66 protein-coding genes and 1 pseudogene (1 of these 67 running past the window's edge) are annotated in these 115,343 nt (G+C 42.8%); 35 read left to right on the forward strand and 32 right to left on the reverse strand.

Annotated elements, in window-relative coordinates; translation table 11 throughout:
* Positions 1 to 107: 107 nt before the first annotated feature.
* Genes DW182_RS14945 through DW182_RS14960 form a run of 4 tightly spaced genes read right to left on the reverse strand, consistent with a single transcriptional unit; the run spans position 108 to position 5,771 of the window.
* Entirely contained in the window at positions 108 to 3,317 is a 3,210-nt protein-coding gene (locus DW182_RS14945) for an ATP-binding protein (protein WP_004323945.1), read from the reverse strand.
* Positions 3,307 to 4,152: a DUF4007 family protein gene (locus DW182_RS14950; protein ID WP_007841917.1), complete on the reverse strand. Its 846-nt coding sequence runs from the start codon at positions 4,150 to 4,152 to the stop codon at positions 3,307 to 3,309. The genes DW182_RS14945 and DW182_RS14950 overlap by 11 nt, the downstream gene beginning before the upstream one ends.
* A gap of 13 nt (positions 4,153 to 4,165) precedes the next feature.
* Positions 4,166 to 5,173 carry a nucleotidyl transferase AbiEii/AbiGii toxin family protein gene (locus DW182_RS14955; RefSeq protein WP_118296011.1) on the reverse strand — a complete coding sequence of 336 codons (1,008 nt, stop codon included), beginning with the start codon at positions 5,171 to 5,173 and terminating at the stop codon, positions 4,166 to 4,168.
* On the reverse strand, positions 5,166 to 5,771 hold the full coding sequence (locus DW182_RS14960; RefSeq protein WP_004323950.1) for a DUF6088 family protein: 606 nt from the start codon (positions 5,769 to 5,771) through the stop codon (positions 5,166 to 5,168). Before DW182_RS14960 ends, DW182_RS14955 begins: the two co-directional genes overlap by 8 nt.
* A gap of 558 nt (positions 5,772 to 6,329) precedes the next feature.
* On the opposite strand from DW182_RS14960, the gene DW182_RS14965 reads away from it, so the two are divergent.
* The 10 genes from DW182_RS14965 (at position 6,330) to DW182_RS15010 (ending at position 25,310) form a co-directional block, all read left to right on the forward strand.
* Positions 6,330 to 6,893, forward strand: coding sequence for an RNA polymerase sigma-70 factor (locus tag DW182_RS14965; RefSeq protein ID WP_118296012.1), 564 nt, complete (start codon positions 6,330 to 6,332; stop codon positions 6,891 to 6,893).
* A 77-nt stretch (positions 6,894 to 6,970) separates the two neighbouring features.
* Positions 6,971 to 7,942, forward strand: coding sequence for a FecR family protein (locus DW182_RS14970; protein ID WP_118296013.1), 972 nt, complete (start codon positions 6,971 to 6,973; stop codon positions 7,940 to 7,942).
* Positions 7,943 to 8,155: 213 nt separating this feature from the next.
* Entirely contained in the window at positions 8,156 to 11,437 is a 3,282-nt protein-coding gene (locus DW182_RS14975; protein WP_158580809.1) for a TonB-dependent receptor, read from the forward strand.
* A 24-nt stretch (positions 11,438 to 11,461) separates the two neighbouring features.
* A complete protein-coding gene (locus DW182_RS14980) occupies positions 11,462 to 13,012 on the forward strand; it encodes a RagB/SusD family nutrient uptake outer membrane protein (protein ID WP_118296015.1) in 1,551 nt (516 codons plus the stop codon).
* Positions 13,013 to 13,088: 76 nt separating this feature from the next.
* Positions 13,089 to 15,161 (forward strand): glycoside hydrolase domain-containing protein, encoded by a 2,073-nt coding sequence (locus DW182_RS14985; protein WP_118296016.1) that lies wholly within the window; start codon positions 13,089 to 13,091, stop codon positions 15,159 to 15,161.
* Positions 15,162 to 15,166: 5 nt separating this feature from the next.
* Positions 15,167 to 17,380 carry a GH92 family glycosyl hydrolase gene (locus DW182_RS14990; protein WP_118296017.1) on the forward strand — a complete coding sequence of 738 codons (2,214 nt, stop codon included), beginning with the start codon at positions 15,167 to 15,169 and terminating at the stop codon, positions 17,378 to 17,380.
* Positions 17,381 to 17,386: 6 nt separating this feature from the next.
* Positions 17,387 to 18,847 (forward strand): glycoside hydrolase family 28 protein, encoded by a 1,461-nt coding sequence (locus DW182_RS14995; protein ID WP_118296018.1) that lies wholly within the window; start codon positions 17,387 to 17,389, stop codon positions 18,845 to 18,847.
* Positions 18,848 to 18,855: 8 nt separating this feature from the next.
* Positions 18,856 to 20,715 (forward strand): FAD-dependent oxidoreductase, encoded by a 1,860-nt coding sequence (locus DW182_RS15000; protein ID WP_118296019.1) that lies wholly within the window; start codon positions 18,856 to 18,858, stop codon positions 20,713 to 20,715.
* A 12-nt stretch (positions 20,716 to 20,727) separates the two neighbouring features.
* Positions 20,728 to 22,215: a glycoside hydrolase family 28 protein gene (locus tag DW182_RS15005; RefSeq protein WP_118296020.1), complete on the forward strand. Its 1,488-nt coding sequence runs from the start codon at positions 20,728 to 20,730 to the stop codon at positions 22,213 to 22,215.
* Positions 22,216 to 22,217: 2 nt separating this feature from the next.
* Positions 22,218 to 25,310 carry a glycoside hydrolase family 2 TIM barrel-domain containing protein gene (locus DW182_RS15010; protein ID WP_118296021.1) on the forward strand — a complete coding sequence of 1,031 codons (3,093 nt, stop codon included), beginning with the start codon at positions 22,218 to 22,220 and terminating at the stop codon, positions 25,308 to 25,310.
* A 108-nt stretch (positions 25,311 to 25,418) separates the two neighbouring features.
* On the opposite strand, the gene DW182_RS15015 is transcribed toward DW182_RS15010, so the two are convergent.
* The 13 genes from DW182_RS15015 to DW182_RS15075 form a co-directional block, all read right to left on the reverse strand.
* Positions 25,419 to 25,775 (reverse strand): hypothetical protein, encoded by a 357-nt coding sequence (locus DW182_RS15015; protein WP_118296022.1) that lies wholly within the window; start codon positions 25,773 to 25,775, stop codon positions 25,419 to 25,421.
* Between the two features lie 94 nt (positions 25,776 to 25,869).
* Complete coding sequence (locus DW182_RS15020; RefSeq protein WP_199678593.1) at positions 25,870 to 27,237, reverse strand: sulfatase; 1,368 nt, start codon at positions 27,235 to 27,237, stop codon at positions 25,870 to 25,872.
* Between the two features lie 19 nt (positions 27,238 to 27,256).
* Positions 27,257 to 29,062 (reverse strand): family 43 glycosylhydrolase, encoded by a 1,806-nt coding sequence (locus DW182_RS15025; RefSeq protein WP_118296023.1) that lies wholly within the window; start codon positions 29,060 to 29,062, stop codon positions 27,257 to 27,259.
* A 30-nt stretch (positions 29,063 to 29,092) separates the two neighbouring features.
* Positions 29,093 to 30,481: a sulfatase gene (locus tag DW182_RS15030; protein ID WP_118296024.1), complete on the reverse strand. Its 1,389-nt coding sequence runs from the start codon at positions 30,479 to 30,481 to the stop codon at positions 29,093 to 29,095.
* 25 nt (positions 30,482 to 30,506) lie between these two features.
* Positions 30,507 to 32,891 (reverse strand): DUF2264 domain-containing protein, encoded by a 2,385-nt coding sequence (locus tag DW182_RS15035; RefSeq protein WP_118296025.1) that lies wholly within the window; start codon positions 32,889 to 32,891, stop codon positions 30,507 to 30,509.
* Positions 32,892 to 33,412: 521 nt separating this feature from the next.
* Complete coding sequence (locus tag DW182_RS15040; protein ID WP_118296026.1) at positions 33,413 to 34,963, reverse strand: hypothetical protein; 1,551 nt, start codon at positions 34,961 to 34,963, stop codon at positions 33,413 to 33,415.
* A 20-nt stretch (positions 34,964 to 34,983) separates the two neighbouring features.
* Entirely contained in the window at positions 34,984 to 36,804 is a 1,821-nt protein-coding gene (locus DW182_RS15045) for a BACON domain-containing protein (protein WP_118296027.1), read from the reverse strand.
* A 42-nt stretch (positions 36,805 to 36,846) separates the two neighbouring features.
* Positions 36,847 to 38,451 (reverse strand): RagB/SusD family nutrient uptake outer membrane protein, encoded by a 1,605-nt coding sequence (locus tag DW182_RS15050; RefSeq protein WP_044532415.1) that lies wholly within the window; start codon positions 38,449 to 38,451, stop codon positions 36,847 to 36,849.
* A gap of 18 nt (positions 38,452 to 38,469) precedes the next feature.
* Positions 38,470 to 41,529 carry a TonB-dependent receptor gene (locus tag DW182_RS15055; RefSeq protein ID WP_009130256.1) on the reverse strand — a complete coding sequence of 1,020 codons (3,060 nt, stop codon included), beginning with the start codon at positions 41,527 to 41,529 and terminating at the stop codon, positions 38,470 to 38,472.
* Positions 41,530 to 41,656: 127 nt separating this feature from the next.
* Complete coding sequence (locus DW182_RS15060; protein WP_118296028.1) at positions 41,657 to 44,683, reverse strand: DNRLRE domain-containing protein; 3,027 nt, start codon at positions 44,681 to 44,683, stop codon at positions 41,657 to 41,659.
* 3 nt (positions 44,684 to 44,686) lie between these two features.
* Positions 44,687 to 46,966, reverse strand: coding sequence for a sialate O-acetylesterase (locus tag DW182_RS15065; RefSeq protein WP_118296029.1), 2,280 nt, complete (start codon positions 46,964 to 46,966; stop codon positions 44,687 to 44,689).
* A gap of 210 nt (positions 46,967 to 47,176) precedes the next feature.
* On the reverse strand, positions 47,177 to 50,056 hold the full coding sequence (locus tag DW182_RS15070; RefSeq protein WP_118296030.1) for a glycoside hydrolase family 2 TIM barrel-domain containing protein: 2,880 nt from the start codon (positions 50,054 to 50,056) through the stop codon (positions 47,177 to 47,179).
* A gap of 22 nt (positions 50,057 to 50,078) precedes the next feature.
* A complete protein-coding gene (locus DW182_RS15075) occupies positions 50,079 to 54,080 on the reverse strand; it encodes a two-component regulator propeller domain-containing protein (protein ID WP_118296031.1) in 4,002 nt (1,333 codons plus the stop codon).
* An 86-nt stretch (positions 54,081 to 54,166) separates the two neighbouring features.
* Here DW182_RS15075 and DW182_RS22715 point away from each other — a divergent pair, with 86 nt between their 5' ends.
* From DW182_RS22715 to DW182_RS15085, 3 genes are read left to right on the forward strand one after another with little or no spacing between them, the layout of a single operon-like run.
* Complete coding sequence (locus DW182_RS22715) at positions 54,167 to 54,298, forward strand: hypothetical protein (protein WP_007661613.1); 132 nt, start codon at positions 54,167 to 54,169, stop codon at positions 54,296 to 54,298.
* 41 nt (positions 54,299 to 54,339) lie between these two features.
* Positions 54,340 to 55,128 carry a LiaF domain-containing protein gene (locus DW182_RS15080; RefSeq protein WP_118296032.1) on the forward strand — a complete coding sequence of 263 codons (789 nt, stop codon included), beginning with the start codon at positions 54,340 to 54,342 and terminating at the stop codon, positions 55,126 to 55,128.
* 4 nt (positions 55,129 to 55,132) lie between these two features.
* Complete coding sequence (locus tag DW182_RS15085; protein WP_007661610.1) at positions 55,133 to 55,939, forward strand: LytTR family DNA-binding domain-containing protein; 807 nt, start codon at positions 55,133 to 55,135, stop codon at positions 55,937 to 55,939.
* Between the two features lie 87 nt (positions 55,940 to 56,026).
* Here DW182_RS15085 and DW182_RS15090 read toward each other — a convergent pair whose 3' ends face one another.
* Together DW182_RS15090 and DW182_RS15095 are read right to left on the reverse strand one after the other, a co-directional pair.
* Positions 56,027 to 57,685, reverse strand: a complete 1,659-nt coding sequence (locus DW182_RS15090; RefSeq protein ID WP_118296033.1) for a flotillin family protein — start codon at positions 57,683 to 57,685, stop codon at positions 56,027 to 56,029.
* Positions 57,686 to 57,709: 24 nt separating this feature from the next.
* Positions 57,710 to 58,207, reverse strand: coding sequence for a hypothetical protein (locus DW182_RS15095; RefSeq protein ID WP_118296034.1), 498 nt, complete (start codon positions 58,205 to 58,207; stop codon positions 57,710 to 57,712).
* A 159-nt stretch (positions 58,208 to 58,366) separates the two neighbouring features.
* On the opposite strand from DW182_RS15095, the gene DW182_RS15100 reads away from it, so the two are divergent.
* The 4 genes from DW182_RS15100 to DW182_RS15115 all read left to right on the forward strand — a co-directional run bounded on the left by DW182_RS15100 (position 58,367) and on the right by DW182_RS15115 (position 63,348).
* Positions 58,367 to 58,804: a hypothetical protein gene (locus DW182_RS15100; RefSeq protein WP_233564169.1), complete on the forward strand. Its 438-nt coding sequence runs from the start codon at positions 58,367 to 58,369 to the stop codon at positions 58,802 to 58,804.
* A gap of 102 nt (positions 58,805 to 58,906) precedes the next feature.
* Positions 58,907 to 59,314, forward strand: a complete 408-nt coding sequence (locus tag DW182_RS15105) for a LapA family protein (protein WP_118296036.1) — start codon at positions 58,907 to 58,909, stop codon at positions 59,312 to 59,314.
* 1 nt (position 59,315) lies between these two features.
* Entirely contained in the window at positions 59,316 to 60,530 is a 1,215-nt protein-coding gene (locus DW182_RS15110; RefSeq protein ID WP_009130245.1) for a sodium ion-translocating decarboxylase subunit beta, read from the forward strand.
* A 220-nt stretch (positions 60,531 to 60,750) separates the two neighbouring features.
* Positions 60,751 to 63,348 carry a glycoside hydrolase family 2 protein gene (locus DW182_RS15115; RefSeq protein ID WP_118296037.1) on the forward strand — a complete coding sequence of 866 codons (2,598 nt, stop codon included), beginning with the start codon at positions 60,751 to 60,753 and terminating at the stop codon, positions 63,346 to 63,348.
* 1,048 nt (positions 63,349 to 64,396) lie between these two features.
* Here the strand turns inward: DW182_RS15115 and DW182_RS15120 are convergent.
* Positions 64,397 to 65,863, reverse strand: coding sequence for a catalase (locus tag DW182_RS15120; protein ID WP_115502252.1), 1,467 nt, complete (start codon positions 65,861 to 65,863; stop codon positions 64,397 to 64,399).
* 162 nt (positions 65,864 to 66,025) lie between these two features.
* On the opposite strand from DW182_RS15120, the gene DW182_RS15125 reads away from it, so the two are divergent.
* The 6 genes from DW182_RS15125 to DW182_RS15150 all read left to right on the forward strand — a co-directional run bounded on the left by DW182_RS15125 (position 66,026) and on the right by DW182_RS15150 (position 74,450).
* Positions 66,026 to 66,691 carry a M15 family metallopeptidase gene (locus DW182_RS15125; RefSeq protein ID WP_118296038.1) on the forward strand — a complete coding sequence of 222 codons (666 nt, stop codon included), beginning with the start codon at positions 66,026 to 66,028 and terminating at the stop codon, positions 66,689 to 66,691.
* Positions 66,692 to 66,755: 64 nt separating this feature from the next.
* Positions 66,756 to 67,913 carry a M50 family metallopeptidase gene (locus tag DW182_RS15130; RefSeq protein ID WP_021967504.1) on the forward strand — a complete coding sequence of 386 codons (1,158 nt, stop codon included), beginning with the start codon at positions 66,756 to 66,758 and terminating at the stop codon, positions 67,911 to 67,913.
* Between the two features lie 78 nt (positions 67,914 to 67,991).
* A complete protein-coding gene (locus tag DW182_RS15135) occupies positions 67,992 to 69,122 on the forward strand; it encodes an ATP-binding protein (protein WP_118296039.1) in 1,131 nt (376 codons plus the stop codon).
* A 12-nt stretch (positions 69,123 to 69,134) separates the two neighbouring features.
* Positions 69,135 to 70,349 carry a hypothetical protein gene (locus DW182_RS15140; protein ID WP_007660836.1) on the forward strand — a complete coding sequence of 405 codons (1,215 nt, stop codon included), beginning with the start codon at positions 69,135 to 69,137 and terminating at the stop codon, positions 70,347 to 70,349.
* A gap of 200 nt (positions 70,350 to 70,549) precedes the next feature.
* Positions 70,550 to 73,141 carry a xylan 1,4-beta-xylosidase gene (gene xyl3A / locus DW182_RS15145; protein WP_044154763.1) on the forward strand — a complete coding sequence of 864 codons (2,592 nt, stop codon included), beginning with the start codon at positions 70,550 to 70,552 and terminating at the stop codon, positions 73,139 to 73,141.
* 49 nt (positions 73,142 to 73,190) lie between these two features.
* A complete protein-coding gene (locus DW182_RS15150; protein WP_118296040.1) occupies positions 73,191 to 74,450 on the forward strand; it encodes a glycosyl hydrolase family 8 in 1,260 nt (419 codons plus the stop codon).
* A 130-nt stretch (positions 74,451 to 74,580) separates the two neighbouring features.
* Here DW182_RS15150 and DW182_RS22560 read toward each other — a convergent pair whose 3' ends face one another.
* The 11 genes and pseudogenes from DW182_RS22560 to DW182_RS15200 form a co-directional block, all read right to left on the reverse strand.
* Positions 74,581 to 75,513 (reverse strand): family 43 glycosylhydrolase, encoded by a 933-nt coding sequence (locus tag DW182_RS22560; protein WP_044532670.1) that lies wholly within the window; start codon positions 75,511 to 75,513, stop codon positions 74,581 to 74,583.
* Positions 75,487 to 77,037: pseudogene (locus DW182_RS22565) on the reverse strand (arylsulfatase); the annotation flags it as partial. The gene DW182_RS22560 and the pseudogene DW182_RS22565, both read right to left, overlap by 27 nt.
* Positions 77,038 to 77,370: 333 nt before the next feature.
* The gene (locus DW182_RS15165) at positions 77,371 to 78,051 is read right to left on the reverse strand and encodes a family 43 glycosylhydrolase (RefSeq protein ID WP_255421298.1); all 681 of its coding nucleotides are present in this window, start codon (positions 78,049 to 78,051) and stop codon (positions 77,371 to 77,373) included.
* A complete protein-coding gene (locus tag DW182_RS22720) occupies positions 78,018 to 78,419 on the reverse strand; it encodes a family 43 glycosylhydrolase (protein ID WP_255421299.1) in 402 nt (133 codons plus the stop codon). Before DW182_RS22720 ends, DW182_RS15165 begins: the two co-directional genes overlap by 34 nt.
* Positions 78,420 to 78,538: 119 nt before the next feature.
* Complete coding sequence (locus DW182_RS15170) at positions 78,539 to 79,666, reverse strand: family 43 glycosylhydrolase (RefSeq protein ID WP_007660843.1); 1,128 nt, start codon at positions 79,664 to 79,666, stop codon at positions 78,539 to 78,541.
* 33 nt (positions 79,667 to 79,699) lie between these two features.
* Positions 79,700 to 80,728 (reverse strand): hypothetical protein, encoded by a 1,029-nt coding sequence (locus DW182_RS15175; protein ID WP_044534102.1) that lies wholly within the window; start codon positions 80,726 to 80,728, stop codon positions 79,700 to 79,702.
* A 14-nt stretch (positions 80,729 to 80,742) separates the two neighbouring features.
* On the reverse strand, positions 80,743 to 82,956 hold the full coding sequence (locus DW182_RS15180; protein ID WP_118296041.1) for a glycoside hydrolase family 76 protein: 2,214 nt from the start codon (positions 82,954 to 82,956) through the stop codon (positions 80,743 to 80,745).
* Between the two features lie 90 nt (positions 82,957 to 83,046).
* Positions 83,047 to 83,802, reverse strand: coding sequence for a DUF3823 domain-containing protein (locus DW182_RS15185; protein WP_007660846.1), 756 nt, complete (start codon positions 83,800 to 83,802; stop codon positions 83,047 to 83,049).
* Positions 83,803 to 83,826: 24 nt separating this feature from the next.
* Positions 83,827 to 85,767, reverse strand: coding sequence for a RagB/SusD family nutrient uptake outer membrane protein (locus tag DW182_RS15190; RefSeq protein WP_007660847.1), 1,941 nt, complete (start codon positions 85,765 to 85,767; stop codon positions 83,827 to 83,829).
* Between the two features lie 11 nt (positions 85,768 to 85,778).
* Positions 85,779 to 89,033, reverse strand: coding sequence for a TonB-dependent receptor (locus DW182_RS15195; protein WP_118296042.1), 3,255 nt, complete (start codon positions 89,031 to 89,033; stop codon positions 85,779 to 85,781).
* Between the two features lie 173 nt (positions 89,034 to 89,206).
* Positions 89,207 to 91,741 (reverse strand): hypothetical protein, encoded by a 2,535-nt coding sequence (locus tag DW182_RS15200; RefSeq protein WP_118296043.1) that lies wholly within the window; start codon positions 91,739 to 91,741, stop codon positions 89,207 to 89,209.
* 624 nt (positions 91,742 to 92,365) lie between these two features.
* Between DW182_RS15200 and DW182_RS15205 the strand changes: the two genes are divergently transcribed.
* Both DW182_RS15205 and DW182_RS15210 read left to right on the forward strand, forming a co-directional pair.
* A complete protein-coding gene (locus DW182_RS15205) occupies positions 92,366 to 93,427 on the forward strand; it encodes a glycoside hydrolase family 2 TIM barrel-domain containing protein (protein WP_118296044.1) in 1,062 nt (353 codons plus the stop codon).
* 4 nt (positions 93,428 to 93,431) lie between these two features.
* Positions 93,432 to 94,979, forward strand: coding sequence for an alpha-N-arabinofuranosidase (locus DW182_RS15210; protein WP_118296045.1), 1,548 nt, complete (start codon positions 93,432 to 93,434; stop codon positions 94,977 to 94,979).
* A gap of 90 nt (positions 94,980 to 95,069) precedes the next feature.
* Here the strand turns inward: DW182_RS15210 and DW182_RS15215 are convergent, their stop codons facing one another.
* The gene (locus DW182_RS15215) at positions 95,070 to 99,062 is read right to left on the reverse strand and encodes a hybrid sensor histidine kinase/response regulator transcription factor (RefSeq protein ID WP_118296046.1); all 3,993 of its coding nucleotides are present in this window, start codon (positions 99,060 to 99,062) and stop codon (positions 95,070 to 95,072) included.
* Positions 99,063 to 99,349: 287 nt separating this feature from the next.
* Here DW182_RS15215 and DW182_RS15220 point away from each other — a divergent pair, with 287 nt between their 5' ends.
* The 10 genes from DW182_RS15220 to DW182_RS15265 all read left to right on the forward strand — a co-directional run.
* The gene (locus DW182_RS15220; protein ID WP_118296047.1) at positions 99,350 to 100,369 is read left to right on the forward strand and encodes a uroporphyrinogen decarboxylase family protein; all 1,020 of its coding nucleotides are present in this window, start codon (positions 99,350 to 99,352) and stop codon (positions 100,367 to 100,369) included.
* Positions 100,370 to 100,373: 4 nt separating this feature from the next.
* Complete coding sequence (locus DW182_RS15225; protein WP_118296048.1) at positions 100,374 to 101,012, forward strand: corrinoid protein; 639 nt, start codon at positions 100,374 to 100,376, stop codon at positions 101,010 to 101,012.
* Positions 101,006 to 101,683 (forward strand): vitamin B12 dependent-methionine synthase activation domain-containing protein, encoded by a 678-nt coding sequence (locus DW182_RS15230; RefSeq protein ID WP_118296049.1) that lies wholly within the window; start codon positions 101,006 to 101,008, stop codon positions 101,681 to 101,683. The genes DW182_RS15225 and DW182_RS15230 overlap by 7 nt, the downstream gene beginning before the upstream one ends.
* Positions 101,680 to 102,684 (forward strand): uroporphyrinogen decarboxylase family protein, encoded by a 1,005-nt coding sequence (locus DW182_RS15235; RefSeq protein ID WP_118296050.1) that lies wholly within the window; start codon positions 101,680 to 101,682, stop codon positions 102,682 to 102,684. The genes DW182_RS15230 and DW182_RS15235 overlap by 4 nt, the downstream gene beginning before the upstream one ends.
* Before the next feature lie 44 nt (positions 102,685 to 102,728).
* Complete coding sequence (locus DW182_RS15240) at positions 102,729 to 105,065, forward strand: glycoside hydrolase family 127 protein (protein ID WP_118296051.1); 2,337 nt, start codon at positions 102,729 to 102,731, stop codon at positions 105,063 to 105,065.
* Positions 105,066 to 105,210: 145 nt separating this feature from the next.
* Positions 105,211 to 106,473: a glucose/galactose MFS transporter gene (gluP, locus tag DW182_RS15245; RefSeq protein WP_118296052.1), complete on the forward strand. Its 1,263-nt coding sequence runs from the start codon at positions 105,211 to 105,213 to the stop codon at positions 106,471 to 106,473.
* 36 nt (positions 106,474 to 106,509) lie between these two features.
* Positions 106,510 to 108,393: a glycoside hydrolase family 127 protein gene (locus DW182_RS15250; protein WP_118296053.1), complete on the forward strand. Its 1,884-nt coding sequence runs from the start codon at positions 106,510 to 106,512 to the stop codon at positions 108,391 to 108,393.
* Positions 108,394 to 108,426: 33 nt separating this feature from the next.
* Entirely contained in the window at positions 108,427 to 111,333 is a 2,907-nt protein-coding gene (locus tag DW182_RS15255; RefSeq protein ID WP_199678595.1) for a glycosyl hydrolase 115 family protein, read from the forward strand.
* Positions 111,334 to 111,341: 8 nt separating this feature from the next.
* Positions 111,342 to 114,209 carry a family 43 glycosylhydrolase gene (locus DW182_RS15260; protein WP_118296055.1) on the forward strand — a complete coding sequence of 956 codons (2,868 nt, stop codon included), beginning with the start codon at positions 111,342 to 111,344 and terminating at the stop codon, positions 114,207 to 114,209.
* A gap of 32 nt (positions 114,210 to 114,241) precedes the next feature.
* Positions 114,242 to 115,343 carry the 5' portion of a glycoside hydrolase 43 family protein gene (locus DW182_RS15265; RefSeq protein ID WP_118296056.1) on the forward strand. The gene runs 452 nt beyond the window's last position, so 1,102 of the gene's 1,554 nt are visible here — the first part of the coding sequence; its start codon is at positions 114,242 to 114,244; its stop codon lies off the right edge, out of view.

Genomic DNA, 115,343 nt, shown 5'->3' on the forward strand with positions numbered 1-115,343 from the left:
TAAGGGGGTAGAATCGCTTGGTTTTAGGGGGCAGCTTACACTGGATTTTCCAGCTAATGCTGCACTGTCTTTGCCTCCTGATATACCCAATATGTGTCGTACCATATTTATCGCAATTTTTCGTTCAACATTTTGAGCAATATACAAACATCTAGCTCATCGTTACCAGATAATAGTGTTTGTATCCTATTTTCAATTTCTGCAACTTCTGCAAGTTTTACTTTAGGAAGACGATAAGTCCTACTTGATTTGAAATCACCTTTGCTAGTCGCCAATTCAAAGTTAAATGCCACTTCGTCAGTTTCATTATTAACTTCATTGAACGCTGTATATCGTTCTAGTTCTCCAAACAAGTGTGTAAGATTCGATAAAAACAAAGCTTCTTCTTTATCTTCTATAGATTCTATTTTACGGTCGAATACCACCAAACCTATTTTCTCATAAAACTCACGCTTATTATCAGATGGAGCAAGGACTCTATCCAAAAATGATTTAGATTTAGTTGTTAACAATCCTTTGTTTATACTTGAATAACGCTGAACCAAAATCTCTTTATATTTTATATAGTCGTGAGGCAGTCCTAAATATCCTACCACAGCATCTTCAATACGATCTATAAACAAATCATAACAGATAACCAATTCGTGAACAGCGGTTTTGATAAGCTGCAAATACTGAGCAGCAAATTCTTCATTATGAAAATCATTGTAGCCCAAAGCTGCTGGTATATCTTCAAGAAATGCTTTGCATGGGTCTTTTGCTGTTGCTAAAACATCTCTAAATTTTGCGGTCACATCGTAATCAAATTTACGAGTAGTCTTGGCATATTTGTTCAAGCCGTTATAAAAGTTGAAGAATGGGCGGATTGTATCCATAAGAGAATTGGATGTTATGGTTTCTCCACGCTCTTTATTCAGGAATTCTCTGTATTTATTGAATAACTCCAATTTGATACCGTTAACATCAAAAGCTTTTATCGTAAAGTCATTCAAGCGTTTCTGCAATAGCTCAAACAATTCTTTATTAATATTCAGAACAAATGTTTCGCCATTATAAAGCGCAAACTCCTGTTGCCTTACAAATAAAAAGATGGGCAACCAGAAGTCTATGACACCTTGTTTCAATTTGTATGGACGCATTTTTAATGTCTTTACTAAATCTGACAGTTTAAAGGCTTTCTCTGTACTTTTTGCTAAAAAATCAGAGCAAACAGTCCATAGCGATTGAAGATTTGGAGTAATTGGCTCTCCTAAGATCCACAATCCATCTTCGTTTTGGCGATGGATTCCGGAACTCTTAAACAATGTATTGTATATAGTACGCTCAGGCGGATATTGGGTTGGAGAAAATCCAAAATCTTCTTCTTGCCAATGCTCAATCATTGCATCTAACAGGTTCACTCTTGCCAAAGAAATTGCCGAGCTTATTTTCTGCTTGTTAAATAATTCATTTCTGATGATAGGTGTTTCATTATATACTACATCGCAAACAGTAGACAGAAGTTTATTGAAATCTTTTCGACTCTTTATTATCTGTTGTTCTCCATTGAAAAACCATTCAACCTGACCATTGGGCATTTCAACGCAACTATTAATAGCTTCATTAAGTAATTGCGCCTCAAAGGACTGTTGCTTAAGTATCTCTCCTTTTGCGATTCGGTCTTCCAACACCACATTATCAAGGAGATATTGCAGCTTCTTTATTTCATATAGGTGTCTGACAATTTTTTCTGTATCATTAAAGTAGGCATAGACTATGGCTTTGCCTGAACTCGCAGACAACTTCAATATGCAATCTTTAATATCCTCTAAAGGGAAAATCAGGTTTATAAAGCCATCATCGTCACCTGTTGGTTCTACATCATATGGTTCATTAGAAACTACATACTGGAAATAACGAGGAGTTCCAGTCCTATAGTATGAGGCAGATGCTACGACAACGGTTTTCTTTACATAAGGAGCAATTTCTGCTGCGACCAACTTTGGTACAGGTACAATTGTGGCTGCCTTATATAGTTCATCTTCAATATTTATATCTGTACCCTCAAATAAAATGAATTGAGATTTATATGCAGCAAAACGAATAATCTTGTTCGCGGTCAATTTCTCAATAATACCTCTTGGATTCTTTATGCCCAATGCCTTTAAAGCGTAAGTCTCCAAGAATGCTAAATCAACGACCACACCATTATAGAACAAGTTAAGCAAACCGATAGACTTAACAATTTTAAGTGCATCATCGATGTTGTTCTTATTAATGATTCCGCTTTCTACTCGTTCTATGGCAACACGAATAGCACGCCAGTTGGTAGAGTCAAGATTTGTTTCCGCCAAAGCTGTGTAGAAGTTATATATGACATAATCATAGACAACAGCCAAGTTATAAGTCGTTGTGTCATTTGGGAGAAAACTGTTTATTGAGTTGGATGCAGTGTCATGCAAGAAAGAAAATAGTGTTCTCTCATTCTGCCCATACCGTTGAATAGCCAGTGTCAAGCATGAAGCAGCTACCGCATCCAATGGATATAGCATCTTAGACGTTCTGACTGTCAGCGACTCTGATATGATTTTATTTTTCTTTGCCAACGAAAATATTTCAAGGAAATTCTCTTTGGCATTATCTGTCATTGTCTTTGATTTGGTTAGACTTTCGGCTGCCAAAAACAATAGTTGTTCTACTGGCTCTGCGAAAACCAATTCTTTAAAACGCCCCTTTACCTTTAACCACTCATTTCTTTGAGTTTCTGTAAGTTTGTGAGCATAGGATCCAAAATTTTGGTGAAGTGTGGTAATAAGTATTACATTTCGAGATGAAACATTAACAAACTCTGCTAATGTCTGTAAAAAATATAGTTCTTTTTCTGGATTATTGTTGGCTGCATGTTCAAGTATCTTGCCAAATTCATCAATGAAAATAAACAAGAATTTATTCTGATCCTTTAATTTTATCAAATACCTTGTCAGTGTACTAAAAACGTTTTTGCTATCATCGGAAGGAGCAATTGACAGCTCCTTTGATAACAACGTCGAAAGAGATGAATAGTCTCCTACGATATTCATAAACTCAAAACTCTTGGCATCTGCAAAAACGCTTCTTTCCGATACCAATTTTGATTTATTGTTGAGTAGGTCTTGTTCTAAAGCCATTAGGAAACTAGATTTTCCTGTTCCGTATGTTCCAATTATCAAGAATGAGTGAATTCCTGATTGGAAGCTATCGACTATATTGCCATACACCTTTTGTGCATTGGGCGTAACGATGTAATTGAAATTATCGCTCACGCCTTGGCTTATGTTTATAGATAAATTAAATTTCATCGTTGTTATAATATCTATTCAGCACTTCAAGTATATTTAATTTCTGGAGAAATTGTACATTTCTAATTCCGCTATTATCTGTGTAGCTAATTTCTTTGGGGTATTGTTCACTTAGCGAGCGTACTACCATCAAGAAAGAAGAAGTGGGAATGCAGAATATCAATGATAGTTCTTGTAACTTATCAAAAGAAACTGTTTTGTCCTCTCCGGCTATATGAACCAATGCAAATAGAATAATCAAAGGATTAACTTGCTCTATAGAAATTTCATTGAATGAATACTTTCCTTCGTTCTCACGGAGAAGACCTAATTCTAACAAAATACTCGCATATTCTTCGTATCCTTTCGGACTTGTCGGTGCAAGATAGTTCTGCAAAAGCACTCTTATGTCCTTCTTTACAGTATTTTCATTAAACACGTTTTTTTGTTCAGGTACATTGCACTTTCTTTTGATAAATGAAAGAACTTGTTCTTTATCAAACTCTTTCTTCTCACGTTGCAAGTCAACAAAAAACAGACGATAAATACTTGAAACCGCTGTCACTACTAACATATAGTGAAGAATCCATAGGGTGGCGTTATCTTCGGCATAAGGATCTCTTCCATCTCTATCATCAAAGAGATAATGAGCAATCTCCGTTGCCTCGTCATCATTCAAAAGACCAAATGCCCTCAGCCAAAATCTAATTGATTGAACCATGTTTTTGCCGACACCGAGTTTTACGACAGCATCAGGGTCTGTAAATCTATTACGGTCAACCAAATAATCATATCCCTTCTTTAGCCACATAGACTTACAAGGAAATGATTCGTGACCAGAAAAACAATATCTCATTTTATCAATATTTTTAGTGTTTAGTATTATGAAATAGATTTTCTAATTCTCTCATTTTTTCTATCAATTCTTCGAACGATGGTTTCTCTCCATATATCATAGACGATTGCATGTCCTTGTAATCGTTGTACCAATCGTCCATAACATCATCGGGAGGTAGCAACCTTATGCGTTTGCGAATGTCGGGAGTATAATCCACCCCACTCATGCTTGTGAATAATTCACGATGATGGTGGATTGTATTCCAAAGTTCATCGTTGGCAATCGCCCGTGTCGCAATGTCAGTGCTCATCATTTGTGCCAAGTCATACAGATGGCGGGATTTGCGATTGGCTTCTCTTGAAGTTTGAGATGAAAAAAGTTCATGCAATAAAAATGCCTTTTCTAAGAATGTTTTCTCTGCCAAGGCTGTGGGTATCACAACCTGCTTAACTATCGTGCTAATAGGTAATGCGTCTTCTACAATGCTTGTTACCGTTGCTTCTGCTGTGGGTTCGAGCAAGGAACGAGCACCAACCTCCAGTTTTACCTCTGAATGCAAATAAGGTAAATCTTCATCGAAAAGAGACCTGTAACGAATGTGTATCACTCTTGGCTCCGGGTATGTCCCATCACCTTCACCGTCAGGGGCAGCTTCCACTAACAGCCATTTCTCCATACCTGTTTCAGTAACCGCCCTTTGTAATGACTGGCAAAGTTCGTCACGCACAAAGATGGAAGAAGCCTTACGTAGCCGTTTGATTTGCTTTTTCGTCAAATCTCCCTCAAATCCCCAAATGGACGGGTCAATGGCCAAGTCTATGTCTTCGGAAAAACGTCGTATCACTTTCCATACCTTACTAAGAGATGTTCCGCCCTTGAATACAAGATGGTCTGCTATAGGTAATGAGAATACCATTTGTAATACTGCCGTTACCCATAAGTCCTTTTCTACAGCTTGTACAGGCAAGCCTGTTTTATTGGCTGTTTGGGTAAACACCATTTGCTGTTGTTCCTTGGATAGTTGGAAATAATTATTCATACGCTTGTCTTGTAAAGGTTCTTATCCATGCTGGCATAAGTGCCTCATCTGCCAGCACGTTCTCTTTTTGCTCTTTCTGAAGCACATTCTTAATTTGCTTGGCTATATCGTCGGTTATATTATCTTTCCCTACTTCTTTTAGGGCAAACGTAACCAGCATTGCAAGTGAATTTGTGAATGAAAGATTCTTGGGAGTCGTGTATTTGAACTGTATCGAACGACCATTTCCAAGGCTTACCTTGCGTGGTGCACCGTCTGTCAGATAAACAATATTCATAGGCACTTGAGTAGATATACCCAATTTGTTCAGCGCATAAATACCAGTCGGCACAATACGTGCCTTATCCCTGCGGGCTATCATCTCAGCAATCTGTTCTATGGATGGCATCAATATGCCAAGTCCCAAGACCGTATCAATCTCAGGATATAAATATATACCTCTTGCCAAACGGATGATATCACCTTTTGCAGTCAGTCGTTCAAGACTTTTGCCAATAGCCTTTACTTCACCGTATGACGTAAAATCAGAAGGAAAGAAGATGCTTCCTCTTCCTTTGGCTTTAATAGCTGTCAAAATATTCTCTTCTATGCTTGCCATCACGTTCTGTTTGTCGCAAAATTATAAATTATTTGCGACAACTCCAAGGCTTGGGTAAAATATGAGGTATTAATTAACATTACATGCTGAGATGCTATAGTCAAATGGATTTGATGGCAACATTCACTCCCTAATTCTGCGTAAACAATGCGTAAACAAACGGTTTCAGTTAGGGGGATTTAGTGAGTTCCATAGGAAATAGAGAAATACGTAACTGGTTGAATTTCAATAAAAATTGCGATAACAAGCTATCGCAGAATATCATCTTATCGTTCTCATAATCTGGAGGTCCCTGGTTCAAGCCCAGGCTGGTCCACAAAGAAAAAGGCTGATTTCTAAGGAAATACAGCCTTTTTCCTTGTAATACTCCTCTAGTTATAGGCCAGTTGTTTTAGTCGGTTTAGCCTTAAATCAGCACAGTTGTTTCACTATTGTTGACCCCAATTAAGTAAATTAGAATTTACTCCTAAAAAGGATAATAAGAGAAAAAACTCATTTTATGAGTTGCTTATCATTCTAAACTTATTATATTTGCTCCCGTAATCTAAAAAATGAAAGGTGATACTAGAGAAACAACATATTGATTTTGAACAGATTTATCTTTCTTATTTCTCAAAAATGAAACGTTTTGCCCGAGAATATGTCTTGTCGGATGAAGATGCGGAGAATATAGTGCAAGATGTTTTCCTCGATTTCTGGGAGAAAAAAGAACTATTGCCATTACCTATCAATATCCTGGCTTATTTATTTACTTCTATAAAAAACCGATGCATCGACTTTCTCCGACATAAAATAGTGCAGAAAGAAATCGAAGATAAAATGCAAGAAGAGTATAGATTGACCCTACAAATAAAATATTATTCTTTAGGAGAATTAGATGAAGGGATTTTTGAAAAAGACGATGTAGAACAATTGCTTTCTAAAGCAATGAATTCACTCCCTGAAAGATGTAGGGAGATATTCCTGAAAAGTAAGCTGGAAGGCAAAAAACAAAAAGAAATAGCAGAAGAGATGAATATTTCAATTAATACAGTTGAAACTCAGATGGGGATTGCCTATAAGAAACTACGAAATGAATTAAAAGACTACTTTCCACTCTTTATCTTCCTGTATTATTTGTAAGCAGAATAAAAAAATGATTTTCTCTTAGCGGATTCTTTTTCTACATCCGTCTATATTGTGAATTAAGTCATAAAAAGATGGATGAACGTATACTAAAATATTTCCAAAATGGTCTGGAAGCCAATGAGAGATTGCTACTTCTTCGTGAGATAGAAAAAAACGAGGAATTGAAAAAGCAGTTTGCCGAGTATCAGAATATGCAGGCGTTACTGAATTTATCTTCTCACACAGAAGATAAGGAAGAAGGAAAAACAGGCTATCAACATTTTCTGAAACGGATAAGAAGCAAAAAAATGCATATTTGGTTAGTGAAAACGATGAAATATGCAGCAGCAATACTCATCCTAATTATAAGTACATATCAGTTATCCGTTTGGCACATGTCACATCAGCTGCAAGATGACCTCCAAGCGCAAACCAATACTTTATATGTACCGGCGGGGCAACGTGCTTGCATAACTCTACAAGATGGTACTATTGTCTGGCTAAATGCCCAGTCCACCCTGATTTATCCCTCACATTTTTATGGAAAAGAGAGAATTGTTTCCATTACGGGTGAAGCTTTCTTTGAAGTATCCAAAGACAAAGAAAAACCTTTCATTGTGACTGCTCAAGATGCGAAAATACGAGTATTAGGAACAAAGTTCAACGTGTACAGCTATCCGGATACAAAACAAATAAAGACAAGCCTAATTGAAGGTGCTGTTCAAGTATTCTACAAGAGTAAACAAGTGATATTAAGACCTAATGAAGAAAGCATCGCACAAGATGGGAAGTTGACAGTCAGTAATATAAAAAATCCTGATATGCTGTTGTGGCGAAACGGCATTTACAGTTTTAACAATGAACGCTTGGTCGAGATTGTTCGCAAATTGGAATTATATTATGATGTCACAATCAATATCGCAAATCCCAAATTACAAGATATTTGCTATACGTGTAAGTTCCGTCAAAGGGATGGAATAGAAAAGATCTTATATACCATTCAGAAAATACATCATTTTAAGATTGAAATAAATAAAGAGAAGAACGTGATCACCTTGAAATAATACGATTGTTTAACCTTTAATATATTATCCATATGAAGACATAGAATTATATTAAAAAAGGCGACAAGTACACCACCACCTGTCGCCCGGAGAAAGTAAACACCAGAAAACATTTTTTTTAGTATTCACTCTAAATACAAAGATATGAAAATAAATCCTTTGTTATCACTCTTTATTGTCCAAAATCAAAGCTTTAAAGATTATTTTAGAATTATGAGAATCTCTTTATTCTTGCTATTCGCTTGTGCATTCCAATTACTGGCAGTAAATACGGAAGCACAAAATTCAATCATTTCCTTTCCTTCTAATTCTATATCTGTAGGTCAGTTAATAGAAGAAATAGAAAAGCAAACAGATTATTTAGTTGTATATAGCAATCGCGAAATAGATACCAATCGTCAGGTTACTATACAAAACAAATCTGCTAAGGTATCTTCGTATTTGAAAGAAACGTTGGCAGAAGTAGGAATTGGCTATAAATTCGAGAACGATTATATCATTTTATCGAAAAATAATAGTCTGTTGGACCGGATGCAGCAACAGGAAAAAGTAACAGGAATAGTGACTGACGTAAAAGGAGAACCGGTTATAGGCGCAAATGTCAGTGTAGTAGGTAAATCAATAGGTACGATTACAGATATAGATGGCAAATTTGCCATTCAGGCTTCACAAGGAAACACTCTTCAGATTTCATTCATCGGTTATAAAGCTCAAACCACAAAAGTCACCGGTAAGCATATTGCCATTGTTCTACAAGAAGACATGGAAATGCTTGACGAAGTGGTTGTAATCGGCTACGGAACCGTGAAGAAATCAGATCTGACAGGTTCGGTATCCTCCATTTCACAAAAGAATATAAAGGATCAACCAATGACGCGACTGGATCAAGCTTTAAGCGGAAGAATCCCCGGTGTTGTTGTCATAACAAATTCCGGTGCACCGGAGCAGAGTACCCAAATCCGTATACGCGGTGCAAACTCCATTTATGGTGGAAATTCCCCACTTTATATTGTGGACGGAGTACCTAATACAGACTTATTCAACAATCTGGCTCCAAATGACATACAATCAATAGAAGTCTTGAAAGATGCTTCGGCAACTGCTATTTATGGTTCTCGCGGTGCAAACGGAGTAATATTAGTTACTACCAAAAGAGGAGCTGAAGGCAAGACAAATATCCATCTGGAGACAGAACAATCAATATCTACTATTGCTAAAAAGCTGGATTTATTAAGTGCAAGCGAGTATGCCGAATTTTACAATGAATATCGTCGGGAAAAAGGAGCAACTCAAGACTTCTTTTCTCAAGATGAAATCAACCAGTGGAAAAAGAATGGTGGTACGGATTGGCAGGATTTAATGTTTAGAACAGCTCACACCCAGAACTACAAACTATCCATTTCAGGAGGTATTCCGAAACTTCAATATTTAGTATCTATGAATATGATGGACATAGAAGGTATTTTGAAGGAATCGAAAAGCCAGAAATTCAGTTTAAGGTCTAACATAACTGCCGACGTCACTAATTGGTTGAAGATGAACTTAGATATGAATGCCGTAAGACGGAAAACAAATAAAAACGGTCCGCGTGGTGGAGTTGGAACCATTATAGCAGATGCAATTACCTATAGCCCTACTTTAAAATTGAAAGATGAAGAAGGAAACTGGCTGAGAGATAATATCAACTCAACCAAGGACAATCCTTATGGTCGATTGACTCAGGACTTGGATGAAAGCTACACCAACTACCTAGCTGCAAATCTACAGTTTATGGTGCAACTACCTGTTAAAGGCTTGAGTATGAATTTCCAGGGTGCCGCTCATTACAAAGACTACAAAAATCGTTGGATGAAATCCAATGCAAACGATTTACGTGCTCAGAACAATTCTGCAAACAATAATCAGAACGACAGTTTTGACTGGTATAATGTAAATCAAATAAACTATGTGAGAGAATGGAAAGACCATAAGTTGAACCTCATGGGAGCAATGGAGTTATCACAATCAACAACTACAGGGTTGTCTAATGAAGTCGCCAATCTAAGAACAGAATCCGTTGAATTCTGGAATTTGAGTTTAGGAAATATGAACCTGTTCAGCAATTCATTCTCACGCTCTTCATTGGTTTCATTTATGGGACGTGCTATGTATCAGTTCAAGGATAGGTATCTGCTGACCGCGACTATCAGACGGGATGGCTCTTCCAAATTCCAAGGTAAGAATAAATGGGGGAATTTTCCATCAGTTGCCGTTGCCTGGAGAATGTCAGAAGAATCTTTTATAAAGAATCTCAATATCTTCGATGTCCTGAAACTGAGAATGAGCTGGGGTAATACCGGTAACCAAGCTATTGGTGCTTATTCTACTTTAGGACTTTTAGCTGAATCAAAGTATGGTTGGGGAGGTACAAGTGATTACCCCGGATACGGAGTTTCCGGACCTGCCACTCCCAATCTGACATGGGAAAAAACCACTCAATATGATTTAGGTTTAGATATGGCATTTGCAAATAACAGAATTCTGGCAAATATAGACGTATATCAAAAGAATACGACGGGCTTATTGCTGAAGAAACCTATACCTTACTATGATGGCGGAGGAACCACTTGGGTAAATCTTGGTGAAGTGAAAAACAGAGGTCTTGAGTTCTCCTTAACCGGAATCCCCATTCAAAGCAAGAATTTAGTATGGGAAAGTACATTCAATGTATCCTACTCAAAGAATGAAGTCGTCAGCTTAGGAGATGAAACGAGGTTGCATCCGGGAACAAAATTAGACCAAGCTTCTCTCAATACAGCTGTACTGCAAGTAGGAAAACCGCTAGGTAGCATCTACGGATACATTTGGGAAGGTTTATGGCGCACTGACGAAGCAGACGAAGCAGCTAAATGGGGACAAAAACCAGGAGATAATAAATTTAAAGAGAAAAACGTGAATTACAAATTGGAATCTGATGATGCAGATATTATCGGGCAGGCATTTCCTGATGTAATATTAGGATGGAGCAATACTATCAAATGGAAGAATTTAGATTTCAACTTATTCTTCCAGGGTTCACTAGGAGCTGACCGTTTGAATTTATCACGCTATCTCACCAATGAAGGTATCAGTGATTCACGTTTCATCACCTCTAAAGAAGGTTATTATAACAGATGGACCCCCGAAAACCAAAATACAAAGATACCGAATCCGTTTAGTTCAACAATCAATTCCAGATTTGAAACTGCCCAATATCTCGAAAAGGCTGATTATCTAAGATTAAAGAATGTAAGCATTGCATATACAATTCCCAGAGCAAAAACAAAATTTGCAGATGTCAGAATCTCTCTGAGTGCTCAAAATTTATTTACGATCACTTCTTACACAGGATATGATCCGGAAGGAACAATGGATATCACAAGCAATGGAGGTAATAGTGACATTAATGCAGGCGTTGATGGCGGTTCATACCCATTGCCAAGAACATTTACTTTGGGGCTTGGATTCTCATTTTAGTTTAACCAATAAAATAGATGTAAAATGAAAAATATATTGATTTATAGCATATTATTATTTGCTTTATGCTCTTGTGACAATTTCCTAGAAGAAGACCCTCGTGGCAAGCTTACTCCTTCTTCTTTCTTCTCAAGTCCGGAAGATTTGGATATGGCTATAACTGGAATGTATAACAAATATTACCAGACTAACGCCCGCGTCTTCAGAGCTATTTATGTGTGGTGTGCAGATGATGTGACAGCGCATAGTGGTGGTAATAAGTCGCGTTTCTCGGAATATGACCGGTTTAATTTCAATTCAGGAAACACTGATATTCTTGAAATGTATCAACTCTATTATCAGACAATCAAAGCTTGTAATTATGTGATTAATAATGCAGAAAGAACACCGGTTGAGAAATCTTTTCTGGAGCCGAGACTGGGACAAGCCTATTTCCTGAGAGCATTAAACTATTTTATGCTTGTACGTATTTGGGGACGTATACCTCTGGTTACAGAGAATGAGATAGATTACAATACCCCCAAAGCAGATGTGCAGAAAATATATGAATTAATAGAATCGGATGCATTAACGGCAGAAAGAATGTTGCCGGATAATCATAAGATAGCACCCTATTTTCAGAACGGAATCAATGTAGCTCCTAACAAAGGCGCTGCAAAAGCTTTGTTAGCCTCTGTATATATGACAGAAGCAGGCTGGCCTCTGAAAAAGGGAGCAGAATATTATGATAAGGCAGCTGCAAAATATAAAGAAATTATTGAGAATGAAGCTACTTATGGTTATATATTAGAGCCGGATATACGCACATTGACTAAAGAACCGGAGGCTAATTACTCCAAAGAAATAGTATTCGGAGAGTTCCATAACAAAACAAAAAACTATTTCTCTGGTCCTAAAAGCGAATTACCCGAGGAGTCCGGTGGATGGTGTGACTATATGGTTGAATTGGAATTTTTCAGAAGTATGCCGGAAGGAATACGTAAAGATGCCTGGTTCTTGACTAAAGTGACGATGACCGGACAGGAACGTAATCCGGAAACAGGACGTTATCCTTTATTGGATTGGGATGACCCCGCAACCAATCAGAAACATCCTTATTGGAAGAAGAACATAGAAAGCTCGGACTGGGTATTTAATTATAATGACGGGTATTACGAAACTAAAGGGATTTCAAGTGCAAGCGGGAAAACCAGAATGATATTTAGATATGCTGATATTTTACTACTGTATGCTGAAGCGGTTGCTTATGGAAGCAAGAATATTGATGATTTAGCATTTGACTGCATGTGGAGAGTACAAAAAAGAGCAGGAGTCCCACTCATCTCAAAGGATGTAACTAAGGCATACTTCCAAAAAGCTGTTCTGGATGAGAGACGGTGGGAAACCGCAGGTATGGAACATAGCTGTATGGGGCGTTTCTTTACCATGCAAAGACATGAGATTCTTCATTTGCAAAAAAATTATAGAGATGCAGCCGAGCTTTCTTTAAATCCCAATTTAACATTAAGCGAAGAATTCTATTATTTCCCGATACCAGATAATGAACTCCTGATAGTTCCTGGACTAAAAGATTGATTCTACTTTTCTAAAATGAGGGTTTTAAGAGTTTGCATTTCTTTTGAAACCCTCTTTTATTTATAAAACATTTAATATGAAATACTTCAGTGTAATATTAGTATTATGCTTGTCCCTTTCTATGGTTCAAGCTCAACAAACCTCTTTTGTAAATCCTTTCATTGGCACTTCCGATGATCATGGACAAACCGACCCATCCGCAACCATTCCGTTTGGAATGATTAAACCGGGACCAGAAACGATGCCTCGTGGAAATGGAGGTTATGATTATCAAGCACAGCAGTTAAAGGGATTCTCACAGACTAGGATGTCTGGAGTAGGTTGCATAGGTGTCGGAGGAAATCTGTTGATAACACCTTTTGTCGGAACATCATGCAAGCCCCAAAAGATGAATAAAGCTTCGGAAGTAGCAGTTCCTGGATATTATAGCATAACTTTAGATAATCAGCTTAAAGTTGAAATTACTACAGGCAGGACTGCCGCTATCTATCGTTTTACTTATCCGTCTACAGAGGCAGCAGGCATAAAAATAGATTTTAAACATTCTTATGGTAAACATATCGCCGAAGAGCATAATATTGTAGGAAACAATGCAGTAAGGGGATTCGTGCGTTCCGCCTGCACTTGCGATTTAGGTAGTTACAAATTTTATTATTATATTGAGAAAGATAAATCTGCCTGTAAACCGGAAAACAACGATTCTGAATTGCTATGGAAGTTCCAGACAGAGCCTAATGAACAAATTATACTAAAAATAGGATTATCCTCCGTCAGTGCAGAAGAAGCTGAAGCGAATCTCAAACAAGAATGCTCGGACCTGTCTTTCGAGCAAGTACGCGCCAATGCACGTGCCAACTGGGGAAATTTATTGGGGCACATACAAGTAGAGACTCCTGATGAAGACTTAAAGACATCATTTTATACACGGCTCTATCATGCTTGCCAAACTCCTTTCACAATCAATGATTATTCCGGCAGTTACAGGGGAAGTGATGGAAAAGTATATAAAAACCAGCAGTTACCCTATTATCATGGTTGGTCCATTTGGGACACCTACCGAACAAAATATCCTCTGCTGTCTATTGTTTGTCCCACAGAATACAAACAGATGATTTCCTCACTTGCAGAGTTATACAAACAAGGTAAGCCCCGCTCTGCAACGAAAACGGAACCGTTTTTGACAACACGTACAGAGCACTCTATTATCACGATTTTAGATGCATTGCAAAAAGGAATGTTTGATGGTTCTCTCGATGAACTACTTCCATTGATGCTAAAAGAGGCGGAAGACATCTCCAATGATTCACCTGACAAAGCATTGGAACGAGGATATGATTTCTGGGGAGTTTCCGAACTCGCAGGGAAAATGGGTAATAAAGAGTTAAAAAAAGAATTCTCTTCACGTTCTAAAGACTATAGGCCAATATGGTTACAGAAATTTAAGAACATTGGTTCTACTTCAGATATAATGCACGGTGACGGTTTGTATGAAGGTACTATATGGCAATACCGTTGGTTCGTACCTCATGATTTCGATTGGGTGATTTCTACTTTGGGCAGCAAGAAAAAGGTTTTGAGTGAATTAGATTATTTCTTTGAGAATAATTTATTCAACATGGGGAATCAACCTGATATACATGTTCCATTTCTATATTATTACCTTGGGGAACCATGGAAAACGCAAAAGTTAGTCCGTCAGATATTACTTGAACCTACCACTAATTATTACGGGACACATGAAAAATGGGAAAAACCTTATATTGGTAAAATCTTCACTACCATCCCACGAGGATATTTGAAAGAAATGGATGACGATGCAGGAACCATGTCTTCCTGGTTTGTACTGTCCTCCATAGGATTATTTCCAGTCTGCCCAGGTGTACCCTATTATTGGATAAGTGCTCCGGTCTTTGATACGGTCACATTGCATCCAACCTCTCAACAGGAATTTAAAATCCATGTAAATCGTCCTGATGCAGAGTGCCTCTATATTCAGAAAGCAGTTTTAAACGGCAAAATCTTAAATAGAAGCTGGTTGAGCTATGACGAAATCATGCAAGGTGGAGATTTGACTCTGGAGTTAGGAAAGTCTCCCAATAAACGTTGGGGAAATAATACTGATTTTGTAAAGTCACTATTTAAAAAATAAATTAAATGAGAATAAAGGAATGTTTTTGGTGGGTATTTGCTATAGTTGGAGTATGCTTTCTGAGCATAAGATGTAGTAATGTTGAACAGGATTATTGCTGTTATGTGAATCCTTTTATTGGTAATGCAGATAATGGCCATACATTTCCGGGAGCTTGTGTACCATTCGGAATGATACAGGTAAGCCCGGAAAGTGGAAATGGTTCGTGGAGATATTGCTCCGGCTTTAATATCGAGGATGACTCTGTCATGGGATTTTCCCAAAACCATTTGAATGGTACGGGATGTCCCGACTTAGGAGATATATTAATCCTGCCATTTTGTGGTAATATACAAAATGGCAAATATAAAAGTCGATATGATAAAGAGCATCAAAAAGCTTATCCAGGATATTATTCGGTAGTTTTATCTGATTTTGAGGTGGATGTAGAGTTGACTGCGACACAGCGTACGGCCATGCATCGCTATACTTTCAGAAAAGAAGGACCGGCACACATTCTGGTAGACCTTCAAAGTGGAATTGTAAGTAAGGACGAGCAGCTACGAACTCATGTAATAGATGCAGAAATGCAACTTTTAGATCAACATAGCATTGCCGGAAAGAACAGGGTAAAGATGTGGGTAGAAAGAGAATTCTTCTATGTCATCAAATTCGATAAACCCTATATGGCAGTTAAGGGACTTCAACCCCAGAAAGGGGAAAAAGCCAAACGCCTTCTTCTTTCATTCGATTTAAAACAAGGAGAAAGCGTTCAAGTAAAAGTCGGACTGTCTACTGTCAGTATAGAAGGCGCACAGGAAGCATTGGAAAAAGAAAATCCGGACTGGAACTTTGAGAAGGTGAAGACTCAAGCTACCGAAGCCTGGAACAATTTATTATCACGTATAGACGTATCGGGCACAGAAGAGCAAAAAGTAAATTTCTACACTTCCATTTACCACTTGTGTATCCAACCCAATAATATAACCGATGTGGATGGAAGATACAGGGGGGCTAATGACAGCATCCTCCATTCTCCCATAGGAGAATACTATTCTACCTTATCCTTGTGGGATACTTATCGTGCCGCTCATCCTCTATATACCTTTTTAGTGCCAGAGAAAGTCAATGGATTTGTCAATTCAATGTTATCTCATTGTGATATACAAGGTTATTTACCTATATGGGCTTTATGGGGCAAAGAAAACCATTGTATGATTGGCAACCATGCTATACCCGTTATTGTAGAGGCATATCTGAAAGGGTATAAAGGTTTTGACCCGGAAAGAGCTTACGAAGCAATCAGGAAATCATCATTAGAGTCTCATCCCAAGTCTGATTGGGAAACATACAATCAGTATGGATATTATCCTTTCGATCTTGTTCCTGAAGAATCGGTTTCCAGAACTTTAGAAAGTTGCTATGATGACTATTGCGTGGCACAGATGGCAAAAGCATTAGGAAAAAAGGAAGATTATGATTTCTTTTCTCAAAGAGCCCGCGCATATACATCCCTATTTGATCCGGCAACCAAACTCATGCGAGGAAAAGATTCACAAGGCAAATGGAGAGATCCTTTTGATCCTTTCAGATTATCACATGCCGGAACTTCCGGAGGGGATTATACCGAAGGCAATGCATGGCAGTATGTATGGCATGTGCAACACGATGTAGATTCTTTGATTGAAATGATGGGAGGAAATAAAGCATTTACAGCAAAACTCGATTCACTTTTCCGACTTGAGAACAAAACTGTAAATACAGGTTTTGTATCTGATGTGACCGGGCTTATAGGACAATACGCTCATGGTAATGAGCCCAGCCATCATGTGGCTTACCTATATAATTATGCAGGAGAGCCCTGGAAAACGCAAGAACTTATCCGTGAAATTTTTGATCGTTTTTATTTGCCCGTTCCCAACGGATTATGCGGGAATGACGATTGTGGACAGATGTCCGCATGGTATTTGTTCTCTGCTATGGGATTTTACCCCGTAGATCCTATCAGTGGAGAATATATTATTGGTGCTCCTCAATTGAAAGAAATGGTGTTACGTCTGGAAGGTGAAAAGAATTTCACCATTCGTGCTGAGAACTTATCGAAAGAGAATAAATATGTAAAGGCGGTCTTCTTGAATGGAAAAGAATTAAAACGCTTCAGAATCTTTCATCATGAAATCACAGACGGAGGTCTTTTAGAATTTATCATGACAGACAATCCGTCAGAAACATTTAAATAGTTGATTATGAGAATATATATATTATCAATCCTTTTTTTTCTTTCTTGCTCTTCAGTATGGAGCAAAGAATATAATGCATCTTTCTTTGGCATAAAGTCTGATGGAGTAACGTTGAATACTAATTCTATCCAGACCGGCATTGACTATATTCACAAAGAAGGAGGAGGTATTCTAGTGTTTAATGTCGGCCGGTATTTAACAGGTAGCATTGAACTCAAATCGAATGTAGCGATACAATTAAAGGAAGGGGCAATACTGGTAGGCTCTCTAAACCCGTACGACTATAATATGGAAGGACCTTGCTATAGTATGATTCGAGCTATAAGTCAAAAGAATATAGCTATTTATGGGAAAGGAGTCATTGATGCACAAGGACGCCAAGTATCATATAATATAATCGACCAAGTGCATAAAGGTTTTATCAAAGATCCTCTGGAGAATGACAGACCGCGTAGACCGCGAGGGATTCATTTCAAGCAATGCCAGGGTATAACTATAGAAGGAATCACTATAAAAAACACCTGTGACTGGACACAGGAATACGAAGAGTGCGACTCGCTATGGGTGAGGGGAATTACAGTCGACAATAAAGCATATTGGAATAACGATGGTATTGATATCGTCGATTGCCGGAACGTAGTGATAGAAAATTCCTTCTTCGACGCTTCGGACGATGCAGTCTGCTTGAAATCCCATAAAGCCGAAGTTGCATGTCGAAACGTAGTGATTCGTAATTGTACCATGCGTTCGAGTGCTAACGGAATAAAATTAGGCACTATGACAGTTGGAGGATATGAAAATATCCGGATTATAAACAATAAGATTTATGATACTTATCGTTCAGCATTAACGATAGCCACTCCTGACGGAGGATATGTCCGAAACATTGTAGTGGATAGTTTACAAGCTTATAATACAGGAAATGCTATATTCCTTCGGATAGGCAACCGTACACATTCGGATAAAGTAGGTTCTATGGACTCCGTCCTTATTTCTAATTTGTATGTAGAAATTCCCGAAGGGAAACCGGATGCAGGATATGAGTATGAGGGACCAATAGAACATATGCCCAGAAATATATCTCCGGCAAGTATCATTGGACTAAAAGGGCATCCCATAACACACGTGACTCTGAAAAATGTGGTAATCAATCATCCGGGAGCAGGAAAATCGGAAATAGCAAAGGTCGGCATTACTCCGGAAGAATTAGATAAAGTTCCTGAGTTGGCAGATTCGTATCCTGAATTTTCATGTTTCAAAGAACTCCCGGCGTGGGGACTCTATCTCCGACATGTTGAGGGGATTGCTTTAGAGAACATTACATTTATTGCCCGAAAAAGAGATTATAGACCAGCTATAGTACTGGATGACGCACACCATGTCAACATGAGTAAAATGAAAATCCAGGAACCCGGAAAAAAGAAACAACAGATACATGTATATCAATCTACTAATATCACTAAATAGAAACCACAATGAAACAATTACTAATAACTTTACTATTATTTTGGAGTATCAATGTTTTTGCACAGCAAACATATGATATTGTTATAGTGGGAGGAACGCCCGGCGGATTGACCACAGCACTTGCAGCTGCCAAGCTTGGGAAAACATCTGTTATTCTGGAACGTACACAGCATATCGGAGGCCTGCCTTCCAATGGGCTGGGAGCAACGGATATTGTAACCCGGGCAGCTACTACAGGATTGTTCAGAGAGTTCACTTGCCGCATCAAAGACTATTACAAAAAGAAATATGGTGTGGCTTCCACACAATATCAGAGATGTGATGATGGTTTCCGTTTCGAACCTTCAGTAGCAGAACAAGTATTTACTGACTGGCTGGGAGAATATAAAGGTCTAATAACAGTTTTGACAATGCGACAATTTGATTCCAGCCCCCGCAATCTAAAAAAAGTAGATGACAAGATTGTGCAAATCAATATACTGAATCGTGATAAAAATACTCAAGAAGAGTATCGAGGCAAGATTTTCATTGATGCAACCTATGAGGGAGATCTGGCAGCAGCAGCCGGAGTACCCTTTAGAGTAGGGCGAGAAGGTAAAAATGAATTTGGAGAACCCGGAGCAGGTAGTGTTTACAAATATTGGCATGGTCCGGAAATGGATGCTTCCACATTTATTGGAGATAATGCTGTCCAAGCCTACAACTACCGGTTGTGCCTAACCAAAAATCCGAATAATAAAGTACCCATAACAAAGCCCCTAAATTATGACCGCAATGAATATACATCTATTATCGATGATGTCTGGACGGGGCGTCATACCCAAGCTGAGATGGTGAATGTTACTCCGGAAATGTTAGAAGCTAATAGAAAGCATATAGCTAAAGGTAATCCTACTATGATTCCCGGTGACAAATGGGGGCTTGGGAAAGTAGTAAACCTGGTTGAGATTCCAAATGAAAAAACAGATGCCAATAACCAGCATGCTGCCTTTGTCTCGTCAGATCTGCCCGAAGAGAACTGGGCATGGCCTACAGCCGGTTGGACATGGCGTGACAAGTTTGCAACAAGACTAAGGGAATATACAGAGGGATTGCTCTGGTTTGCCCAAAACGATAAAGAATTACCCGATCATTTCCGGAAAGCAGCTCGCGAATGGGGGTATGCAAAAGATGAATACACAGATAACGGGCATTTTCCCAGACAAGTATATGTACGTGAAGGACGTCGATTCGAAGGACTTCATTTTTTCATAGCAAGTGATGCGATGCCTGTAAAAGGTGGTGGAAGACCTCCTGTGTACTTATCAAGTATTACAGCCAGCCATTATGGATTTGATTCACATGCCACCCATAAGCGGGAACCCGGCATGGTACACCTGAATGGTTTTCTGGGCTATCCGACATCACCTTACACTGTTCCTTATGGAGTGATTGTTCCCAAGGAGGTAGATAATTTATTGTTCCCAGTCCCTATCTCTGGTTCCCACATCGGTTTCTCTACACTCAGGATGGAACCATGCTGGATGGCTATGGGACAAGCTGCCGGTGTAGCGTCTTCGGTTGCAATAGATGAAAAGGTAAAAGTCAGGAACATCAATATATCTATGATGCAAGATATCTTGCTTGAGCAAGGCACTACTCTGGTTTACTATAAAGACGTCTCATTGGATGATAAAGATTTCTCAATGGTGCAATACATGGGACTTCGAGGCTTTTTGCCCGAATGGGAAGCAAGATTAGACGAAGCGATAGAGGAACAGACTTTAAGTTACTGGAAGCACTTTTCTAAATTGAATATAAAAGTCCAGTCGGGAGTTTCTACGCGAAGGGAAGTTTTGAATGAGTTATATGTAAAGATGAAAAAATAATGATTTGATACTATGTTAAAAAGAAAATTACTATATGCTTTGTCGGCTCTATTCCTCTGTTGGACCGGTGTCCGGGGACAAGATTACTCTATAATGGATTTTGGGGCAAAACCTGATGGAGTAACTTTGAACACGCACACCATCCAATATGCGATTGATTATGTCCACACGGCAGGAGGAGGAAAACTCATTTTTGATACCGGAAACTATTTGACCGGCACTATATATTTAAAATCCAATGTTACTTTGCACTTAGCGCAAGGAGCTGTTTTATTGGGTTCATGTAATGCCTTAGATTATAAAAAGGATGAATATATACAACGGACAGCCTTGCTTTTTGCCGTACAGCAAGATAATATCGGTGTGACAGGCGAAGGAACAATTGATGGCAGAGGATTTATAGTAGCGAACAATCTGATCTCATACATCCAGAGAGGACTTATAGATGATCCGTTGCACATGGACAGGCCTGATGAAACAAACCGTCCCCACAATATTTATTTCAGAGAATGCCGGAATGTACGGATTGAAGGGATACGGATGCACGATCCGGCAAGTTGGAATCAAGCCTACGACCAGTGCCAGCAAGTCATTATAGACAATATAAATGTTGATTGCAAATCTTACTGGAATAATGACGGAATAGATATCGTAGATTGCGATAGCGTCAGAATCAGCAATTCCTTTTTCGATGCCGCCGATGATGGTATCTGTTTCAAATCACATGAACCATCGCAAATCTGCCAGAATGTGGTAGTTGATAATTGCATCATACGTTCAAGTGCCAGTGGCTTAAAATTCGGAACAGCATCAAAAGGAGGTTTTCGTGACTTTATCATCAAGAATCTTACGGTTTATAACACCTACCGTTCCGCCGTAACATTCGCCACTGTGGACGGAGGTATCATCGAAAACATATTTGTCGATAGCGTACATGCTGTGAATGTAGGAAATGCATTCTACCTGCGAATAGGAGACCGCTGGAATTCCGGGAAGAGGCCGCTTATGAAAAATGTCACTCTTTCAAACTTCAATGTAAAGTTGACAAACTCTAAGCCTGATGCGGGCTATCCATATGAAGGTCCGGTAGAGCATCTGCCCCGTAACATTTCTCCGGCAAGCATTATCGGTTTACCTGAAGACCGAATTCAAGGGATTACTCTCAAGAATATAGATATAGAATCTCCGGGAGGAGGCAATCCCTTCTATGCCAAATGCGGACTGACCGCAAAAGAACTGGAAGGAATACCTGAGATGAGAACAGCTTATCCGGAGTTCTCACAATTCAAGGAACTTCCTGCTTGGGGAATCTTCATACGTCATGCAGATGATATCCGGCTGGATAATGTGAAATTGAAAGTTCACTCTTTTGATTACAGACCTGCTATTGTAACGTCGGATGTAAAAGGGGTTATGTTAGAGAGAGTAGATATACAACCTACCCCCAATGACAAAAGAGAACAGTTTTTTATGTACCAAACATTTAATGTCACAAAATAGATATGCTGAAAAGAATATTGGTCCTAGCTATTATATGTTGGGCTGTAACACTTGCCCATTCTCAGGAAGTATTGTCCGAATGGGAAAATCCTGAAGTAAACAGTATAAATACGGAACCGGCTCATGCCTCTTATATACCTTATCGATCTGTAGCAGAGGCAGAACGAAGAGTATCTTCTATGGTACACTCTCTGAACGGAGAGTGGAAATTTAAATATATCTCCGGAATATATGCCTTGCCAGCAGCTTTTTATAGCACGAACTATAATGATGGTTCATGGGATTATATTCAAGTCCCTGGCAACTGGCAGCTGCAAGGAGAATATGATCCACCTGTTTTTACGAATGTGAAATACCCTTTTGAACCTAATCCACCCTATATTCCCCGAGAATCCAATCCGATAGGCCTGTACCGCCGGAACTTTGCTGTTCCGGCTGATTGGAAAGATGAAGAAATCTTTCTGCACTTTGCCGGAGTACAATCTGCCATGTATGTCTGGGTGAACGGGGAAAAAGTGGGATATCATGAAGACGGAATGTTGCCGGCAGAGTTTAACATCAGCAAATATTTGCAGAAGGGTGAAAATCAGTTGACTGTCCAGGTTCTAAATTGGTCTGACGGCAGTTACTTAGAAGACTTGGATTATTGGAGATTAAGCGGCATCTATCGTGATGTCTTTTTGTTTGCACTTCCTAAAGTCCACATCAGGGATTTCTCTATTTCCCCCAACCTGGATATGGAGTATAAGGATGCAGAATTGAATGCAGTCGTTTCCATAAAGAATGAGACAAGAGAACCCGTCAGCGATGGTTGTTTGCGTGTTTCTTTAAAAGAAACAACCGGCAAACTGATATGGACAAGACAGTTTTCGTTCAGTGTAGCCTCGGGGGAAAAACAAGAAATCTCATTCTCAGAGAAAATATTTTCTCCGTTAAAGTGGACGGCAGAAACACCTGATTTATATCGCTTGGACATAGAACTATCAAGAAAGCATGGAACCGTTCAACAGGTTATTAGCCAGAAGATAGGATTCAGAAAAGTAGAAATTAAAAATGGACTGTTGCTGTTGAACGGACAACCTATAAAAATAAAAGGAGTCAACAGGCATGAGTTCGATCCCTACACTGGACGATACATTACACGCGAGATAATGGAGCGTGATATAAAACTGATGAAATCATTTAATATAAATGCAGTGAGAACGTCCCATTATCCCAATCATCCGGATTGGTATGACTTGTGTGATGAATATGGGCTATATGTAATGGATGAAGCTAATGTAGAGAGTCATGGCTTGTGGGCAAAAGGATTCCATGTCGGAGAAAGGGATGAGTGGAAAAAGGCCATTGTCGAAAGGAATGTGAACATGGTGGAAAGGGATAAGAATCACCCTTCTGTCATCTTCTGGTCTATGGGAAATGAATCCGGTTGGGGAAAGAACTTTGACAAGGCCTATGAAGAGATAAAAAGGTATGATCCTGAAAAACGTCCGGTTCATTATGAGGCAAAGAATCCTGCTTATGCTAAAGTACTTTCAAGGTATGACTTCATTTCCAATATGTACAACCCGCTTAATGAGATTATCAAACAGTATAATGAGGATCAGTCACGTCCTATGTTGATATGTGAATATGCTCACTCTATGGGAAACGGTTTAGGCAATTTCAGAAAGTTCTGGAATCTATTTTATAAATATCCACGTATGCACGGAGGGTTTACCTGGGATTGGGTAGACCAGGGATTATGCCTGAAAAAAAAAGGCGGGAAAGAATATTGGGAAGTCATGAATTATAGCGACGGGGCTAATTCAAATGACGGTTTGGTAAACCCTGACCGGGAAGTCCAACCGGAGATATATGAGCTGAAAAAGGTCTATCAAAATTTCAACGTAGAGAATATAGACATAAACGAAGGTCTTGTCTCAATATCAAACACAAATTACTTTGTAGATACAAAAGGAATTACTTTGTGTTGGACATTATTAGAAAATGGAATTCCTATAAAGCGTGATACCATTACCACTTTGAATATAGCTCCCCAAAGCAGGCAATTGATAGAATTGAATTTCTCCAGGCAAAATCTGAAAGCAGGAAATGAGTATCATGTAAATTTTAGTTTTTATGATACGAAAAAACGGAACTACTCTGAGGGCAGTGTTGAGATAGCTTCCGAACAATTAGCTTTAGATTTGCTTCCCCAACCGTCCATAGAAAGAGAAGCCAGCACCGCTTCCCCTCTCCGGGTGGAAAGGAAAAACGGACTTACAGTTACGGGAAAAAAATTTCATATACAATTTGATAAACTCACCGGAGCAATGTCACAGTTCGTTTACAGAGGAAGTGATTTGCTTAAATCTCCCCTGCTGCCATGCTTCTGGCGGGTTCCGACCGACAACGACGAAGGACGCAACAACTCTTATGCAAGTTCGTGGCGCAAAGCAGGACTCGACGGTTACAAGATAAAACCGAAGCAACTGGATTTCACGGTTCTACCTACCGGATATGTACAAGTTTATGCCAATAATCTATTGGAATGCAAAGAAGGCAATATCCTGCAAAAGGCAAATTATATGGTTTCTCCCGAAGGTGAAGTTATCATTGATGTGGTCTTTCATGTAAATGTAGATGTCTTGTCATTGGCAAGAGTCGGGATGGAATGTGCCCTACCCGTTGAGTGGCAAAATCTGACCTGGTTTGGAAGAGGACCTCATGAAAGCTATGATGACAGAAAAGAATCTGCTTACGTCGGTATCTATAAAGCGATGGTCAGCGAACAGTTCTTTTCACATATCATGCCCCAAGAAAACGGAAACAAAACGGATAACCGCTGGCTGGAAATATACGATGATTCCGGAAACGGAATACGCATAACCGGAAAGCCACTCTTCAATTTTAATATTCAGAATTACTCCGATAAAGATTTGAACCGTAGTAAGAAAGAACATACATTAATTCGTGGTGAAAAGAACTGGTTGCATATTGATTATAAGCAAATGGGGCTTGGAGGAGACGACAGTTGGTCGCCCAGAGTCCATAAAGAGTTCTTGTTAAAGAATAAAGTATATCGCTATACATATGCCTTAAAACCTCTCTAACTCTGTAGTCCTCTTTAATGAGTTACTCCCTAAAGGCGATAGCTGGCACAAGCAGATAAAAACAGAGGTTGCCTCATTAAGTTGAGGCAACCTCTGTTACATTTCAAACTATTCCAAATATAGCGTCTCCACCTCCGTCACATTATCATGGAACCACTCATCGAGTTTAGCTTCCACCTTATCTTTAATCTGGGGAGTGATATATTTCTTTACCTTTTTATAAGCATAGACAGCAGCAAAACCTTTACCTACCATAAAGAGTTGTCCCAGAACATCCTCTATACTGGTAGGGAAGACAATGGCTACCAAAGCAAGCATTATATTGGTGCGCTCACTATCGGGGGTCGTATTAGCAGTCATTACATAATAGGCTGTAAGCACAGGACGACCTGTAGCACGGCCTGCTTTCTTTATATACTCTTCTACTTTTGTACGGATATCATCCATAGATAAATTTGCTTTCATAACTCTTCTGTTTTTTATTTATCTATTAGACGCAGAAAGAGAATCACAGGTTGCAAAAAAACATATCTTTTTTCATTAATGATACCCTAAAAGTCTATTTTTTAACTTTTAAAGCCTGGTATAGCAGCATTACTTCCTGTAATTCTTTCACCTTTTCTGGATATTCCAGATGAAGATTATTAGTCTCTCCAATATCCCGTTTTAAATTAAACAACTCAGGCACATCACCTTCCTTAAACTTACTATTTCCCGTTTTAGGCAAATAAACCCAATCTCCTTTACGTATTCCATGCACCTCACCACCTTTTACATAGACATACTCATCACGCAACCGCAAAGAAGGGTTTTTCAAGAATGATGATATATCCACTCCATCAATCTCCTGCCTGAACGATTTGCAACCGGCATAATGCATTATTGTTGGGAATAGGTCAATACTGGCAATTATCGCATCACTGGTTACTCCTGCCGGGATAGTACCCTTCCAACGCAGAATACAAGGTACACGTACCCCGCCTTCATAATACGAGAATTTACCGCCACGTAACGGATCGGCAGAACCGCTATTTTCTTTGTAACCTAACCACGGCCCATTATCAGATGCAAAAATAACCAACGTGCTTTCCGCCAATCCTTGTTGATCCAGATAGTCGAGAAAGCGTCCGACATTCCAACCTATTTCTTCCACAACATCTCCATAAAGCCCACGTTTGCTCTTGCCTCTGAACTGCTCGGATGCAAATAAAGGAATATGGGGCATCGAAGGAGTAATGTAAACAAAGAAAGGTTTCTCTTTATTCTGCCCTACAAACTCAATCGCTTTATCAAAATAACGACGGGTAGTAGTAGACTGATCACAGGGGTATTCTATGATTTCATCTCCTTCAAACAAAGGAGATACACTATTGAGTCTCTTTTTTATCGTCGCTCTGTTGGGAGCATTTCTCACAAAGTCCTGATCCGCTTTAGCTTCAGACAGAGTATATCCTTCTCTAAACACAGCATTAGACGCAAATTTTTGAGAAGGGCCGATATACATATCGTTACTATAAAGAATACCGAAGTATTTATCAAACCCCTGATCTGTGGGTAGATGACCTTTCAAGTCACCTAGATGCCATTTACCGAAACAACCTGTTGCATAATCTTGTTCTTTCAATGCTTCTGCCAAGGTTATCTCTTCGGAAGGCATACCTTCGGATTCCGGAAAGAATACTCCTTTCACTCCATTCCGGGTATTCAGCCGTCCCGTTAAAAGGCCCGCACGTGAGGCACTGGAGACAGAAGCAGATACATAGAAGTCTGTCAGTTTTAGTCCTTCCCTTGCCATCCCATCTATTGACGGGGTTTGTATCAACGGCGATCCGTAGCAACCAAGGTCCTGATATCCCTGATCATCGGTAAAGATGATAACAACATTAGGCTTGTGCTGAGCTTGCATAAGCCCAGCACAAGTCAACATAGGGAGAAGAACCAAAGTCCTACTCCGAAATAACATTACCTTCCGTAATTCCACTGTCATTATAGGTATCCACACGATAATAATACTTCACGCCTTTAGTGAGAATATGCAGCAAAAGTTCAGTGGTTTCATTTCCCTTCACCTGAATACATTGATTCAGAAAGTCGGGTTGATAACCAAAGCGAACCAAATAACCGTCGGCACCGAATGCTTTATTCCAGGCAATCGAGGCGTATCTTCCATCTTCCTGGTTTCTTTTCACAGAAAGTTCTTTCACCTGTCCGGGCTTATCCGAATAACCGGAACCGAATACCCGCAAATCCAACAGTGCAAATTTACCTTCTTTGGGAGTATGTACATTCTCCACCTTCATATAAGAAGCTTCTACAGGTTTGGAGAGTTCCAGATATTCATGAGGAACCGCTGTTTTGTTTCCGGACTTATCAGCAAGCAACTTCCAGGTATGCCCATCGTTCGAAGTATATAGTTTGTAGGCATGATAGTCTGTCTCTTTGGGAGCCTCCGGATTTATATCCTGTTCGGCAAAGTTGATCTGAACAGAGTTAATCTGCACTTTCTTACCAAAGTTCATTACGAAATGCTCACCTGCATTACCGCTTTCTGCCGACCACCACGTCCTGACATTCTCATCCGCTGCTTTCTCCGGTTCAAAACCCGAAAGCGAAGAAGAAGCCATACAAGCTTTATTGAAAGACTGGAGCATCCAGCCGAAAGCAGAGATGTCCTGCGGCTCAAACTTCTTCTGAGGCAATAGCATCGGATAATCACCCAATACGGTATGAGTTCTCATCCGCCCTTTCGCATCAAATGATACTGGGAACAATCCGATTCTTCTTTCAAATTCATCGTGGTTACCAATCCACATGGAAGTTGCCTGCCACCAGTTACCATACTTATCTTTGAATACACAACTATGGCCTGCCCCACCAATAAAACCACCGACCTTCAACGAAACAGGATTGTAAGGCTGTTCAATAAAGCCTCCATTCGCGCTATCACTCTCCATAACGATATCGCAATACCAGTTACAAATGGTTCCCGGCGTGGCATATTGCAGGTAATACTTATCATTGTTCTTCACAATCCAGGCACCCTCAGGGCAAGGTATCTTCTGGAACTTACCCATCCAGGCAGAAGCGTCGATTTCATCATACAGTTCTCTGCGCCCGAAGTGATAACCGGAAGTGCACTCTTTAACGTCCGTAATATATTCACGAAGCACCTTCTTCGTACCTTCTATTTCCTCAAAAGTCTCAGGATTCACTTCAAAGAAAGTAGTAGATTGTTCTGCACCCAGCCCATAATAGAAATAAAAGCGCCCATCATCAATGAACAGACAGGGATCGGCCATACATCGTACCTCCCCGCATTTTTCCCATTTTCCATTTTCCGGGTCAGCAGAGCGAATCACGTCTACTTTCTTTTTGGAACGGTCGCGGGTAAAGTTTATAAAATAGACATAATTATCATCCGCAGATACAGCAGGTGCCACATAATGATCAATATCAAGGGCAGATACATGTATCTCCGGATTAAAATAGACATCCTTCCATGTAATCAAGTCGTCGGATACACGATAACCGCCGATATCCATTGTAGTAAAAAGATAATATTTGTCTTTGAACAATACGATTACCGGATCGGCAGCCGTACGGGCTTTCTTCTCTCTCTTCTGAAAACATCCCCAACCGTAATCCAAATTCATCGGATTACAAAACGTTGTCTGCTGTTCCGTTAGCTGTTTGTTCTCCGCACAGGAGAAGAGAAAAAAAGACACCAATAAAAGGGATAATTTATTTTTCATGCCAATACTGAGATTAATAGAGTTTCCGGCTTATTTCTCTGCCGGAAGCTGTTCTGTTATTTTTTTAATTTCCTTCATCAATAAACCGTGCAAGCGTTCTTTCTCTGCTACATAAGCCGGATCAGCAACTTTATCGGACATTTCGCCAGGATCAGCCAGAATATCCATCAAAGACGCTTCCTTATCTCCACGCGTAAAGGCTGTATACTTATAACGTCCGTCATTAATCTGATAGCCTGAACTAGACTCTACGATAATATATTCACGGTCAATCTTATCCGTTTGCCCGGTCAGAACCGGTTTCAGTGACTTACCGGACAAGTTCTCCGGTACGGGAATTCCTGCCAGATCGCATAACGTAGGTACCAGATCAATTCCGCTAGTCAAGCTTTTTGAGTCTACAACTCCTTTCTTCACTCCCGGACCGGAAATAATAAGCGGTGTACGGGTAGCTTCTTCAAGCAAGCGACTTTTAAAAACAAGGCCATGAGACTGTCCCATTTCTCCATGATCTGAAGTAAAGACAACAATCGTATGATCTGCCAGACCGGAGTTTTCCAACGCAGCCAGGATACGTCCGATCTGTTGTTCCACATCTTCTACAAGCCGGCAATACATCCAACGATAGAAATCCCACTGCTCTTCTGTCCAGTCACGGGAACCGGAACCGATTGCTTTCATTTCGGCATACGTCCCGTTGGGTTCCACATTGGCAGGTACGGGAGGTATCTGTGCACGATATTCTTCATCACTTAGTGTTTTACGCAAATCTATATACTTCTGCGTAGCAGCTATCTGATGAGGGCGCAGCTCATCGGGAAATCTCGGATCAAAACCTGCCCCATAACAAATATCATGAGGATTCATGAAAGAGAGATATAGGAAAAAAGGTTCATCCTGAGCCGGATTATAGCCAGCAAGAAAGTTCTCGGCAAAATCGGCAGGACCCTCGTAATAATCCGTACCATTCTGGGTAAAACCATACTCCTCCATGTGAGTCCTTCCACAATAAAAGCCCGGATAACCGGAATAGACTGTCTGATAGCCGGCATTACGGAAAAAATTTCCAACCGAACTTTCACGGGCAGCCGGCAAGACTCTTAAAGTATCCGGCTTAGTAGAGTTATTTGTATAACCTATTTCGCCGGCATAACGTCCTGTTACCATTGCAAAACGTGACGGCATCGATACCGGATTTGCACAATAATTATGTTCAAACCGGACACCGTTCTCAGCCAAACGATCTAATGAAGGAGTACTGACATAGCGATTGCCTGCACAACTCAGCATATCATACCTCTGCTGGTCGGTCATGATGAAAAGGACATTCAGCTTCTTTTCTTCAGCTTTCTGCACACAAGAGGAAGCAAACAATGAAATGCCACATCCATACAACACGACATTTGCGAATTTCTTCATAAGCAATTCTTCTTAGAATTCATCCTTATTTCTTCAAGGCCTTGTCCACATTCAAATCGACGCCTGCCCATCCCTTCTTGCAAGTCCAGTCTGCTGCAGGCGAAGCCCAAAACTCATCTGCTTCCGGCAAACCAAGGGCTACGAACACAGCAGAGCACAAGTAGAGGCTACCTGTTGAAATATAACTCTCTCCAATATGAGGCTGATAGCCAGCAAAGCCCACCCGCAGCCATCCTTCGGGGTTGAATGTTCCGGGAGCTTGTGTCTGCCGATTGATAATTGCTGTCAGTGCACATCTCACTTGTGCAGGTTTCACTCTTTCCGGAAGCAATTTCCGGTAAGCAACGTCGGACAAAGCATGGAAAGCCCCGAAACGGTAAGCCAATGAACGACCCACTATCGGAAAAGTCCCTTCGGGAGAAATCATTCTTTCCTGTTGCTCTGCATAGCGGGCATAGCGTTCGAGTTCAAGTTCGTAAGGTATGGCACCTTCTATCTGGTGTTTCTTCATCACACCCAGCACTTCCGCCATCATCGGGTGGATAACGAAACTGTTGTAATAGTCCAGATGGAAATCGGCCCCGTCACCGTACCAGCCATCTCCTTTATACCACTGTTCAAAGCGGTCACAGGCATATTTCACCCGGTCATACTCCCACTCGCCGGTAAATTCCTTTAAGGCAGCCTCCACCATTGCCGAGAAAAACAGCCAATTGGTTTCGGAAGGTTTTATCACTCTTGATGATTTGAGTTCCTTGATTACCCGTTCCTGAGTGGTCTTATCCAGTTTATCCCACAGTTGTGTACGGGCTCTCAACAGCCCGTGAGCCAGGAAAGCGGCATCCACTAAGGGTTGACGTCCGTTATTGAAGTTCAGGTAGTCGGGCGATTCCGGATCAACTCCATTGGCAATCGACTTTAACGCCAGATCGATGTACCGGGCACGCAGTTTACCTTCTATCGTATTGTCGGGACCTAGTTCCAGCCAAGCCGAAATACCTGTAATCAGTCTGCCTAAAGCTTCCAGATGTGTCACTTCTCTTCTTTTCTGCATATCAGCAGCGATAGATTCAACCGGCATATTTTTACGAAGTTCACCTTTCGCCATATTCGTCAGCAACGGATAGGAGATACGATGGAGTGAACTCAACCAGGCAGAACGATCCGGATTTTCAGAGAAAGCCGTAATCGTCTCAACTACCGGACGCCCTTCCAACAAATTCTTATAGCGAAGCAAAGCCTCTACAAAATAATAATCGGCATACGTCAATGGAGCATCTATCTCATACTGCTTTGCCATGAAACCAGTGCAATGCTTGATGATAAAATGATTGTTATCGCCTACTTTCCTGGCACGATAGGCCGGAGAAGCCAACGACTTTATTTGCTGTTCACCTATTGCAAGGAATTGCTTGCCCAGTTCGCCTTCTACATAAGTACTCAGCTCCACATAAGCCGAAGCCATAATGGCACCGGCCGAAGCATCTCTATCGGCTTTCGGAATGTCGGGAGCATCAAAGTCCCAGTAAGGGATTTTATCTTTAGGCAAACGCGGGTGGTTCATAATATACTTACCGATTTTAATAGCATGGTCCAGATACTCTTTCTTACCCGTTTGTCGGTACATCATAGTAAATCCATATAATCCCCATGCCTGACCACGCGACCAAGCAGATTGATCACCCACGCCCTGGTGTGTCACTTGGTTCAGCACCTTTCCTGTAATCGTATCATAACTAACCACGTGGAATGAACTGCCATCCGGACGGAAATGATTGATCATTGTACGGTCGGCATGAGACTTTGCTTTATTATAGTAAGAATTATCTCCCGTCATGGATGAGGCTACCGTAAAAAGTTCCAGATTCATCATGTTATCAATGATTACGGAGAACTGCCATTTCTTGCTGTTCCACGAGCGAGTGCAACCCGTCACCGGATGGAAGCGGGTGGATAAGGATTTGGCCGCAGTCTCTATCACTTCCCTGTAAGCTTCATTACGGGTAAGGCGGTAGCCATTGCCGAAACTGCAATTGATGATAAAGCCAACATCGTGATTGCTGGTCGTATACTTCTGCTTTTCTACACGCGAAGTCATTTCTTCGGCGGCTGCCCTCACCTGCGGATCATTGCTATACTCATAACAATACCATAACGTACCGGGATAGAAACCACTTGTCCACCAACCGGAATCGCAGGTAATCATCTCTCCATCCTTCGCCGTTCTGGGCAATATGCCTTTCTGGTCTTTCATCTCACCGAACATGGACATTGACTGTCTGACAGAGAAGTCGAGCGCATCCTCAACAACCTTTTTCATACCTTTTGTCACTGCCGATGCCGAAGAGGCGAATCCTGCCAACAGAACCAAACCTATAACTAAAACTTTATTTCCGTTTCTCATCATCATCCTTTTAAAGGTTTATACTTATTATTTTATTTCTTATAATACCTGAATTTCCTATTTGTCTTTACAAAAAGAGAGGGAAACAGGCTTTTGCCTTACAACGCATTTTATCCGGAAAAACCAAACAGACTGTCAATGCCTCTTGGGTTTGAATATAAATGCGGAATATTGCATAATATACACCCGTTATACATATTCTATGTACAGGAACTCTATATTCTGCAGATTGCATCTATAGTTCTGACGTATCAGATATATAGTTCCAACGCGTCAGATATATAGTTCCTGCACATTAGGTATATAGTTTCTGTACCAAAGAAGCATACATTCTGCAAAAGCCTTATAGTCAAAGAGCCCGAACAAGCTATTTCCCGCTTTTTAGAGTTGTACGTATTTATATATCCAACTCATAATCTGACAAATATAGATTTTCATTCGCGAATTTGCAAGCCTCCTCTCCCCGGGCTGCGAAGCAGAGACTCCCGGGGCTTTAGAAATGCAAAATGTCAATCTGATAAATCTGTTTATTTATCAAAATACTCAATAAGGTTGTAAACATTGTAATTCACTTCCTTCATGAACTTACTCAGATAGGGGTACATCTCGTAATAGTTGTCATACACCCCTTTATTAGCGGGCTTACTGCTATTATCCGTACCATCATCATCCTGATACTTGAACCAATGCCAGCCGACACAGTTCTTGGCTTCCAACAAACCCAAAGTGAAATGCTGGTATGCGTACGCCCTGTCATTCTGAGTGGGAACAGAGAATCCGGCACCCGACTGGTTGTTCAGGTCAGAATCTTCCACACCCTTTGTATAAAACTCAGTAACCATAAAGGGAGCATCCGCCCAATCTTCGCCCCACTGCTTCACATAGGTAGTCAACTCCGGACTCCAACGGCTATAGTAATTGATAGAGATGATATCACAATACTTGCCCGCAGCAGCCACCACATGTTGCAGATATTTCGGTGTTCCATGCAGACGGGTTCCCAGATACATCATTCCCGGATCAATCCTCTTGATGGCTTCCTTAACTCCCTTGTAATAGAGTTCGGCCAACCTGCCGGCAAACTCACTATTCAGGTTATCGGTCACACTTGTTGCATTCTTCTCTTCCATAAACTTCTTAGCTTCCAGATAAGCGATATCCGTCCGGTCTGTCAGTTTCAGAAAACGGTCCAGAATTCTTGAATTCTGTGAAGAGAAATTTATCTCATTGTCCGAAAAGAATCCCAATACATTTGCATCATTCAAATAAGACGCCATGGCCGAACGGATATAAGATTTACAGAAGTCCGCCCAATCACTGTACAACACAAGCCCCAATTCATTATCAGAAGTATTTCCAGGATAGGCATGCCCATTCTGCGATCTGAACTGGCTGAGGAAGCCAAACGAAGGTGCAAGAGTCATAGGTGCATTGGGATTACTTTGATTATGCGCCTGAATTTTACTATATGTATTGGTACAAAAAGCACCGGTGCCATGAAAGCCGATAGAGGCCAGTTCTGCCTGCGTCTTCGATAACCACATATTATCATTGCCAAAACGCTTGTTCCAAGCTTCCTTATTACGCGAAGAAGAACCATACCTGAGGGAAGTCACACTTCTTTCATAGTGAGGATATCCCTCGGGATCGATAATCCACCAACGACCGTTGACTTTCTTCACATAAAAGCGTCCTGTGGCTTGTTGCTTGGCACCTGTGGTAAGGCTACCATATTTATTGGTGATAGCCTTGTAGTCACTTTCTGTTTTTATGCTTGGCTTATACTCGCCCATATAAGCCACGATGCGGGTATTTGCTTCAGTCCAACTGGCAACCGGTGGAAACTGGCTCGAATACTTCACTTTGATCGGACGATACGGTTTACCCAGAAGTGAAGGACTGTAAGCCTGCATTTCTCCGGGAGTCGGCAACCCCTCTATAATTTCATCGTCGTCACCTTCGTCCAGAACAACGTCCGGCGGCATGAAGTTAGGATCTTTCACTTCATAGTCTACACATGAAGTCAACATAAACAGACACGCAAAGGATGCCGTTATATAAAATGATTTTATTTTCATGATATTTGCCTTTAAAGATTTTATTTGGAAACACTTCTCACACAACGAACATAACGCGCACTTCCGGTCTTGGCATTATTGGTACTGACATATTTACCAAAACGTATATAACAAGCTTTCTTACCGTCAGTAGTCTCCGTACTTGCCCAATAACTGTCACCGTTTTCCGTATCCCCCATTGTATTCAGGAGAATGCCGCCATGATCGGTGAAGACCTTATCGAATGCAGCACGTGCAGCCTGTTCTTCCGCCGGAAGCTGACTGGGAAGCAAACTTGAACTATGATTTCCGTTGTAGGCATCATACAAGGCTATCAGCTCGTCTCTTGCCGGCCAATACCAACCTTCTCCTCTCTCCTTGCAATATTGTATAGCCGGAATATCCGCTGCATGTTCACTCTGCGCTATAGTCTGCGTATTGGCATATCCATTTTCACCGTCCGTTACCCCAAAACCTTCTGCAAAACCGTTCGTCCACTTCAGGCTCTCTCGTTTCAAAGATACGATCTTGGCTTTGGAAGGATCTGCCGGGTCCACCCAGAACACAATACCGCCTTCAGCAAGTTCCGTATCCCCATCTTTCGTCACATACTCGCCTATCTTGAAAGGTTCCACAGCTATAGCTTTCTGCTGGCTTACGGTAATGGTAGCCGTAGCCTGACCTTCACCGGAACCGGCTACGACGGTCACAGTCGCCGTACGCGAACCATCCGTGGTATTCTCCGACAAAGCGATGAATGTAATCTTGTTTTCTGCCTTGCTTACAGAAAGCCATGTGGAGCCATCACCTTCAATGGTTACCGTATATGAACTCTTATTCGTAGTTACGGTAGACTCTGCCGTGGCACCGGCTTCACTGGTCAGTCCAACCTGGGTAGGGGTAACGGTCAGTGTCGCAGGTTCTTCGGGGAATTTATAGTTACCTATCACTTTCATGGCACGTACGAAGCGGCTTGTACCTGTCTTGGCACCAAAGTCAAATCCATACTTACCGAAGCGGACGTATCTTGCTTTCTGACCATCTTCACTTTCCGTACTTGCCCAGTAGCTTTCACCATTGCCCGTATCAGCCGCTGCATTTATAACAGCTCCACCCAAATCGGTCAGGTACTGGTCGAACATGGCACGGGCCGCTTTTTCCGTATCGCTGATATTGGCAGGCACTGCATTGGTGAATGCCGGATCTTCATGCCCGATACCATTGTATGCGTCAAACAAATCGAGCAATTCATTGGATGCCGGTAAATACCAACCCTCTCCCAATGCTGTACACAAGGCGGCAGCATCATTAGGGCCTGCATTTACAAACAGGGCTGTATTCGCCGGGCCGTCTACTGCTGACAGAGCACCATGTGGCATGATAGATGCTTCATACGGATTGCCGCCCCAACGTTCCAGTGAGATAGCCTTTCCGGATTCCGGATCAGACGGGTCAACCCAGAATATCATACCGAGTCCGTCTTCTGTCACTTGTCCCACTTTCAATGCCTTCTCTTCCGAAGCATCTTTATCTGATTGAGTCACTGTTACGTCTACAGAGAACTCTCCGGAAACCAGCTTCACGACAGTCGAACGCGGTTCACCTGTTTCATTGGCAGCCGTAGCTTTATAAATGGCACGTTTCGGATTCACATCTACCGAGAGCCAGTCTGCCGTATACTCGGCGGTAACCTCACCCTCCGTCGTATAAATAAGAGCCGTTACAGAAGAACCTTCATTCTTCGATATGTTTATAGTGGTTTGGTCATAATTAAATTCCGGCATGATACGCACTTCCCCACGCTCTTTACATGAAATCAGTATCATACTCAAAATCAATGAAACCAGAGTTAGTTTTTTCATATTATGATTCTGTTTTTAATTTATAATTTAAAGTCAACTCTCCTATTTCCACGGATCGCTCTGCGGGAAGTTTTCTGCTCCCATCAGGTCTATCTGCTTCTGTGGTATAGGCCATATTTCGTGTTTGCCTTTCACGAAGTAATCACGACACAAGGCATAATCGGTATCCAGATACGGGTCTTCCGACTTCAAGTCGCCCGAGTGTTCACGAGCCCGGTCGTAGAGAAGTCCAAGACGTTTCAGCAATGGCCAGCGTACTCCTTCGAAATGCAGCTCACGGGCATATTCATCCAGAATCATATCAAGGGTAAGCGGACCGTTCTCACGAGCATTACCTGCCCTGCTCCACGTCTTGTTATAGTATTCGATGGCTTCGGAACTCGAACCGCCGTCGCGATGGAAGTAAGCCTCACAACACATCAGGTAGGTCTCTGCCAAACGGTAAACGATCAGGTCTTTGAAACTGGAAGTCCTGTCAGGCTGTGTAGCATTGGTCCATTGGTCAAAATGCTTCTTTGACATCGGATGCAGTTTCTCCAAATATCCGGCGGAACTGCCATACAAATCGGCTGGTATCTCTTTGCCATAATTGGCATTAGTGGGATCATTGTAATAGAACTTGTGGATAAAGAGCTTTTCATAGCGGGTATCCTTTTCCTTATCATACAGACCGAATAAGTAAGTATTCGGATAAACACGTCCCCAACCGTAACCACCCTGGGCTGCTTCAAAGGTACATCCGGCATTAGACTGATAGCGGGTAGTGGTAATAATGGCAAGACGGTGTCCCATCAATGGAGTACCGCTTCCGCCACCTCCCAGGTTCTCTGAGAATTGGTAGGACCACAGCACTTCGGAGTTACGCAGGTCCGCCCCGCTGAAAACATCTTCCGTCTTCGGCATCATGGAGTACATCGTGCCATCCCTGAAGATATCCTCACACTCTTTTATTGCTTTATCATAGTCCTTTTCCCACATGGCTACCTGCGCTCTCACATGTTTGGCAACCGCCTTAGTGATACGGCCATAGTCCTTATTCGGAATGTCCCAGGCAAGAGTGGCTATTGCATCTTCCAGGTCACCTTTAATCTGAGTGAATATTTCCTCCGTAGATGCCGGTTTATAGTCACGCACCAGATTATCTACCGTAGTAGGAAGTGTATTCAGATAGAGACGTTCAAAACGTTTCCATAGCTCAAAGTATGCATGCCCGCGGAAGAACTTAGCCTCAGCCCATGCTTTATGGACAACTTCGTCATCAAGCCCCAAGTTCTCGGCGCTTACAATGATTTCATTGGCTTTACCAATAATGGAATAATGGTGTGTCCAGAATGATTCGACATCGCTATTGTTAGGCAACAGCGTATTGAGACGGGCAATAGCTGCACTGGTTCCGGCACGGAATACCATGATGTCCGTATTATAGTCGCACATATTTACAACGTACAGGTTACCTCCATCTCCATTGGCTATCTGTCTCTCCATATTGTATAATCCTATCACGGCGCGGCTCAGACCATCGGGAGTACTTATCAGATAGTTGTAAGTGATGTCTGTCTTCGATTCAGGATTAAGAAAGTCTTCACAGGAAGGCAACGTCGCAATTGCTGCAATTGCTAAAGCTGCTATATATAATCTTTTCTTCATTTTTTCGGTCTTTAATAATTAGAATGACAAATTTACTCCAAACACAAACTGTCTTGACTCAGGATATGCACCGGGAGTCAACTCCGGGCTATACGACAGGAAGTCTGTGAACGTAAGAAGATTCGTAGCGGTTGCATATACTCTTAACTTTTGAAGCTGGATTTTCTTAATCCAGGCGGTGGGGAATGTATATCCCAGTTGCAAAGTACGCAAACGGATGTAAGAGGCATCTTGTATGGCCAAGGCACTCTGATACGTCACATTCGAATTATGGGTAGGACGTGGGAAGTCATTTGAAGGATTAAACGGAGTCCAGTAATTCACCTTCACACCGTTCAATTTTCCCTGTAATGAACCACCACTGTTTGCATCCGACAGATAGGCATTCTGAATCTTGCGTCCGGATACTCCATACCAATCCATAAAGAAGTCGAAGCCTTTCCATTTAAGACTTGTGTTCAATGACAGGGTAAAGTCCGGGTCTTTGGAGATAGGAGTACGGTCGTCTGCCGTAATCTTCCCGTCACCATTCAGGTCTTTCACTTTCACAGAACCCGGCGCCACTGCATCCTGACGTTCCAGAACTTTGTCGGGTATACCGTCTCCATCTGTATCAATGGTTGGTTTTAAGGTATATGTCAGTTTGCCATAAGCATCACGGGTAATATCAAAATCAGTGTATTGATAAATACCGTCCGGTTCATAATTGTAATATACATTGATAGGTTTACCTACAAACCAGTTATTTCCAGGCTGGCTCAACGGTTTTCCATTCTCATCCACCTGATCGTCAATCTTAACGATCTCATTGGAGTATTGACTAAAGTTAGCTCCCAGGCTCCATGTGAAATCTTTCGTACGAATCACGTCACCGCTAACACTGATATCAATACCGCTCGACTTCGTTTCTCCCAGATTATCAAGCATCTTTTCGTAACCTAAGGCTGAATTCAATCCACGATAAACAAGCAAATCGGTAGTCCGGGTTTTATAATACTCAATGGTACCCGACAGTCTGTTTCGGAACAAACCAAAGTCCAAGCCCATGTTGACGGTTCTGGATTGTTCCCACTTCAGGTTAGGATTGGTAAGTTCTGCTCCGGGAAGATAACCCATATAGGAATTATCACCAAACTCATATCTGAGTTTGTCAGTCAGACCAAGAGTTGTATAATTACCGATACCATTCTGATTACCTACAATACCATAACTCAAGCGTAGTTTCAGATTATCGATCCAGGTTGCATTCTGAAGGAACTTCTCCTGATTCACACGCCATGCAAGGGCAACAGACGGGAATGTACCCCATTTGTTATTCTTTCCGAAACGACTGGAGCCGTCTCTTCTGACTGCAACATTCATAATATATCTATCCATCAGGATATAAGAAGCACGTCCCATGAAAGAAACCAGGTTATTCTCGGTAAAGGAACGTATGGGAGACCCTGTAAACTGTCCGTTTGCTATGAAGTTCCAATCCATATCCACCGGTAATTGGTCGGTAGCATAGCCCAACTGCTTTGTCTGCTTATGGTCAACAGACTGTACTGCGGTAATCGTCAGTTTATGCTTCTGGTCTTTAATAGGGACATTGTATGTAAAGATGTTCTCAATCAGATAACTTCTGTCTTCCCTGTCAGTCAGTTTAGCCGTAGCTCCACCACCCGGATAATTCACTCCTTTTGCTTCGCCATCTTCCTGTTCTCTGTTATAGAGCGATGTATTCAGGCGGTAATTGAACCCTTTGAAAGGCTTCAACTCCAGAAAGACATTCAAACGGTAACTATTGGTGGAAATCTCACGCTTATAGTTTTCCGCTCTATAGAACGGGTTGACATCATTATTAGAATTAATATAGCGTGAATAGCTACCATCTTCATTATAAATCTGTGCAATCGGAGTACGGGTGATAAACTCGCTGAAACTACCATCTTCACGATCGGATTTGGTAAGAGCATAAGACGAGTTTACACCAAGGCTAATCCACTTATTAATGTTATAATCCACATTCAGGCGAAAAGCCGCCTTCTGATAACCAGAACCTGTAGTTACCATTCCGTCCTGATCGAAGTAATTGACACCAGCAGCCATCCGTATCTTATCATTTCCGCCACGCAATGTTACGTCATGATTGTGATAGAGTGCATTCTTCAACATCTCTTTCTCCCAATCTATAAATTGTCCGCTTGCCCACACTTGCTGCATGACATCATCTCCCAAGGCTTCAGCGATGGATATTTCGCGTGCATCAATCACACCTTTATCATTGGCTTTTGCTTCACGCCGTAACATTACATATTCTTCGGGTGAGTAGAAATCAAAGTTGCGCCATAAAGACTGTATACCTACATATCCGTTGTAACTTACCTCCATCTTACCCTGGCTACCACGTTTCGTTGTCACCAGGATAACACCATCGCTGGCACGGGCACCGTAGATAGCCTGCGAAGCGGCATCTTTCAGAATCTCGATGGACTCGATGTTCTCCGCACTCAGCGTACTGAATTCTTCACTGTCTGAGATAGAACCATCGATAACATACAAAGGAGTATTGGATGCACTGATAGAACGGTTACCACGAACCGTAATATTAGGATTGGAACCCGGCCTTCCCGACGAACTTGTTACATTAACACCGGCCACGCGTCCACGAAGCATATCAGCTACGTTTCCTGCCGGGTAACTTTTCAGTTCATCCGTCTTAACCGAAGCGACAGAAGTAGCGACATCACTTTTCCGCTGATAGCCATAGCCCACGACTACAACTTCTTCCAGTTGTTTGGTATCCTCTACCATGACTACATTAATAACACCTTTATTACCTACCTTATGCTCCTGGTTCAGATAACCGATATACGAAAACACAAGTGTAGAATTCGAAGGTACCTCAAGAGAATATTTACCGTTTATATCGGTAATCACACCAGTTGCAGAATCTTTCACGCGAACATTCACGCCAATCAACGGACCTTGCGTATCAGACACAACACCTGTTACCCGCACGTTCTGCGCATGTACATCGGCCATAATCAATAGAAATACAACCGATAAGATTAGTTTAAAACAACAGTTTTTCATTTAATACATTAGATTTATATATTACTAATAAAGGAACAAGACAAAATTCACAAAAAACACAGAATCGGAATCTAAAAATCATACGGAAAGAAAGCACAATCGTACGAACGAAATAAATCTTTTCCGCTTACCACACTATCAGAGCCGGTTTATTCACAGATTCCCTGGTTCCGAAAGAACTATTCTTATTATTATCAGAATCATCTCCCAATTGGCGGACTTCCCTGATCAATACAAATGTAATTTCCGGCTGCCGGCATTTGCGTATCAATGAAGTGACATCAAGCTGATGCCAAGATGCTGTTTCAGTAACAACTATCTCACCGGCTACATGTGCCGCATTACCTACATCGGTTACGCGCACCTGGGCTTTTTCCAGATTGGGGGCATTCTTCCAGTTCAGGGTACTTTCGTCCCAATTACTATTATCCAACGCGTAGACATGGAAGCGATAGGGAGATGTGGTTGACGAGCTGCCATACAGCCGGAGTATAGCGGCATTCATTTCCTCTTTATTCATACCCGACAAGTCGAACTTGAGATAGCTAACCTGATTGCCGTTGGCTCGGGAAGCATTCATTTCTATATTCATCACTTTGGCTTTACCAAAGTTTTTCTCACTATTTGCCCCGGCCTTAACGGTTGCATCCGCCGTTGCCACCAGTGTCTTTGTAGCATTGGAACAGATAGGAATGGTAAGGAGCATTACACTCTGGGCAGGAAGTTCAAACGAAAGCTGTCCTTCTTCTGAGGTTTCTTTTATCCAGACCACTTCACCATAAGCATTTGCACTTACTTCCTCGGCAATCACCTTGGTTCCTGCCGGAAGGTTCAGCGGCTTCAGGTCCAATGTGAGATGGTTTGAAGAGAGTTTCCGTTGTACCAGCCATACATAATATCTCATTTCTTCCGGATTAAAAGAAGTTATTGCATCCACATCATTATCAGCAACCGACTTCACAGTATTCAGCAACGGGCGTTCTTCCTTAAATCCTTTTGCAAATAGGCGAACAACTTCACCCGTACGCTGAATGCCACTTATATCAAAAGAGAAAGGAATCTCTTTGACGGACTCCGCATCAAACAGTTTGATTTCCCTTACTTTGATACTCCCCTTATCCGTTGCAACAAAGCGGACTTTGGAAGTAGTTACAGGAACATCGAACAGAAAAAAGGATTGAGCATAACGTGCATCTTTCTCAACGGTTTCTTTTATATCCGCCCATCCGGTACCGTCCCAATACTGCAAACGGAATTTCTTCACCCGGTCGGGAGCCGTATAAACTCCATATGCCGAACCCGTATAGACTACAGCCCCACCCAATGAAGTACTTTTTCCCAGATTGATTTCCAGGCATTTCTCTGCATCTGTATCTTGAGACACCCACATGGAAGCATCTGCCTTATTACCATCGGTTACTACTTTCACCGCTACTGGGCGAGATGAAGTCAGATCCATTACTTTCTTACCCAATGCCACATTGGTATAGGCATCCTCCACAATCCGTTTGCCTTGCCAGATAAAGTGATGTCCTGACTTAATGCCACGCGGATATGTTCCGCTGGTAGTATTGGCAAACTTAAAAGCCCACATTCCATACCCTTGATTGAGCGTATTGTTTGTATATTCACCGGCCCACTCTGTGAACAAGGAAGGAGAATCCATCGTCTCTTCCTTATCGATCAGATATGCATTCATCCAACGCCCTGTTTCCGTATAAACGATCGGAAGCGGTTGTTTCAAAGGATGATTTTCCACTATAATCTTTCTTATATCAGAAACCTTGGACGCATAACCTGCTGCCGGAAGATTATAAGAGTGGGTAGAAAATATATCCATCAAGTCCCTGTCCGAAGGCAAGCCGCGATAGTCGATACGCAGATTCTTCACGACTTCGGCCCACCAGTTTGTATTGGAACCCGCTGTAACCGGACTCACAAAACGTGATTTCAGATTCTTCCCATACAGCCTGTTCACATCCTGCACGGCACAATAAACAGCATCCGAAACTATTTTCATGGCATCTACATACTGGGTGATCTTCATTGGTCCGGCATGGCGATGATTCGGTTCGTTGTGCATGGCGTACATGGTTACATCCCCCGTCTTAGCCGCATAAAAAGCCAATGCATAGAAACGCTGCCACTGTTTCCATTTATTACTCCACGTTCCATCAAAATCGGTGGAATTTATCTGAAGAATAGCATCGATATTCAGACGCTTCAATTCTTTCAACGTGTATTCGAATACCATGGAATTGGTAGAAAAATGTGCTTCCCCACACTTCGCCAGGATAGGTTCCCATTGAATGAAACGATTATGCTCCGGATTGTTTCGCAACTCATTCTTGCAGGAATCAAAAGCCTCCAATGTAGAGAGTTCTTTATCATTGAGCACAACGGACTGGGGAATATAATCGTTCAGAGAAGTCCATACGCGCACACTGTTCACATTAGAGTATTCAAGCCAACCGGAAACATTACTTCCGGGTAAATAATATCCTTGATTGTAAGCCACATATTTCATGGACTTACCAATAATTTCTTTAGCCACCGTCACCTGCATTTCCTTTTCCAAAGGTTCCTGGAAAGCTCTTGGAGCTTCACCTGTAGTAACAGGAATCGGCATACCCGCCTTTTCCTTACCGTATACTTCAAACTCATTAATCCGGATCGGTTCACCATCGGTAGATACCAGACGAATCTGAAAAGTGAGCAACTCCGGATGAAAGGTGAACTCAAGCTTATCCAACCTGTTCTCCGTGCATTCCGTATCCGGCAGGTCCGTCCAGTTGGCATCATCCCAGTATTGAATCTTAAAATTCTTCACCGACCAGAATCCCGGTGCTTTTCCTTTCTCCTGCTCTGTTTGTTCGGCATCCGGAATTCCTGTATAGATAACAACCCGGTTTATATTATAATATCTCTCGAGATTAATATCCAGTGTATGGGGTGGACGCGCACTTTTACCACTCATCCAGGTAGATTTACGCGAAACGATTCCATCCGTCACATTGGATGCCGGAAACTCTTTCTGCTGCGATGAGGCAGTGACCGGTTTGTGTAATGCTACATTGACATTATCTGCATGTAGCCCTAAAAAGGGCATAACAATAGCACCACAGACTAAAAATAGTTGTTTCTTCAAGCTCATAAATTATCTTTTAATGGGTATTTCTATTCTTTTAGAGTAACAGGCTTTATAAGCCGCTTCAGCATATCTCCTACCAAGGATTATCTGACTGTCAGCACTAAAATGAGGGTCATTTTCATTGATCAGGGGCACCAATTCCTGGGATGACACACAATAGGAATAGGGAATATGCCGGGGAACCGTACGCAACATCTTATTAAATGCATCCGAAGTCCCATTCACCCGCCATTCGGCAATCTCTCCTACAATGACGGGGAGCTTTGTATCTCCCAGATCTTCCCGCAAATCGGCAACCAACTTTTGTAACTTCGCCATATACGCTTCCGGATTCCGACTATCGGCTTCACCCTGATGCCAGATAATCGCTTTCAACGTTCCATACTTCATGGCCTGGCGTATACGTGACAAAGCTTCTCCATAATAATCATCCTTAGCTCCTTTCAACCACGAATTTATAGAACTCCCTCCGCGTGCATTAACCACTAACCCAAGTTTATGCTTCGTTTTGTCTGCAATGGCCTTTGCAAAAGAATAGGCCGGGCCTACTCCTTGCAGATCTATTTGCTTGCGGATAGTAGAATACTTATTTAAAGGATTCCTTGCAGGTTCCATATCACCGTTCAGAGTCAGCAAGTATACATCCTTTATACTGCCTTTATAGTTATCAGTAATATATCCCCGTCCTGCCATGTTGGACTGGCCAATGAAAAGGAACAGATCAAGCTGGGGTATCATCGGTTCAGGATTGACACATACGCCTTCCGTTTCCAACCTGTATTTATCCGTGCGGAAGGGAAGGGCGGGAAAGCCTTCTTTATTAAAGAAATTCATGTATCCACTATTCACCCAGAGATAACGGACATCTACAGGATCATTTACCTGATTGCTCTTTACACGTACCCGATTGTTATCGACAATCACTGCTTCAGCCGGATAAAACTGACCGTCTTTACCGGCAACCATAAATCCGGAAAGCGAGGAAGAACCGTCTTTGGCAATAATCCCCGTACCCGCATTCGCAAATTCCAGAAGTAAACTGCCGTCTCCTGTTTTCGTCTTCTTTCTAAATTCAGGCCCCTGATAAACGATCTTCTTACCATAAACTTTACCCAAAGCCATCTGTGCAAGGCGCCAGCCAACTGTGTCTTTCACAATCGGATGAATATCTTTGGGATTTCCCTGGTCAAAAGCAACGGCCATACCTGTATTCTTCACATGCAGTGAGGTGAGGTATTGCGCCTCACGCAACTCATTCCAGTAACGGGTCTTTGTTTCAAATCGAGGTAACTGTACAAACAGGAAAGGAATATCTCCCTGTCCCCACGATGCCCTCCACTCCTTTATCATAGCGGGGAACAGTTTACGATATTGTGCCCCACGTGCTGTATTCGACTCTCCCTGATAGAAAATAAATCCTTTCAGAGTATATGGACTGACAACGTTCAACATCGTTTCGGATAAACCAACCGGACGACGAAAGTTCCATTTTCCCATAGGCTCCGTAGGTTTACCAATGTATTGTTTCTTTTCTGCTGATAATTTGTTATACTCTGCCAAAGACTTAATATAACGGTCATATATCTTCTCGTACTCTCCAGACTGATAAGCATCAGCAATACTATCATAACGCTCTATGATAGGGTGGAAGTCTTTATCGGACAACAGCAACTTCCGGCTCGTCCACGCCTCAACCGTCGTTCCTCCTACGGGTAGCTGAATGATACCGATAGGAATATTCAAATCTTTATGCAGATTCTTCGCAAAGTAGTAAGCAACAGCTGCAAACTCTGGTGCTGTCTCAGGAGTACAAGTCTTCCAGGATGTTTCAGGTACTTCGTGTCCCGGATAATATTTTCTCGGTACTTTATAATAACGTATCTGAGGATAATCAGCCAAATCGATTTCCGCCTTCGCATCCTTCACCCTGCGCAAAGCAAACTCCATATTTGACTGACCACCCGCCAGCCATACGTCACCTACGAAAACATCTCTAAAACTAACCTTATTATTACCATTTATAACTTCTAATTTATAAGGTCCTCCGGCTTCTCCGGTCCTTAGTGTGACCATCCATTTTCCATCAACAGCCTTACTTTTCCGACTGTGTCCTTCAAACAACACTTCAACCTGCGAACCGTCTGCCGCCTCTCCCCAGATCTTCACGTTTGCATTACGCTGCAATACCATATGATCCGTAAAAACATCGGCAACCGTAAACCCACCGTCAGCAAAAACAACGATGCTGGCCAGAAATAAAAATAAAGAAAATAAAATGCGTTTCATAGTTCAATTCGGTTTAAAAATGACTCTGCAAAGATGTCCGTTTACCGAGTGAAGACATATAACAATCGTTCTTTTATGAAGCAACTTTGTACAGTCGTGTTTAATACTGGCATTTTGCCATCGGATTGGCAAAGTTTTGCCAACAGGGTGGCAATATGTTGCCAATACGGTGGCAAGGTCTTGCCTACTTATTGGCAACTATCAGAAACCTTATTCTGCATGATCCGGACGCTCTGTACTTAATATTGTTTTCAGTAATATCACCCGACGGTCTCCTTTCAGGGAAACTTTCATTGTATTCTTTATATGCGAGATATCTGTTTCGACACTTAACTGTTGCTTGGGTTGAAGCACATAGTTCCCTGTTGTTTTGTCATTGACGGTGATGCTGATGTAAAGAGGCTCGTCCACAGGATTCTCCAATATGGTAATCATGATTTTCTTCTTCCCGGACAATGTCATGTAGAAATATCCTTCACCGCTGGTAGATGATTTACTGATCAACGGGCTTCCTCCTTTTGAAAAAGTGAATGGAGCCATAGGTCTTCTTCCATAAGGTACATATTGCACACCCGGTTTTGAATTCCACCCACCATAAGCACCGGCGTACTGGTAACCATATTCATCAATCTTCACTTCATATCTGGGGGCATGCTCCTGTCCTTTTGGAATGATAGGAACAGTGTTTACCATCAGGCCATTACAAGGTGCGTTCACGATTCCCCGTTCGGAAGCATAATCTCCCCAGATAATTGAGTCAGTCACTACCACATACGGTTCATGCTGCTTGTCGACAGACATATAACGAAGCATATTAAAAAGAAGTTTATCAGCTACGGGGTCTACTCCGCAATGATTAATCAAATCGAAACCAGACAACAGTATGGAGCCTTCACCCATAAACATCTCCGACAAGGCTGTCGCAGCCAAAGCACGGCTATAGTTGGCAAGGACGGCTACATTCTCCATCCCGGATTCACGAAGATCATATCCTTTGTCCACCGGATAAATGGCAGGAAAGCCTTTCTTCGATTCATTATAGGAGGTATAGTCGGACCAAAGGCGGAACTGCTTAGGGGTTAATCCGCTAAAAACCGGATGATACGGACGTTCGAGATTGATATTCATACCATCCGCATAGGCCAGAGACGGTGAAAGATAAACCGGATCATTATTGCTGTCTTTCAGAAACTCCACGGAAGTTGGCAACCACGATTGATTGAATGTTGTAGCATCTTGTTGCAGGCAAATAATGCGTCCACCCTTACTTACATATTCTTTCAACTGCCCTGACTGATTATCCAGTGAATCATCCCATGAATTCTTAGCCAGAATTAAGGTAGAGTTCCGGGGTAATTCCTTAACCATACGAACCGCTTTTACAGGGTAACCGAGTTTTTGCAAACAGTTCAAGGTTTGCTCTCCTGCCGAAGAATCGTACACATAAATGGTTTTCTTTATCACCTCTGTATCCCTCCAGTCTTTTCCGGCTATGAACAATTCACTCTCATTATAGGACACCTTCCTGCCTTTCGACCAAATCTCACCTTTCAGCATATAATCTCCCGAAACCAGATTCTGAGGAATATCTATTGACAAAGGCCTCTTACAAGTGCCATAATAAGGAACAGATGGAAGATCGACCTCTCCCGCCAATACTTTCTCACCTTCCTTTTCAATCCACCACTGCAAATGAACTTCATCCAAATCATTGCCATAATCATCGTCATTGACGACATGGGCTACCACCGCAAGCTTACTCCCTGCATAAATCTGCGACTGCCAATTCTCCCAACTCAGTAATACAGGCTGATAGCTGATCTGATATTGCCAGGCTACAGGTTTCGGTTTCATCTCAGCAAAGGACTTTACCCCATCCCAGTTATGAAATATAATTGTAAAGGGCATGGTACCTGCCAAGCAACTATTTTGACTTCTCAACCGACGGAACAATTCCGTTGCATTCTTCAGTACAAAAGCCTGATAGGTCATAGCTGCTCCAGCTTGTTCATCATCGGGCAGATGTCCTGTCCAACACTTCTGCGAACCCGGTTGTTTGGTTCTGGAACAGAGGTTGAAACGCCCGTCTATTCCTGTATAGTTTCCTACACATTCGGTAAAAGTAATCGGTTGTACTCTTCCCGGATTTTGCCACATCGCCTTATCACGCATATTGAGATAAGTAAGGAAAGTATTATAATACCATCCCCAATACCTATGTACATCATAGATATCACCCGAATGTCCCAGTCCATAACCGGTATTGCCTATATACAATCTGGTATCATCCCATTTCTTGAGTTCACGACACATCTTTGTCAGGAACTCCCGATACAGATCGCCCGTTTTACCTTCATAAGGCATTTCATTGGATAAAATATAGATGACTACGGAAGGATGAGAAGTGAACGGTCCCAGATCAATCTCCTTATAGGTTCTGAGTGACAGGTCAAAGTCTGTCGGTGGTGCAGTCTTGGTTGCATGTTTGGGGCGACCATACCGACCGGCAAATATCATCATACCTTCTTCATCGCACACATCCATCCAATTCTGATCATCGGGAATACGGATGATATTTATGTTCAGGCTCTTCATAAAGCGAACATAATCACGTGCAAAGTCTTTGCTTCTTTCCAGCTGTTCGGGTATTCCCCGCTCAGGCGGATTAATGGCATTACCCCGCAGATAGATAGGTTTATCATTCAAATAAAATACACCATCCCGCATCTCGAACTTTCTGAATCCAATCCGCTTATGCAAAGTTTCAGTACCTGCCTTTACTTCCAAGTCATAAAGTGCAGGATTAACAGGACTCCATAGTTCAGGAGTCAATTGGTCTATTTTCCAGACCACCGTTGTATCCACTTTATTCTTAAAATAAAATTCTCCGGAATGGCTGCACAATATCGCCTTATTTCGGGCATGCGTAATTACAGCATCAAGGGACAAACTTTCGTTCGCCTCAGCAGACAACATTACTTCAATCCTGATATCCTTATCGGTAGTGATAGGAGTTATCTTATGAACCTTTGCCGCCAACAGAGACAACGGAAAGAATGCACATAAAGCACACAATAATCTTGTTTTCATAGTATCAATTATAATAGTAAACTTATTCTTCTCCTTTCTGATATTGGGCGGGAGTCACCCCGAACAACTCCCTGAAACGTTTTATGAAATAGCTTGGGGAGTTGAAGCCAACTTCATATGCTATCTCCGAAACAGTCTTCGTATCCATCTGTTTCAGTAGCATCTGCGCCTTCTTCAATCTGATATTCAGAATGAAGTCATTGGGTGTCTGCCCTGTGATACCCTTAATCTTCAGGAAGAGTTTGGTACGGCCGGTATTCATAGCCTGGGCAAACATATTCACATCAAAATCCGGATTATCCAAATTTTGTTCAATACACGCTACACATTGTTCCATGAACTGATGGTCTGCGCTATTCGTAGCCAGTATATCCACATTGTTATCCATTTGTTTTGCATATTTTTTCTGCAACAGCTTTCTGCTGTTTACCAGATTGTTACAACGCATAAACAAATGTTTCACATTAAAAGGTTTAGTCACATAGTCATCTGCACCCATTTTTAACCCTTGCATTGTATATTCTTCGGCTGTCTGGGCCGTCAGTAATATCACTGGGATATGGGATGTTTCGAAATTACTCTTTATCTTCCTGCACATTTCTATACCGGACATCTTGGGCATCATGATATCGCTCAGTACAATATCGGGCTGTATTTCTTTTGTTTTTTCCAGTCCTTCTTCACCATCCTGCGCTTCGCAAACGGAATATACTTTGGAGAACAGACGAACCAGTAAACCTCTGAGTTCTTCATTGTCTTCAACAATCAGGATTTTACTCTTCGTATCTTCGGATTCATTAGCAGGATTCTCATCATCCATCACATCAGTCAGTGCCTTGTCACCATACATGGTCAATTCTGAAATGCATGATGAATCGATATCGGGAGTTGCCACTTTTTGTGAATCAGCAATGTGACTATCTCCCAAAGGCAATTCAACCACAAAAGTGGTTCCCTTTCCCTCCATGCTCCGCACACTGATTTTGCCTTTATGGGCTTCAATTATACTTTTAGCAAGTGCCAATCCTATGCCCGTACCTTTCTGGTTGTCCGTGCTGTCGACCTGATAAAAACGATCGAATATCTTATCCAGACTCTTTTCGGCAATACCGATACCCGTATCTGAAATAAGAATAACCACACTATTTTCATATTCCTGTACTGATAAGGAGACTGTACCACCCAGAGATGTATATTTGAAAGCATTGGACAGCAAGTTATAAATCACCTTTTCAAGCTGTACTACATCAAACCAGACTTCCAGATTCCTATCCTTATTAAGAAATTCAAGATTAATCTGTTTACCCCGTGCATACTCTTTGAAAGACAGATAGATTTCATCCAGGAACGCATAAATATCCTGCTTGCTGTATTTGAACTTTTCGAAACCCTGTTCTTGTTTCCTGAAATCAAGAAGCTCGGTTATCAGGCGCTTCATACGTAAGGTATTCCGATGAATATTTACCAGTTTATTGTACACTAACGGCTGAATATCATTCCTTTCCATCAACATCTCCAACTGACTCACAATCAATGTGAGCGGAGTACGAAATTCATGTGAAATATTGGTAAAAAAGCGAAGTTTAGACTGGTTCAGTTCTTCTATCTGTTTCTTCTCTTTCTTCTCGTATTCAAGTGAAGCCCGCAACTTTAATTTGGAAGAATAGAAACTAACCACTATATAGACAGATACAATCACAATAATAACATAAATACAATATGCCCAGACAGATTTGTAAAAAGGTGGCTTCACCACAATATCGATTTCCTTAAAAATACTTTCTTTACCGGAATATTCCTCAGAGCTCTTTATCTTTAGCTTATACCTACCCGGATTCAGGTTGGTGTAAGTAATGCCTTTACGATAACCTGCACTCATCCAGTCTTTATCAAATCCCTCCAATTTATAGTAAATCCGGTTTCTCAGTACCGATACATAATTGGACAACGAGAAATTTATAGTGATGATGGAATGGTTATGATTCAGCGTAATTTGTGGCTGATACAAAATAGACTCAGAGAGAATATTGGAATCATCATTCGGCAATATAACCTGGTTATTCACTTCCAATGAGGTAAAGTTAAGCTGATAGGGCTTTACATAAGAATTCAATTCTTTTTCAAAGAAAGATATCATCATCTTGGGACCGGAAAGGAATATCTCATTATCGCTGGCCACAAACAATCCGTAAGGGTTCAATGCCGTCATCGGAAAACCATTCTGTTTATTATAGTTATAAAAGCGCTGGTTCTCCATATCAAAACGTGAAAAGCCCTGATTACTGGCTATCAGGAGATAGCCGGACAAAGACTCTTTTATATCAAGGATATAATCATTGATCAGGTCCGAATTGTGTGAGTTAAACGGTTTGAATGAATTGTTATCCGGCTCATATAGGAATATACCATCTCCCGAAGAACCTGCCCAGATATTACCTTTCTTATCTTCAAAAAGTACATTTATCAAATTACTGCCTATAACCCGGTTTGAACTATTAGGAACGAAATACTCATCTCGTTTCCGGGTTTCAAGATTATATTTAACCAGTCCCAATGAATAAGAGAACCATAAATTATTGTTCCTGTCAAGAAGCATATCAATGATCTGTCTGTTATTGAGTCTACTATCTTTCAGTAGCTTTGTGCACTCTCCTGTTTGAGGATCAAACAAACCTATTCCGTTATGGGTTGCCAGCAAAAGATTTCCTTTATACGGAATAACTTTGCGTACTACATCATTGATCAACGAATTCTCTTTCCCCGGAATATGCCTGTAATTGGTAAACTGATGCGTTTTCAAGTCCAATTTATCCAATCCTCCTCGTAATGTACCTACCCACAGAGTCTGGTTTTCCTCATCCAAATGCAGAGATTGTACCGTATTGGATGCAAGGGAATTCTTATTTATATCATGCTTAAACTCTGCGAAGCTTCTTGTTTTTCGATCGAGATAGTTCACTCCACCACCTTCCGTTGCAATCCAGATATTTCCTTTAGAGTCTTCTTTCATTCGTCCGGCAAAAGGAGAGGTCAGCTTTCCTTGCTGAGATTCATCGGAATAATAATAGGTATAAATCTCATAGTCCGGATTAAACAGATTAACCCCACCGTAATAAGTGCCAATCCAGAAAGTTCCTTGCTGATCCTTCATCATACAGATGATGGAAGAATTACTCAGGCTATAAGGTTTATTATCTTCACTGTAATTGGTGAAAGTATTGGTGGTGACATCCAATTTATCCAAACCTTTAAAAGTCCCCACCCAATAGTTACCCAAGTTATCTTCGACCACACAACGGACATAATTGCTTGAAAGTCCATTCTTATAAGGTGCATGCACATAGTTTGTTTTTCCACCGTTCCTGTCCAATCGGAAAAGCCCATCATCTTTGGTACCTACCCAAATATTCTTTTTGGAATCTTCATAAATACAGGTTATATCCTTTGTTGGGAGATAATTAAGCCATTTCTTATTACTGTCCAGCATGTACAAGCCATTATTCATAGTTCCTACATATAGGTTCCCTTCATGGTCTTCGGTCACACAGGACATGCGTACATCCTCCAGGTGATAATAATATTCCAACTTATCTTCCGCACGGTTATAGGTGAATAAAGAGTCTCTGGTACAAGCCCACAGCCGAGAGTTACCGTAACTAATGGCCTGAATGTTATTATCGCGAATCGTATGAAAAATATTCTTCTTAATATCATATTCAACTACGGCATACTTGCAACGAATATAAATATGCCCATCCTTATCACCACAAATCGTACCTATATTATTATTATAAAGACTATGTTTATCATTCTCAATCGGACGGAATATATAAAAATCGGTACCGTTATAACGGTTCAAACCATCTTTAGTACCTATCCAGATTATTCCGAATTCATCCTGATAAATAGATGTAACTGTTGGTTGCGAGATGCCATTTTCTACTCCGAATGTTTGAAAATGGATATCCTGTGCGAACAACAATCCGGGAGCCAGAAATAAAAGGAGCAACAATATCCACAACATTACTATTGATAAGAGAGTCTTTTTCATACCGTACAATTTTGTTATAAGGTTCCTGTTTTGCAAAACAAAAATAGCGGAATCTATGAATGACCTATATAAAAATAGAACAAATCTATGTCGATATCGTACGGAAGCCCTCCGAATTCACCGATTCATACCCGGAACTCATCGGCTTTTCTACCGGAAATCACCCGGAAGGGCTATACAGGGATGAATAATTCGCTTACCTTTGAGCCATGAATCAATAACAATAGAAATAATGGAAAAGAAACAAAACTTCCCGTCTCATGCAGGTTTATCGGGCAAAGCACTGATAGCTTCACTCTTCATCATCTCCGGAATATTACTGTTTGCCCGTAACGTAGGTTGGATTACGTATGACTTATTTAGCATAGTGGTATCCTGGCATAGCCTTCTTATTGTATTAGGTATCTACACGATAACGCGCCGCCATTATCTGAGCGGTTCTATCCTCACCCTGATAGGTGTTTATTTTTTAGTTGGAGGATTATCGTGGTTACCGGAGAACTCACAAACCATTGTCTGGCCTGTTGCACTGATTGTGGCGGGTATTTTGTTCTTTGTAAAATCCCGCCGTAGAGAACGCTGGATGAAAAGCCATATGAACGGCCGTTACCAGGACTGGGCTAAAAGAAGAGGTGGACATATGCACATGAATATGGAAAACAATGAGCAACAATGCGAATCGGAAAACGGTTATCTGCGTTCCGACAATGCTTTTGGTTCTGTACGTCATGTCGTATTGGATGAATTGTTCAAAGGAGCCAGTATCCGGGCTTCATTCGGAGGAACCGTCATTGATCTACGCCACACGCATCTTGCACCGGGAGAAACCTATATTGATATCGACTGTACTTGTAGTGGAATAGAGTTGTACATTCCTTCAGACTGGAATGTTGTACCTCAATGTAATGCTTTTGCCGGCGGATGCGAGGATAAGCGTTGGCAAGGAGCAAATATTAATAAAGAAAGTACACTAATAATCCGTGGAAATATTTCCTTCGGTGGATTAGAGATTAAAGGCTAATCCTATGAGAGCACATCCAATTATAGATTATCCTTATCGTTGGTTTCCGATGCTTGTGCTTGCATTGGTTCTGGCAATCATCCAGGCAACCCTGTTGTGGGGATATACCGGAGCTGACTGGCTACCTGCCATCATCGACGGAATCACAACAATCGGATGGCTTGCGGCACTGGCATACCTGGCTTGGTTTGTAGTAGGCCAAGTATCCATTCTCCAGACAAATGTCATTACGGTTGTATCAGGAATATTGCTCTGGATTGCGGGCAGCTTCATGGTCTGCGACATTATGGTAAGAATTGCAGGAATACCTTATATCTCTTTTGCCTCTACCATACCTTTCAGACTTCTGTTCGGCATACCGACATGGATAGCCATTATATTGTGGTATCACCTGATAGTAGTGAAAGCCCCGGAAGCACAAGAAGATGAATTCATTGTACCGCAATCCGTAAAAGCAGAAAAAACGGAAGAGCAAGAGGAAACCATTGATCGCATTACTGTAAAAGACGGGGCACGAATACATATCATCAAAGTAGATGAACTGCTATATATCCAGGCGTGTGGAGATTATGCGACTTTGATCACCCCCACAGGAGAGTACATCAAAGAGCAAACCATGAAGTATTTTGAAGGACATCTGCCAAGTGACAACTTTGTGCGTATCCATCGTTCCACCATTGTAAACGTGACACAGATATCGCGGGTAGAACTATTCGGAAAAGAAACCTACCAAGTGTTATTGAAAAACGGAACTAAATTACGGGTTAGCCTGACGGGCTACCGGCTATTGAAAGAACAACTGGGAATATAAAGACCTAAACTATTCTATAAAACAAAAGCGAAGAATCCGCCCCATTGTGAATTCTTCGCTTTTTTTTTAGCAGACAAGGTTATCTGATTATTTCTTCTTATCGTCTTTCTTTGGTTCATCCTTTTGGGTTTCCTGTTTATCTTCCTTTCCTTCCGGATGGATGATTCCCTTTACGGTCTCGCCAATAGGTAGTTTGTCCAGTACACCGAGGCTCGGAGCCACTGTCTTCACCAATGTATTCAGGAAGTTGCTTGTACCTCCGTTTCCACCATCGAATACAGTAATGTTTCCTAAATTCATGTGTTCGAATGCTTTCACCTGTTCTCCGGCAATTTCTTTCCATTGATCTACCATCTTATATTGGATAGCGATAGCCGGATTAGATTCTGCCGCACGTACCATAGCCTCGAAACCTTCAGCTTCAGCAAGCAATGATTTCTTCTTACCTTCAGCCTCAGCTTCCAACTTCATCTGGATGGCTCTTGCTTCAGCCTCAGCCTGTGCCAGAGTTGCTTTTGCACGAGCTTCAGCCTCACGGGTAATCTTTTCGGCAACAGCATCAGCCTGAAGAATGGCTTCTTGCTTTGCAACTTCAGCAGGTACAATCTTTTCAGCCTTCAAAGAAGATTCCACTTTACGGGCTTTAGCCTCTTCTACTTCTTTTTGAGCTATTTCGCGGGCAGCCTGTACGGCAGCTTCCGAACGTGCTTCAGCTTCACCGGCCTGTTTGTCGGCATTGGCACGCGTTACAGCCAGTTCGGCATCAGATTGTGCCACAGCTTTCTGAGCCTCATTTCGCCCGATAGCAGCTTTCTTTCCTGCTTCCGCCTGCTTAATCTCCATGTCAGAATTCAGTTCGGCAATACGGCTTCCCTTTTCCGTATTAGCCTGCTCAATCCTGATATTTTTTTCAGCTTCAGCCTTTGCCACCTGCGACTCTTTTTCAGCGTTGGCAATAGCTACCTGCGAGATTCGATCCTTATCAGCATTAGCCACAGAGATTTCCTGCAATTTTTTAGTCTCGGCAATGGCAATATCTTGGTCTTTACGTGTTTCGGCAACTTTCGTCTCACGTTCCTTTATTTGATTGGCAATCTTGATGGCACCCAGTTTCTCCTGTTCCTCAATGTTTGCCTGAGCCTCATTCAACGCCTTACTTTCAGCTTCCTTACCTAGGTTGACAATATAATTGGCAGCATCACGGATATCGCTGATGTTGATGTTCATCAGATACAAACCAAATTTGCGAAGTTCCGTATCGATGTTATCCTTTACTTTAGAAAGGAATTTATCGCGATCGGAATTCAGCTCTTCAATCGTCATATCGGCAATGACCAAACGCATCTGACCGTACACAACATCCGTTATCAGGTTCTGTTTATCATCTATTGTCAGCCCAAGCATACGCTCAGCAGCATTTTGCATTACTTCCGCATCAGTACTGATGGCAACTGTTATCGTGGTCGGTACATCTACACGGATATTCTGGGCAGACAGCGCACCGGTCAGTTTACAGTCTATCTGCATCGGTTTCATGGACAGGAATTCATACCCTTGGATTATCGGCCACACAAATGCAGCACCACCATGATACAACTTGGCTGACTTCTTATCACCACCCGTTTTACCATATACTACCAGTACTTCGTCACTTTTACATTTCCGGTAACGGGAAAGAATACCAATGAAGGTAAGTAAGATAACCGCCACGAGTATGGCGGCCATAATCATCATTTCTTGTGTCATAAATCTATGTTTTTGAGTTTTGTTTTATTGAATATATAGAGTTCCGTCCTTATAGCCCGTAATAATAGTTTTATCACCTGTCTGATAAGTCTTATTCGTTTCAGATACTACATCTATCTCACGCATAGCTCCATCACGACTTGCCTGTACAGTAAATCTGCCATTTCCTTGCCCAAAGTAAATGGTGCATTCTCGGCCTACTAATTTTTCCGTCTTTTCCGTCTTATTCACCTGCTGTAACTGATAGGCTTTTTTATAAAGAAACCACACAGCGAAAACGAAAAACAGACCAATCAAAATGGCAATGGAATAACTCTGAATGTCAGTATTTCCAATCAGATACATGTACCATCCAAAACCGATACCGAAGTGCGTCAATCCCTTAAAAGATACCACACTGCTGATGTCGGCATCCACATCTGTATCTGCATCAATGTCTCCGAAAAAAATGGAAAGAATGAACTGTATCACAAAAATACCAGTTGTGACCACGGCGATAATCAGAAATATATTACTGCTCATAGGAATTTGAATTATTGTGGTTTACAATATATTTAGATATATTATTCCAAATATACACATTTGCAGAACATACACAAAGAAACCGTTCTCTATTTAACAAAATTTTCTTGAGGAGGAAAGCAACATTACACAAAGATATTTGTTATGTTTACGGACGCTATGATGAAACATCTACACTATATATTTCTGTTTATGTGCCTCTCACTAGGAATGTCTGTCATTCTGCAAGAGGAACAGCCGGCACTTCGGATGATTACCGAAGCCTCGACAGATACTTCCGTCACCCCTACACAAACAGGATGTTTCATTTCAATGTCAGCAGATTGTTACTCAACCATTGCTCACCGCCCGTTCTTTAATGATGAAAACAATGAACGTAAAATCAACGGCATCCTCCTTCAGGAGAACTCTTATAATCAAGCTAACGCTCCATCGAAATTACTGAAACTTAAGATCCATCCGTCTGTAGGACAGATGCAACGTATATTCTCCACTCATTTACCGGTGGAACAAAATGCCAGCCTCTCTTTCACTCCCAGCGCTATCCGTTATTCTTACGGATATTACGTCTACGAGTTGAAGCATATTCTGATTTAAACCACCACTCTACTTGTTACTCCCCCCTTTACCGGAGGTATGCCATTGGCATGTCTTTGGTCAACCTATTGTTTATTCACATCTAAATTTAATGTAATTACTATGCTCGATTTATTAATAGCTACCCTCGAAATGATGGGGTTTACATTCGTGATCGGCTTCTTCGTGGCTTTCATTATCAAAATGATTGCCGTTGCTGCCAACTCATTCGACTTTTACAGTTCACACCAGAAAGAACTGCTTCGCCTGCGACGCCTGCGCAAGTTGCGCCAGAAGGTGGAGCTCATGATACGGGATATCCCTATAGAAGAAAATGAACTCTATAACGATAAACGCGAAGAATTCAGCCGCGGAGTCAACCGTGAGCTTTCCGATTATCGTGGATATTACCATGGAGTAAGCGCCGGAGTTTCCAACGCTGACCTGATGGATTACTACTATCCCGAAGATACGCACATTATGTATCTGAAGCAACAAGAAGAGATGTTATATCATAAGAATAAGAAATAGTATGGAAAATATAGATTTCGCGACCCTATTCCAAGGTTTTGGAACAATGATGGAAAGTGGCTACCTGCTTGCATCGGCCCGTGTGTTTTTAATCCTTTTAGGTTTGTTACTCATATATCTGGGCTGGAAAGGAGTGCTTGAGCCTATGGTAATGATTCCGATGGGGCTGGGGATGGTTGCCATCAATTGTGGAACACTTTTCATGCCGGACGGCACATTAGGCAACCTCTTTCTCGATCCGATGCTTTCGGATACGGATGACCTGATGAACACGATGCAGATAGATTTTTTGCAACCTGTCTATACACTCACCTTCAGTAACGGATTGATAGCCTGTTTTGTATTTATGGGCATAGGTACTTTGTTGGATGTAGGCTTTCTGCTACAAAAGCCTTTCGTCAGCCTTTTCCTGGCTTTATGTGCCGAATTGGGTACTTTCCTGACTATCCCCGTAGCTTCCGCCCTTGGACTGACATTGCAAGAAAGTGCTTCTGTAGCTATGGTAGGAGGTGCAGATGGTCCTATGGTTCTGTTTACATCACTGGCTTTGGCCAAACATTTATTTGTACCTATCACAGTAGTGGCTTATCTGTATCTGGGACTAACGTATGGCGGCTACCCGTATCTGGTGAAGTTACTGGTTCCCAAACGCCTGCGTGCCATCAAGATGACTTCGAAGAAAGCACCTAAAAACTACGATGCCAAGGTGAAACTGGCATTCTCGGCTGTGCTGTGTGCAGTGTTGTGCTTCTTGTTCCCGGTGGCTTCGCCGTTGTTTTTCTCTCTCTTCCTGGGAGTTGCCGTACGTGAATCAGGCATGAAGCATATTTATGATTTCGTTAGCGGTCCATTGCTTTATGGCTCTACATTTATGTTGGGCGTATTGCTGGGCGTGCTTTGTGATGCACATCTACTGCTTGATCCGAAGATTCTGAAATTATTAGTATTGGGTATAGTGGCACTGTTGCTTTCGGGTATCGGCGGCATTATGGGAGGATACATCATGTACTTCATTAAGAAAGGAAATTATAATCCGGTAATCGGAATTGCAGCTGTCAGTTGTGTGCCGACTACGGCAAAGGTAGCTCAAAAGCTGGTTAGTAAGGATAATCCTGACTCGTTCATTCTGGGGGATGCCTTGGGAGCAAATATCTCCGGGGTTATCACTTCGGCTATTATTACGGGTATTTATATCACGATCATTCCATATCTCTAAGATAATTATAAAGTAAAGGTACATTGATTTGAGGTTGTGTCGAAACTCTGACAAGCGTATCATTTTGTCATCCTGAGCTTGTCGAAGGATCTCTTCTCTGTGCATTCAGGGGAGCAGATCCTTCACTACGTTCAGGATGACAGAGCGAAATGATAGTGATTCTTACTTTTGACACAACCTCATTATTATTATCTTTGGGCTGAGAAACATCTTATACATAATGAAAAAGCCGAATTTAAACCTGAAGCGAGCGTCTTTGCTGACCTCATCACTCCTGTGCAGCGCCCTCCTGATAGCCGTCCCCCTGCGCAAAGAACTGAATGAAGGATGGAAGTTCAAGCAAGCCAGACTAAGCAACTGGTATCCCGCCACCGTGCCCGGAGTGGTGCACACCGACCTGATGGACAACAAAATCATCGAAGACCCTTTCTTCCGCCTCAACGAGCGAGGCATGCAATGGATTGACAAAGAAGACTGGATATACCAGACCACCTTCCAACTCACCCCCGAAATGATGGGAAGGGAGAACATCGACCTCATCTTCAAAGGACTGGATACGTATGCCGACGTATACCTGAACGAGAAGAAGATACTGGAAGCCAACAACATGTTCCGCGAATGGAAAACCAGCATCAAGCCCGACCTGAAACCCGGTGAGAACGTACTGAAAATCTATTTCCACTCCCCCATCAAAGTGGATATTCCCAAGTGGGACGCCCTGCCTTACCAGTATGAAGCCGGCAACGACCAGTCCGAGAACGGCGGAGTATTCAATAAGAAAGTCAGCGTATTCGCCCGCAAAGCTGGTTACCACTACGGATGGGACTGGGGCCCCCGCCTCGTCACCTCCGGCATCTGGCGGTCTGTATATGTGGAAGCCTGGGATAATGCCCGAATCAACGATGTCTTCATCCGCCAGCCGGAAGTCAGCAAAAGCCGTGCATCCCTCATCGGAGAAGTGGAGATACTGGCAGACAAGGAGATAGACCAGGCAAACGTCACCATCACCGAAGCCGCTTCCGGCAGAGTACTGGCGGGGCAAACCGTTTCCCTGCAGAAAGGCATCAACAAGATTTCCCTACCCTTCTCCATCAAGAGCCCGAAACTATGGTGGAGCAACGGACTGGGCGAACCACATCTGTACAGTTTCCGCACAGACCTCACCGTCAATAATCAGACATCCGATGCCTGGACAGAAGAAGTGGGCCTGCGCTCACTCAAAATCATCAACCGCCCGGACAAAGATGGAAAAACCTTCTACGTAGAACTGAACGGCATCCCCGTATTTGCCAAAGGTGCCAACTATATCCCGCAGGATAACTTCCTGCCGCGCGTCACACCAGAGCAATACGAAAAGACCATCCTCGACGCCGCCAACGCCAACATGAACATGCTCCGCATCTGGGGCGGCGGCACCTACGAAAGCGACCTTTTCTACCAACTTTGCGACCGCTACGGCATCCTCGTCTGGCAGGACTTCATGTTTGCGTGCAGCCTCTATCCCGCCGAAGGGGAGCTTCTGGAAAACATCCGTCAAGAAGCCATCGACAACGTGAAGCGGCTCCGCAACCATGCCTGCATCGCCCTTTGGTGCGGCAACAACGAATGTAACGATGCCTGGTTCAACTGGGGCTGGCAGAAGCGGTATAAAGCGCAGAACCCCGAATACGAACAGAAAATCTGGAAACAGTTCAACGACCAGTACAACGTCACACTCCCTCAGGTGGTAGAAGAGTATGCTCCCGAAAGCTTCTATTGGCCTTCTTCCCCCTTCGCCCGCTATGATGGCGGCAGCGACGACCGCAACGGCGACCGCCACTACTGGGAAGTATGGCACGGCAAGAAGCCGATTGAAATGTATAATAAGGAGAGAAGCCGTTTCTTTAGCGAATACGGTTTCCAGTCCTTCCCCGAATTTGAATCGGTGAAACGCTATGCACCGCGTCAAGAGGATTGGGACATCTATTCGGAAGTCATGATGTCGCATCAGCGGGGAGGTATGCATGCCAACGAGTTGATTGAAACCTATCTGCTGAACGAATACCGCAAGCCCAGAAACTTCGAAGCATTTCTTTATATGAACCATGTGTTGCAAGGCGACGCCATCAAAACCGCCATCGAAGCGCACCGCCGGGATATGCCTTACTGTATGGGAACGCTCTTCTGGCAGCATAACGATTGCTGGCCCGTGGCTTCCTGGGCAAGCCGCGACTATTACGGTCGCTGGAAAGCGCAGCATTACTTCGCCCGCAAAGCCTACCGGGACATCCTTGTATCTCCCATAGCCGACGAAGACGGGCAGTTGAAAGTTCAGATTGTTTCCGACCGCCACAAGGCTTGCAACGGTAGGCTTGAGGTAAAAGTCATGAAGCTGACGGGGGAAGTTCTCAACAGCTACAAGCGGAATGTGATAGTGGATGCCAATAGCAGCAAGGCGCTTTTCTCCGTCCCACTGGATGAAGCCCTGAAAGGAGTACGCAAAGAAGACGTCTTCATCCATGCCGTTCTCTTGACGGATAAAGGGAATAGCAACTATACCAACAACTACTTCCTGGTGAAGCAAAAAGAGGTGAACTATCCCAAGGCCCAACTTGCAACCAGTGTACAGCCCATTGAAGGAGGTTTTGAAGTAACGCTTAGTAGTGATAACTTCGCCCGTGCCGTCTTCATTGCTACCGGAGACGCAAACAGCTCCTTCAGCGACAACTATTTCGATATACTTCCCGGAAGTTCAGTTAAGGTGGAAGTTTATACAGACTTACCGCTGGCGACGTTTGAAAAACAGTTGAAGATGGTGTCTCTGAGCGATGAATACTAAGACACGCAAATGAGTAGTTGGATTTGATTCATAACGGATAAGAAAGGAGTAAAGGTGATTAGCGTTTAGTGATTAGTGATAAGCAGTACTATCCGTCATCCTGAGCGTAGTCGAAGGATCTACTCTCTTGGCATAAGGCTGCACTATACAGTAGGGGAAGAGATTCTTCGACTACGCTCAGAATGACAGATACTCAGTATATCATTTCATTCATAACCGCCGCAAACTTAAATCAAATGATATTCGTCATAGGCAAAGATATACTTTCAGCTTATTGAACGTATTCGGAAAGCTTTATGAACACGTTCTCTAAGCTTTCTGAGTGTGTTCACAAAACTTAGAGAATAAACTATTCATATATAGACGATTACAAGACTTGCATTTACCGGTTTCCGGACGTTATAAACTAAAGGCATTATCATCCCAATACAACAACAAAGATTCAAATAGGATAGGTTGAAAACTATACTTTGCCTTATTGTTTTTATCCTTTTGCCAGTAACAAAACTTCGTCCTCCAATTGCGGGACGTACAGTTTCCAATCGGGAGCTGCACGGCCCGCAAGTGGAAACCGGACAGCCCGCAATTGAGAAACGAGGTTTTGCCTATGGCATAACATCATTTTCTTTAAAGCAAAAGGGGAAAAGGAAAGGGGCAATGGGGGATTAGTAACGGAGAATTGCACTCTTTAAACACGCATATCGTAAAAAGATTACCACTGTTTACTGACTTTTCGAAGAAGAAAGGGATAAATAACCTCTATTTACTTGAGAAAAAGGGATATTTGCACATAAACTGGCAAGATGCACATAAAGCATCCACAATAGCTGATAATAAAGAAGTTACAGAGTAATCCATGCACTTCAAGGCATGTTTCGGGGTGTAGGCAGAAGATTTCATACATCTACCTACACCCTTTTACATCTCCGATATCTAATTGACAATCAATAGAAAGCGGACATTGGTGTAGGATGTAGGCAAAGTATGACAAAAAACGTATTTAGAATTAATAGTTATAACCTGTCATTTATCAAAAGACAATTCATACCTATCGCATCTCTTTCAAAGCTGCATCCAAATCGATACCCAAAGCTTTGGCTACACCTGTGCCATAAGCCGGGTCTGCCTTGTAGCAGTTGCGAACGTGGCGCTGCTTGATGAAGAGTTCGGCATCACCCATGGCGCGGGCAGTGTTTTCAAACAACAGTTGTTGCTCGTCCGCAGGCATCAGTCGGAACAAGTCTCCCGGCTGGCTGTAGTAATCATCATCATATTCACGCTCGTTGTAGTTATAGACGTCGCCATGAACCTTCAAAGGCGGCTCTTTCTTCTCAGGAGAATCCTGCCATTCGCCATAACTATTCGGTTCATAACTTTTGGCTGAACCATAGTTACCATCTACGCGCATGGCGCCGTCACGATGGTAGGCATGGAACGGACAACGGGGCTTGTTCACCGGAATCTGTTCTGAGTTTACACCCAAGCGATAGCGTTGGGCATCGCCATAAGAGAAGAGGCGGCCTTGTAGCATCTTGTCGGGAGAGAAGCCGATACCTTCTACAATATTCTGGGGGTTGAAGGCAGCTTGTTCCACTTCGGCGAAGTAGTTTTCGGGATTACGGTTCAGTTCCAGGATACCTACATCCTGCAATGGAAAATCTTTATGCGGCCAAACCTTCGTCAGGTCGAATGGATTGATGCGGTAATGATCCGCTTCTTCCTCGGTCATTAATTGAATCTGGAACTTCCACTTCGGGAAATCGCCTTTCTCGATGCTCTCGTACAAATCCCGTTGATGCGATTCGCGGTCTTTGGCAATGATGGCTTCGGCTTCCTGGTCGGTCAGGTTTTTAATGCCTTGCAGGGTGCGCAGGTGGAACTTCACCCAGATGCGTTTGTTATCGGCATTGATGAAGCTATAGGTATGACTACCGAAACCGTGCATGTGGCGATAGGAATAAGGAATGCCACGGGGGCTCATGGTGATGGTCACCTGATGGAGAGATTCGGGCAGAAGGGTCCAGAAATCCCAGTTATTGTTCGGACTGCGCATATTGGTGCGCGGGTCGCGCTTGACGGCGTGGTTCAAGTCGGGAAATTTCAACGGGTCACGCAGGAAGAATACGGGGGTATTATTTCCTACCAGGTCCCAGTTGCCTTCTTCGGTATAGAACTTCATTGCAAAACCACGGATGTCACGCTCGGCATCGGCAGCCCCGCGCTCACCGGCCACGGTAGAGAAACGGACAAAGCACTCCGTCTGCTTGCCTACTTCGCTGAAGATGGCGGCACGAGTGTACTTCGTAATGTCATGTGTCACGGTAAACGTGCCGTATGCACCGGAGCCTTTGGCATGCATACGTCTTTCGGGAATCACTTCACGGTCAAAGTGGGCGAGTTTCTCAAGAAACCAGGGGTCTTGCATCATGACCGGACCACGTTGTCCGGCTGTCTGGGTGTTCTGATTGTCGGCGATTGGTCGACCATTAGCAGCGGTTAGTTTTTTCTCTTCCATGGGATTTTGTTTAATGAATGAATTATTATGTAACAAAAGTAGTTCTTCTTAGGTTTACCTCCAACCGACAAAATCTATACACTGATAGACAAAATCTATGTATCTCACAAATATAGGTAATTCCTTGGGAATTCGTACCTTTGCAATCCCTAAAAGAATTGTATGAAACATCTATTTTATCTTTTAATAACCTTCTGGTTCATCCCCCTTGCAGCGCAGCAAAGCCAGACTGCCCGCCACATGGAAAGTCTCGGTTTCGTAAACATTGCCGAAGCAGACAGCACCATTGCCATCGACCTGATGTATACACGTGCCGATAACTTCACCGGACGGGTGTTATACGAAGATTTGCACGAGGCCTATCTGCACCCCGACGCCCTGAAAGGACTGCTACGGGCACAGCAGGAATTAAAGAAGCGGCATCCCCGCTACCGCCTGATTGTTTACGACGCCGCCCGCCCCATGAGCGTACAGCAAAAGATGTGGAACGTGGTGAAAGGCACTTCCAAATATATCTACGTCTCCAACCCGGCACGTGGCGGCGGACTGCATAACTACGGTCTGGCAGTAGACATCAGCATACTGGATGAAGCGGGAGTCCCTCTGCCGATGGGCACGAAAGTAGACCATCTGGGTCCCGAAGCCCATATCACGAACGAAGCCGCCCTAGTGCAAAGCGGAAAAATGACGAAACAGGAACAAGAGAACCGCCAACTGTTGCGCACCATTATGCGTGCCGCAGGTTTCCGCACTCTGTCCAGTGAATGGTGGCACTTCAACTGGTGCAGCCGTCAGGAAGCCAAACAAAAATACAGGGTTATACCGTAAAAATCCCCTATATTTCCATATATTTGTGCAGAGAAACCAGGTAAAAACTCATACCGGAACAACTATGAAACAAGCTCTCAAACTTATACTTTCCACCCTGTTCGGTGCATGCATCGGCTTCGGGGCAGTGATGCTTTGCATTACATTCTTTACGGAAACCACACTCAGTGAATTCTTCGGCAACATGGGAAATGTACAGCTAAGCAGATTATTGCTCTCCTGTATCCTGTCGTTGGTATGCCTCATACTTGCTGTCTTCGTACAAATCATCTTGCACGAAGGCGGACATCTGATTTTCGGGCTTGCTACCGGCTACCGATTCGTCTCTTTCCGTGTGGGCAGCCTTACCCTGATAAAAGAAGGTGGAAAGTTCCGCTTCAAACGCTTCTCCATCTCCGGCACGGGCGGCCAATGCCTGCTTTCCCCACCGGATAAGCCTTACGAACAAATGCCTTACTTCTGGTACAATGCAGGCGGGGTACTGATGAATCTGTTGACAGGAATCATCGCACTTATTCTTTGGATTTCGTACCCTGAATTGCCGTTACCCCTGCATCTATTCCTCCTATTTTCCTTTATCTGCGGTTTCTTCCTGGCGCTGATGAACGGCATCCCATTGAAAATGTCGGGCATCACGAATGATGCCTACAACCTGATATTGATGCACCGCGACCTGAATACCCGGAAGTACCTGGCCCTTCAATTAGCCGTCAACGCTGAAGTTCAGAAAGGTATGAGACTGAAAGATATGCCGGACGAATGGTTCCCGAACGATGAAGTGACAGACTATAAGAATATCATGCAAGTTGCCGTAAAATTACTCTATATCTCGCGCTATGTCGACCGGAAAGAGTTCAAGACAGCGCAGGTCCTTTTCAGCGAGATAGAACAACACAAAGAAGAAATTGTAGGATTATACGTAAAAGAAATCGAGTGCGAACTCTTGTTCCTTGAACTGATAGGCGAACGAAGACAAGAAGAAGTGGAGCGACTTTATACAGACAGGACAAAGAGATACATCCAGCGATACAAGACCATGATGTCCTCCAAACAACGCCTGCTGTGTGCACTTGCCTTGTATTGGGAGAACCGGCCGGAGCGTGCGAAGGAGATTTATGAGAAGGTAGTCCGTAAGCGGGACAAGTATCTGCTGCAAGGTGAAGTCAACTCTGATTTGGATATCATGGAGACGATACTTCGGGAAGCACAAATACAGGTTTAAGTGAAGCCATTATTATTTTCTTTGCATAATTACTTTATAATAATTATCTTTGCATAATCATCATAAAGTAAAGAAGCCATGCCAATCATCCGAAACCCTTTCATTATAAACGGATACATATCCCCCGCCTATTTCTGTGACAGGAAAGCGGAGAGCGAGATACTTATCCGCCAAATGACCAATGGTAATAATATCGCGTTAATCTCAACGCGAAGAATGGGTAAGACAGGATTGATACGTCATTGCTTCCAGAGTAAAGAAATTCAAAAGGCATATTACACATTCTTTATTGACATATATGCAACTAAATCTCTGCGTGAGTTTGTGTTTGCCCTTAGTAAAGAAATTATTGAGTCATTAAAATCCTCGGGCAAGAAAGCGATACAGACTTTCTGGGAAACGATGAAGTCGCTGCAAGCCAGTCTGACATTCGACTTTAATGGTAACCCTTCATTCAATTTAGGCTTGGGAGACATCCAGTCTCCGGATGCTACATTGGATGAAATATTTCATTATCTGGAACAGGCCAACAAGCCCTGTATCGTAGCCATTGACGAATTCCAGCAAATTACCAATTATGCAGAAGACAATGTAGAAGCTATCCTGCGTACTTATGTGCAACATTGCAACAATGCCCATTTCATCTTTGCCGGAAGCCAGAGGCACATTATGGGTAATATATTCCTGACAGCATCACGTCCCTTTTATCAGAGCGTATCGATGATGCATCTGGAAAGCATCCCTTTAGAAGAATACATCAAATTTGCTCAGAAACATTTCAAAGAAGCAAATAAGACTATATCCAAAGAAGCCATCGAACACATATACAAATATTTCGATGGTATAACCTGGTACATGCAGAAAGTACTGCATACCCTGTATGACATGACACCTGTCAATCAGGTTGCCGATATTTCGATGGTAGAGGAAGCCATCTGTCAAATCATAGGCTCGTTCCAATATACCTACTCCGAGACCCTTTTCCGGATGCCCGAGAAACAAAAAGAACTGCTCATTGCTATTACCAAAGAAGGGAAAGCAAGTGCCATTACCTCCGGTGCATTCATCAAGAAATATAGATTGCCATCTTCCAGCTCTGTACAATCGGCATTAAAAGGACTGTTGGAAAAGGATTTTGTCACACAAGAGGCGGGAACTTATCAGATTTACGACCGTTTCTTCGGATTATGGCTTCAAAGAAACTACTAAACGATAAGGTTTATGAAACTGAATGACGAAACCCTTCGTTTTATACACGAACACTGCAAGGATGATGTACGCAACCTGGCTCTGCAAGCGCCGAAATATCCCGGTGTGGATATGCCTGTCGCACTGACACAGATAGCAGGCAGACAGGCGGCGGCAGAGAAAATACCATCCTGGTATGCAGAAGAAGGCATTCTATATCCCCGCCACTTGTCCTTAGAGCAATGTTCCTCGGAAGCTACGGCACGATACAAAGCATCTATCATTCCGGAGTTTTCCTCCGGCACACTGGCCGACTTAACCGGAGGGTTCGGCATAGACTGTGCTTTTCTTTCTCCGAAATTCCATCATGTCACCTATGTGGAACGGCAGGAGGTTCTTTGCGAAATTGCTTCGCATAACTTTCCGCTACTGGCTCTGAACCATATCCGGATAGAAAACAAAGACGCCATCCGGCATCTGCAAGAAATGTCTTCCGCCGACTGGATATTCATTGACCCCGCCCGTCGAGACGGACATGGCGGTAAGACCGTCGCCATTGCCGACTGTGAACCGAATGTAGCCGAACTGGAATCCCTGCTGCTCGAAAAGGCGCAGCACGTAATGGTGAAACTCTCCCCCATGCTCGACTTGTCTTTGGCTATTCAGGATTTAAAGTACGTACAGGAAGCACATATTGTTTCTGTAAACAATGAATGCAAGGAACTCTTACTCATCTTAGGACACAATACTGTTGCCGCAGAGAATATTCCCATCCATTGCATCAATCTGCAAATGAAGGATGGGAGAAATACAGAGCCAACCGGACAGTTCTTCACTTTCACCCGCGAACAGGAACAATCAAGCTCCAATGAATATACCGATACTTTAGATAAATATCTATATGAGCCCAATGCGTCCATCCTCAAAGCAGGGGCTTTCCGCAATGTAGCCTGTATATATAAGGTGAAGAAACTGCATCCCAACAGTCACCTCTATACTTCCGGTGAACCGATAAAGAACTTCCCCGGAAGAAGCTTCCGGATAACGGGTATATGTACATTGAATAAGAAAGAACTAAAAAGCGTATTAGGAGATCTGAAGAAAGCCAATATCACGGTTCGTAACTTTCCAAGTTCAGTAGCGGAACTCCGTAAACGTATCAAATTGAGCGAAGGCGGAGAAGTTTATCTGTTCGCTACGACCTTGATCAATGAACAGAAAGTTCTGATCCGTTGCGAGAAAATATAAATGCCTTGTAACAGGTATTTTCCTTTTTAATGTAACCTCAGCAAAACAAGATGTAACATCCGGAAGAAATCTGTAACATAGGCTTAACTATCTGAAATACGATTCTTCTTCCAAATCCTCTTTTCTGCCTATTTTTGTAATCGTCATCCACAATGACAAAACAGAAGTCTATTAATAACAATAAAAAGCGCACTAATACCATGAAAAGAAAACTTCAGTTGCTCACCGGAATCGGATGCCTGTGTCTGTGCTTCCTTTCCTGTTCACAACCTCCCTACAAAAACCCGGCACTAAGCCCGGAAGAGCGTGCCAATGATCTGGTAGGCCGACTCACACTGGAAGAGAAAGCCGCCCTGATGCAAAACACATCTCCCGCCATTCCCCGACTGGGCATAAAAGCCTATGACTGGTGGAACGAAGCGCTGCACGGCGTAGGACGCGCCGGACTGGCAACCGTATTCCCGCAAGCCATCGGTATGGGAGCTTCTTTCAACAATGAACTGCTTTACGATGTATTCACCGCAATTTCGGATGAAGCACGCGCCAAGAATACCGAATTCAGCAAAGAAGGCGGATTGAAGCGTTATCAAGGGCTCACCATGTGGACACCTAACATCAACATCTTCCGTGATCCGCGTTGGGGACGGGGGCAAGAAACTTACGGAGAAGACCCTTACCTCACCAGCCAGATGGGTATGGCAGTGGTACGCGGTCTGCAAGGTCCTGAGGGGGAAAAATATGACAAGTTGCATGCCTGCGCCAAGCACTATGCCGTACATTCCGGTCCGGAATGGAACCGCCATAGTTTCAATGCCGAAAACATCGACCCGCGTGATCTTTGGGAAACCTATCTGCCTGCTTTTAAAGACCTGGTTCAAAAAGCGCATGTGAAAGAAGTGATGTGTGCCTACAACCGTTTTGAAGGTGAACCCTGTTGCGGAAGCAACCGCCTACTAATGCACATTCTGCGTGACGAATGGGGATATAAAGAAATCGTAGTATCGGATTGCTGGGCAATCAGCGACTTCTACAACAAAGGTGCCCATGAAACCGATCCCGACAAACAACACGCTTCCGCCAAGGCCGTACTCTCCGGAACAGATATAGAATGCGGAGATAGCTACGGATCACTGCCCGAAGCTGTGAAGGAAGGGTTGATTGACGAGAAACAGATAGACATCTCTCTGAAGCGCCTGATGAAAGCCCGCTTTGAGTTGGGCGAGATGGACGAACCTTCGCAAGTGTCTTGGGCACAGATTCCTTACAGCGTGGTAGATAGTAAAGAACATCGTGAACTGGCACTCCGCATGGCACGCGAGAGCCTTGTATTGTTGCAAAACAATCAGAGTTTACTGCCTTTAAATAAAAACCTGAAAGTGGCCGTGGTAGGACCTAATGCCAATGACTCCGTAATGCAATGGGGCAACTACAATGGTTTCCCCTCACATACCATCACTCTATTGGAGGGTATCCGCGAATATTTGCCCGAATCACAGATCATCTATGAACCCGGATGCGACCTGACCTCCGATGTTACTTTGCAAAGCGTATTCCAGCAATGTAGCATGGATGGCAAACAAGGTTTCAGTGCCAAATACTGGAATAATACGAAACAGGAAGGAACACCGGATGCAACCAATCACATCAGCACCCCCTTCCACTTCATCACCACCGGTGCCACGACCTTTGCAGCCGGCATCAACCTGCAAGATTTCTCTGCCAGCTACGAATCCGTATTCCGCCCCGTCAAGAGTGAAGACATCGCCTTCCGCTTCCAGACTCAAGGGATAACGAAACTCTCCATTAACGGTAAGGAAGTGGCTGCAGGCATGAACTTCAAGAACAATGCAAAAGTCTACACCCTCCAGGCAGAAGCTGGAAAGGAATATCATATCAAGATTGATTTTACTTTCCGCAACCGTGATGCCGCACTCGATTTTGACATGGGGCGTGAAGTCCCCGTTGATCTGAAGCAAACAGTAAACAAGGTAAAAGAGGCGGATGTCATCATCTTTGCCGGAGGTATATCCCCGGCAGTGGAAGGTGAGGAAATGCATGTCAACATTCCCGGCTTCAAGGGAGGTGACCGCGAAACCATCGAACTTCCATCTATCCAAAGCCGTTTGCTTGCCGAATTGAAGAAAGCAGGAAAGAAGATCGTATTCGTCAACTTCTCCGGTTCCGCTATCGCTCTGACTCCCGAATCGAAAACATGCGATGCTATCCTGCAAGCATGGTATCCCGGTCAAGCCGGTGGTACGGCTATCGCCAATGTCCTCTTCGGAGATTATAACCCGGCAGGACGTCTTCCAGTCACTTTCTATAAGAGTACGAGCCAACTGCCCGGCTTTGAAGATTATTCCATGAAGGAACGCACGTACCGGTACATGACAGAAGCTCCGCTCTTCCCCTTCGGGCATGGTTTGAGTTATACCACATTCCGTTACGGAGACGCTTCATTGAATACACAGGAAGTAAAAGATGGAGAACAAACCATCCTGACCATCCCCGTGAGCAATGTAGGTGAATACGACGGGGAAGAAGTGGTACAGGTGTATCTGCGTCGTCCGGGCGACAAAGAAGGTCCGTCGCACGCACTCCGTGCCTTTAAGCGTGCGAACATCGCCAAAGGGGCAACCAGCAATGTGACCGTATCATTAAGCAAAGAAGATTTCGAATGGTTTGATACGGAAACCAATACAATGCGCCCGATAGAAGGTGATTATGAAATACTTTATGGTGGTACGTCGGAGCTGAAACAGTTGAAGGCGATACCAGTCATTGTTAAATGATAATTTAACTGCGTAATCTTGAAAATCATATAATATAAAACGTTCCTTTATGAAGAACTTATTTTACCTCCTCCTTTGCCTCATCGCCGGGACATCGTGCAGCCAGGCAGACCCGACAAAGCCCTGGGATAAAGGTGCCTTTGAAACACAGAAATACCGGAATCTCCTCGCCGAGATGGGCTACAAACAGGCAGATATTGATGCCAAGCTCAAATCCGTCTTTGACGGTGTATTCTACGGTCCCGACAAAGTATATTTTGAAGTAGGCGACTCTATGGCTTACATCAGTGACATCAAAAACCATGATGTCCGCACCGAAGGTATGTCTTACGGATTAATGATTGCAGTCCAGTTCGACCGTAAAGATATCTTCGACCGCCTTTGGCGATGGGGCACAAAGTACATGCAGCATCAAGACGGTCCGTTGAAAGGATACTTCGCCTGGAGCTGCGAGACAGACGGTACCCGTAACTCCCAAGGCCCCGCCTCCGACGGAGAACTTTACTATGTAACCGCCCTCATCTTCGCCTCCAACCGTTGGGGAAACGACACCGGCATCAACTACCTTGCCGAAGCTCGGAATATCCTGAACTGTTCCATGGAGAAAGATGGTACAGACCGAGTAATGCCTTTTATCAATGTAGAGCATAAGCTCATCACCTTCGTCCCCGACATACGGGGCGGCCTTTTCACCGATCCATCTTACCACGTACCCGCTTTCTATGAAGTATGGGCACGCTGGGCCGATGATGGCAGAGCCGACTTCTGGCGTGAATGTGCCGAATGCAGTCGTGAATACCTGCATAAAAGCATCCACCCCGTAACCGGTCTGAACCCCGATTACAACAACTATGACGGCAGCCTGCTGGGCAATAACCGCATTATTGGTGATGCTTTCCGCTTCGATTCTTGGCGTGTACCGATGAATATTGCTTTAGATTACTCCTGGGCATGTGCCGACAAAGAGTGGCAACAGGAATACGGCAACAAAATCCAGAACTTTCTCTACAGCCAGGGTATTGATACCTTCGTAGATCAGTATAACGTAGACGGCACGCAGGTAAAAGATACCCTCCGGGCCGGAGAACACAAGGCGTTGAGACACTCTTTAGGCTTAGTAGCCACTTCTGCCGCCGCCTCACTGATGTGCACTCACGAGAAAAGCCGTGAGTTCGTAGACAAGTTGTGGAACGCAAAACACGAGCCGTATGAAGACGGATACTTCGATGCTTACTATGACGGACTGCTCCGCCTCTTCGCTTTTATGCACCTGAGCGGAAACTACCGCATCATCTTCCCTGAAAAGTAAACTTAGAGCATAACCCTAAAAAAAGAAACAGTAGATTCAGGATTTACATCCTATTCTACTGTTTCTTCACTAATTAACTAATCCTAAAAACATCCTACCATATAATTGCAGAGATTTGGTAAAAAGATAGTTATTTCAGTTGAGGGAAACCATCCCTCCAGATAATCTTTCGTTGTGAAAGGAACCAGGTTCTGCCGAAATCCTCATTGCCCTGATAGAAGAGGTAGGTCTGCCCATCTTTATCTTTGAAGATATGCGGATGACCCGATTCGCAATAGTTCCAGGCCCCCGGATCTCCATTCGCCAGGAAAGGTTTATTCGAAACTTTCCTCCAGTGGATACCATCTGTACTGGTTGCCAGTCCTATCTGCTGCGGACGATTATTATAAGCCCCTGCATAGAACATATATAGCGTACCATTCATCTCTACTACTGAAGGAGCCTCTATACAAGTTTCTTCCCACGGCCATTCGGGAACCAAGATGGCACGGTCACAGGCCTCCGTCCATGTTTCCCGATTGAAATTTGTACCTGCAGGAGCAGTAGCCACACCTACAATCTGTTTCACATAGTCGGGTGTACGGGTAGCATAATAAAGAAAATACTTTCCTTTTGCAAATATGACTTCCGCATCAATGGCCCGTCCACAATTCCAGTCACCCGCTTTAGGGGCAAAAATAGGATTGGTAGCATTACGTGTGAAGTTCACGCCATCCACCGACCATGCATGACAGATCGCATCTTTCTTGTCATTACCATACGTTTGATAGAATAGATGGATCGTATCGTTACGTACCAGTGCACCCGGTGCACACAAGCCCTTAGCCTCATAGTCGGCAGCCGGAGACAAAGAACCGATAGGCTTCCATTGTGTCAGGTCCGTACTCTCTGCTATACCTATTCCCCAACCCGAATTTCCCTTAGGAGGTACAGAATAATACATCAGGTACTTTCCGTGGAATGGAATCACATGCGGATCTTTCGAGAAAGGCCTGCCTGTACGGGTAGTATCGGCAAACAACATCGGAGAGTCCTGATGTTTAGGCAGCACATTGTACTTTATCGCCCAGTATTCCCATTCATTCCGCAACTTCTTCAGTACATCGGGATGCTGGGAAGCAAGATTATTTTTCTCCGTACGGTCTTTCACAATGTCGTAAAGTTCCCATTCCGTACCTGCTTCATCACGTATTGCTTTCCAGTTACCGTAACGGATGGCACGATTGCCCTGATGCTCCCAATACATATATTCATGCAGGGAGGGCACTTTCTCCGTAATGGCGGGGAACAGACTGGTACCTACCAAAGGATGAATTTTATTTCCACCATGATAGGTTTCAGGATATGCAGCGCCTGTCGCTTCCAGAACAGTAGGCATAATATCCGGCAAATAACCCGGAATAGTGCACAAATTGCCATGCCGGTTGCCCAGTTTCTTGTTCCAGGAGAAGATAAGAGGAGTGGATATACCACCTTCGTAGGAACGACATTTGTATTTCCGGAACGGAGTGTTTGAAGTTTGCGCCCAGGCTCTGCCATAGGACGGCATATTATTGCAGGCAGGATTATTAATATCTTCCTGCTTGCCGCCTCCCAATTCCAGATAAGGTTCGGCACAAGCACCATTGTCTGCAAGGAACAGGATTAAGGTATTATCCAGTTGTTTGGTTTTCTTCAGGTAATCGATCACCTTACCTACGTTGTAGTCCACACAGTGTACCTGTGCTGCATACACAGCCATGCGATAGGCGGATTCATCCTTTTCTTTCTCTGTCAGTTCATCCCAGGAACGGTTTTCCCATTCGGCGAAACCAACATTCTTATCGATAATACCCATCTTCTGCATCCGGTTGTAACGCTCCTGGCGTATCTTATCCCAACCCTTGGAACGGTAAAGTTTGGTAAACTTCTGAATGTCTTCCTCTTTTGCCTGCAAGGGCCAATGCGGAGCATTGAAAGCCAGATACAGGAAGAATGGTTTGTCATCCTTCTGTTCACCAACAAACTGAAGGGCATGATCGGTGAAAGCATCCGTGGTATAGTAAGGAGATTCAGGTGCAGGCAAATGTTCATTATCCAGCGTCAGACCACGTCCACCTTCCGGACGTAAGTAACTGGCAGCACCTGCCAGAATACCGTAGAAGCGTTCGAAACCTCTTTGCAAAGGCCATTTCTCTTGCCCATGCATACCCAAGTGCCACTTACCTGCCATATAGGTATGATAGCCGTTTTCTTTCAGCACTTCGGCAATGGTGACACAATTACGATTCAGATAACCCTGATAGCCTTCGGAGCCCCAATCATTGATATCCCGTTGCGTTTCTTTCTTAAACGTTCCCGGATCCTCGGACATCTGACCGATACCTGCCTGGTGCTGATAAAGTCCGGTCATCAGACTGGCACGCGCCGGACAAGAACGGGATGTATTATAGAACTGGGTAAAGCGAACCCCTGTAGATGCCAACTTATCGAGATTCGGGGTCATAATCTCACCCCCATAACAACCGATGTCGGAATAGCCCATGTCGTCTACCAGAAAGATAACGACATTTGGCTTCTCTTGCGCCCAACAAAGGGGAGCAATCATTAATGGGGTCAAAGCAATAATACTCTTTCTCATAAAGCCTATATTTTGAAATTATTTTATGATAATCTGCAGTCTTTTTCCTGTAAATGATAACTCATAAGCCTGTTATTGTAAGATTCAGGCGTCTAAAATATAAATTATCACTTGCAATACCAAACATATAATACCCCAAAACCTCTACATTACTCCCCAATAACTCTTTCCCTTATTCCTTTCAACATCTCCCTAAGACTTCATGCAAAAGATGGCATCTTTCGTTGCAATAGATGGCATCTTTTACAACAAAACATACCATCTTTTGCATCAGCGGAATAAGGCATAAGAACCAAAGGGTTACAGCTGAAACCTCTGTGCTTCATCCGGTCCGGGCACAGCATATGCAGGGTCAATAGCGCGGATATAAACATCCCCGTCTTTCCCTGTCTTTACTTCCAGAGGAACAATCGTGGTTCCCTGCTCATTAATGGTCTGAGCAGTCTCACTTAAATCGCGATTCTGAATGCCCAATTTGGATACAGGTGCGATATTCCCGTTAAAGAATGCCGTGCACCACCATTGGCCCTTCTTATCCTGGAACGGAGTTCCATGTCCCAGGAAACGGCCGGCAAAACGACGTTCACTGTAAGGACCGGTTATCCGGTCGGCTGTGCAATAATACAGATTATAAGACCCCTTACGGGAATCATCCGTAGACCATGCCGTACCGAAAAGTACATACTTCTTTCCTATCTTCCGTATAGTTGCACCTTCGTGCCCGATGCTGCGGTCGGAAGGATCAATATGTACAGGTTTTGCTGCCAATCCCTGAAAATCAGGTTTCAGAGGGGCAATCTCGATATTGCTCCACGTCAGATACCAAGTGCCATCATCATCACGAAAAAGAGAAGGATCGTGCTTATCTCTCATATCATCTCCCATAGGGAAAGCGAAAGAATCATTCTTATCCGCATGATCGGCAATAATAAGATTGGCACCATTGCCTACAGGTTCGGGGAGGTATGTACAAATACCCATTTGCCATCTACCCGGTACATTTCGGGGGCCCAAAGCAACCAGTTTTTCTTAGATTTATTCTGGAAAGCATCCGGGAATTGCCGGGCCCAGTATCCCTTTTCCAACGAAAAGGGTTCGCCCAGATATTCCCATTCAGCAAGATCCGGGCTACGCCATACGCGAATCTGATAACCGACTATACTTGGTTTCAAACCCATCTTCCGAGAAACATGGTCCAGTCCCAGATTATAGGGATCTCCGGCTTCACAGGTATCTCCATACGTAGGTGTGGTACCAGTCAGATAATAGAAACCATCCTCACACAAGCAAATATACGGATCTCGTATCCACCCTTCTTTCAGATAGACTGCCCGGTTATGCTGCTTCACAGCTTTCCGGATTTCTTTCTTATCCTAGGCTTTCGCAAGAAACGATACACCTATCAAAAGTATGAAGCAAAAGAATAATCGGTTTCTCATCATCAGGGTTTCTTTTTATTGAATGGATGTTACTTTGCTGAAGTTGCTACTGTTCCCGACGGTTTGTTCAGACGAGTCGTTGTAGGAAGCGGAGTTCCGAAATCGGGATAGTCGTTCTCAAGCCATACAAACTTCTGGGCACGTGGTGAACGGGTATCTCCAGCACCTTCAGGATCTACCTGTGTATCGCGTGCATGATACAGGATATACCATTCCGTACCATCAGGAGAGGGGAAGAAGCTATTGTGTCCTGTACCGTATACACCGTTCTCTGGTGACTGTTTGAATACTGGTTGTTGGGATTTGGACCATGACTTCGGATCCAACATATCACTGTCAGTACTTGCCGTCAGCATACCCAGAGCATAATACGGAGTCCATACCCCACTGGCGGAATAAGCTATATGCACATACTTACCTTTAGGACTCAGCAGGGGTTGAGGACCTTCATTTACAAAAATATCGTAAGAAGGATTCCAGCCGTTCTCGTTCTTATGATGTCTTTCCCACTCCAATTCCGGTTTGGAAATCAGAACTCTCTCGGAACCCAGTGTCCAGGGGTTCTCCATACGGGCAATGTAGATACACTGAGTTTCAGTATCCACACGGCGGGTTTGCCAACCAGACCATACCATATACAATTCACCTTTATTCTGGAATACAGAACCGTCGATAGCCCAGTTGTTATCCTTGTCCGTACTGATACGGCCTTTCATTACAAACTCTCCATCAAAAGGATCTTTGTTTACATTCTCCAATACATACATCTGGTGATTGTCCGTATTGCCATCATCGGCGGCATAATAGATATACCATTTGCCATCGATATTATGGATTTCAGGTGCCCAAAGATGGCATTTATTAGAAGATTCGGTAGGAATCCAGACAGTCTTCCGGGGAGCATTCTTTACATCGGTAACGTCTGTAGTCTTCCAGAGTACCAGACTATCTTGCACGGTATGCATATAGTAGTAAATACCTTCATGGAACAGAGCCCAAGGATCAGGACCTTTCTGGAACAAAGGGTTCACATACGTAGTTGCCAGAGAATCAACCTCTGCCAATCCGTCTTTCTTCACTTTAGTATTTCCACATGAGGTTACAGAAAGTAATGCTGCGACTCCCAGCATCACAACAAAGCAATTCTTAAATTTCATATTTTATCATATTAGAGTTGTTGACTATTAGTTTTACCAGGCTCTGTATTTAGCCATCGGATTGGTCACATTCCAACGGAAATATTCGTATGCAGTATGAACGGATGCACGCTGAAAAGCAGGCATCTCATAAAGCAACCGTCCACCTTCACCTACCAATTCCACTTTAACCGTCTTCGAACGGTCTATCGCTTTCAGTACTTCAGGAAACACGAAAGTGCGCGTATCACGCTCTTCCACTGCTTTACCACCATCTGCTACGTCGGAATATTCTATCTCCAAAGGAAGTTCATACGTAATGTCGTCCAGAATAAACCGGATAAGATTCATCTTGAAAGGCTTTCCAGCAGGATATTTATAGCTGACTTTAAAGGCCGACTGGATATTATTCTCTTTACTTTCCTGATTATAGAAGGCGAGCATCACCGATGCACCATTCGCCTCATAGTTATAAGGTCCATACCACACTTTGTGTGATACTCCCGGATAGAAAGTTTCAACTACCGGAAAATGGAATAAAGAATAGAACTCCACTTTGCCGGGTAGTAGTCTTACAGCATAATCCGGATCGGAATAAACCACAGCACCTCCCTGTTTATAATCTGCTTTCTTAAAATGTCTGTCCAGGTTCTTTTCTATTGCTGCACGCTTAGCATTATCCTGGGTATCGTAAAACAGGGTAATGCCATAAATCACGCTGTCGCAGAATTGATAGGAAACTCCTGAAAAGATGCTTTTACTATAAAAAGGTCGTACAGTACTTTCTGCCATATTCTCATTTTGACCTGCCAATTCTATCTCCGAAGCAGTACTTAGTCGAAAGCCGAAAGGGATGACCTCACGTGCACCGTAATCTTCCAGATCGGGCAAGTTTAGCATCAAATTCTTCTGGTTATTGTAGAGGGTACTCAATAACCCGTACCGCCTCTCGGGAGCACCTTTCAGTTCAACGGTTTGCCCGGTAGCAGCCAAATATTCATCTACTTGTTTCAGACGGGGTTGTTGTGAAAAAGCCTGAATGGCACCAACCCACAATAGCATTGTTACGATATAATATTTCATAGCTTGTTCCTTTTTTATTCTTTTTCCAAACCTTGTGTACGCGCATAACGCTCTATCATCTCTTGCCGTTTTTCCATCGGCCACTGTTCTATGACATCAATATCCCACTCGCCGAAAGCATCCATAAAGCGGTGCATAGGTTCGAGTATGGAAGCCTGATTCCACGGAAGCTGCTGGCGTACACTATGTCCACGATTGGATTGCGGGTTGAAGCATTCCGTAAGCAAACCTCTGTAACGGTATCTCATGTCTCCATTCAGATCCATAATGGAAAGAGTATTGTTTTGAATCAGCTTTGCCATTTCCAGGAAATGCGTATCTCTCGTCATGAGGTATAAGCGATAGTACTGAAAGGAAGAGAAAGCCAGTCCGTTGTCTATTGCAGAGTGTCCGGTAGCAATCAGGGTTTGCCCTACAATACTTACATCCTTTGGGAAATCAGTCAATGTATCGTTAATGGCCATCGGTACGTGATAAGCAAACATAAAGGTTTCCGTATAGCGGGCAGCCTGTATGGCGGCTTCCTTCCACTTGGCATCACTTGTAACGTCATAAAGTGCCAGGAAAGCATAAATAGCCATTTGTCCGGACTCACGGTCTTTTACATTGGGATTGTCAATAACTCCACCTACATAAAGGTAATCATGGTGGATAAAGTCATAACTAAATTCACCTGCTTTCAAGGCTGTATCCAAATAGCGTTTGTCCTGGGTAACCGAGTAGAGTTCAATCAGGAAGCGGATGATATTAGTAGTTGTATATTTACTGTCATGAGTCGGCTTTCCGGTTCTCCAGTCATAACGGAGATAAAAGCTACCGTCCTTTTCCTGATTCCGTACCAGCCAATCAGCGTACTTTTTGCAATAGGAGAGCCATTCGGGTTTATTAATTCCATGCTTTTTCATGATATTCCATGCACCCATCATGCCTTCCATACCACCGGCAGCAACACGCATATAAGCTTCATAATCACGCCAGGTTGCTTTCCGATCTACATAGGCATCTGCCCAAGGACTTACAAGGCCACTTTCCTGTTGTGAGTTATTCACCCAGAAGTCAACAACTTCCGATGCTTTGCGTACATATTCCTGATTGTCAATTTCCAATCCTTTCCGCAAAAGGAAATAGGCATTTGAAATCTGGAAACCGATAAAGCCCATCTGATAGTTATAAGCACGGGCTATTCCATTAGGCAGATAGATCGAGAAAGGCCAGCCCGGTGCACCATTCAGATTCAACAGGTAAGCATCTAGCACCTCAATACTAGCTTCATAAGCATCTTTCACATCTATTTTATGTACGACAGGGGTATATTTATTCCACGCCTGTTTCCATACTGTTTCCACCAGTTCGGGGAAATCTTTTGTCTGGTTGAAACCGAAAGTCAGGCTATATGTATGTTTCACTCCGGCTTTCACAGGATGACTGCGATAGGCAAAGCCTTTTCTTTTCTGTTCGGGGAGGTGACCTACATAGGTGGTTTCGCCCTCAATTCCCGGGAAGACAAAAAGAATAGAGTGTGAATCGGTTTCTGTGAAACCCAAGCTACCGAATTGCATACGTTCATCCACTATACGGTTTACTCCATTTTCACCATAGAAAGTTTCAGGATCAGCATTCAAGTGCACCATGTCAATAGCTAATCCGGAAGCCTTCTCACGGGCAGATACCAATGGCAAGGGTAAACGGTCTTCGCGGAAATAAAAGTAATTATCGGTGTAGTCACTGGCTAGAGAACCACGTCTAAGGCTCAGGTTGTTCCTGTACCAGATACCCGGAACAAAGAATTCAAAATCTTCAATCTGTGTTTTACGTTGCAGAGTCAATCCGAAATAAGAGTTGAAGTAGTCATCTCCTTTTCCAATCTTTTCAATCGTTACCTCCCTATCCATACGGAAATGATTCTCTGTATCGGGGGCAAACACATCTTTTACATGAAATACGGTTCCATGAGATGACTTTAACTTTGCGATGCAAACCAACGACCCTTTTTCTTCCTTTACAGAAGAATAGTAACCGTTCAGCGTTTCTGCATTCACTTCCAATGTAACTACATAAGGAGCATTTAAACTCAAATAATGGGCGTTACCAGTTTGCAGGATCAGGCGTTTTCCATCTTTGACTACAGACAGGCTGGCATCACCACTTTGCAATGTATATGTTTTTTCTGCTGCCAGGGAAAACTGGATGAACGAGAGGAAACTGATGAGTATAAATAGATATTTCATGTTTCAGATATTATCAGGAATACAATAAATTTAATTTGAAAAGACTCTGCCGGTTTATGCCGGCAGAGCCTTTATATCAAAACATAGTGTTTACTCTACCGGCAGGTTTTCGATCTTCTTAATTGTTGAGAAGAGGAAATATTCGTTCATTCCCTCTAACTCAATAGCTACACGATAGAAAGCATAAGTACGATAGTTGTCGATGAAATTTTCCTTCTTACGATACTCAGACAACGGGATATACACCTGCAATGTCGTATCATCGATGTATTCTACATCACTGCTACGTGTACACTTAATACCACTGTTAACCAAAGAACTTGTGCTTAACCAGATACGAGTTTTTACAATCTTCGGAGCAGCTTTCACCGTGTTGGTCATCTTTTCAATATTGAAAGTAGCAACGATATTACCGTTTTTCAGTTCAGCATTCAAGTTCTTCAACTTGTAGTACGGACGCACTTCAAAGTCTTGTGTAACGTTCGAGTTAAAATGATAGGTAATAGAGTCATAGCCCTTACCTGCACCTAATGATTCAAAATCAGGGAGTTCAAAAGGTAGAGCCTTGTTTACTAATGTCATTTTATACTCTGCATCAAAGAAGAGTTGTTGGTAATGTCCTTCATCGTTGGTACGTATACCCGTACCACCACCGTCGACTTTACCATAGCCTTTTTGAAAAACTCTTAACAGTCCTCTATTTGAGTCAAAAGGAAAATTTTCTCCGTCACATTTCAACTGACCGCTGAAAACATAAGACGGGGCATCGTAATTATCATATTCGCAGGATGTCATAGTAAATCCCAATATGACAAATGTTGCTGCAATTATAGATTTTATTTTCATTGTTTTTAAGCTTTAGTTGATAAATTAATGATTAGGATTCTTTTCAATGTTCGGGTTACCTTCATTCATCGGATATGCATTGTAGTACATTGTGTTATTGAAACTCAAAATAGCATTACTGGCTCTATTCTGAGCTTTCATCTTCCGATAAATCCACTTACCATTTTCGGGTGTACCCGGAGCATAAATCTTATACGGCCACAATACATAGATAGTAGCAGTCTGATTAGCTTGGTCATTGAACCACCACTCATCAGCAACTCTCCAACGCTTCAAGTCTTCATAACGATGATCTTCGAATGCCAACTCTACACGTCTTTCGTTTACAATGCGATTAAATGTCAGTTCATTCTCAGTCAACTTGAACACCTCACCACCTGCACGCTGACGTACGCGGTTGATATAGTCTAATGCTACAGTCTTAGTAGGACGGCCATTGTAGCTGGCTACTCCTAGTTCATTCAAATAGAAAGCAGCTTCAGCAGCATTCAACAAAGCCTCACCAAAACGGAATACTACATAAGGAACAGAACTTGCACCATTTATCTCACTTCCAGCGGCAGTATCAACAAACTTCCTCAATAAGAAACCGGAATGAGAAATATACCAGTTACTACTACCATCATCGCCACGAAGAGGTCCATCTTCTCCAGTCACTTTCTGACCTTCATATGTAAAATCATCAACTTGTCCAATGGTCTGTGCTGCTTTAAATTCATAGCCATCAGCAGTAGGAAGAGCCAGACCTGCCTGAAGATCAACAGAAGTACCTCTGAATGAACTTCCCGGATACAGTACCGTACCAGCCAAACGAGGATCACGTCCTGCAAAAATATCTTCCGGTTTATCGTACAGATTATATTTGCAAGTAGATGTATACACATTCATATCTTCGATCACTTCATCACCTACATAAGCGTCCATCTCTTTCACTTCATGTGTGTTTAGCATTTCATAATCATTCACAAGATTCAAGACAGGATTAACCTGACAACCTGCTTTATTATTCGAAGCACGTACCAATTTGCGCGTAAGGGCACGGGTAGTAAAGTTATTCTTCACATTCACTCCATCATAAGCCTTACAGAAAATCAATTCTGGATTATCTTCCGGTTTAGCAATAAATGCTTCTGCATAGTTAGTTGCTAAATCAGCTTGTTTTTGATAAAGTTGATAACCCATAGCTTCCAGTTCGGCACAAGCATCCAGGCAAGCTTTCAAATAACCTTCTGCCTTACTTCTTTCAATACCCGTAGCACCACTTGACAAATTCAAAGTTTTGGTAGCACTTTTATCATAGTTGTATGCTAAAGTTCCGGCATACAGAGCTGCACGGCACTTCAGGGCCATAGCTGCACCTTTGGTAGCACGAGTCTTAACACGGGCAGTTCCAAAATCTTCTTTTATGGCATCCATTTCACTGATAATAAAGTCATAAATTTCAGATTCCTTATTTCTGGGCACAGCCAATGGCGTCGGATCCTCCATATATTCTGTTACTTCAGTAACCAAAGGCACGCCACCGTATTGAACAACCATCTTAAAATAAGTATAGGCTCTAAAATAACGCGCTTCTGCTTGAAAATACTTCAACTTATCAACGGCAATTGAACCGGCAGATACCGTATTCAAATTACGGATATGAAGATTTAATTCACGGATAAAGGCATAATCATAAAAGTTTCTGTAATCAGTTCCTACATTTCCTGCAAAGTTCCAGTACTGACTATTATTGGACGCTTCATCCCAACGAGTAAGATCATAAGAATCTCCATCGGTACCAAAATCTTGCCAGTACTTCATACGACCATAAAAATTGGCCGCAATACTGTTAAGGCCAGTTTCTGATGTATAGGCCTGATTTTCCGTAAAAGCCATCTTGTCCTCTTGTTCCAACCAACTATCACAAGAAGAGAAAAGCAATAAGCCTAATAATAACGCTATTGATAATCTATTTTTTTTCATGTTACATTCAATTAAAAGGTTACGTTTACTCCAACTGTGTACACTTTGTGTTGCGGATAGTCGAATCCGGTAACAGAAGAGATTTCAGGGTCGAAACCAAAGTCATTCAAGCTATCCCAGCAAAGCAGGTTAGAACCTTCAAAGTAAACTCTAAGCTTTTGTATCAAAGCCTTCTTTGTCCACTTAATCGGCAATGTATAACCTGCCACTAAGTTACGCAGACGTAAATAGTTGATTTCCTTTGCATAAAAATCATTCCAGTCTCTGATAGAAGGATTGTTACTGCGAACAGCAGGGAACTTACCACGTTTCCAAGGAGATTTTGTATCGAAGATATCTTCGTGTTGCCAAGAATCTATCACATTGTATACATATCCCATCTGGTCAGTGCCAATACCATACTTCACATGCCAGTCGCCAATAAATGTGTTCATGAAACCACCGGCAAAATCGGCTGCAAAGTCAATGCCCTTATATTCGAAGCCCAAGTTAATACCCATTGAAAGTAAGGGGTTCTTGTTAGCATTACCGCTATCCCAATCATAATCAGTAGCTGCATAACCCAAAGGACGCTTATCATAGTCATCAATCAAGCCATCACCATTAACATCCTTGAAAATCAAGTCACCCGGACGTAAGTTCACGTTGTTAGCACCATCAATGTTCACCGGATAGTTATCAATTTCTTCCTGAGTCTGGAACACACCGATAGTTTCCCACATCCATACGGCACCATTTTTCACATTAGACCAACGGTTAGTCTGTGCCCAACGATATTGATCCCATCCGTTCAAGAAAACTTCACCATAGTTATTTATTGTCTTCTGACGAGCTAAAGTCAGGTTAACACCTACAAAATAATTGAAGTCATTAACGCGATCATTCCATCTCACCATACCATCAATACCACTAACCTGATCGGAGTTCAAATTCTGTTTTTGTACACTATAACCTGCCTCATAAGGGTAGATAATGTCAGTTGGGGTAGCAGGGATACCACTTCTTTTTCTCTTAAAAAAGTCCACTTCCAGTTTCAAGCGATCGTTCAGGAAACCCATATCGAAACCGACATTCATCATAGAAATCTTCATCCAAGAAAGTCCAGTTTGAGGAATTCCTTTGTAAGCAGTGCCTGTAGTATAAGCATCTGGAGCATTCCCCAAAGGATTATTGCTTATGATAGCTCCTCCATTGTTAAATGCATAACCAGGCAAGTAAGCAAAGTCCGGATAACTGCTATTAAAGTTTCTAGCCATGTCATCGCCCATTTCACCATAAGAAGCTCTCAACTTAATGCTGGAAATCCAATCAGCCACCTTAGAGTCTTTGTAAAATTCTTCTTCAGACAGACGCCATGCACCGGAAACTGACGGGAAGAAGCCCCATTGATTACCCGGTAAGAAACGCCAGGAAGCATCATAACGACCGGCAAAATCAATGATATACTTTTCTTTATAAGAATAGCCTGCACGGAAAATGAAACTGGCTGTAGTAATGGTACGTACTGAATTACTTACAGTATTATTAGCATTCGTTGTAATATTTTCTACAAACGGATTTTCTACTGGACTCTGAGCCACAGTCAAATATTTCCGATCTTCTTTAAAGAATTCAAAACCTGCGACGGCTGTCACATGATGATCCTTGGCAAAAATATGATCGTAATTCAAGGTAAACTGCCCCATCATTTCAACTTTATGATTTCTTACATCTCCACGATAAGTATCAGTTTTTGTAGATGCTACTTTGTACTCCTGTGTGGCAGGGTCATACCTATATTCATTCCAACTCTTCTCATTATCTGTCTGATGAAGAGTTTCGTAATAATAAGACAGCAAACCTTTAGCTGTTAATCCTGGAAGCGGTGTCTTATATTCCAAATTTGCACTAAGCTGAATAGTACGGAAGTCTTTCTGGTGCTTACCAGCATTGTCAATAGTATAAGCAGCCATATTACGAGCACCGTCATGAGTCGGGGTAATATAATTCAGATAATCCGGATTATCGTTAGCATACGGGCGCATAGTCGGAATCAAATTAAAGATAGAATTACGCATCTGGAAGTAATCGTCTCCACCAGGAAGTGCTGGATTGACATTTTGCTCTATTTTACCCAATGTCTGAAAACCTACCTTGAATTTATCGGTCAACTGCATATTAAAGTTAGCCTGTAAGTTCGTACGGTTATAGTTGTATTCTTTGAACACGGCATCCTGATCAATATGTCCTACCGAAATGTAATAATCTGTCTTCTCTGTGCCACCGCTGATATTAGCATTTACATAATACTGAGGAGCAGCATTGCTTACAAAATTATCCTTCCAATCATATCCACGATAATCTTCACCTGTAGCCGGATTATAATATCCTGTCCGCCATTTCTCCAAATCAGCCTTAGCATTAGCAATATTATCAGCTCCAGTCAGGTTTCCATCATTGGCTTGCTTCATGTAGTTACCCCATTTCCATTGGTAAGCATTCAGCAGTTCAGGATACTTTGTCCATCCTTGCCATCCCATGTGAGCATTCAGATTTATCTGAGGCTTCTGTCCTTTTTTACCGGTTTTTGTAGTAATCAAAACCACACCGTTGGCAGCCTTCACACCATAAATAGCAGCAGCACCATCCTTCAGAATAGATACATTCTCAATATCGTGAATATCCAAGGCATTGAATGCTGTCTCATCTTTCATGATACCGTCGATAACATAGAGAGGAGTACCCATGTTACGAATCTCAAGGTTAGTCGAAGTTCCCGGTTGACCAGACTTCTGACGTGCCGTAATACCTGATACTTTACCTACCAAAGCATTGGCAGCCGATGTTGATGTAGAACGGGTCAAATCTTTATTGTTCACCGAACTTACCGCTGCAGCCACTGTAGCTTTCTTCTGAGTGGCATATCCCACTACCACAACTTCGTCAAGCAACTCTGTATCTTCCTTCAGTGTAACATCCAGGTTTCGTTTTCCCTTTACGCTGATCTCCTGCGGTGCATAGCCCACAAAAGAAACTGTCAGAACTGCATTAGTTCCCTTAACAGAAAGTGTAAACTTACCATCGACATCAGTAATCGTTCCGTTGGTAGTTCCTTTCTCCATAATGTTTACTCCAGGCAAAGGTTCACCTGTAACATCTTTCACTATACCTGACACAGCTATATTTTGTGCCTGAAGCATTGCGGAAGACACTAAAACAACTAATAATAAGAAGAAATTCTTCCTTCTATTACCAGCCGAGATTAACTCATTTAAAAAGTGCTTCATAAGTTATTATTTAAAATTAAACATAAATTAGTTTATCTGTATATTATTGAAAACTGGAAAATGAGAACTTATCTGAAAACTTATTATTTTACCTTAACTATGAATATCTTATATCATGCTTGTTTCAATGTTTTTTTTAACGCCCTCCTTTCTTGATCCTTAAAAGTGAATACTCATTTATTTTTATAAACTTTAAATGCTTTTTGTTCTCCTGAAACTAAACACACATTCAAAATATAAAACCCTGAAAACGTTCCATGCATCGGGAATGTGTATTCCTCATCTGTTACCTTCATATCTTCGGTCCATAACCGTCTTCCTGCCAAATCTGTAAGCTCTACCTTTGAAATATCTTCTTTACCTTTATTTACCAGAAAAAGCTGATCCCCTGAAATATATGCCGAAAGTGAATTTCCATCAATCGTTTCGATTCCGGTCTCCGGGTCCTGCCCATAATCGGAAGACTGATATTTCGAATATCTATTATTCAATTCCTCTACCTTGGATTTCGGCATAGCTTCTACTTCTTCCAGATCATAAGTACCAAAAGCATCCTTAAAACGAATCATCGGATCCAAGTGAGCAGCAAAGTTCCACGTCAATGCTTCCATAATAGAATTCATTCTTCGACCCGCACCATTGCTTACCCTTACTTGGAAAGCTTCTTGCTGCAAGCCTTCAGGTTGTCCGGGATAAAGTTCCTGTCCCAGATTCATAGACTGTTTCGTATTGTGAGCACTGATACGTGCAACGTGGAGATAGTGTTCTTTACCCGTCAACAGATACAGGCGATAGTACACAAATGAGGACCATGCAAAACCTAAATCCGTAGCAGAATGGCCAATAGCTATAATATGCTGTCCGACAATACTTCTGTCTTTAGGCCAATCTGTTCTAGCTGTCTGATCCTTTTCTACCGGTACTTCAAACATATAGCTCCAACTTTCGGTGTATGTAGCAGCTTGTTCTGCAGCAGCCAACCATTTCGGATCTTTTGTAAGGTCATAGATAGCAAGAAAACCATTGATAGCTTGCTGACCGGATTCACTGTCGATAGTCTGCGGATTGTCTACCACACAAGCCACATAGAGATATCTTTCATGAATATTAGCATAAGAAAACTCTGCAGCTTTCAAAGCAGCTGTCTTATAACGTTCATCATTGGTGGCGATATAAAGCTCTACCAGATAACGAACAGCGCAAATAGTCAGAAACTTATTCTGATTACCTGCCGGATGTTTACCACCTACAACACTGAAAGGGTCATATTCCAGATAGTAACTACCATCCGCATTCTGATTAGTCACCAGGAATTCACCAAACTTCTTACAGGCATTCAGCCATGAAGGGATATCTATTCCATTACGTTTGGCATAACACCATGCATTCAGCAATCCGGCCATTCCGTTACAAGCTTGGCGCATAGAAGTCTTTGCCCAGTTGTCCCATGTACCCCATAGTGCAGCATAACGTGTCTTGGGAAGTCCTAAATCTGTCAATCCTTGAGAAGCCCATAAATTCAGTACATTGCTTCCTCTTACCTTATATTCCTCATTACCAGTCTCCACACCTGCACGAAACAATGCATAGCCAGCTGTAGGTTGTGAGCCAACAAAACCGATCTCATAAGTATTCTTATTTAAGGAGAAATCTGTCAGTTTCACACTCCATGGGAATCCGGGACCTTTTATATCCTTATCAACCGAACTGTCCAGATAATAATGATTAACAGTTTCAATCAATCCCCGATAAGCAGAATTCAAATTAACATCATAAATCTTTGGATTATACAGATTGAAAGCCAGTTCCCAAGCTTCATTTACAGCATTAGCATAGTCGGAAGTTTTATCTATTTTGAAATAGACATTATAAGTATGTTTATCAAATCCTTTTGTTATGGGATGCATACGTCTGCCCATTCCTCCGGTACGCAAGTCAGAACCTGGATAAGTAACTACAGCAGCAAAAGAGTCAGACTTCTTCCAGTTGACAACACCCACGCCACCAAACTGATAATTTTCGTCGACTACTACACCACGTGAATCATTCAGTACAGTTTCACATTTTGAATCTTTATGTACTAAAGTGAAAGTCAATCCACTTTCTTTTTGACGCATCATCACCACCGGAAGGGGAATGCGGTCTTCTCTATAAAGAAAACTCAAATCAGTAGCGACCGGAATGCCTGCAGGAATATTTCCATCTTTCTCAAAGTTACCTTTATACCAAACAGCAGGAATAAAGTATTCGCTATTTGCCAATACATCTTCCGGTGCAAACTGTAAGCCGAAAGAAGAAGAGAAGCCTTCATCATAAGGATTATCTCCCAACTCAACAACTTTCACGTTGCGTTTCAGTTCAAACTCACCGTTTCCCTTCGCTGTATATACGTCATTTATTTCAAAGACGGTGGTGCGAGGAGTGGTAGTCAGGCGTGCCATCAACTCTACTTTATCACCATCCTTTGTATAAGATGTATAAGTCGGATAGAAAGTATTCATCTTGACGTCAATCAGTAAAGCAGGATTCTGCTCTGTACCCGCATTAAATTCTTTGCCATAAGCAGAGAATGTAACACCATACGTGTTATCTTTCTGACGGGTAATATTCAGTGTTACTTCACCGGATGACAAAGTTGCTTCTTGTGAAAAAGCAAAAGAGGTATAAAGTAAGCAACTTAACAGGAAAAGAAGTTTTAGCGTTTTCATAATAGTACTTCGATTACAATGTAACATTCGTTTTGATGGTGCAAATCTAACGTGAAATAATATAAGAGGATATCCCTTGCGTACCAAAAAATTGCTCTAATTTGTCTATTTACAAAATTGCCTCAAACGGCCTCCAGAAAGGGAAAAAGAGCAAAAATGCTCTATTCTTCCAAAAAAATGCTATTTCTGTTCAAAGAGGAAAAATTAGAGTTCATATCCACGTATTGTACGTATAGAAATAAATCAAAGATTGCTGATGGACATTTGTTAGTTTTCTGATAATCAGCTAATAGTATTTACCAATGGCTTACTGCAAAATGTAAACGCATTTACTGCCGTATGTAACGGCCTTTACTCCTTATTGTAACACCATTTACCTCGGCATGTAACGAGCTTTACCTCGGTGTGTAAATGGAGTTACCGTGTGGGGTTAACAAAGTTATCATTTGGGATAAATAGAATCTCCATGAAATGAAACAACGATATACTTATCGTTCACCTCACATAAGTAAAAATCGGCTTGCTCTTACAGATTGGTCAAATGCTGTTGTTTTCTGAAAAATTAGCATCATTCCAAAAGGAAAGTTTCGCCTACATTTGCATCGAACTTAAATATATAATATCATGAATATACAACGATTATTAATCTGCATCTGTGTGGTACTAACTGCCGCTATCTCCGCTACTGCTCAAAGCAAAGTATGGAGTACAGAACAAGCTCAGAAATGGGGTAAAGAGAATCCTTGGTATTGTGGAGTTAATTATATTCCTGCCAATGCCATCAACTACACTGCCATGTGGGATAAAACGTCCTTCTCACCCGAAGTGATAGAAAAAGAAATGAAGTTAATGAAGAGTTTAGGTATGAACTGCGCGCGCGTAGTGATGCAATATGCGGTATATGAAGAAGATCCCGCATACTTCATACGTACACTCGACCGCTTTCTAAGTATCTGTGATAAGTACGGTGTAAAAGTAATGCCTATTTTCTTTGATGATTGCGCCTTCGGTGTCAATACAGACCCGACAGTAGGAAAACAACCCGAACCGCTGGAAGGCTGGTACGCCTGGGCCTGGTCTCCATCTCCCGGCTACTCAATGGTAGTAGATGAACGGACTCACGGTAAACTGGAAAAGTATGTAAAAGAAGTAATGAACCACTTCAAAAATGCCCCGCGTATCTTTGTATGGGACTTATACAACGAACCTACCAACACCACCATGCCAGAAAGAAGCTGGCCACTCCTCCGTAAAATCTTCACATGGGCGCGTGAAGTGAATCCGAAGCAACCCATCACATCAGGACTCTGGAACGGAAACAAAGAGCTAAATGACTTCCTTGCATCAAACTCAGACATCATCACTTTCCACTGCTATGCTTCGAAAGAAGAAACTGAAAAAGTAATGAAAGAGCATCTTAAATTAGGTCGTCCTACCATCTGTACCGAGTGGATGAACCGTGTAGCCCACTCCACCATTCCGGAGATTCTTCCAATGTTGAAAGAAGCACATGTAGGCAGTATGATGTGGGGACTGGTAAATGGAAAGACGCAGACCCATCTATGCTGGGGACACCGTCCTGAACAATTGCCTTACACCGGAGTATGGCAACATGACATTTACAAGGGAGATTATACTCCGTATTCAGCTAAAGAAATTGAAATAATCAAGAAAACAACCAAGTAATCACATGAAAACATTTCTATTAACCCTTGCGTTAACAGCCTCCACCTCTTTGTGGGCGCAAAGTGGACAGGCTGTCATAACCATTCAGGCAAACCAGCCCCGACAGACCATCAGTAAACACATTTACGGACATTTTGCCGAACATCTGGGACGTTGTATCTATGATGGTTTCTGGGTAGACCCCAACATGAATGTACCTAAAGACGGACGTATCCGCATGGATATTGTCAACGCTTTGCGCGACATCAGTGTACCTAATCTCCGGTGGCCCGGTGGCTGTTACGCTGATGAATATCAATGGCGTGACGGCATTGGAGACCCAGCCAAACGTCCCGTAACGCTCAACAGTCACTGGGGAGGTGTAACCGAGGATAACAGTTTCGGTACAGATGAATTCATGAAACTCTGTAAGCTACTTGGCTGCGAACCTTATATTTCAGCCAATATGGGTACTTCAACTCCTAAAGACCTGCGCGACTGGATTGAATACCTCAACTTCAGTGGAAAAACCCACCTGACACAACTCCGTGAACAAAATGGTCATAAAGAGCCCTATGGAGTAAGTTTCTTCGGCATTGGAAATGAAAGTTGGGGATGTGGTGGTAATATGACTCCTGAATATTACGCTGAGCAATATCGTGTCTTCCAGGAATATGCACGTAATTACTCTAACCACCCCATTAAGAAAATAGCCTCCGGTCCCAACAGTGCCGATTACAACTGGATGGAAATATGTCTGAAGAAAATACCGTCATATGCATTATGGGGCATTTCATTGCATTACTACACCATCGCTACGGGAAATTGGGGACAGAAAGGCTCTTCTACCCAGTTTGACGAGAAAGAATACTTTGGCGGAGTAAAAAATGCATTATACATGGAAACCTTAGTGAAGAACTACTCTGCCATGATGAATAAATATGATCCGGAAGAAAAAATAGCATTAGTCGTAGACGAATGGGGTATCTGGACAGATGTAGAGCCAGGCACCAATCCGGGCTTCCTGTATCAGCAGAACACCATGCGCGATGCCCTTATTGCCGCCTCTACCCTGAATATTTTCAACAATCATTCCAACCGGATACGCATGGCCAATCTGGCACAAGCTATCAATGTGCTGCAAGCCTTGATCTTGACAGATAAGGAAAAGATGTTGCTGACCCCCACCTATCATATATTCAAGATGTATAAAGTACATCAGGAAGCCAACCTGTTGGAATCCAGTGTCAGCGTCAACGACTATCAATATGGTAATGAAAGTATTCCTGGGGTCAATGTCTCGGCATCTAAGGATAAAAACGGAAAGATACACGTTTCTGTAGTAAACCTGAACCCTAAGAAAGCAGTACCCGCCAATGTCATTCTGAACGGCTACAATGCTAAACAAATAAAAGGAGAGGTTTTGACTTCCGCTTCATACACAGATTATAATTCTTTCGATAAGCCCGACAAGATTGCAATGAAAGAATATAAAGACTTCAAAAAGGAAAGTAACGGCAATATCAGTATGAAACTGCCTCCATTAAGCATTGTAACATTAGAAATACAATAAGTTTTCAAATAAAATAAGAATAGAAAGATTGTTTTTAAACTACTCAGGTCATTGAGAAATAGAATTTTTCAATGACCTGAGTTTCTTTTATCACTGCTTCACATGACTCTTAGCAAAGTCTTTCGGCAGCACCCCAAACTGCTTTTGGAAGCTCTTTGAGAAGTACGACAACGAGCGTATTCCCACAATCATACAGATTTCATTAATCCTGTACTCCCCTTCCAGCAACAACTCAGCAGCTTTTTTCAAGCGGATGATACGAATAAAGTCACCGGGAGTCAATTCCGTAATCCCCTTTAGTTTCCGGTGCAGACTGGTACGACTCATATTCACTTCCCGTGCCAAATCATCAATATTAAACGTATCATCATCCAGATTCTGCCTGATAATTTCCGTCAGTTTATTCAGGAAGTCCTCATCCGCTTTATTCTGTGCCATACTATTGGTAGCAATATACGGACTATTAACAAAGTTCTGCCGGAGTTTACTTCTGTTTTCCAGCAAATTCTTAATCTGAACCAATAGATGAGGCATCGCAAAAGGCTTCTCCATATACGCATCCGCCCCACTATTCAACCCTTCAATCTTATTGTTCAGTGTAGTCTTAGCCGTCAGCAGAATAATAGGAATATGGCAGGTTTCAAGGTTTGATTTAATCTCATTACACAGTTCCAGTCCATCTTTCAACGGCATCATGATATCCGAAACAATGAGATTTACAATATCTCCCTTGAGTACCTCCATCGCCTCCTCTCCATTATTGGCAGTGAGCACCTTGTAATATCTGCTCAACTGGACAGACAGGAAAGATTGGAGCTCTTCATTATCCTCAACCACCAGTATGGTTTCCTTAGCAGAGAAAGAATCTTCAAGTACCACAGTCGAAATATTCTCTCCGTCAGTTATTGCATCTTCAATCAAAACATCTTCCTCGGTCTGTTGAGCATCAGCCGATGCATTGGTAGGTATTTCCACTACAAAGGAAGTATCTTCCGCCTCTTCATCCAGATACAACTGTCCGTTATGCAGCTGCACCAACGAAGATGCCAACGTAAGTCCGATACCCGAACCCGGTTGCGTAGGATGAGCCCCTTTTATCTGGAAGAAAGCTTCGAAAATACGTTCCCGCATATCCGGTGGAATGGGCGTACCGTCATTCTTCACAGTAATCCGGAAAATGCGGTCATCCTCACTCACCGACAGTATGGCTTTAATGTATGTAGATGAATATTTAATAGCATTATTAAACAGATTACTGCACACCTTCGTTACCGCTTCTTCGTCCACCAGTGCCATCACTGCATGATCGGGACATTCCAGTATCATCTCCAGCTTCTTCCGCTTACCTGTCGGGACGAAACGATTGAATGTATTAGCCACCAATACATTGATATTCCGTACCTTCAGAGACAACGTAAACGCTTTAGACTCTATCTTACGGAAATCCAGCAACTGATTCACCAACACCAGCAACCGATCTGTGTTCCGTTCCATTGTTATCAGGTTCTCTTTCGTTTCATGCTCATCCGGATGGGAGGTCAGAATATAATCGAGAGGCGCCTTGATCAATGTAATCGGAGTTCGTATCTCATGCGCAACATTCGTAAAGAAGTCTATTTTAGCCTTATATATTTCCTCTTTCTTCTGCTGTTCCTGATGAGCCATTTTCTCATCTACCTGCCTCTTCTTCTTCCGTACATAAAATCGGATGACACCGAAAGACATACCCAGAATCAGCAAGGTATATAGTGCGTAAGCCCAAGAGGTCCGCCACAGCGGAGGAATAATATTGATATTCACTACAGTATTCGTATCACTCCAATCATGGCCATCCCTCGAGTATTTGATATGAAGTATATAATCACCGGGAGGAATACTGTTATACGCTATTCTAAAGACATTGTCCACGTAATTCCATTTCTTATCAATCCCCTCCAGCATATAAGCATACTTCCCGTTTCCTTCGGTTGAATAATTCAATGCAGAGAAGCTGAAGCTGAAAGTAGCCTGGTCATAATTCAGGTTAATTGTATTTGCATACGGTATGGCCTTATCCAATACATGATCGGAAGTTCCTACCTGAACCTCCTGATTAAATATATAGAATCCTGTCAGGACGACGGAATACTTGTTTTCATTCGGATGGAAGTTCTTGGGATTGAAAGCTACAAAACCGTCTATACTGCCAAAATATAGTGTTCCATCTTCAGTCTTGATACCGGAATTGTAATTGAACTGCTTACTCCGCAATCCATTAGGAAGATTATACAGCGCCTCAACACTCATCGTTTCAGGATTGAAGTTCACTAACCCGTTACTGGTACTCAACCAGAAATGCTGATGATCATCTTCCAGAATCTTGTACACCACATTGCTGGGAAGTCCTTGTTTCGTAGTGATACGCGTAAAAGTATCATCCATCTCATTGTAACGGCAGAATCCACCGTCCTCGGATGCAAACCACAAGCGCTTTTTGCTATCTTCAAAAACACAGGTAATCCGGTCGTAACAAAGACTGTTAGGATTCTTCACATCATGGCGGAACCTCTTTATTTCCTTGGTATCTGGATTATATCTGACTACCCCAAGATTGTAAGTAGTAAACCAGATATCTCCGTTCTTATCCTCCAGGATATCACTGATGAACATGCCATTCATAGGCATGAATACCTTGAAACCATCTATTTCGGGCACATACGTATAAAGTTCCGTAGTCGAACTCACCCAGGTAGTATTCCGGCTATCCGTATAAATGGCAAATATATCATTATTGAGGATCGAATTTGGGCGTCCATCCTTCTCGTAATGCCTGCAATGGTTTGTTTTTAAATCCAGTACATCTATTCCTTTAGTAAAGGTTCCGATCCATAACTTATCACCTACCAGATTCAGACATTGAATATTCGTAAAAGAAATATTCATCGGTTTAGTCTTATCGGATATATGTGTAAACAGCCCGGTATGGGTATCGTAGTAGTTCAACCCGTTATCTTCCGTGGCAATCCACAAATTACCCTTCCGGTCACTCACAAACTCCCTGACTCTGTAACCGCTAATAGAGTTTTTATAGGCAATGGGATAGAAGTTCTCAAAATAAGAATACTGCTTAGGAATATAGTCCACACCGCCAAAGTAACTTCCAACCCAAATCCCCCCTTCCCTATCTTTAAAAAGGGCATAAATGGCATTATCAGAAATAGACAAATCATTGTATGCTTCATAAGTGATATGCTGAACCGAGCCTCCTTTCAAGACGTAAATGCCACTTTCTGCACCTACCCAATATTCATCTTTTGAAATCTTTTCAATATGCCGCACATAAATATCAGAATTTCGCGACTCATCAATTTGGAGTTTTTTAGATTCTCCGGTTTCTTTATTGATAAGAAACAATCCTTTATCCAGAGTACCCAAAAGTATATACTGCTCCTCATAAGCACAGATAGCGGTAGGAGTATTGTCATTCCGCGCTAAAAAGGTTGTTTTATCTCCATCGATATCATATTTGATAACCCCTATATCGGGAAAAGCAAGATAAGCAGTTCCATCTTCATCCAAAAATAGCGCCCGAGGGGCATAAGCTGTGTAGGGTGCAAACCGATCATGCATATTATAAAGTTTGTCCTCCGATGGCTGGTAAATGAATAGTCCGTCACCGGAAAGTATCCATACCCTATCCGACTTATCAATATAAATCTTATTGATAAATCCGTCTACCCTTTCCTGCTCATCTGTTTGCTTATTGAAATTCGAGAAAGTCTCCGTAAAAGGATCATAAAGAGAAATCCCTTTATCCGTGGCAATCCATAAGGTTTTGTCCTTATCTTCAGTGATACAGTATATCATACTGTTCCGAAGTTCATTAATAGAGTCACCACGTTGGTAGACTTTAAAGTCATGCCCATCGAACCTGTTCAGGCCGTTCTTGGTTCCCACCCAGATAAACCCTTTACTGTCCTGAAACAAGCACATTACCGTATTATGTGACAAACCGGAATTATTGTTATAATGCTTAATCTGTTGTGCCCAAAGGTTCCCCAAACAGAATATCCCCAAGAATAATATTAGTATAATCTTTCTCATAAGAATATGTTTTTCATGTAGCTCGAACTACTGATGCAAATTTAGGAATTAAAATCAATTCCGGCATAAGAAGAGCATAGAATAAAGGCCAAAAGGCCCATTCTGGTCGAAAAACGCTAAAAATGGCAAAATAGTATCTTTTCAGAACCTCCTGCCCCTTCTCATTAATATATAGAATGAGTGAAAAGTGTCATTTTTTGGTGTTGTACTGCCAAGGCTTTGGGCTAATCTTCAGTATGTTTGCAGCCGGCAGAGTTAGATTTGTTAATCACTAAATTTATGTAGTTATGCAAAACTGTAAAACCAAAAGAGAAGTAATAAAAATGGTGCTGGATGGTCAAAAACCTCCTTATGTACCTTGGTCTTTCAAATTTACGCAGGAGCCCAAAGAACAACTGCAAAAGTACTACGGTGTAGAAGATCTGGACGTAGTATTAGGTAACCATGTTCTTCAGTTAGGTAGCGATATCGGTTTCTTCGAATACCTGGGCAATGAGCTGTATCAAGATGTATTTAAAGTAGTATGGGATCGTAGCATCGACAAAGACATCGGTGACGTAAAAAGTATCGTACTACCGGAACCTACCCTGGAGGGATATACATTCCCCGACCCGTTGGATCCCCGCTTCTTTGCAAACATCGAATCGGAAATAGCAGCCAAACCGGATATGTTCCGTTGTTTCCAGATCGGTTTCTCATTGTACGAACGCGCATGGACTATGCGCGGCATGGAAAACCTGTTGATGGACTTCATTATCAATCCTGAGTTTGTTCACCAACTGCTAGATGCCATCTGCGACTATAACCTGGCACAAGTAGATAAGGCACTTGAATATGACATCGATGCCGTTTATTTTGGTGACGACTGGGGACAGCAAAAAGGTCTCATCATGGGATACGACATCTGGAAAGAATTTATATATCCCCGTCTGAAACGCATGTACGGTCATGTACGCGCTGCCGGAAAATATGTAATGATACATAGCTGCGGTGACGTGGACGAACTGTTCGATGACTTGGTTGACATCGGCCTGAACTCTTTCAATCCTTTCCAACCCGAAGTGATGGATGTATACGACATCCTGCCCCGTTACCGCGGACGCCTCGCATTCCATGGTGGATTATCCATGCAAAAGATACTTCCATTCGGAACCCGTGAAGAAGTAGTTGCCGAATCGGAACGACTACTTGAACTGGGAAAAGAAGGCGGATACATATTCTCTCCCTCCCACTCGGTAGAAGGAGATACGCCATTTGAAAACATGTTAGCATTTATCGAAGTTGCACAGAAACAATTAAAACAATAATACCATGAGCGATTTAATGAATTTAAAAGAGGCTATAGTCAATGGAAAACTGGAAGAAGCAAAAGCCATTGTCAACGAAGCCCTTGAGGCAGGAGTGAATGAACAAGAAATAATCAACAACTACCTTATCAAAGGAATGGAAGAAATAGGCGAACGTTTTGATCAGGGAAAAGCGTTTGTCCCGAACCTGCTGCTGGCAGCACGTGCCATGAAAGGTTGCCTTGAAATCCTGAAACCAAGATTAAAAGACGGATCAGGAGCCTCATTGGGAACATTGGTCATCGGGACTGTAAAAGGTGACCTGCACGACATCGGAAAGAATCTGGTAGCATCTATGCTTGAAGGCTGTGGCTTTGAAGTCATCAACTTAGGTGTAGACATCTCCGACTCACAATTCGTTGATGCCGTACGAAAGTATAATCCTCAGATCGTATGCTTATCAGCTCTGCTGACTACTACCATGAGCTATATGAAAAAGGTGATCGATACCCTGACCAATGAAGGTTTGCGCCAAAAAGTGAAAGTTCTGGTAGGAGGCGCTCCTGTAAGTGAAGAATTTGCCATACAGATCGGAGCAGACGGATATAGTTCCAACGCCAACGGCGCAGTCATTTTAGCTAAAAGAATTTTGGGAAAATGCTAGAACAGAAGCAGATAAGAATACAAGACTTAGAAATCTCCGAAAAGGATATATATCTGGCTATGGGATACCAGGAGAATGTGCCCGACAGTTATGTGTGTGAGCTCATAGCTGAAACATACTCCGAAATAGTCCCCCTATGCCTACCCCGGTATATGTACCGGATACAGGAAGCCAGACAAATATCCCGGCAGAAAATGGAAATTGAGGGTACCGAGTTTACCACAGGAGGCATTATCGGTTCTTATCTGCAAGGAATGACGCAGGTATGCTTGTTTGTTGCAACAGCGGGGAAAGAGTATGACGCCTACTTGCATACTCTCAAAGCGCAAGATAACATTATCAAAGAATACATTGCCGATTCCATCGGAAGTGTCATTGCCGAAGCTTGTGGAATTTCGCTCGCTAAAGAATTAGAAACCGTTAGCGAGCTCTTCCACACGCTTCCCTATAGTCCGGGATACTGCGGTTGGAACATTCGGGAACAGCAAAAGTTATTCACATTCTTCCCACCGGAACCTTGCGGAATAACCTTGTCGGATTCATTCCTCATGTCTCCGGTCAAGTCCATCAGCGGATTCATAGGTCTAGGCAAAGAGTTACGCCCCCAGCCTTACCGTTGTGAAATATGCAACAATAAACAATGTTATAAAAGAAAGGAAAACAAGATATGAAAAATATGAAAGAATGGTGCCACAACGTAATAGCCACTCCCGAAAGAATAGCTATCCCCATCATGACGCACCCCGGCATCGAGCTATGCGGCAAAACCGTACAACAAGCCGTCACCAACGGAGAGATACATGCCAAAGCCATCTGCAAACTAAATGAAACCTATCCGGCTGCCGCATCCACCGTAATCATGGATCTGACGGTTGAAGCAGAATGTTTCGGCTCGGAAATTGTATTTGCCGAAAATGAAGTGCCGAATGTCGTAGGCAGATTAGTTCACGATCATGCTTCCATCATCGCCCTTCCAGTACCTTCCATCCAGTCCGGACGTATGCCCGAATACCTGAAAGCCAACAGATTGGCAGCAAAGAATATCACTGATAAGCCTGTATTCGGTGGATGTATCGGCCCCTTCTCCCTGGCAGGACGATTGTACGATATGTCGGAAATGATGATGGCTCTATATATGGAACCCGACAGCATACGGATTCTACTCGAAAAATGCACAGAGTTCATCACCAATTATCTGCGTGCCATGAAAGAGACTGGAGTAAACGGAGTCATCATTGCCGAACCGGCAGCCGGATTAGTCTCCAATGAAGACTGCTCTTCATTCTCCTCGACTTACATCAGCCGCATTGTCGAAGAATTGCAAGATGATAATTTCATGATTGTGCTTCACAATTGCGGAAATACCGGCCATTGCACTGCTGCCATGGTTGAAACCAAGGCAGCCGGACTTCACTTTGGTAATAAAATAGACATGATACAGGTATTGCAGGAATGTCCCGAAAATATCCTGGTGATGGGAAACATCGATCCTGTAGGCATATTCAAGATGGCAACACCCGAGAAAGTCAAAAAAGAAACACTTGAACTGTTACAAAAGACAGGGAAATGGAAGAATTTCATATTGTCATCAGGTTGCGATGTTCCGCCTAAAGTGCCGATGGAGAATATAGATGCTTTCTACCAAGCCTTGAACGAGTACAACCATCAATAAAAAATAGAACCCGTTCCTGCGAACGGAAAAATCTTATACCGGAAATGAAAAATATATCGCTGCTACTTCTTTTATCACTAACCATTCTTTCTTCAGCCTGCCGGTCAGAGTCTGAGAAAACAGTGGTTGCCGACAAAGTTTCCATAGAAGCCCAACCGTTTCCTCTCTCCGATCTGAGGTTACTGCCGGGAAGTCCTTTCAAACATGCCATGGACAAAAACAGTGAATGGCTGCTGGATTTAAGTGCCGACCGTTTACTGCATCGCTTCCGTCTCAATGCGGGCCTGACGCCCAAAGGAGAAATATACGGTGGCTGGGAAAGTCTGGGAGTCTCCGGACACACGCTCGGGCACTACCTCTCGGCATGTGCCATGATGTACGCCGCCAGTGGTGACGAACGCTACAAGGAACGGGTGGATTATATCATAAAAGAGTTGGCAGAATGCCAGGCTGCCCGTAAGACCGGCTATGTAGGTGGCATACCCAATGAAGATAAAATCTGGGCAGAAGTATCTTCCGGTGATATTCGTTCACAAGGATTCGACCTGAATGGCGGCTGGGTACCCTGGTACACGTTGCACAAACTATGGGCGGGGCTCATCGATGCCTACCGTTACGGCAACAATGATCAGGCCAAGGAAGTAGCTGTCAAACTATCCGACTGGGCAGTCAACAGTTTCGGAGATCTGTCTGAAGAATCTTTCCAGAAAATGCTGGCATGCGAGTTCGGAGGAATGAACGAATCGTTTGCCGACATGTACGCCATAACAGGTAACGAAAACTATCTGAAACTGGCTCGTCAGTTCTACCACAAAGCCATCCTCGACCCTTTGAAAGAACAACGGGATGAACTGGAAGGCAAGCACTCCAACACACAGGTACCCAAAATCATAGGAGAAGCCCGCCTGTACGAACTAACCAGTGATAAAGATATGCAAACTATAGCTACCTTCTACTGGGATCGCATTGTCAACCACCACAGCTACGTAAACGGTGGCAACAGCAATTATGAGCATTTAGGCAAACCAGATTGCCTGAACGACCGCTTGAGTCCGTTCACCTCGGAAACCTGTAACACCTACAATATGCTGAAACTCACTAAGCATTTATTTACTTGGGATCCGCAAGCTGCCTATATGGACTATTATGAACGTGCCTTGTACAACCATATACTCGCCTCACAAAATCCTGACGATGGTATGGTTTGTTACAGTGTTCCCCTGGAATCTGGTACAAAGAAAGAATTCAGTACTCGTTTCGACTCTTTCTGGTGCTGCGTAGCCAGTGGCATCGAGAATCATGTAAAATATGCCGAAAGTGTCTTCTTCCAATCTACTCAGGATGATGGATTATTCATCAATCTATTTATCCCGACTTCCCTGAACTGGAGAGAAAAAGGTTTGAAAGTAAAACTGGAAACACAATTCCCGGCAGATCACCAAGTACGTATCACATTTGAGGGAAAATCCCAGAAATTTCCCTTGCACATCCGTTATCCTCGTTGGGCAACACAGGGAATCAAAGCAACCCTGAACGGTAAAGAAGAAACAGTAACCGGCACTCCCGGCTCTTACTTCACCCTGAACGGTGAATGGGGAAAAGATACCGAATTAATACTGGACATCCCAATGGAACTCTACACTGTATCCATGCCCGACAACCCCAACAGAATGGGTATCTTCTACGGTCCTGTATTGCTTGCCGCACCCTTAGGAACAGAGGATTTACAGGCATATGAAATTCCCTGTTTCGTCTCTGACGCAGAGTCAATCATCAGTGCCATCCGGCCTGTCCCGGACAAGCCTTTAGCTTTTACAGCCAACACTACTGCCAACGCCCAGCTCCCGTTGATGCCCTTCTATGCCATCCACGGTCAGAAGCATGCAGTCTATTTCGACAAGTTCTCTACACAAGAATGGACAAAGAAAGAAAAAGAATATCAGGCTCTGATCAAAAAACAGAAAGAACTGGAAGCCCGGACTACGGATCACCTCCGCATCGGTGAAATGCAACCTGAAAGAGACCATGACCTGCAAGCGGAAAATTCGAAAACAGGAGATGTCAGCGGAAATAAATACCGTGACGCCTTCAATGGTTGGTTCTCCTTTACTGTAAAAGTAGACCCGACCAAAGAAATGCAAATGCTCTGTTCCTATTGGGGAACAGACAAGGATAAACGCAATTTCGACATCCTGATAGACGGCAAAAAATTAAAAACAATCAACTTACAGGGTACACACGGTCCGAAAGTTTTTGAAGAAGAGTATGCAATTCCACTCTCCTTTACCCAAGGAAAAGAAAAGGTAACTGTACGCTTCCAATCACATCCCGATTGCCATGCGGGAGGCTTATTTGGTTTCCGGATGTTGCACAAGAAATAAAGGACAATAACCCACTCTGTACCAACTCCGTATCCGGTCCATACCAAGTCCATACCAACTCCACTCCTTTTATCTCCGTATAGGAGTGGAGCAGACACGGAGCTGGTAAGACGGAGAAAAGGAACAGAACAAAAGAAAATATGTTATGAACAAGAATATAGAAAAAAATAGTTTCTTTTTCCCAATGGTAATTATGTCTATCCTGTTTTTCATGGTAGGCTTCATCACAACAATGAACAATTCGCTGATTGATTTTCTATCTTCCAGCAAATGGATGCTATCTTTCTCTGAGAAGCAATTAGTGAATACAGCTTTCTTCGGAGCTTATTTATTTTCCATACCTCTATCCTACCTGCTAAATAAGCTGGGTTACAAAGCTTCGGCTGTGCTATCGCTGTTTGTGGTAGGAGTAGGGTTTATCCTGACTTATCCGGCTGTAACCATGGGATACATACCGTTCCTGATCTCCATGTTCCTTGTGGCATCAGGCATAGCACTGTTGCAAATTGTTCTGAATCCTTACGTTCTGGCATTAGGTTCGCCCAACGAAGCAGCCAGCCGTCTCAACCTGGTAGGCTTCTTCAATTCTGCGGCTACTGTCGCTGCCCCCATATTTGTGACCATGCTTATATCTGCCGATACCATCAGCGAGACAGCTCCTGTTGAATCACGCCCGGATGCTACAAACGTGCAAATGCCGTTTTTGATTATTGCAGGAATCGCTTTTATTCTTTGTCTATTACTCTATTTCCTGCATCTGCCCGAAATTAAGGAAGAACCGGCAGATAAGGCGCACAGCAGCAGTAGTCCCTATAAATATCCGCACCTCATATTCGGTGCCATCGCCATATTCGTCTACATGGGTGTAGAAATTGGTATCCCAAGCTTCCTGCCCGATAGAATGAGAGCCTTAGGAATAGACTCAGTCAATTTGTTGGGGTACGAATTGAAAGGTACAGGTGTTTTGTCTATCTATTGGGGTGGATTAATGGTAGGACGGTTATTCGGCTCCATCCTGTTGAGGAAAATAAAAGTGCGCACAGCTATGGCATTCTGCTCAGGTATGGCTATGCTTTTCCTGATCGTTTCCTTGCTGACAAACAATGAAGTATCCATCATCCTGATGCTGCTCTGCGGCTTCTTCAATTCCATCATGTGGGGAAGTATCTTTAATCTGGCCTCCGAAGATTTAGGAGAACATACGAAACGGGCTTCCGGCATCATCTGCACATTTGCCATAGGCGGAGCTATTTTACCTCCGTTGATGGGAGTACTTCAGCAGAGCTTCGGAACGGATGCACTGACTATCGGTACATCGGCAGCACTGAGTTGCCTGGTCATTTATTACTTGTACCTCATCCTGTTTACAGTAAAACTTTCCAGGATACGCCCACATCATAAGAAATAAAATTCTATTAACAACCTGATAACTGACAATAAGCTAATGAAAATAAGATTGTTAACCCTGACTGTCTGGACTGCATTAACCTTAATGCCTGTTGTAATACATGCCCAGTATCCCGGCCAGATTGAAGAAATGACAAAAGTGAAAGTCAACGTTCCTTTAAAGGCTTTGTCTTTCAACTATTCCGACGTCCGTTTACTGGACGGTCCTTTCAAGCAGGCCATGGAAATAGACCAGCGTTGGCTGAAAGAAGCCGATGTAAACCGCTTCCTGCACACCTTCCGCGTCACTGCCGGACTGGCTACAGGAGCGCAATCTTTAGGAGGTTGGGAATCTTTGGATTGTGAGGTGCGCGGGCATACTACCGGACATCTTCTCAGTGCTCTCAGTATCATGTATGCATCTACCGGTGATGAACAATACCGTACCAAAGGGGCAGAGTTAGTAAAAGGGCTGGCCGAATGCCAACAGACGCTGGGCAAAAGCGGTTATCTGAGTGCCTTCCCTGAGTATTTTATCGACCGAGCCATCAAAGAAGAAATAGTGTGGGCCCCCTTCTATACCTTACATAAAGTATATGCCGGACTGCTCGACCAATACTGCCTCTGCGGCAACCAACAGGCTATGGACGTGCTTCTGGGAATGTGTGACTGGGCATACAACAAACTTAAGCCTTTGAATGAGGCACAACTCCAGGGCATGCTGAACAGTGAGTTTGGTGGAATGCCTGAAACGCTCTACAATGTATATGCCATCACAGGAAACACCAAGCACAAGGAACTGGCTGCCCTATTTTATCATAACAGCATACTGGACCCTCTGGCTGCCCGGAAAGACAGCTTAGCCGGTATTCATGTGAATACCCAAGTTCCGAAGGTCATCGGTGAAGCACGCGGTTACGAACTTACCGGAAACTCACAAAGTGCTACAATTGCCAACTTCTTCTGGGAAGCTGTAGTCAAGGATCATACTTATGTGACAGGTGGAAACAGTGATAGAGAGATATTCAGTAAGCCCGGCATCTTGTCCGATCAGCTGAGTGAAAATACCACAGAAACCTGCAATACCTACAATATGCTAAAACTGACGCGCCACCTGTTCACTTGGGATGCTTTACCTATTTACGCAGATTACTATGAACGTGCGCTTTACAATAATATTCTCTCTTCACAAAACCCGGAAACAGGTGGCGTCACGTATTATCATACTCTCCATCCCGGAAGTTGCAAAAAGTTCCATTATCCTTTCCGCGACAACACCTGTTGCGTAGGTACCGGATACGAGAATCATGCCAAATACGGTGAAGCTATTTACTATAAAACAGCCGACCAAAACGGGCTTTATATCAACCTGTTCATTGCTTCCATACTGAACTGGAAGGAGAAAGAACTGACCATCCGTCAGGAAACGAAGTATCCGGATAAGGCTTCTACACAAATAATCGTTGACTCGGCTCCGAAAACAGGAGTACAAATGCCGATTATGCTCCGCTATCCTTCCTGGGCTATCGATGGTGTGACTGTTAAAGTCAATGGCAAAAAACAACATGTAAAGAAAGCACCCGGTAGTTATATTCGTATAAACCGAAACTGGTGCAAGGGAGATATAATCACAATGGAAATGCCGATGTCACTGCATATAGAATATATGCCCGACACAAAGGAAATGGGTGCTATCTTATATGGTCCGATTGTACTGGCTGCCGAATTGGGTAAGACCGAGGATCCGGCTAAGAATCCCGCAGTGCCTGCATTGATTGGAGATTTCAAGAAAATAGACCAATACATCCAACCGGTTGATGGCAAGCCGTTGACTTTCCGGACAGTAGGTATAGGACAGCCGGAAGATGTCACACTCAGCCCCCTTTTCCGTAATTACAACCAACATTATACCGTTTATTTCAAATTCACCGGTAAAAAGTAAAAAATCAGAAAAATGATATACAAAAGCACTATCATGAAAAAACTATTTCTTCTTTTTCTGTTTGCGTGTGCCTGCAACGCATCTGCACAAATAAGAATAACCGACCGGCAAAAATCAGCCGCAGACTTTCCATTGCATGCCAACGGAAAGAGCTGCAATATCCAGATCGATGCCACCGATTATGAAGTGGTAAACAAAGTGGCGCATCTGTTCGCTGAAGATATCGAACGCGTGACAGGAGTAAAAGGTCTGGTATCCACTTCTAAATCCATCCAAGGGAAAGAAGTGGTTATCATCGGGACACTGGGACACAATAAGTTCATAGATGAACTGGTGAAGAAAAACGAACTGAATGTTTCTTCCATTGAAAACGGATGGGAACAATATATAATCAAAGTCCTGAATAAACCTTTCAGAGGAGTGGACAGAGCCTTAATCATTGCAGGTTGCGACCGGCGCGGAACAGCTTACGGCACATTCGCCCTGTCCGAAGCAATAGGAGTATCTCCATTATACTGGTGGTCTGACGTACCGACTAAGAAGCGAAAAGCTTTATATTTGGAGACATTGGAATATATTTCCAAGACACCTTCCATCAAGTATCGCGGCATATTTATCAATGATGAAGGCTGGGGCATCACTCCTTGGGCTGCCAAGACTTTTGATCCGGAGCTCGGTGACATTGGTCCGAAAACTTATGCCAAAGTCTGTGAATTGATTCTTCGTATGAAAGGTAATATGCTGGCTCCTGCCATGCATCCGGGTTCCGGTGCTTTCAATAAATATCCCGAAAATAAAGTGGTAGCCGATAGCTATGGCATCGTAATGACTTCCTCCCACTGTGAGCCTTTACTTTTCAACAATGTAACAGAATGGTTCAAAGATTCTATGGGGGACTGGAACTACATAACCAATAAAGACGGCATTAATAAGGTGCTGGATAAACGTATATCAGAGAATAGCCCTTATGAGAATTTTTACACCTTAGCTATGCGCGGTATTCACGACAGCGGTTTAGTAGGAGTAACCAAGGATAATGAGGTGAAACTGATGGAAGAAGTATTGAATGATCAACGGAATATACTGGCCAAACACATCAATCAGGACATCGATTCCATTCCACAACTATTCGTACCTTACAAAGAAGTGATGGATATCTATGAAAAAGGGCTGAAAGTGCCCGATTATGTAACCCTGGTTTGGCCGGATGACAACTATGGCTATCTGAAGAGACTAAGCAACCAAAACGAACAGAAGCGCAAAGGCGGTTCGGGCGTTTATTACCACATCTCTTACTGTGGAGAACCTCATGATTATTTATGGATCAATACCACTACTCCCACACTTATTTATGAAGAGATGCGCAAAGCTTACGACACAGGTGCTACCCGCTACTGGTTACTGAATGTAGGTGACATCAAACCCGGCGAACTTGGCATGAAGTTCTTCCTGGATATGGCGTGGGATGTGGAAACCTTCAATTTTGAGAAGACTTACACGTACGAAGCTGAATTTCTTGCAAGTATCTTCGGTTCTAAATATGAAAACGAGCTGAGAGATATCTTCGAGACTTACTATCTTCTGGCATTTCAGCACAAACCGGAATCTATGGGATGGGGATACGAATGGAACAACCACCATGACCGCGAACGGATCATCGACACAGACTTCTCCTTTATCAATTACAACGAAGCGGAAAACCGTATGGAAGAATACGACCGCATTGCCGATAAGAGCGAAAAGATATGGAAAGCACTGCCCAAAGAATATAAAGCCGCTTACTACGAACTGGTTCACTATCCGGTGAAGGGAGCTGCACTGATGAATAAGAAGATGCTGGTGGCCCAGCAAAACCGTTGGTATGCACGCCAAGGACGCGCAGCAACCAATATGCTTGCCGATCAGGTAAAATCTTACCAGGACAGTCTGGACTACTATACAGATCAGTTCAACTCTCTGCTGAACGGCAAATGGAATCATATGATGTCCATTACTCCGGGTTGGACAGGAACTTACCAGAACATGCCTCCTATAGAGAATATCACCGTTTCCGGAGAAGCCGATATGCAGATATTCATTCCGGGACAGGATTGCACGTATGGCATGGGAGCAGTACACGCACTCCCCTGTGTGAATCCGTATACCAAGAACAACTCATTTATAGAACTGTACAATAGAGGCAGTAAACCTTTCAACTGGAAAGCTACGACTCAGGATAATTGGATTAAGCTAAGCCGCACTACGGGCAAAGTAAAATTACAGGATAGAATCACAGTATCCGTAGATTGGAATAAGGTACCTCAAGGTGACGATATTGTAGGTGTTATCGAGTTGGCTTCCGGTAATCAGACAAAGAAAGTATTCGTTCCTGTCTTCAATCCGGCAAGCCCCACGGTTGAAGAGCTCAGAGGAATGTATATAGAAGACAACGGATGTGTTTCCATCAATGCCGGCAAATTCCACCGGAAAGTGGAAAATAGCGGTATAAAAATCAGAGCTATCAAGGGATTGGGATACGAGAACGATTGTGTTCAATTGGGAGAAGCGACCCAGAATGTGCCCAATATGTGGTTCACTAACAGAAGCCCTAAGGCTGAATATGACTTCTATACATTCAATGGTGGCAATGCGACCGTACACGTTTATGCCCTACCCTTGTTCCCTATCGACTCCAAACATGATACCCGCTACGGCATCATGATCGATGACGGCATGGTACAATGGATGACTACTTCGGCTAAAGAATACTCCAGCCAATGGAGACTGAACGTGTTCCGTAATAGTGCCATCAGCACTATCAATGTAAATATTGACAAGCCCGGTAAACACACCCTGAAACTAATCTGCGCCGATCCGGGTATGATTATCCAGAAAGTAGTCATCGACTTCGGTGGAATGAAGCACTCTTATTTAGGTCCTAACGTAACATACATAAAATAATAATAATTATGGAATTAAAGAAAATCTTGATTGCAGCCGTATTGGCTGCCGGCATGGCATTTCAGGCAAATGCCGCAGATGTTCCGCGCAAGGAATATCCCCGCCCTCAGTTTGAGCGGACGGCATGGGTGAATTTGAACGGTGAATGGGATTACACATTCGATTTCGCCAATTCGGGTATGGAGCAGGAGTATCACAAAGCTACTTCCTTCTCAGGAAAGATAACAGTACCTTTCTGTCCGGAAAGCAGTTTATCCGGTGTAGGGCATAAGGACTTTATCAATCATATCTGGTATCATCGGGAGATAAGTATTCCGCAGGATTGGAGCGGCAAGAATGTATTGCTGAATTTCGGAGCAGTCTACTACAATTCGGAGATTTACATTGACGGAGCTTTGGCAGGACGCCACTTCGGCGGTAGTTCTTCTTTCAGCATCGATATCACCAAGTTGGTGACTCCGGGTAAGGTGCACCACCTGGTAGTACGCGCATCCAGTGACTTACGTTCGGGCATGCAGAGTGCCGGTAAACAGAGCCTGCAATTTGGTTCTTATGGCTGTAACTATACCCGCACTACGGGTATCTGGCAAACTGTGTGGATGGAAGCAGTCAATCCTTCCGGCTTAAAATCCGTACAAACCGTTGCAAACGTCGATCAGGAGCAATTGGTCGTATGGCCTACATTCTACAGTGACAGCAACAACAAGCTGAAGATTACATTGAAAGATGGTAATAAAGTCATTGCTTCCGCCACAGTGAAAGGTACCAACAGTTCTGTTGCCGTACTTCCGGTAAAGAAAGCCAAACTATGGTCACCGGAATCACCTTTCCTATATGACATTACTTATCAGATGATTGATCCGGCAGGAAAGGTTATCGATGAAGTATCATCTTACATAGGTATGCGCAAAGTGCATATTGAAGGAAATAAGATTTATCTGAATAACAAGCCTTACTATCAACGCCTGGTACTGGATCAGGGTTTCTATCCCGATGGCATCTGGACAGCTCCTACCGATGAAGCATTGAAACGCGACATAGAGTTATCAATGGCTGCCGGCTTCAACGGAGCACGCCTGCATCAGAAAGCATTCGAAGAACGCTTCTATTATTGGGCGGATAAACTGGGCTATATCACCTGGGGAGAAGCTCCAAGCTGGGGTATGGATGCCAATAACATAGAGGTGGCACGCAACTTCCTGATTGAATGGTCGGAACTGATACTTCGTGACCGGAACCATCCTTCTCTATTGATTTGGACACCGATGAACGAAGAGTGGTGGCCTGATTTGGTTCAGTACCCACGTTTTACGACCGATTTATACAATCTTACGAAGTCGCTCGACCCTACCCGCCCGGTGAACGATGCCAGCGGTGGTTGCCACATCAAGACAGATATATGGACTGTACACAACTATGAACAGGATCCTGCCAAGCTGAAAGATATCATCTACAAAGATGGTAAATTCTTCCAGACTCCCAACTATAAGACTGGAATACCTACAGCCAATATTGGTTTCAACGGTTTACGCCAGAATGCAGTATATGACTTCCCGGTATATGATGGCAAAATGCCATATCTGATTGATGAAGTAGGGGGTATCAAATGGGTGAAAGATCAGGATAAGACTAACTCAAGCACACAATCGTGGGGTTACGGCACACCGCCGAAGACCGAAAAAGAATTCCTAGAACGACTGGAAGGTCAGATAAATGGTATTCTTGAATTGAAAGATCAGGTTTGGGGGTATTGCTATACTCAACTGACGGATGTTGAGCAGGAACAAAACGGTATTTATTACTATGACCGTACTCCTAAGTTTGATACAAAACTTATTCACAGTATCTTCAGTAAGAACCCTGAAGACTTGGAAGGTACTTATACCAATCCGTTATGCAATTATGGTCCGGATCCCTGGGCTATTTGGCACGATGGTTCCTACTACTACATGCATACAATGGTCGACAGCCTTGTGTTGTGGAAGACGCAGGATGTAACCGACATTCGTAATGCAGAGAAGAAAACAATCTGGATTCCGACAGACCCATCTAACAAGCATAACCTGTGGGCACCTGAAATTCACAATATTGATGGAAAGTGGTACATCTATTATGCAGCCGATGACGGTAACTCCGACAATCACCAGATGTATGTGCTGGAGAATACAAACAAAGATCCGTTCAAGGGAGAGTTCGTGATGAAAGGCCGTATCAGTACGGATAAAGATAACAACTGGGCTATTGATGGATCAGTATTCGAGAACAAAGGCAAGTTATACATGGTTTGGTCCGGTTGGCAAACCCGCCGTGTGGATACCGAAACGCAATGTATCTACATTGCCGAAATGAAGAATCCCTGGACACTGGGTTCCGAAAGAGTCCTGATCTCTAAACCGGAACTGGAATGGGAACGCCACTACATTAACGAAACCGGCTGGAATCCTCCACACAAAGTATTTGTGAACGAAGGACCTCAACCGTTGAAAAGCCCGAAAGGTAAATATATCCACGTTGCTTATTCGGCAAGCGGTGTATGGACTCCGTACTATGCTTTGGGCATGCTGACAGCAGATACGAATGCAGACTTGTTGGATCCGGCATCCTGGAAGAAAGCTCCCCAGCCTCTGTTCCGCCAGTCTCCTGAAAATGGAGTATACGGTACAGGACACAACAGCTTCTTCAAATCACCTGATGGCAAAGAATGGTATATCCTGTATCATGCTCGCGACACTCAGGTAGATCCTCCGGGCATGGGCGATACAAGATCTCCCCGTGCTCAGAAGATAGAATGGAAAGCTGACGATTACCCTGTATTAGGTACACCTTATCCAAAGACGATGCGGTTGAAAAAACCGTCAGGGACAAAGGTTAAATGATTAAACTGAAACTCTGAAATCAACAAACAATAATGAACAAAGCATCTTTATGGATAAGTTGCCTTATGCTGTTTCTCCTTGCCGGCTGTACGAATGCCGGCAAGCAGGCAGCTGAGGAAGAAACAACTTTCACCAATCCGGTCATCTATGCTGATGTACCGGATGTTGACGTTATACGCGTAGGTAGTGATTACTATATGATTAGCACTACCGCACACATGTCACCCGGAGCGCCTATCATGCACTCCAAAGACATGGTTAACTGGAAAATCATCAGCTATGTGTTTGATGAACTCAAAGAGAGCCCATACAATGATCTGGAAGGCGGTAATATCTACAGCCGCGGACAATGGGCTGCTTCCTTACGCTATCACGACGGGCTTTTCTATGTATTCTTCGGTACAGGAAACAAATCCTACATTTATACGGCAAAAGATCCGGCAGGAAAATGGGAACAGAAGCTTGTGATTGATGAGTATCTGCACGATGCTTCCATGTTGTTCGACGATGATGGACGCATTTATCTGGCTTATGGTGCACGCCATATCCGTATCATTGAATTCAATAAGGATTTGTCTGGAATCAATCCTAACGGCTTACAGGTAGAAGTTATCCCCGGTGAGCCACAAGGGTTACTGGAAGGCACTCACTTCTATAAATTCAATGGTAAATATTACCTCACTCTGATCTGGTGGCCGGAAGGCGGCATACGCACACAACTCTGCTTCCGTTCCGATAAAGTGTCCGGACCTTATGAGATGAAAACCATTCTTTCGGATGATCTCGGATATGCCAATCACGGTGTAGCACAAGGATGCTTCATCGATACAGAAGCAGGCGAATGGTATGCTATGTTGTTTCAGGACCACGAAGCCGTAGGCCGTGTACCTGTGCTGATGCCTTGCCGTTGGGAAAATGGTTGGCCCATGCTGGGGGACGAAAATGGCAAAGTGCCTCCGGTAATGAAAGTACCCGTACAAGGATATGATGAAAAGACGGAACTGGTAGTCAGCGACAACTTCGACGAAGCTCCCAAGCTGGGACTGACCTGGCAATGGAATCATAATCCGGATAATTTGCTATGGACTCTCACCGAACGCCCGGGCTATCTGAGACTGAAAACCGGAAAAGTAG

Source organism: Bacteroides sp. AM16-24, assembly GCF_003471885.1.
Taxonomy (GTDB): domain Bacteria; phylum Bacteroidota; class Bacteroidia; order Bacteroidales; family Bacteroidaceae; genus Bacteroides.

Excerpts from the sequence above, each read along its gene's own strand:
- DW182_RS14945 (WP_004323945.1), bottom strand. The coding sequence starts at position 3,317 with ATGAAATTTAATTTATCTATAAACATAAGCCAAGGCGTGAGCGATAAT.
- DW182_RS14950 (WP_007841917.1), bottom strand. The coding sequence starts at position 4,152 with ATGAGATATTGTTTTTCTGGTCACGAATCATTTCCTTGTAAGTCTATG.
- DW182_RS14955 (WP_118296011.1), bottom strand. The coding sequence starts at position 5,173 with ATGAATAATTATTTCCAACTATCCAAGGAACAACAGCAAATGGTGTTT.
- DW182_RS14960 (WP_004323950.1), bottom strand. The coding sequence starts at position 5,771 with ATGGCAAGCATAGAAGAGAATATTTTGACAGCTATTAAAGCCAAAGGA.
- DW182_RS14970 (WP_118296013.1), top strand. The coding sequence starts at position 6,971 with ATGGATGAACGTATACTAAAATATTTCCAAAATGGTCTGGAAGCCAAT.
- DW182_RS14975 (WP_158580809.1), top strand. The coding sequence starts at position 8,156 with ATGAGAATCTCTTTATTCTTGCTATTCGCTTGTGCATTCCAATTACTG.
- DW182_RS14980 (WP_118296015.1), top strand. The coding sequence starts at position 11,462 with ATGAAAAATATATTGATTTATAGCATATTATTATTTGCTTTATGCTCT.
- DW182_RS14985 (WP_118296016.1), top strand. The coding sequence starts at position 13,089 with ATGAAATACTTCAGTGTAATATTAGTATTATGCTTGTCCCTTTCTATG.
- DW182_RS14990 (WP_118296017.1), top strand. The coding sequence starts at position 15,167 with ATGAGAATAAAGGAATGTTTTTGGTGGGTATTTGCTATAGTTGGAGTA.
- DW182_RS14995 (WP_118296018.1), top strand. The coding sequence starts at position 17,387 with ATGAGAATATATATATTATCAATCCTTTTTTTTCTTTCTTGCTCTTCA.
- DW182_RS15000 (WP_118296019.1), top strand. The coding sequence starts at position 18,856 with ATGAAACAATTACTAATAACTTTACTATTATTTTGGAGTATCAATGTT.
- DW182_RS15005 (WP_118296020.1), top strand. The coding sequence starts at position 20,728 with ATGTTAAAAAGAAAATTACTATATGCTTTGTCGGCTCTATTCCTCTGT.
- DW182_RS15010 (WP_118296021.1), top strand. The coding sequence starts at position 22,218 with ATGCTGAAAAGAATATTGGTCCTAGCTATTATATGTTGGGCTGTAACA.
- DW182_RS15015 (WP_118296022.1), bottom strand. The coding sequence starts at position 25,775 with ATGAAAGCAAATTTATCTATGGATGATATCCGTACAAAAGTAGAAGAG.
- DW182_RS15020 (WP_199678593.1), bottom strand. The coding sequence starts at position 27,237 with ATGTTGACTTGTGCTGGGCTTATGCAAGCTCAGCACAAGCCTAATGTT.
- DW182_RS15025 (WP_118296023.1), bottom strand. The coding sequence starts at position 29,062 with ATGAAAAATAAATTATCCCTTTTATTGGTGTCTTTTTTTCTCTTCTCC.
- DW182_RS15030 (WP_118296024.1), bottom strand. The coding sequence starts at position 30,481 with ATGAAGAAATTCGCAAATGTCGTGTTGTATGGATGTGGCATTTCATTG.
- DW182_RS15035 (WP_118296025.1), bottom strand. The coding sequence starts at position 32,891 with ATGATGATGAGAAACGGAAATAAAGTTTTAGTTATAGGTTTGGTTCTG.
- DW182_RS15040 (WP_118296026.1), bottom strand. The coding sequence starts at position 34,963 with ATGAAAATAAAATCATTTTATATAACGGCATCCTTTGCGTGTCTGTTT.
- DW182_RS15045 (WP_118296027.1), bottom strand. The coding sequence starts at position 36,804 with ATGAAAAAACTAACTCTGGTTTCATTGATTTTGAGTATGATACTGATT.
- DW182_RS15050 (WP_044532415.1), bottom strand. The coding sequence starts at position 38,451 with ATGAAGAAAAGATTATATATAGCAGCTTTAGCAATTGCAGCAATTGCG.
- DW182_RS15055 (WP_009130256.1), bottom strand. The coding sequence starts at position 41,529 with ATGAAAAACTGTTGTTTTAAACTAATCTTATCGGTTGTATTTCTATTG.
- DW182_RS15060 (WP_118296028.1), bottom strand. The coding sequence starts at position 44,683 with ATGAGCTTGAAGAAACAACTATTTTTAGTCTGTGGTGCTATTGTTATG.
- DW182_RS15065 (WP_118296029.1), bottom strand. The coding sequence starts at position 46,966 with ATGAAACGCATTTTATTTTCTTTATTTTTATTTCTGGCCAGCATCGTT.
- DW182_RS15070 (WP_118296030.1), bottom strand. The coding sequence starts at position 50,056 with ATGAAAACAAGATTATTGTGTGCTTTATGTGCATTCTTTCCGTTGTCT.
- DW182_RS15075 (WP_118296031.1), bottom strand. The coding sequence starts at position 54,080 with ATGTTGTGGATATTGTTGCTCCTTTTATTTCTGGCTCCCGGATTGTTG.
- DW182_RS22715 (WP_007661613.1), top strand. The coding sequence starts at position 54,167 with ATGACCTATATAAAAATAGAACAAATCTATGTCGATATCGTACGGAAG.
- DW182_RS15080 (WP_118296032.1), top strand. The coding sequence starts at position 54,340 with ATGGAAAAGAAACAAAACTTCCCGTCTCATGCAGGTTTATCGGGCAAA.
- DW182_RS15085 (WP_007661610.1), top strand. The coding sequence starts at position 55,133 with ATGAGAGCACATCCAATTATAGATTATCCTTATCGTTGGTTTCCGATG.
- DW182_RS15090 (WP_118296033.1), bottom strand. The coding sequence starts at position 57,685 with ATGACACAAGAAATGATGATTATGGCCGCCATACTCGTGGCGGTTATC.
- DW182_RS15095 (WP_118296034.1), bottom strand. The coding sequence starts at position 58,207 with ATGAGCAGTAATATATTTCTGATTATCGCCGTGGTCACAACTGGTATT.
- DW182_RS15100 (WP_233564169.1), top strand. The coding sequence starts at position 58,367 with ATGATGAAACATCTACACTATATATTTCTGTTTATGTGCCTCTCACTA.
- DW182_RS15105 (WP_118296036.1), top strand. The coding sequence starts at position 58,907 with ATGCTCGATTTATTAATAGCTACCCTCGAAATGATGGGGTTTACATTC.
- DW182_RS15110 (WP_009130245.1), top strand. The coding sequence starts at position 59,316 with ATGGAAAATATAGATTTCGCGACCCTATTCCAAGGTTTTGGAACAATG.
- DW182_RS15115 (WP_118296037.1), top strand. The coding sequence starts at position 60,751 with ATGAAAAAGCCGAATTTAAACCTGAAGCGAGCGTCTTTGCTGACCTCA.
- DW182_RS15120 (WP_115502252.1), bottom strand. The coding sequence starts at position 65,863 with ATGGAAGAGAAAAAACTAACCGCTGCTAATGGTCGACCAATCGCCGAC.
- DW182_RS15125 (WP_118296038.1), top strand. The coding sequence starts at position 66,026 with ATGAAACATCTATTTTATCTTTTAATAACCTTCTGGTTCATCCCCCTT.
- DW182_RS15130 (WP_021967504.1), top strand. The coding sequence starts at position 66,756 with ATGAAACAAGCTCTCAAACTTATACTTTCCACCCTGTTCGGTGCATGC.
- DW182_RS15135 (WP_118296039.1), top strand. The coding sequence starts at position 67,992 with ATGCCAATCATCCGAAACCCTTTCATTATAAACGGATACATATCCCCC.
- DW182_RS15140 (WP_007660836.1), top strand. The coding sequence starts at position 69,135 with ATGAAACTGAATGACGAAACCCTTCGTTTTATACACGAACACTGCAAG.
- xyl3A (WP_044154763.1), top strand. The coding sequence starts at position 70,550 with ATGAAAAGAAAACTTCAGTTGCTCACCGGAATCGGATGCCTGTGTCTG.
- DW182_RS15150 (WP_118296040.1), top strand. The coding sequence starts at position 73,191 with ATGAAGAACTTATTTTACCTCCTCCTTTGCCTCATCGCCGGGACATCG.
- DW182_RS15165 (WP_255421298.1), bottom strand. The coding sequence starts at position 78,051 with ATGGGTATTTGTACATACCTCCCCGAACCTGTAGGCAATGGTGCCAAT.
- DW182_RS15170 (WP_007660843.1), bottom strand. The coding sequence starts at position 79,666 with ATGAAATTTAAGAATTGCTTTGTTGTGATGCTGGGAGTCGCAGCATTA.
- DW182_RS15175 (WP_044534102.1), bottom strand. The coding sequence starts at position 80,728 with ATGAAATATTATATCGTAACAATGCTATTGTGGGTTGGTGCCATTCAG.
- DW182_RS15180 (WP_118296041.1), bottom strand. The coding sequence starts at position 82,956 with ATGAAATATCTATTTATACTCATCAGTTTCCTCTCGTTCATCCAGTTT.
- DW182_RS15185 (WP_007660846.1), bottom strand. The coding sequence starts at position 83,802 with ATGAAAATAAAATCTATAATTGCAGCAACATTTGTCATATTGGGATTT.
- DW182_RS15190 (WP_007660847.1), bottom strand. The coding sequence starts at position 85,767 with ATGAAAAAAAATAGATTATCAATAGCGTTATTATTAGGCTTATTGCTT.
- DW182_RS15195 (WP_118296042.1), bottom strand. The coding sequence starts at position 89,033 with ATGAAGCACTTTTTAAATGAGTTAATCTCGGCTGGTAATAGAAGGAAG.
- DW182_RS15200 (WP_118296043.1), bottom strand. The coding sequence starts at position 91,741 with ATGAAAACGCTAAAACTTCTTTTCCTGTTAAGTTGCTTACTTTATACC.
- DW182_RS15205 (WP_118296044.1), top strand. The coding sequence starts at position 92,366 with ATGAATATACAACGATTATTAATCTGCATCTGTGTGGTACTAACTGCC.
- DW182_RS15210 (WP_118296045.1), top strand. The coding sequence starts at position 93,432 with ATGAAAACATTTCTATTAACCCTTGCGTTAACAGCCTCCACCTCTTTG.
- DW182_RS15215 (WP_118296046.1), bottom strand. The coding sequence starts at position 99,062 with ATGAGAAAGATTATACTAATATTATTCTTGGGGATATTCTGTTTGGGG.
- DW182_RS15220 (WP_118296047.1), top strand. The coding sequence starts at position 99,350 with ATGCAAAACTGTAAAACCAAAAGAGAAGTAATAAAAATGGTGCTGGAT.
- DW182_RS15225 (WP_118296048.1), top strand. The coding sequence starts at position 100,374 with ATGAGCGATTTAATGAATTTAAAAGAGGCTATAGTCAATGGAAAACTG.
- DW182_RS15230 (WP_118296049.1), top strand. The coding sequence starts at position 101,006 with ATGCTAGAACAGAAGCAGATAAGAATACAAGACTTAGAAATCTCCGAA.
- DW182_RS15235 (WP_118296050.1), top strand. The coding sequence starts at position 101,680 with ATGAAAAATATGAAAGAATGGTGCCACAACGTAATAGCCACTCCCGAA.
- DW182_RS15240 (WP_118296051.1), top strand. The coding sequence starts at position 102,729 with ATGAAAAATATATCGCTGCTACTTCTTTTATCACTAACCATTCTTTCT.
- gluP (WP_118296052.1), top strand. The coding sequence starts at position 105,211 with ATGAACAAGAATATAGAAAAAAATAGTTTCTTTTTCCCAATGGTAATT.
- DW182_RS15250 (WP_118296053.1), top strand. The coding sequence starts at position 106,510 with ATGAAAATAAGATTGTTAACCCTGACTGTCTGGACTGCATTAACCTTA.
- DW182_RS15255 (WP_199678595.1), top strand. The coding sequence starts at position 108,427 with ATGAAAAAACTATTTCTTCTTTTTCTGTTTGCGTGTGCCTGCAACGCA.
- DW182_RS15260 (WP_118296055.1), top strand. The coding sequence starts at position 111,342 with ATGGAATTAAAGAAAATCTTGATTGCAGCCGTATTGGCTGCCGGCATG.